This window comes from Arthrobacter sorbitolis (assembly GCF_054510995.1).
Genome location: NZ_JBTNDM010000003.1, coordinates 223,869 through 336,051, shown reverse-complemented (window position 1 = coordinate 336,051; position 112,183 = coordinate 223,869). Strand labels below are relative to the sequence as shown.

Below are 112,183 nucleotides of genomic sequence, written 5' to 3'. Positions count from 1 at the left end.
CGCGTCGCTGACCGCTGCCGAGCAGTCCCTCACCGTCGGTACGGTCGCCGACGAGGCGGGGAGCACCCCGCTCGTCGTCGGGCTGTCCGCCCGCACCACGGCCGTCGCCATCGAGCAGGCCGCCACCGCCGTGACGGCCACCGGCAGCAACCTCGCCGCGCTCATGGTGCAGGCGAACACCGGCGACCCGGACGTGCTGGCCGCCCACCTCACGGCCGTTCACCGCGCCACGGGTGCGGGCATCGTGCTGCAGGACTACCCGGTGGCCTCCGGCGTGAAGATCACCGCCGAACAGATCCTGCGCGTCCTGGAGCAGTGCGACTTCATCGTCGCCGTGAAGTCGGAAGCACCCCCCACGGCATCCGCGATCGCCAAGCTGACCCGCTCCACCGACGTCCCCGTCTACGGCGGGCTGGGCGGCGTGGGACTGCTGGACGAGCTCGCGGCGGGTGCGGCCGGCGCCATGACCGGGTTCTCCCACCCCGAAGGACTGCAGATCGCGCTGACGGCCTTCGCCGACGGCGGCTTCACCGGCGCCCGCACCGCCTTCGCACCCTGGCTGCCCCTGGCCAACTTCGAGGGCCAGCCCGGCGTGGGACTCGCCCTGCGCAAGGAGATCCTGCGGCGCCGCGGCATCATCGCCGACGCGGCGGTCCGGCCCCCCGCACCCTCGTTGCCCCGTGACCTCGCGGACCTGATCGACGCGCACCTCGACGCAGTACGAATGGAGATCGCCTGATGGATACCGGACTGACCGGAAAGAACGTGCTGGTGCCCGGAGCGAGCTCCGGGATCGGCCTCGCGATCGCGCAGGCACTCGGCGCCGAGGGGGCGAACGTCGTCCTCGCCGCCCGCCGCGAGGACGTGGTGAAGGCCGAGGCGGCCCGCCTGCCCTCCGCCGTCGGGATCGCGATGGACCTGAACGAGGACGGCGCGCCGGCCGCGTTGATGGAGGCCGCGGAACACGCGTTCGGGCCGATCGACGTCCTGGTCCTCAACAGCGGCGGGCCTCCCCCCGGCGGCGCGGCCGACATCACCGACGTGCAGGCCCTCGCCGCCGTGAACCAGCTGCTGCTCCAGCACGTGCGGCTCACCTCCCTGGCACTCCCGGGCATGAGGGAGCGCGGCTGGGGGCGGATCGTGGCCGTCGGATCCAGCGGCGTGCAGCAGCCGCTGCCCAACCTCGCACTGTCGAACCTCGGCCGCGCCGGGCTCGCGGGCTACCTCAAGACCCTGGCCGCCGAGGTCGCCGCCGACGGCGTGACCGTCAACATGGTCCTTCCCGGCCGCATCGACACCGAGCGCGTCGCGTCGCTGGACTCCGCCGCGGCCAAACGGACGGGCGCCACCCCCGCCGAGGCGCGAGCCGCGTCCGAGGCCGGCATCCCGGCCCGTCGGTACGGCACCCCCGCCGAATTCGCCGCCGTCGTCACCTTCCTGGCCAGCGCGCCGGCCTCGTACGTCACCGGAGAACAGATCCGGTGCGACGGCGGCATGGTCCGCGCCTACTAGAACCCCGTCCCCCGACCCGAAAGGGCAGCTCCATGGCTCCCAGCATCCTGCACCTCTGCTCCATCACCTCACCCGGCAGCGACCCGGGAACTCCCGGCCCCGAGACGGCGGCCGTCGTCCACCCGCGGCGCGGTCTCGCGCGGGTGGACGACCTCCTGCCCGGCTTCACCGGCGACATCCTCGGGGTCCTCACCGGGGACCTCCTCGGGCAGCTCGACGCCGCCGCCGAGACCGCCGACGACGGCGTGTTCAGCGACCCCGGGGCCGCCGCCTACGGCGCCCCCTACCGCCACCCCCGGATGCTCTGGGGCATCGGGCTGAACTACGTGGAGCACGCCTCCGACCTCTCCGAGGGCGTGCCCGAGGAACCGGCGTCGTTCATCAAGGGCGACCACACCGTCATCGGCCCCGGCGAGGCCATCCCCATCCCCGTGCAGAGCGAGCGCACCACCACCGAGGCGGAGGTGGCGGTGGTCATCGGCAGGTACTGCCGCAACGTGGAACCCGAGGACGCACTGGACTACCTGGCCGGCGTCGTGCCCGTGCTGGACCAGACGGCCGAGGACATCCTGCAGCGCAACCCGCGGTTCCTCACCCGCTCCAAGAACTTCCCCGGCTTCTTCTCCTTCGGCCCCCGGATCGTGCCACTGGCCGAAGCCGTGGGCGACGGGACCCTGGCCGACATGGAGGTCGCCACCGTCGTCAACGGCGAGGTGCGGCGCAGCAACACGGTCTCCCACATGCGCTACGACCCGGCGTACCTGATCAGTTTCCACAGCAAGGTGATGCCCCTGTACCCGGGGGACATCATCTCCACCGGGACACCCGGCGCCATCCACGTCACCCCGGGAGACACGGCCGAGTGCCGCGTCTCCGGCGTCGGCGTACTCAGCAACCCCGTCACTGCGTCCAGCTAGGGCTGCAGACACACTTTCTCGAAGGACGAATCTTGAGCACGAACACGGACAGGCCGCCGGCCGGCACGGCACCCGAGGGAAGCCCGCTGCCCGGGCCGCTGGAGGGGCTGAAGGTGGCGGATTTCTCGCGGGTGCTCGCCGGACCGTTCGCCTCCATGATGCTCGCCGACTTCGGGGCCGACGTCCTGAAGGTGGAGAGCCCGGCGGGGGACGACACGCGCTCCTGGGTCCCCCCGGTCGACGACCACGGCGTGGGCACCTATTTCTCCAGCGTGAACCGGAACAAGCGCTCGGTGGTCTGCGACCTCGGCACCGAGGACGGACGGGCGAGGGCCCTCGCCCTCGCGCTGGAAGCCGATATCGTCATCGAGAACTTCCGCCCGGGCGTCATGCAGCGTTTCGGGCTGGACTACGCCTCCCTCGTGGGGCGGCGGCCCGACCTGGTGTACTGCTCCATCACCGGGTTCGGCAGCACCGGCGGAGCACACCTGCCCGGCTACGACCTCCTCGTGCAGGCGGTGGGAGGGCTCATGAGCGTCACCGGGTCGCAGGACTCCGAGCCGAGCAAGGTGGGGGTGGCGCTCGTGGACGTGGTCACCGGCCAGAACGCCGTGGTGGGGATCCTCGCCGCGCTGCGCTCCAAGGAGGCCACCGGGCGGGGCCAGCGCGTGGAGGTCAATCTCCTGTCCTCCCTGCTCTCCGGTCTGGTGAACCAGGCATCGAGCACACTGGCCACCGGCGAGGCGCCCCAGCGGATGGGGAACGCCCACCCCAGCATCGCCCCCTACGAAACCCTGCTGACGGCCGACGGCCCCCTGGCGATCGCGGTCGGGACGGACCGGCAGTTCGAGGCGCTGGTGCGCATCCTCGGCGTGCCGGACCTCGCCGTCGACCCCCGGTTCCGGGGCAATGCTCAGCGCGTGGCTCACCGCGACGCCCTCAAGGTCCTGCTCGAGGAGCGGCTCGGCACCAGGAGCGCCGCCGACTGGGCGCAGCTCCTCAGCTCGGCGGGGGTGCCGGCCGGTAAGGTCAATTCCGTCGCCGAGGCGCTCTCCCTCGCCGAGGACCTGGGGCTCGCCCCGGTCGTCGAGATCACCGACACCGCCACCGGACGCACCAGCCAGCAGGTGGCCAACCCGATCCGGCTCTCCGCGACCCCCGCGAACTACACGCGGGTGCCCCCGCTCCTCGGGGAACACGACGGAGCAACCTTCACATCCCGCCAGCCCTCCGCTACCGGAAAGTAGACCCATGACCGACCCTTCGGACCTCCTCGACATCGACGCACTCCTCACCGACGACGAGCGTGCCCTGCGTGACCGCGTGCGCGGCTTCGTGGACACCGCCATCAAGCCGAACATCGCCGACTGGTACGACCGCGCCGAGTTCCCCCTGGAGATCGTGCCGCGCATGGCCGAACTCGGGCTCCTCGGCATGCACATCAAGGGCTACGGCTGCCCCGGCCGGAGCTCCGTGGAATACGGGCTCGCGGCCCTGGAACTCGAGGCCGGCGACTCCGGGCTGCGCACCTTCGTCAGCGTCCAGGGCTCCCTGGCCATGAGCGCCATCGCGAAGCACGGCTCGGAGGAGCAGAAGAACGAGTGGCTGCCGAGGATGGCCGCCGGATCGGTCATCGGCTGCTTCGGCCTCACCGAGCCGACCGGCGGTTCCGACCCCGGCAGCATGCTCACCTTCGCCAGGCGCGACGGCGACGACTGGATCCTCAACGGCAGCAAGCGGTGGATCGGGCTGGCCTCGGTGGCGCAGGTGGCGATCATCTGGGCCATGACCGACGACGGCGTCCGCGGGTTCGTGGTGCCGACCGACAGCGCGGGGTTCAAGGCCACCCCGATCCTGCAGAAACTCTCCATGCGCGCCTCGATCCAGTGCGACGTCGAGCTCACCGACATCCGGCTGCCCGGCACCGCGCTGCTCCCGAAGGCGAAGGGGCTCCGCGGCCCCTTCGAATGCCTCAACGAGGCCCGGTACGGCATCATCTGGGGTGCCATGGGAGCCGCACGCGACAGCTACTACGCGGCACTCGACTACTCGAAGGAGCGCCTGCAGTTCGGCAGGCCGCTGGCCGGCTACCAGATCACCCAGCTGAAGCTCGTCAACATGGCGCTGGAGATCAACAAGGGGATGCTGCTGGCCCTGCAGGTCGGACGCCTCAAGGACGCCGGGAAGCTGCAGCCCTACCAGATCTCGGTGGGGAAGCTCAACAACTGCCGCGAGGCCATCGAGATCTGCCGTGAGGCCCGCGCGATGCTGGGCGGGAACGGTGTCACCCTCGACTACTCCCCGCTCCGCCACGCGAACAACCTGGAGAGCGTGCGTACCTACGAGGGGACCGACGAGGTGCACACGCTGATCCTCGGCAACCACATCACGGGCATCCCGGCGTTCCGGTAGCCGCCCGATGACTGGATCTGCGGCTCCCGCCGGCCGTGCCTCGGGGATCCGGCGCGGCCTCACGAGCTACGGCGACGAGGGGTTCTCGCTCTTCCTGCGCAAGGCGTTCATCAAGGGTGCCGGCTACTCCGACGACGCACTGGACAAGCCGGTCATCGGGATCGTCAACACGGGCAGCGGCTTCAACCCGTGCCACGGCAACATGCCCGCGCTGCTCGACGCCGTGAAGCGGGGGGTGCTGATGGCCGGCGGCCTGCCGGTCGATTTCCCGACCATCTCGCTCCACGAGAGCTTCTCGCAGCCCACCAGCATGTTCCTGCGCAACCTCATGTCGATGGACACCGAGGAGATGATCCGCGCCCAGCCCATGGACGCCGTCGTGCTCATCGGGGGCTGCGACAAGACGGTCCCCGCGCAGCTGATGGGCGCGGCGTCGGCGGGCGTCCCGGCGATCACGCTGGTCACGGGGTCGATGCTGACGGGCGGGCACCGCGGGCAGCGCGTCGGTGCGTGCACCGACTGCCGCGCCTTCTGGGGGAAGTTCCGCAGCGGCGAGATCGACCGGCAGGAGATCGACGACGTCAACTCGCGGCTCGTGGGAAGCGTCGGGACCTGCTCGGTCATGGGCACGGCCAGCACGATGGCCTGCCTCACCGAGGCCATGGGCATCGCCCTGCCCGGGAGTGCGAGCCCGCCCGCCGTGACGGCCGACCGCGTGCGGATCGCCGAACGGACCGGGACCGAGGCCGTGGCGCTCGCCGCCCGCGGCACGGACATGGGCACCATCCTCACGCGAAAGGCCTTCGAGAACGGGCTGCGGGTCCTGCTGGCCATCGGCGGGTCGACGAACGCGATCATCCACCTGACCGCCGTCGCCGGCCGCCTCGGGATCCGCCTCGAGCTGGAGGACCTGGACCGGATGAGCACCGAGACGCCCGTCCTGGTGGACCTGAAGCCGTCGGGTACCTACTACATGGAGGATTTCCACCGGGCCGGCGGCGTGCCCGCCGTGCTGCGCGAGCTCGGGGACCTCATCCACCGCGACGCCCCTACCGTCACGGGCCGCACCCTGGGCGAGGAACTGGACGCCGCGGGGCCCGGCTTCCCCTCGGACATCGTGCGGCCGCTCTCCGACCCGGTGTATCCCGAGGGCAGTCTCGCCTTCCTGCGCGGCAACCTCGCGCCGGGCGGTGCCATCATCAAGCAGGCCGCGGTGCCGGCGCACCTGCTGGAGCACACCGGCCGTGCGGTGGTCTTCGAGGACACGGCGGACCTCGCGGCACGGATCGACGACGACGCCCTCGACGTCACCGCCGAGGACGTCCTCGTGCTGCGGAACATCGGCCCCGTCGGAGCGCCCGGCATGCCGGAGGCAGGGTACCTGCCCATCCCGAGGAAACTCGCGACGCAGGGGGTGAAGGACATGGTGCGCATCTCGGACGGCCGCATGTCGGGTACCGCCGCAGGCGCCGTCGTCCTCCACGTCACACCCGAATCCGCGGTCGGCGGGCCGCTGCGGCTCGTGCGGAGCGGAGACACCATCACCCTGAGCGTCAGCCGAAGACTGATCCACCTCGACGTCTCCCCCGAGGAGCTGAAGCGACGCGAGGACGCCCTGGGCCCGCCCCCCACGCCGGTGGCGGAGCGCGGGTACCGGAAGCTGTACGTGGCGGAGGTGACGCAGGCGGACGAGGGGTGCGACTTCCGCTTCCTCCAGAGCACGGCACTCCCGGCCCGGGTCGTCCCGCGCAGCCTGGTCCAGGAACCGGGCTGACGGGCACGGGCCCCGGCCCGCGCTCCGCGACGGGTCCGCCTAGGGGACCTCGCCGGGGCGGGGTGCCGCGGGATCGAGCAGCTGCGCCAGGTGGATGCCGCGGCGCTCGCTCAGGTCCTCGATCTGGGTGCGGCACGAGTACCCGTCCGCGAGCACCACGGCGTCCTCGGCGGACCGGACGGCCGGCAGGAGCTGCTGTTCGGCGATCTTGACCGAGATCTCGTAGTGCCCGCGTTCCACGCCGAAGTTGCCGGCGAGCCCGCAGCACCCGCCGAGCTTCCGGACGGTCGCGCCGGCCCGCTCCAGCAGTGCCGCGTCGGGGCTCCAGCCCATGACGGCGTGGTGATGGCAGTGCGGCTGCGCCACCACCACGGTGCCGTCCAGGGAGGGCGGCTCGTAGCCGGGCACGGTCCCCAGGAACTCCGCGAGGGTGTGCGTGGACCGCGCCACGGCCCCGGCGGCCTCGGTGCCCAGCAGTTCCACGGCGTCCGACCTCAGCACGCCCGTGCAGGACGGCTCGAGGCCCACGATCGGGATGCCTTCGGCCACCGACCGGTTCAGCACCTCGACGGTGGATCGCAGCGTCCTCCGCGCGGAATCGAGCTGTCCCGTGGAGATCCAGGTCAGCCCGCAGCACAGGGGTTTCTCGGGGAGGCGCACCTCGTACCCCGCTGCTTCGAGGACGCGCACCGCGGCCTGTCCCACCTCGGGCGAGAAGTTGTCGGTGAAGGAATCCGCCCACAGCAGGACGGGTCCGCGCGCAGGTGCAGCGGACGACGGGCGGCTCCGGAACCAGGAGTGGAAGGTCTGCGGCGCGAACGCCGGGATGTTCCGGCGCTGGTCCACCCCGGCGATCCGCAGACCCACCTGCCGGATGCCGGGCAGTCGCATCAGGAAGTTCAGCGCCCGTGGCGCCCGCGCCGCGAGTCCGGCCCAGCGCGGCAACCAGCCCAGCGAATAGTGCGACGCCGGACGCAGCCGGCCCTTGTAGCTCTGGTGGAGCACCTCGGCCTTGTACGCGGCCATGTCGGTCCCCGTGGGGCAGTCCGAGGAGCAGCCCTTGCAGGAGAGGCACAGGTCGAGTGCGTCGTGCACCTCGGGCGCACGCCAGTTGGGCTTGCCCGCGCCGGCTGTGCGTCCCGTGGCGCTCCCGGTGACGCTGCCGTTGATCATCTCCTGGAGCGCCCTGGCGCGGCCGCGGGTCGAGTCCTTCTCCTCGAGGGTGGCGATGTACGACGGGCACATCACGGCGCTGTTGTCCGCGTGCGCTGCACGGCACAGGCCCACTCCCGTGCAGCGGTGCACCGCCTGGCTGAAGTCGCCCGCATCCTGGTGGTAGCCGAACCCGAGGCCGGTCCGCAACGGCCCGGCCTCCGCCACGCGGACGTTCGCGTCCAGGGGTTCGGGATCCACGAGGATGCCGGGGTTGAGGATGTCGTCCGGGTCGAGGATCCCCTTCACTTTCCCGAACAGGCCGATCGCCGCGGGCGAGTACATGTACGGGAGGAGTTCGCTGCGGGCCCGTCCGTCCCCGTGCTCGCCGGAGAGGGACCCCCCGTAGCGGGCGACCAGTTCGGCCGCGTCGGTCAGGAACGCGCGGAACGCCGCGGCGCCGTCGTCGCGCTGGAACGGGAAGTCGAGGCGGATGTGGACGCACCCGTCCCCGAAGTGTCCGAAGGGGAAGCCCGTGAGGGAGTGCACGAGGAGCAGCTCGTCGAACTCGCGGAGGTAGTCCCCGAGGGTCTCGGGCGGCACGGCGGAATCCTCCCAGCCGGCATGCGCGGGGGCGCCGGCCGGCGAGCGCCCGGCGAGCCCTCCGCCGTCCTCACGGATACGCCACAGGGCGGCGGCCTGCCGCGCGTCGGTGATGATCCTCGAGTGCCGGGCGGCACCGATCCCGGCGACGAGCCGGGCGCGGTCGGCCACCTCGAGGGGGTCGTCGCCGGACACCTCGACGAACAGCCAGGCCGCGCCGCCCGGCAGCTCGGGGACGGCCTGGGGGCCCTTGCGCGACCGCACCACCTGGACGATCCGGGAATCCAGGCCTTCACAGGCCGTGGGCGCGAACGGCAGCACCGCGGGGACGGCGTCGCCGGCTGCCCCGATGTCGGCGAAACCCAGCACGACCATGGTCTTGTGAGGAGCGTCGACCACCAGGCGCACTCCCGCCTCCAGCACGACGGCGAGCGTCCCCTCGCTGCCGACGAGCGCGCGCCGCAGGTCGAAGCCGCGCTCCGGCAGCAGGTGCTCCAGCGAGTAGCCCGAGACCTGGCGTCCGAAGCGGCCCAGTTCGGTGCGGATGGTACCCAGCTCCGCGCCGACCAGGGAGCGCAGCGCGTCGGTCTCCGACGACGACGGCGTGCCGTCCGCGCCCAGGTGGAGGCGCGTGCCGGACCCGGTGACGACGTCGAGGTGGGTCACGTTGTCGGCGGTGCGCCCGTAGGCGAGGGCGCGTGAACCGCACGCGTTGTTGCCGATCATCCCGCCCACGGTGCAGCGCGTGTGGGTGGAGGGGTCCGGTCCGAACCGCAGGCCCCGGGCCAGCGCTGCCTTCTGCAGCGTCGCATGGACCGCCCCGGGTTCGACGACGGCGGTGCGGGCTTCCGCGTCGAGATCGAGGACGCGGTTCAGGTGCCGGCTGAAATCGACGACGACGCCGCGGCCGATCGCGTTGCCGGCCAGCGAGGTGCCCGCGCCCCGGGACGTGAACGGGATCCCGCGTTCACGGCACAGCTCGAGGGTGGTGAGCACCTCGTCCAGGTGGCGCGGGAAGACGACGGCCGCCGGCTGCACCCGGTACAGTGACGCATCGCTCGAGTACACGGCCCGCGAGGTCGCATCATCCCGTGCGTCCCTCACACCGCGGGCCTGGAGCTCGGGGACGAGGGACCGGGGTGCCGAAAGCATCATTGCCATAAGTAACATGTTAACCACTTGTGATGCGCCTCCCGTGGTCCCGGCCACCCACCCTGCAAGGAGCTCCATGACGTACGTCCTCCCGGTCCCGACGCCGCCCAGCCTCCCGGTCGGTGATGGCGGGACGCTGTTCCCCGTCCGGCGCGTGTTCTGCGTCGGGCGCAACTACGGCGACCATGCGCGGGAGATGGGGGCCGATCCGACCCGGGAGCCCCCGTTCTTCTTCCTGAAGCCCGCCGACGCCGTCTTCGCGCCGCAGCCGGCGGCTGCGGGCGATGCCCGGCCGGTGGTCTCCTACCCGCCGCAGACCGCGGACCTCCACCACGAGGTGGAACTCGTCGTGGCGCTGGGGAAGGGCGGCACCGCCATCGATCCTGCCGACGCCCTCGACGCCGTGTGGGGCTACGGCGTCGGCGTCGACCTGACGCGACGCGACCTGCAGGCCGAGGCGAAGGACCTCCGGCGTCCGTGGGACCTCGCGAAGGGCTTCGACTTCTCGGGGCCGTGTTCGCCCCTCCGACCGGTCGGCGACGGGAAGCACCCCGACCGGGGCCGGATCTGGCTGAGCGTGGACGGCTCGCTGCGGCAGGAGGGTGACCTCGCCGACCAGATCTGGACGGTGCCGGAGATCATCGCGCACCTCTCCCGGTCCGTCACCCTGCATCCCGGCGACCTCGTCTTCACCGGTACCCCGGCCGGCGTGGGGGCGCTGACCCGCGGGAGCACGGTGACCGCCGGTATCGACGGGGTCGCCGAGCTCTCCTTCACCATCGAGTGAACCGGACACCCCCGCGTCAGACCGCCCGGCAGCCCCTCGCCGACCGGGTCCACGGCGCACTCCTCGGGCAGCTCCTCGACGGCAGCCGGGAACCGGACGAGGTGCTCAACCTCGTCTATCTCGCCCGGGAGTTCGAGGTCAGCCAGACTCCGCTGCGCGAGGCACTGGCCCGGCTCGAATCCACGGGCCTGGTGCTGCGGGAGGCCCACAAGGGGTACCGGGTGGCACCGCTCCCCAGCATGGAGGATCTCCGGAAGATCATGGACGCCCGCCTGGTCCTCGAGCCGGCCCTGGCCTTCGAAGCAGCCCTGCGGGTGACCCCGGAGTTCCTCGACCGCCTGGCCGCGACCATCCGCCACCTCGAGAGCGGCGCCCACCTGCCCGGCAGCCCACCGCTCACGAGCTTCCTCCGGGCCGACGAGCAGTTCCACGCGGCGATCGCCCACCAGGCCGACAATCCGTTCCTCGAGGACGCCTGGAGGTCGTTCGGCGGGCAGGCGCAGCGGTTCCGGCTGTATGCGAGAACCAGCTCGACGGCGCCGACCACCACCGTGGCCGAACACGGAGCGATCCTCGAGGCCCTGACCCGGCGCGACGCGGAGGGTGCTTCCTCCGCCCTCCGGGCCCACATCGAGAACGCCAAGGTCCGAGCCCTCCACGACCGTGAAGCGGTCCCCACCGAGGACTGAGCACGGACGTCCGCCGGCCCCGAGGCATGCGCGCAGGGATGCCGCGTCGACGGCCCGGGCGCAGCCGCGCGAGCCGCCTAGGCGAGCGGCGTGAGGATCATGTCCGTCCCGGCCCTGCCGCAGATCCCTCGAAGCTGCTCGAGGAGGCTCTCCGGGATCGGGATGCCGTCCCGGCTGCGGGCCGCACGCGCGAGGGCTTCCGGGCCGCCGGGAAGGATCACGTCGGGCTCGTCCCGCACCAGGAGGCGGACGAGGTCGTCCACGTAGCGCGCGGTCTCGCCGGCCTCGGCGACCCTCGCCGGATCGATCACCAGGACGAAGTGCCCCAGGTTGTCGCTGCCGGAAGCGTCGAACGGGAGCGCGCCTCCCGAGAACGCCGCGCTGAGCACGTTGACCATCAGGCTGAGGCCGAAGCCCTTGTGCCCGCCGGTCTCGGGGCTGGAGCCGCCGAGCGGGCTGAGCGTCGCCGCCTGCGTGGTCAGCAGCGAATAGGCGAGGGCGGCGTCGGTCACGGGATCACCCTGCCGGTCGTTGACCCAGCCGACCGGCAGGTCCCGTCCGCCCAGCGCGTAGGCCTTCACCTTGTTCATCGCCACGACGCTCGTGGACATGTCGACCACGAGCTCCCCTCCGCCCGCCCGGGGGGCTGCGAAGGCGATGGGGTTCGTCCCGAGGATCGGCGTCGTACCCCCGAGCGCCGCCACCACGGGCGTCCGCGTCGTCGTCGTCATGACGGCGACCAGGCCGCGCTGGGCCGCGCTCCGGACGTAGTGGCCGAGGGCGCCCAGATGGTGCGAGTTGCCCACGGCCACCGCCCCGATCCCGCAGGCGGCGGCCTTCCCGATGGCCAGCTCCAGCGCGTGGAGGCCCGCCGGATGCCCCAGGCCGGCGCCTGCGTCGACGACGGCGAAGGCCGGGGCATCGCGCACCACGCGGGGGACGGCGTCGAGCTTCAGGCGGTCCTCGGACCGGAGTTTCTCGTACATCATTAGCATGGAGACGCCGTGGGAATCGACGCCGGAGAGATCGGTCTCCACCATCACCGCCGCGGTGGCGGCCGCAGGCTCGCCCGGCATCCCCCAGGCGCGGAGCACGGCGACGATCTGCTCCTGCAGCTGGTCGGCGCCGAAGCGGTGCAGGTCGTCTGAGCTCATCGGTTCCGCTCCTCCATCTCGTCGGCGATGCGTCTGCCGATCTCCAGTGCGGCGGTCGCGGCCGGTGACGGCGCATTGAGCACGTGGATCTGGTGCGGCGCCCTGTCGAAGTAGAAGTCGTCGACGAGGTCACCGTTCCTGCGCATGGCCTGCGCGCGGACTCCCGCGTGGGTGGGCACGAGGCTGTCGTCGCCGAGATCCGGGACGAGCTCCCGGAGACTCGCCAGGAACTTCTTCTGCGACAGGGAGCGTGCGACCTCGGAGAGCCCGACCCTCCAGAATCTCGCGCCGAGCTTCCAGAGCCCGGGCCAGGCAGCGCTTTCGAGGACGTCCCGCGGATTGATCGTGAGCCAGGTGTACCCTTCACGGGCCAGGGCGAAGACGGCGTTGGGCCCCGCATGCACCCCGCCGCCGATCATCTTCGTCAGGTGGACGCCGAGGAAGGGGAGGCTCGGGTCCGGTACCGGGTAGATCAGGCCGCGGACCAGGTGGGACTGGTCCGGGGTGAGCTCGAAGTACTCGCCCCGGAACGGGATGATGCGCACGTCGGGCGTGAGGCCGGCCAGGCGTGCGATGCGGTCGCTGTGCAGGCCGGCGCAGTTGATGAGCTCGTCGGCGGAGATGTCCCCGGTGGTGGTCGAGACGGTCACGGACCCGGCGTCGGCGGTGATCCCCACGACCTCGGCCCCCAGCCGGATCTCGCCGCCGGCCTCCTCGATGAGCCGTCCCAGCACGGCGCAGACCCCCCGGTAGTCGACGATCCCCGTCGATTCCACCCGGAGGGCCGCGACGCAGGCGACGTGGGGCTCGTAGCCGCGGGCCTCGTCGGGGGAGATCAGCCGGCAGGGCACCCCGTTGGCGAGACCACGCCGGTGGAGCTCCTCGAGTGCGGGGACCTGGTCCTGCCGGGTGGCGACCACCAGCTTCCCGCAGATGTCCACCGCCACCCCGTGGTCCTCGGCGAACCGGCGCATCGACTGCGCACCCGCGGTCCCGAGGGTCGCCTTGAGACTGCCCGGCGCGTAGTACAGCCCGGAATGGATGACGCCCGAGTTGTTCCCGGTCTGGTGGTCGGCCAGCCGGGGCTCCTTGTCGACCACGGTGACGCGGTATCCGCGCAGCCCCAGCTCGTACGCGGTGGCCAACCCGACGATCCCGGCACCTACGACTACTACGGAGCTCTTCATTTCGTGGTCCTCGTCTGACATCGTCGTCGTACATCATGGCGAACTTCCGACAACTCTATATCTTTTGTTCGAAAGATATAGAGTTCGGACGAAGCAGCACGTCCTGTCCGCGTTGCAGACCGCCCGAAAGGAACGGCCCGTGCCACCTCCCCAGAGCCGCCCCGACCTCGACCTGCTGAGCTCCCTCGTCGTCCGCAAGGCCCTGGACGACGTCGTCATCCCGGCCTTCGAGCTGGCGACCGGTTTGTCGGTCCGGGCCGAATACCTCCCGACGACCCTCCTCCTCGAGAAGCTCGCCGCCGGGGCCGCACCGGACGTGCTGATCGGGACCCGGGACGCGCTGCGCGACCTCGAGGCCTCGGGCGTCCTCGCCGACGGGAGCGTGGTGCCCCTCGTGGAGTCGGCGATCGGGCTCGGCGTGACCCGGGGTTCCGCTGCTCCCCGGCTGGCGACCGGGAGGGACCTCGTCGACGCCCTGCTCGGCGCCCGCTCGGTCGCCTTCTCGAGGGCGGGGCAGAGCGGCATCTTCTTCCAGGAACTGGTGCTCCGGCTCGGGATCGCGGAGCAGGTCCTCGCACGGGCGACGGTTCTCTCGGCGGGGTTCACGGGCACCGCGCTGACGGACGGGCGCGCCGATGTCGCCGTGCAGCAGGTCAGCGAACTGCTGTTCGTGGAGGGCATCGGGCCCGTGGTCCCCCTGCCGGAGGAGTTCCAGCAGCACACCGGATTCGCCCTGGCCCTCGGCCCCGGCGCGGGAGGCAGCACCGCCGCACGGCGCCTCGTCGACCACCTGACGGACGGGCCGGCGCGGAAGGCCTATACGGTGGGCGGCCTGCGGAACATCGGCACCTGATCGATGTCGTGGTGCCGGGAGGAAGCGCGGAACGCCGGGGGCGTCGGGTGACGGGTGGGCAGGATCGGCCCCGTGGGGGCCTGGCGGCCATGTGCGTCGCGCAGACCACGAGCTGGGGCCTGCTCTACTACTCGCTGCCGGTGGCCCTCGTCCCCATCAGCCGGGACACCGGGTGGTCCGTGCCGGCGATGACGGCCGCGTTCTCGGCCGGCCTGATTCTCTCCGCGCTCGCCGGCGTGCACGTGGGGCGCGCCCTCGACCGGACCGGACCGAGGCTCCTGATGAGCCTCGGCAGTGTCATCGGCGTCGTGGCGTTGCTCCTGGTGGGTGCTGCGCCGAACTTCGCGGTCTTCGCCGGTGCGTGGCTCGTCGCGGGGTTCGCGCAGGCCGCGGTGCTGTACCAGCCGGCGTTCGTGGTGCTCACCCGCTGGTACGGGCCGCACCGGGTGCGGGCCCTGACGACCCTGACCCTCGTGGCGGGGTTCGCGTCGACGGTCTTCGCGCCCCTCACGGCGGTGCTGGTCGATGCGCTCGGGTGGCGTGTCGCGTACGTCGTCCTGGCGGGGATCCTGGCGGCGGTGACGATCCCGCTGCACTGGTTCTTCCTCAACGCGCACTGGTCACCGGACACCGGCCCGCAGACCCGCTCCGCGGCGCCCCAGGATGCCCGGGCGGTCTCCCGGAGCCGGCCGTTCCGCCTGCTCCAGCTCACGCTGGGCCTTTCGACGCTCGCCCTGTACGCGGTGACCTTCAATCTGATCGCCCTGTTCCTCGAGCGCGGCGTGAGCTACCGGAGCGCGGCGGTGGCCTTCGGCCTGATCGGGGTGGGGCAGGTGATCGGCCGGGTCGCCTATTCGGCGCTGCCCTCGGGCACGTCCGCCGTGACACGGACCGTGGTGCTCTCGGCGGCCGGGGCCGGCTGTGCCTGGGCCCTGGCCCTGGTCCCGGGGCCGACGGGGCTGCTCGTCGGAGTAGCCGTGGTCACCGGGATGGTGCGGGGGTGCAACACCCTCCTGCTGGCCACCGCCGTCCCGGACCGGTGGGGGGTGCGGAACTTCGGCACCCTGCAGGGCGTCTTCGCGGCACCGGTGACCATGGTCGGAGCCCTGGCCCCGGCCGCGGGCCCGGCCCTCGCGGCCGTGCTCGGTGGCTACCCCGGCATGGTCGTCGTCATGGCGGCGCTCGCCACGATCGGGGTCGCCACCGCCTCCCGCACCCGGGTGCGATCCCCGACCGGTGGGAACGGGACCGGAGGGACTAGCGTGCGAGGACGCGGCTGATCTCCGCCGGGGAGAGCCTGCGCTCTCCCACGTAGTAGAGGACGGCGTCCCTGGGCAGGTGCGTGTCCCAGTCGGGATTGATGACGGCCCCTTCGTGCTGCACCGCGATCACCGTGGTGGCGAAGTTCCGTCCCAGCGCCTCCTGGACCTGCCCGAAACCGACCTGCTGGAGCGCTTCGGGAAGGCGTGTGCTGTAGGTGTTGCGGCCACCGTGGCTCATGAGGTCCGCGTAGACGACGGCGATCCCGGGATCCTGCAGCTCCTCGGTGGCGAGGCGGGGCGAGTGCCACTGGACGCAGCGGACATCGGCGGCGATGTAGGAGAAGTTGAGGGCGCGGCTCATGTCACGCAGCGTGACGACGGTGTGCACCTCCGGATTCACGTGCGTGACGGCCACCGTGATCGCGAGCGCCTCGTTGTCGTCGCGGGCGTCGATGAGCACGCGGGCGGCCCGGTGCACCCCTGCACGCCGCAGCACGCTCTCCTCGGCGAGGTCCCCGCGGACGAACCCGAGACCGGGCTGCTCGGGCATCGGGTTCTCGGGGACGTCCTCCCACGCGCAGAGGGCGATCGGATGCGCGTCGTCGTCGAGCATCTCGTGGATCAGCCGCTCCGTGCGTCCGGGCGTGTAGCCCACGATCACGAGGTGGTCCGCCATGTCCACGTGCAGGTGGCCCTTCATGCGATGTCCCTTTGCATTCTCGATCGCCGTGGCGATCCGGGTGAACAGGGTGGTCAGCGTGACGATGCCGCCGACAATGACGTAGACCCCGACGAGGCGACCGCCGACCGAGGTCGGGAAGAAGTCCCCGTAGCCGACCGTGGCGGCCGTGACGAGGAACCACCACCAGTAGTTCTCCACGGACGTGATGGTGTTGTCGGACGGCTCGGCCCACACCATGAGGGGCCAGCTGGTGAAGAACACCACGAGGATGATGAGCGCCGGCAGGACCCAGATCCGCGACCGCCCGAGGCCGCGGATCAGACGGATCAGTACGAATGGCACCGCGCGTTCCCTTCCGCCGAGACGATACCGGTCGACGATACCCTCCTTCGCCCGCGCGGCGCGTATCCGTTCGGAGGGACGCGGACGACCGGGGTGCGACCTCCGACACGCGGACAGCCACCCACTCCTGGTGGAGTGGGTGGCTGTCCGGACTAGCGGTACCACCCCGGCAGGGCGGGTGTTACCCGGAGTGCCGGTGGAACAGTGCGTCGGCGGTCAGAGTGCCCCGCCCGTGGTGCGGTTCTTGTCCACCAGCGGATCGTCCAGGGTGTTCGTAGCGGCACCGGTCCGTCCGGCCTGCGACCCGGGAGTCACCGGATCGATGTCGTCCACGGGCAGGAGGGCATCCTTGGTGCTGGGCGAGAGCACGCTGTCCTCGGTCGTGTACACCTCGGCTGCCGCGCCGTCGGCGGGTGTGATCGTCACGTCGCCTTCGGTGTCCTCGTGGTTCTTCTTGCTCGCCGCCACGCCGACCGCTGCGGCGGCCGCAGCGAGCCCGACGCCGGCAGCGACCTTGCCCGAGATGCCCGCCTTGCCGCCGTCCCCACGGGAAGCGGCAGCAGCCTCGACGCCGGGCTCACCGGTGTCGATGCCGGTTCCCACGGATCCACGCCATGCGCCGGTGGCATACCCCTCGTCCTCGATGAAGGCCTTGAACCGGGTCAGGTCTCCCTCGGCCTGGTTCTCGACGACGTTGAGCTTGTCGCCGATCTTCTCGACCAGGCCCTCGGGCTCGTACTCGAGGACGAGGTGCACCTGGGTCTGTCCGCCTCCGACGTCCTCGAAGGAGACCGAACCGGCGTTCGTCGCACCCTCGGTCGCCGCCCACGACACCTTCGTGTCGGGAATCTGCTCCAGGATGGTCGCGTCCCACTGCCGGCGGACGCCGCCGATCTCCACGACCCAGTTCAGGCGCTCGTCATCGAGCTGCGTGACGGACTTGACGCCGCCCATGAAGTGGGGGAATTCTTCGAACTGGGTCCACTGGTTGTAGGCGATACTCACCGGGACGTTGACGAGGATTCTCTTTTCGACCTTCGTGCTCATGGCGTCTCCTTCGGGTTGGGACAGGCTGCGGCTGGTGATCAGAACGGCGACTCACGCCATTCATCAGCCTGCTTAGTATACCGCGGGGGACGCATTCTGTGCTTACTTCACCGCTTTCGCCACGATCCGGCGCAACTCCTCCTCCACCTCGTCGGTCCACGCGGTGATCGAGAAGGCGTTCGGCCAGAACACGCCGTCGTCGAGCGTCGCGGCGTCGTTGAAGCCGATGGTCGAGTAGCGGGACTCGAACTTCGCCGCCGCCTGGAAGAACGTCACCACCTTCCCGTCGCGGGCGTAGGCCGGCATGCCGTACCAGGTCTTGGGCTCGAGGTCCGGCGCGACGGCGGACACCAGCGCGTGGTACTTCTCCGCGAGCTCCCGATCGGGCTGCGGCATCCCGGCGATCTTGTCCTGGATCGCCTTCTCCCCCGCGGCGCGGTTCTTGCCGCGCTTCGCCTCCGCGCGCATCTCGGCCGTTCGCTCCTTCATGGCCGCGCGCTCCTGCTCGGTGAAGCCCTCGGTCGTGTCGGTCTGGCGTGCCATGGTCTGCCTCCCTCGATGTGGTCCGCGGGCGGCTGCCCGACGATGCTCCCACCCTAGGGACGGCGTCCGTCCATGGGTAGGGGTGCGCGGTATCCCACCCACGGCGGTGGTCCCGACAGGTAGCGTGCAGGGCCCCTCCTGGCAACACGGCCCGGATCTTCTCCGCGACTCCGCCCTCCGGGCGCCTGCGCACAGTAGGCTGACGGGGCCGGGCCCGACGTGCGGGCGATGCTTCGACAGAGGAAGCCGCCCCGTCGTCCCGGCAGGTCTCACCGTCCTTTCGGACTCACCGCACCTAATTGGGAGAACTTCCATGACCACCGCAAACACGCCCCACGCGGGCGCCCGCACCAATGTCCAGAAAGCAGCCCTCGCCGTCGGCGCGGTCTTCCTGCTCGTCGGGATCCTGGGCTTCATCCCCGGCATCACCTCGGACTACGACACGATGAAGTTCGCCGGACACGAGTCGGAGGCGAAGCTCCTCGGCCTGTTCCAGGTCTCGGTCCTGCACAACATCGTCCACCTGCTCTTCGGCGCAGCCGGCATCGCCATGGCCCGCACCATCAGCGGTGCCCGCTCCTACCTGCTGTACGGCGGCATCATCTACCTCGTGCTCTGGGTCTACGGCCTCGTCATCGACCAGGAGTCCGCCGGCAACTTCGTACCCCTCAACGGTGCGGACAACTGGCTGCACTTCCTCCTGGGCGTGGGCATGATCGCCCTGGCGCTGCTGCTGACGCGCGACAACACCCGCAAGACCGCACGCGCATAACCTCCCCGCCGGCACTCCGGCAGGAACGACGAGAAAGGCCCCGGGACCTCGTGCCCGGGGCCTTTCCCGTCGTCCGGGCCAATGGGCCTCGGACCGGACCGTCGAATTAGGACACGCGGGCATGACGTTATTTCTTGCGCTGCTGGTTAGGAGAGCCTAACCTGAGACCGTGCCTTCGAAGACAACCGCCGCCGCGCCAGCCCTCTCCGTCGCGGACCTGGGCATCTCCTACGGCAGCCGGCGGGTCGTCGAGTCCGTCTCCCTCGATCTCACGCCCGGCACGGTCACGGCCCTCATCGGCCCCAACGGCAGCGGCAAGTCCACGCTGCTGCGCACCATCGCCCGCCTGCATGCGCCCGACGGCGGGACCATGACGCTCGACGACGGCGCCGACGTGCTCGCGCTCTCCCCCCGCGAGTTCGCCCGCACCATCACGCTGCTGGCGCAGAGCCGCCCCGTGCCCGGCGGACTCACCGTCCGGGAGGTCGTCGGCTTCGGCCGCCACCCGCACCGCAGCCGCTGGACGGGACAGGACCCCGAGGGCGCCGCCGCCGTCGGCCGCGCCCTCGAGCTCACCCGCACCGCGGAACTCGCCGACCGCCCCGTCGCGGCGCTCTCCGGCGGGCAGGTACAGCGTGTCTGGCTCGCGAGCTGCCTCGCCCAGGACACCGGGGTGCTGCTCCTCGACGAGCCCACCACCTACCTCGACCTCCGCTACCAGGTGGAGATCCTCGATGTCGTCCGTGACCTCGCGACCGACCACGGGGTCGCCGTCGGCGTCGTCCTGCACGACCTCGACCAGGCCGCGGCCATCGCCGACACCGTGGTGCTGCTCGAGGACGGGGCCGTGATGGCGCGGGGCACGCCCGTGGACGTCCTCACCCCGGAGAACCTCTCCCGCGCCTACGGCGTGCGCGTCGACGTCACCGTCACGGGCGGCACGGTCTCCACGCGCGCCGTCGGACGCCACAACGCGGCTCCCCTGATCCTCGGCGCACCCGCCGCCTCCTGATCCACCCGCGCACCGTGCGCTCCGAAGAGAAATGAAGACGATGACACAACCGAAGATCCTCGCTGCCCTCGCAGCGGTGGCCCTGCTCTCCCTGACCGCGTGCGGCACCACCGAGGCAGCCACCGGCAGCACGCCTCCCGAGGAGGCCGCGACCGGCGGGAGCATCACCGTCACCGATGCCCGCGGCAAGGAGATCACCCTCGACGGGCCCGCAGAGCGCGTGGTCGCCACGGAATGGAACGCCGTCGAGAACCTCGTCTCGCTCGGCGTCATGCCGGTCGGGGCCGCGGACGTGGAGGGCTACGCCCAGTGGGTCAGCGCCGAGCCGCTCGACGATTCCGTCACCGACGTCGGGGTGCGCGGCGAGCCCAGCATCGACACCCTCGTGTCCCTCACGCCCGACGTCGTCATCGTCACCGACCAGCTCGTCGAGGGCGCGATCGAGCAGATCGAGAAGACCGTCCCCGTCGTCGTCGTGCCCGGGGGCGACGCCACGGACAACATCGGCCAGATGTTCGAGAACCTCGACCTGATCGCCACGGTCACCGGCACCGAGGACCAGGCCGCCGAGCTGAAGTCCGGGTTCGAGGCCAAGGTCGCCGAGGGCAGGGCCGCCATCGAGGAGGCGGGCGGCGCGGGGACCCCCGTGGCCTTCTCCGACGCGTACGTCGACGCCGGCAGCGTCTCGATCCGCCCCTTCACCGAGGGCTCACTCGTCGGCAGCGTCTTCGGCCGGCTCGGCCTCGCCGACGCCTGGACCGTGGAGGGCGACGCGGCCTACGGCCTCGGGCAGACCGACGTCGAAGGCCTCACCGCCCTGCCGGAGGACACCGCCTTCTGGTACCTCGCCAACGACGCGTTCGGTGACCCCTACCAGGAGCAGTTGAAGGACAACGCCGTCTGGACGTCGCTGCCCTTCGTCGAGACCGGGGTGACGCGCTTCCCCGACGCCCTCTGGACCTTTGGCGGCCCCAGCTCCATGGGGCAGTTCGTCGACGCGGCGGTCGACGCCGTCACGGCGCAGGCAGCGAAGTAGTCCCGTGCCGTCGGCGACGCTGACCAGGCCCACTCCGCGCCCGGCCCGGGCCGAGGGCCCGCACCCCGGAGTGCGCCTGGCCGTCGCCGGCGGCCTCCTCGCCGCCGCCACCGCGATCCTCGCCCTCGTGCACGTCACGCAGGGCACCTCGAGCGTCGGAGCGGCGGACATCCTGGGCCTGCTCCTCGGGAACGACGACGGCACCACGGGAGCCGTCGTCGCGGCCAGCCGCATCCCGCGCCTCGCGGCCGGCCTGCTCGTCGGGGCGGCGCTCGGGGCGGCGGGCGCCGTCCTGCAGTCCGTCTCGCGGAACGCCCTCGCCTCCCCCGACACGCTCGCGGTCAACGCGGGTGCACATCTCGCCGTCGTCGCCGTCGCGGCCTTCGGCCTGCAGGTACCGCTGCTCGGATCCGTGGGCGTGGCCTTCCTCGGCGGACTCGGCGCCGCCGCCCTCGTGCTCGCACTCGCGGGCGCCGGACAGTCCTCGAGCGTGCGCCTGGTGCTGGCCGGCTCCGCCATCGCACTCGCGTTCCACGCCCTGACCAGCACCCTGCTGCTGCTGTTCTCGCAGGAGACGCGCGGTCTCTTCGCCTGGGGCTCGGGATCCCTCGGGCAGAGCGGGCCCGAGAAGTTCGTGGTCCTCGCACCCCTGGCAGGCGCCGTGCTGCTCGTCCTGCTCGCGAAGGCGCGCTCCCTGGACCTGCTGGCCCTCGGCGACGACCAGGCCCGCGTGCTCGGTATCGACGTGCGCGGCACGCAGGTCCTCGCGATCGTCCTCGCCGTGCTGCTCTCCGCCGCTGCCGTCACCGTCGCGGGTCCCATCGGCTTCGTGGGGCTCGCAGCTCCCGCGGTCGTCCGCCTTGCGGCTCCCCGCATCCCGGGCCTGCACCGGCACATCGCCCTCATCCCCGCGGCGGCGCTCATGGGGGTGTTCCTCGTCCTCGGCGCCGACGTCCTGCTGCGCGCCGTCGTCGGAGCCGAGAGCGCGGTCGAGGTGCCCACCGGCGTCGTCACCACGGTCTTCGGCGCCGTCTTCCTCGTGGCCCTCGCCCACCGCATGCGTTCGGACGGTCCCACCCGCGAGGCCCGCTCCGTCTCCCTGCGTACCATCGGAGCGGCCCGCAGCACGGCGGTCCTCGCGGTCCTCGCGGTGCTGCTCGTCGCGGTGACGATCGCCGGGTTCCTGCTGGGCGACGCGAAGCTCCTCCTCGGTGACATCGCCAACTGGATGTCCGGCCAGGCCGGGCCGGTGGTGTCCAGCGTCATGGATGCCCGGGCACCGCGCGTGGGTGCGGCCCTCCTCGCGGGCGCCTCCCTCGCCCTGGCCGGGACCGCCATCCAGGCCGTGACCCGGAATCCGCTCGCGGAGCCCGCGATCATCGGCGTCTCGGGCGGGGCCGGGGTGGGCGCCGTCCTCGTCATCACCCTCGTGCCGCTGGCCGGCTTCTGGACCATGAGCGCTGCGGCCGGCGCCGGTGCCGCCGTCGTCGCCCTGATCGTGTTCGGGCTGTCCTTCCGGGGTGGCATGCAGACGGACCGCCTCGTGCTCATCGGCATCGGGGTGTCCGCGGCCGCGACCGCCGTCATCACGCTGCTGATCGTCCTCACCGACCCGTGGAACGAGTCGAAGGCACTGACCTGGCTCTCCGGCTCCACCTACGGCCGGTCGCTGCAGCACCTCGTGCCCATGGCCGCGGCCCTCCTCATCGGCCTGCCCGTGATCGCGTCCCTCTCCCGCGCACAGGACCTGCTGGCCCTCGACGAGGACACCCCGCGCCTGCTCGGCCTGCAGGTGCCGCGCACCCGGGTGGTCCTGCTCGCCGCGGCGGTGCTGCTCACGGCGTCGTCGGTGGCCGGGATCGGGGTGATCGGCTTCGTGGGCCTCGTGGCGCCGCATGCCGCGCGCGCGCTCGTGGGGGCGTCGCACCGGCTCATCCTCCCGACGGCGATGCTGCTCGGCGCGATCCTCGTCTGCCTCGGCGACCTCATCGGCCGGACGGCGATCGCCCCGGCGCAGCTGCCCGCGGGGCTGCTCACGGCGCTGCTCGGGGCGCCCTACTTCATCCACCTGCTGTTCCGGAGCCGCCTCCGCCGCTGAGGGTCGCCGTCGCGCTACCCAGGTGCCGCGCGGGGTGCTTCGCGGGGCGCCGCGCGAGGTGCCGCGCGAGGTGCCGCGCGAGGTGCCGCGCGGGGTGCCGCGCGGGGTGCCGCGCGGGCACGGCAGGAATGACCGGCGTACGGTCCCATCACCGGTCATGTCCGTCGTCCCGACGGTCCCAGCGGGGCCTCCCTCCCGGAATGCGGACGGAAGCTGTCCGGTGTCCCGGTGCCCGCGCGCCGTCATCCGGGCACAATCGGCACATGACCCTCCGCTGGTATTCCACCGTCGTCGAATCCGCAGACCACCGAGCCCTCGCGCACTGGTGGGCCGAGTCGCTGGGCTGGGAGGTGATGTTCGAGGACGACGACGAGGCCGTCCTCGTGCCGCCCTGGGCCCGCGAGCTGGGCCCGACGCTCTCCTTCGAGCAGGTACCGCCCGGCCTCGTGTTCGTGTCCGTGGAGCACGGGAAGCAGGGGAAGAACCGCCTGCACCTCGACTTCGCGCCGCATACCAGCCAGGACCGGGACGCCGAGATCGGGCGCCTGCTCGCCCTCGGGGCGCGGCGGATCGACATCGGGCAGGGACCCGACGTCAGCTGGGAGGTCCTGGCGGATCCTGACGGGAACGAGTTCTGCGTGCTGTCCTCGAGGGACCGGTAGGACGCACGGAGCCAGGAGGACGCACGAGAGGACAGCGATCACCGCCGGATGCACTCCGGGTGGTGATCACTGTCCTCTCGACGCGCCGGCTCCTCGTTCGAGCGCCGGCGACGGGTTACAGCTCGACGCGCTCCGTCTCGATGACTTCCTTGCGCACCTGGCCGCTGACGACCTCGTCGTGGGTGCGGGCCTCGCGACGGACGCGTACGCGCTCGATCGGCACCACGTCCATCTCCACGCGGGGCTTCTCCTCGTAGAGGACCACCTCGACGGTCTCGCCGTTGAAGGCCGTCTCGACGGCGGAGTAGAGGCGCTCGCGCTCGGCCTCGGTGTAGGAGTTCTGGCCGTCGTCGTAGAACGGGACGCCGTCCTTGACGGGTACGCGCTCGACGACGAGCTCCTCGCGGCGGATCTGCACCGTCATGGTGACGTCCTCGGTGACCACGCGCTTCACGAGGCGGACGCGCTCGGTCTCGCGGATCTCCGTGCCCACGCGCAGCTGCTCCTCGGAGCGCGTCATGGAGTAGTCACCCTCGGGGCGGGACGACTGCGTGCGGGTGCGGTCGGTATCAGGACGGTCGGAGTCGCGGGCGCGGTCGGTATCGGTACGGTCGGCGTCGGTGCGACCCGAGTCGGCGAAACCTGCGGTGGCGGCCTGGTCCGTCCCGACGTCGTCCTTCGGCGCCATGAGGCCGTAGTAGCGCAGGAGGTGCTGCTCCTCCTCGGGGCTCAGGTGCCCGTCCAGGGACATCTTCGGGGAGTCGTACACCTTGGCGTGCGTGTAGGGCAGGCGGACGTCGCGGCCCGCGAGCGTCGCCCCGCGCAGCGGCGCGAAGGACTCGGGGTTACCCATGGTGTGGGTGGCGACGGTGACCCAGCTGGGCTCGCCCGTGGCGTCGTCGACGTAGAGCTGGCCCATGGGACCGAGGACGGCGCCGTCTTCGCTCAGCACGTTGGCGCCGGCGTTCATGGCATCCTTCATCTGTTCAAGCGTGATCATGATTGCCCTTTCGAGGAGTTGCTTTCCTTCACCGTAGGGCCCACCCGGAGCGATAGCAAGCATGCTTACTACTCGGTCTGCACTTCATAATCCACGAACCCTCGGCGAACGGCCCCGACGGTCCTAAACTGTGCCGCATGCACCTCCGGCGCAGATCCCTCCGGGCGGCGCGCGTCTCCGACGAATCGCACCACGTCACCACCTTCGAGCTCTTCTTCGACCTGGTCTTCGTGTTCGCGTTCACGCAGGTCACCGGTTTCATGGCCCACGAGCACTCGTTCCTCGGTGTCCTGCAGGGCATGATCATTCTGGGGCTGCTCTGGTGGTCCTGGGTGTCCTACTCCTGGCTCGGCAACCAGACGCACGTGGACGAGGGCATCATGCGCCTCGGCCTGTCCGTCGTCATGGTCGCCATGTTCATCGCGGCCCTCGCCATCCCCGAGGCCTTCCACGACCTGGAGGGCGGACTCAGCGGCCCCCTCGTCCTCGCACTGGCGTACTTCGTGGTGCGCCTGATGCACCTGGCGCTCTACCTGTACGCGGCGATGGACGACAAGCCGCTCCAGCGCCAGGTCCTCAAGACCTCCGTGGCGATGTTCTCCGGTTCCGCCCTCATCCTCGCCGGCGCGCTGATCGGCGGGACGGCGCAGACCTGGTTCTGGCTGGCCGGGCTGGCACTCGACATCACCCTGACCTATCTGACGTCCACGCACGGGGACTGGCGCCTGCCCTCGGCGGCGCACTGGACCGAGCGTCACGGCCTGGTCGTCATCCTGGCGCTCGGCGAGTCGATCGTGGCCATCGGCGTGGGTGCCTCCAAGGAACCCGTGAGCGTCCCGATCCTCCTCGGCGCGGTGTTCGGGATCGCCCTGTCCGTCTGCCTGTGGTGGCTGCACTTCGACGTCACGGCGATCGCCGCCGAGCACCGCTTCGCCGCCCTGCGCGGCGAGGAACGCACGTCGGCCGCCGTCGACGCCTACACCTACCTGCACCTGCCCCTCGTGGCCGGGATCATCCTCTCGGCGTTCGGGGTGGAGGACGTCCTCGCGCACGTCTACGATACGGAGGACTTCGGCCTGCTCGGCTCGTTCGCGCTCTTCGGCGGGGCCGCCCTGTTCCTCCTCGGCAGCTCGGCCTTCTGGCGCCGCATGGCCGGTGGCTGGAAGAAGCTGCGGCTCGTGGGCACCGCCGTCCTGCTCCTGCTCGTCCCCGTGGCTGCGCCGCTCGCCCCCCTGGCGGCCCTCGCCCTCGCGGCCACGATGGCCGCGGCGCTCGTGGCGGCGGAGAGCACGCTGTACAGCGAGGCGAGGGCATCGATCAGGGAGCGGCACGCCCACGGCGGGCACTGACCCGCGGGCGGCGCCCTAGGAGTCGTGCCGCAGGGCGTAGCCGGAGCTCGGCAGGGAGTCGATGGTCCAGTCCGCATGCGACGCCGGATGGTCCGACGGCACGTCAGCGCCGACGATCCCCAGGAGATACCGCACCAGGAGTGCGGTGAGGACGATGACCAGGAGGATCAGCAGGATGTTCATGCGTCGATACTGGTCCTGCCGGCCGGAGAAAAAGAGTGGCAGAAAGGACCCATAACGCTCAAAAGCTGCCATACTTCTGGCATGCTCACCAGGGTCGCCGTGATCGTCCTGCAGGACCTCTCCATCTTCGAGTTCGGCGTGGTCTGCGAGGTGTTCGGGGTCGACCGATCGGCGCTCGGCGTGGGTCTTCCCCCCTTCGACCTCCGCGTCTGCACGCCCGTGCCCGGCATGGTCCGGACGTCGTCGGGCGTGTCCCTGCAGGTGGACGACGACCTCACGGGCGTCGACGACGCCGACCTCGTCATCATGGCGCCCTTCTCGGCGGGCACCGCAGTGCCCGCCGCCGTCCTGGACGCCCTCCGGGCCGCGGACCGCCGGGGCGCCCGCATCTTCTCCGTGTGCTCGGGGGCGTTCGCCCTCGCCGAGGCGGGGCTCCTGGACGGCCGCTCCGCGACGACGCACTGGAGGTACACGAAGAGCCTCGCCGACGCCTACCCGGGCACGCATGTGGACGAGAACGTCCTCTACGTGGAGGACGGCAACATCCTCACGAGCGCCGGCACGGCCTCGGGGATCGACGCGAGCCTGCACCTCGTCCGGCAGGAGTTCGGGCCGAAGGCTGCGACGGCGATCGCCCGCGGCATGGTGGTGCCTCCGCACCGCGACGGCGGCCAGGCCCAGTTCATCGAGCGGCCCATCCCCACCGAGTGCGGCGCGTCCATGGAGGAGCTGCTCGTCTGGCTCGGCGACCACCTGGACCAGGACATCTCCGTGGCGACACTCGCCCAGCGCCTGCACATGAGCGAGCGGACGTTCGCCCGGCGGTTCCGCGCCGAGACGGGCACGACGCCGGCGGCCTGGCTCACCGGGCAGCGGCTGCTGCGCGCCCAGTCGCTGCTGGAGGAGACGCGACTGACCGTCGACGCCGTCGCGCGGGCGGCGGGCTTCGGCCAGGCCGTGCTGCTGCGCCACCACTTCCAGAAGGCCCTGGGCGTCAGCCCCGCCGCGTACCGCCGCACCTTCCGGGGATCCGACAAGGGGTGCGACCTCGACCTGCACGAGCTCGAGGAACAGTTCGGCGGGCACGCCCTCAGCCGGTGAGCCTGCGGATGACGAGGAGGACCACCGGCAGGTAGAGCACCCCGGCAAGCGTCTGCAGCGTGATCGTCGAGGCCATGAGCCGCGCATCGCCGCCGAGCGCCCTCGCCATGACGTACGCCGAGGACGCCGTGGGCAGGGACAGGAACAGGATCACCGTGGCGGCGGGCTCACCCGTGAGGCCCAGCAGCAGGCAGCCGGCGATCCCCAGGCCGGGCAGCACCGCGAACTTCGCCGCGGTCGCCAGCACGACGGCGCCCACATTGCTGCCCAGGCTCCGGAGATCCAGGGCCGCCCCCACGCACAGGAGGCCGAGCGGCAGCGACGCGCCGCCGAGGGCTTTGACGAACTCGGCGGCGCCCGGCGGCAGCCCGAGCCCCGAGACGTTGAGCAGGATCCCGACGACGCAGCCGAGGATCAGCGGGTTGGTCACGATACTGCGGACGGTGCCGGCGAGCGTCAGCCTCTCCGACCCGTACCGCGCGAAGCCGAGCGTGCAGAGGACGTTGACGAGCGGCACGAGGACGGTGTTCGCGATCGCGGCGAGCGCGACGCCGTCGGGCCCGAAGAGGGCGAGGGCGATCGAGAGCCCGAGGTAGTTGTTGAAACGGATGCTCCCCTGCAGCACGGAGGTGAAGGCGGGTCCATCGAGATCCAGCCAGCGCTGCGCGAGCACGAGCCCGAGCGCCGTCAGGACGACCGGCCCGGCGAGGATCGGCGCCATCAGGGCGATCGGCAGTCCCGCGAGGTCCGCCGTCGCCGTGCCGCCCACGAACAGGGCCGGCAGGAGGACGAAGTAGCAGAGCCTCTCCGCGGGCGGCCAGAACGCGGGCGCCAGCAGGCCGCGTGACCTGAGGAGACAGCCGAGGGCGATCAGTCCGATCACCGGGCCCAGCGCCACGAGGGTCTGCAGGATCACGAGGCCTCGCCCGCAGGCCGGACCCGGCGGGTCACCAGCCCTGTGCCACGAGCCAGTCGGCGGCGAGGGTGCTCCACTGCTCGGCGGCGCCCGCTCCCGTGGCCAGCCCGAGGCCGTGCTCTCCCTCGGCGAAGACGTGGAGGGCGTGCGGCACGAAGTGCGCGGCGAGCGCCTGCCCGAGGAGGTACGCATGCTCCACGGGGACGGCCTCGTCGGCCGCGGTGTGCCAGATGAAGAACGGTGGGGCGTCGGCCGTCACGAGGCGGTCCAGGGACGTCGCCGCGCGGAGTTCCCCGCCGGCGTCGGGCCCCAGCAGTTCGTCCTGCGAGCCTCGGTGCGTCGCGCGTTCCATCGACACCACGGGATAGCAGAGGACGGCGGCGTCGACGCCCTCGACGGCATCAGCGGAGGCCGTCAGGGCCGCGTGTCCGGCGAGGTGCCCGCCCGCCGAGAACCCGAGCAGGGCCAGCCGTCCGACACCGGCGGCACGGACGCGGCGGATCTCCTCGCGGACGGCGTCGAGGGGGCCCGGATGCCGGGTCTGCACGGGGTAGTGGAAGACACTGGCCGAGAGGCCGAGCGAGCGCAGGCGGTCGACGATCACCTCGCTCTCGGTGTCGGACAGCATGCCGTAGCCGCCTCCGGGCAGGACGATGACGTGAGAGGACTCCATCCCTCCACCGTACTGGCCGGCGGGTGGCGACGGCGGCGGACCCGCTCCGGGCACCCCCTGGGCAGGCCGACCGGTCAACGAAGAAAGCCCCTGGCCGGAGGGCCAGGGGCTTCTCGTACGTCCGGACGTTCTGTCAGCCCTCGCACTCGGTGCAGTACTTGTCGCCGTTCTTCTCGCGCGCAAGCTGGCTGCGGTGGTGTACCAGGAAGCAGGACATGCAGGTGAACTCGTCCTCCTGCTGCGGGATGACCTGGATCAGGAGTTCCTCATGTGAGAGGTCGGCTCCGGGGAGGTCGATCCCTTCGGCGGTCTCGCCGTCCTCGACATCGATCAGCGCGGTCTGCGTGGTCGCGCTGCGCTGTGCCTGGATAGCCTCGAGGGACTCATTGGCCGGCTGGTCTTCCGGACGGACGCGTGGTTCGTCGTAGTCGGTTGCCATGGGGGTAGATCTCCTTCTGTGGGCGGGAATACGCCCAGATGCCACTCTCAACCTCGGAAGAGGCGGAAGTATTCCATATACCGGGTGCAATATACCGGCTGCAACTGGAACTTTTCTCCACGCCCCGAACGGACGCCTTTCCGCACTTCGATGTGACGAAACAGGACCGGGCGTGCTACACGCGGACGGCGGGCGCCGCCGTCGTAGGGTTGGTCCCAGTCCCCTCCCCGACGGTCCCAGGAGCTCCCATGGCATTGGCAATCGACCTCAGCGGCAAGACGGCGCTCGTCACCGGATCCACGCAGGGCATCGGCATGGCCATCGCCGCCGGCCTCGCGACCGCGGGCGCCCGCGTGGGGGTCAACGGCCGCAGCAACCGCAGCGTCGCCCGCGCCATGGAGACCATCCGCAGGGACGTGCCCGACGCCGACCTCGTCGCCGTGCCGGCCGATGTCACCACGGACGACGGCGTCGCCCTGGCCCTCGGCGTCCTGCCCGCCGTGGACATCCTGATCAACAACCTCGGGATCTTCGGCGCCCAGCCGGCCCTGGAGATCGACGACGCCGAGTGGCGCCGCTACTTCGAGGTCAACGTGCTCACCGCGATCCGCCTCACCCGCTCCTACCTGCCCGGCATGATGGACGCCGGCTGGGGCCGCGTCCAGTACATCGCGAGCGACTCCGCCGTCGTCATCCCCGCCGAGATGATCCACTACGGCGTCTCCAAGACGGCACTCCTCGGCGTCTCGCGCGGCTTCGCGAAGGAGGCCGCCGGCACCGGCGTGACGGTGAACTCGATCATCGCCGGCCCCACCCACACCGGCGGGGTCGAGGACTTCGTCTACCAGCTCGTGGACAAGGACCTCGAGTGGGAGGACGCGCAGCGGCAGTTCATGAAGGACCACCGCCCGCAGTCGCTGCTGGAACGCCTGATCGAGCCGCAGGAGATCGCCAACATGGTCACCTACCTCGCCTCCCCCCTCGCCTCGGCCACCACCGGCGCCGCGGTCCGCGTGGACGGCGGATACGTGGACGCCATCCTGCCGTGAGCCGCACGGCCGCCCTCACCCCGGTCGGCGGGCTCGAGCCGGGCCCCATGGCCGCGATCCTGGCGAACCACGCCATACCGGGCTGCGAGGTCCGGGGCGCATCCGGCCGCTCGCACACGCGCCTGCTCGCGACGCCGGGCGGCCCGCGCCGCGTCACCGTCACCGTCCGGCCCGACGATGTCGAGCTCACCGCGGACACCAACGACGACGGCGAGTTCGCGCATCTCGTGCGCACCACGCGCGCGTGGCTGGACCTCGACACGGATGTCGCAGCCGTCGCCCGGGCGTTCGACGGCGACCCGCTCCTCGGCCCGCTCGTGCGACGCCGTCCCGGCCTCCGCGCCGTCGGCTACCCCGACGCCTTCGAGGCCGCGATCATGACGGTCCTCGGGCAGCAGGTGTCGGTGGCCGCGGGCTGCACGTTCGGTGGCCGGCTCGCCGCCGCCTACGGCACGCCGTCGACGGCGGGCCTCACGCTCTTCCCCACGCCGCAGGCCATCGCCGCGGTGCCGCACGGCGAGCTGCGCGACGCCGTCGGCGTGACCCGCACACGGGCCACGACGGTGCAGAACGTGGCGCGCGCCGTCGTCCACGGCCTGTCCCTCGACCCCGCCGGCGATCACGCGGCGGTGCGGAGGGACCTGCTCGCCATCCCCGGGATCGGGCCGTGGTCCGCCGACTACCTCGCCGTGCGCGTCCTGCGGGATCCCGACGCCTTCACGCCCGGGGACCTCGTGGCACGCCGTGCCATGGGCGATCCGAGCATCCGCGATGCGGAACGCCTGTCGGAGGCCTGGCGGCCCTATCGGGCCTACGCCCTGTTCCACCTCTGGACGGCGGCCACGTACGCGGGACCCTAGGTGGGGCCCCTCCGGTCGCTGCGCAGCGCGATCTCCAGCTCGAAGCGGAACTTCGGGTCCTTCAGGTCGTCGCCGAACAGCTCACGCAGCTGCTGGACGCGGTAGCCGACCGTCTGCCCGTGGATGCCGAGCTCCTCCGCAATCGGCGCACGCTGGCCCCAGTGCCGCAGCCAGGCCAGCAGGGTCTCCTCGAGCTTGGCGCGCTGGCCGTCGGGCAGGTCGGCGAGCGGGGCGAGCCTCCGGCGGGCCAGCTCCCCGACGGCCGAGGGTTCGGCCGCCAGGACCACCTCCGTCATGTGCTCGTCCGCCCAGACCGGCCGCTCGTCCGCGCCCTCGCGCGGCGGCAGCATGGAGGCGGCCAGTACGGCCAGGCGGAGCGACTGCGCCACCAGGTCGATCCCGCCCGCGGGCCCGATCGCGGCGCTCCGCCCGGTGAGCACGCGGTCGAGCTCGGCGCGCTGCCACGCACCCCGTTCGGGGACCAGGGCGACGGCGTCGGTCTCGCGTTCGACGACGATCGCCCCCGGCCCGAGCCGCTGACGGATCCCCGGCGCGCGCTCCAGGGGCAGGGTCACCACGACGACCTGCGCGGGAACGGCCCAGTCCGCGAGGGACGCCGCCTGCCGAAGCGCCGTCTCGTCCGCCTGCCCGAGCAGCAGCAGCTCCAGCAGCTCGGCACGACGCCGGTCCACGGCCCCCGCACGCTCCGACTGCTCGAAGGCGTAGGCCTCGGCGCTCACGGCGGAGAGCTCGTCGATGTAGGCCATGATCGATTCCCCGAGGTCCACCACGACGGACGGGCCGAGACCCTCCTCCATGGAACGGCGCGACATCTCCCGGAACGTGACGCGCGCGCCCATCCGGTAGGCGCCGAGCAGCGCGTCCATGCTGCGACCCTGGCGGAACTCGCCCCTGCCGAGGCCCGCCACCAGCTGGCGGCTCTGGTCGGACAGCGCGGGCATCCCGGTGCCCGGCAGCTCGAGGAACCGCTCGAGCGCGGCGGCCACCCCCCTGCGCAGGCCGCGCCCGAAGTTCCCCTCGATGGGCCGGGCGTAGGCCGGGACCAGCTGGGGGACCGCCTGGATGATGGCCTCGACGAGGTCCGGCGTGAGGGGCCGCAACCGGTCGCTGACCTCGGGTGGGAGGGCGAGCCAGGGCGGCTCGGGGGGAGCGTTCACCATCGCGTCAGAACTCACGGGAACAACTCCGATCTGTTTCGTCAAGATAATTCTTCTCCCCCAACTCTATGCCACGGGTGCAGAGTATTAGCGGGAGAGGCTATATCGTTGGTTCAATGATCCGGTTCATGAAGTTGGCGCGTGCAACGGCCGCGCTGACCACCCCGCTGACGGCGGAAGACTTCCTGGCGCTGTTCAATCCGGTGTACTCCTCGCGCCAGCTCCGCGGCATCGTGACCCGCGTCGCGCATGAGACCGAGGATTCCGCCACGATCTACTTCCGCCCCGGGCACGGCTGGCACGCCCACCAGGCCGGGCAGTGGGCGCGCATCGGCGTCGAGCTCAACGGGGTCCGCCAGTGGCGTTCCTACTCCCTGAGCAACGCGGCCGGCCATGATCCCGCCATCACGGTCAAGGACGCCGGGTCGGTGTCCCATGTGCTGGTGCGCGACACGAAGCCGGGGGACGTCCTGTTCCTCGCCCCGCCGCAGGGCGACTTCGTGCTCCCCGAGCACCCGCGGTCCCTGCTCATGCTCACGGCGGGCAGCGGCATCACGCCGGTCATGTCGATGATCCGCACCCTGGTCCCGCGCCGGCCGGACGCCGATGTGGTGCTCATCAACTCGAACAGCACGCCGGAGAAGAGCCTGTTCCGCGAGGAGCTGGACGAACTGGCGGACCAGTTCCCCAACCTCACGGTCCGCCACTGGTTCACGAGCGCCCGCGGTCGCCTGCAGTTCACCGCCCAGACCATCGCGGACCTCTGCCCGGACTGGCGCTCGCGTGCCGCCTACGCCTGCGGGCCCGAGGGGTTCCTCAACGATGCCGAGGACCTGTGGCAGCGGGAGGCCGCCGTCGAGCAGGCACGCACCGTCCCGAACGTCGCGGCGGGAGCGGAAGCACAGGCCGCGACCGGCACGCTGACCATCGAGCGCTTCAGCACCGACCTGACGGCGGGCGCGGGGCACGACGGCGGCCTGGTCACCTTCGAGCAGTCCGACCGCGAGGTGCAGGCCGACGGCGACACCCCGCTGCTCGACATCGGCGAGGACGCGGGCGTCCTCATGCCGAGCGGCTGCCGGATGGGCATCTGCCACAGCTGCCTCATCCCGCTCCGCGCCGGCCAGGTGCGCGACCTCCGCACAGGAGAGCTGCACAATACGCCCGGCCAACTCATCCAGACCTGTGTCTCGGCAGCCGCCGGACCCGTCAACCTCGACCTGTAAACCCCCAACCGGAGGAGCTCCCATGACCACCACTGCGACCCGCCCGGGCGCCCTCGCGGCGTCCGGCCACCCCCTGGTCCGCCCTGACGCCGCCAAGCACCTGACCGACGAGCAGGTCGAGGAGCTCGGCCGTGAACTCGACGCCGTCCGCGACGAGATCCTGGCCAAGCGCGGCAGTACCGACGCCGCGTACATCCGCCGCGTCATCAAGGTCCAGCGCTCCCTCGAGTTCGCCGGGCGCGGAACCCTCCTGTTCAGCAAGTACAAGCCCGCCTGGTTCGCCGGCACGGCCATGCTGAGCCTCGCCAAGATCCTCGAGAACATGGAGATCGGGCACAACGTGCTGCACGGCCAGTGGGACTGGATGCGCGATCCGGACATCCACTCCACCACCTGGGAGTGGGACTTCGTGACCCCCGCGCGCTCGTGGCAGCACACCCACAACGACCTGCACCACCGCTGGACCAACGTCATCGGCAAGGACAGGGACGTCGGATACAACCTGCTCCGCATGGACCCCGATCAGCCGTGGAAGCCGTTCAACCTCGGCAACCCCCTGTACAACGCGATCCTCGCGCCGGTCTTCGAATGGGGCATCGCCCTGTACGACCTCGAGATCCCCGAGTACAAGGAGGGCCTGAAGTCCAAGGAGGCCATGAACCGCGACCTCAAGGCCGTGGGCGTCAAGGTCGTCAAGCAGTTCTCCAAGGACTACGCCGCCACGCCTGCCGTCGCGATGCTGACCGGCTCCGGCAAGCAGGCCCTGTACGGGACGCTCGCCGCCAACGCCATCCGCAACTTCTGGGCGCACGCCGTCATCTTCTGCGGCCACTTCCCCGAGGGGACGGACACGTTCACCGAGGAAGAGGTCGAGGGCGAGACCCGCGGTGACTGGTACGTCCGCCAGATGATCGGCTCGGCCAACATCTCCGGCTCGAAGTTCATGCACCTGATGACCGGCAACCTGTCCCACCAGATCGAGCACCACTGCTTCCCCGACCTGCCCTCGAACCGGTACGCCGAGGTCGCGGTCAGGGTCCGTGAGATCTGCACCCGCTACAAGCTCCCCTACACCACGGGTCCCCTGCCCAAGCAGGTCGGTTCCACCTGGGCCAAGATCTTCAAGCTCGCCCTGCCGCCCCGCAGGTCGAAGACCGCGACGGCGTAAGGCCCCGAGTACGCGAGAGCGCCGCCGTCCTTCCGGGGCGGCGGCGCTTCCTCGTTGCCCCTCAGCACGGAGGACAGGGATTACCGGCCGAAGCGCTGTTCGGCGGTCACTGCTGTCCTCTCGACGCCGGACCGGCGTCACACGGCGGCGTCCTCCTCCGCCAGGATGGCGTCCACCTGCCCGAGGGCGCCCTTCAGCCCCTCCTCCATGCCCATCTCCACCATCTGGTCGAGCTGCTCGAGCGATTCGAAACCGGTGACCAGCGTCATGCGCGTCCTGCCGCCGAGGTCCTCGAGCGTGACGACGGCGTGGGTCCGGCCGAGTTCGTCCATCGGCTCCCGGTTCTCGTTCGCGAAGCCGTCGTCGAAGGTGAGGCGGGTGGGCGCGTCGATGCCGGTGATGATCCACCAGCCGTGCGCCTTCTCGCCGTCCGGGCCCGTCATGTAGTACTCGGCGCGTCCGCCGACCACGAAGTCGTAGGTGTCGAACGTCGCCGGCCACGTGGGCGGGCCCCACCACCGTTCGAGCCGGCGGGGATCCTCCCAGGTCCGCCAGACCCGCTCGACGTCGGCGTCGAACTCGGCGACGAGCCGGAAGTTGAGTTCCTGCGTGTCCTTCTCCGCACTGATGACCGCCATGATGGTGCCTCCCTATGTCCGATCCTCGTCCTGGGCGAGGATGTCCCCGATCCGGTCGACGCGCTGCCGCCAGATCCTCTCGTAGTCGTCGAGCAGGCGGCGGGCCTTCTGCACGCCGTCGACCTCTCCCCGCACGATCTGCTCCCGTCCGCGCTTCTCCTTCGTGACGAGTGATGCCCGCTCGAGCACCGCCACGTGCTTCTGCACGGCGGCGAAACTCATGTCGTACTGCTCGGCGAGTCCGGATACCGAATACTCGGCGACGAGGACGCGCGCCACGATGTCCCTCCGTGTGGCGTCGGCGAGCGCCTGGAACAGGCGGTCGACCTCGTCCTCCTGCATCTGATTTACAACCATGTGGTTGTACGTTACGCGCGGCGGCGCTGCCCGTCAAGACTCCGGATCAGGGATCCTGACGGACCCCGTGTCGACAGGGCAGGAACGACCACCCACAGCGTCAAGAGGCGGTCATCGCTGTCCTCCCGATGCCGCAGGACACCAGGACGGCGGCGTGACACCCGTTATGGCGGGCCCTCCGGGAGCCTGCAAGACTGGGCCCATGACCCGCGGAATCTATGTGAGCGCCATGACCAACGGCTCCGGCAAGTCCCTGATCAGCCTGGGACTCGCCGACATGCTGCACCGGCACGCCGACCGCGTGGGCTTCTTCCGGCCCATCGTCGAGGGGAGCGACCCCGCCGCCGACCCCATGGTGATGCTCATGCAGCGCGGCTTCAACCTGCCGGAGAGCCGCGCCCGCGGGGGGCTGACCCGCGCCGAGGCCCGCGCCCTGCTCGTGGCCGGCGACCGCGCCGAGATCGATGCCCGCTGCGTCGCCATCTACAGCGAGATCGCTGCGGAGTGCGACGTCGTCATCGTCGAGGGCACGGACCTCTCGGGCAACGACGCCGCCGTCGAGTTCGACCTCAACGCGCGCCTCGCCAACAACCTCGGTGCCATGGTGCTCGCCGTCGTCAGCGCAAAGGACATGTCCGTCGACGAGGCCGCCGACGCCGTCGACGTCGCCCGCCGCGAACTCGACGCCGCGAAGGTGTCCCTCCTCGCGATGATGGTCAACCGGGCAGCGGACGACGCCGTCGCCTCCATCAGCGAGCACGTGCGGCCCGGGAAGTCCGGGCGTCCCGTCTACGTCATCCCGGAACTCGCGGAGATCTCCCAGCCGACCGTCTCCGAGGTGTCGAAGGCGCTCGGGGCACGCCAGATCGCCGGCAACTCCAACCTCGAGCGCGACGTGACGAGCGTCCGCGTGGCCGCCATGAACGTGGGCAACTTCCTGCACCTGCTGACGGACGGCGCCCTCGTGATCGTCCCGGGCGACCGCGCCGACGTGCACGTGGCGACCCTCGCGTCGTCGTTCTCGCCCGAGTTCCCGGTGCCGTCGGGCATGGTGCTGACCGGCGGGCTCGCCCCCGAACCCAGCATCCTCGCCCTGCTCGCCCAGGCCCCGTTCCCCGTCTTCGCGCTCGACGACGACACCTACACCGCGGCGCGCCGCGTGAGCGAGGTGCGGGGCGAGATCGCCAGCGGACTGCGCCGCAAGGCAGCGGCCGCCCTGGGCGCCTGGGCGCGGCAGGTGGACGAGAACGAGCTGCTGGAGCGCCTCGAACTCCCCCGGCCGGTCAGCATGACCCCGCTGCGCTTCCTGCACGAGCTGATCCAGCGGGCGCGGGCCGAGCGCCGGCACATCGTGCTCCCTGAGGGAGGGGACGTCCGCGTGCTCAAGGCCGCCGAGATCCTGCACCGTCGCGACGTCTGCGACCTCACGGTCCTCGGCCCCGAGGCCCGTGTGCGCGAACTCGCCTCGGGACAGGGCATCGACCTCACCGGGATCACGCTCATCGACCCCGCGACGTCGGAGCTGCGCGATGAGTTCGCGGCCGAGTACGCCCGGCTCCGCGCCCACAAGAACGTCTCGCTGGACCAGGCCCGTGAGCGCATGCTCGAAGGGGCATATTTCGGGACCATGATGGTGCAGCTCGGGAAGGTGGACGGCATGGTGTCGGGGGCGGCCCACACCACGGCGAACACCATCCGGCCCGCGCTCGAGTTCGTGAAGACGAAGAACGGCGCGAAGATCGTCTCGTCGGTGTTCCTCATGCTCCTGCAGGACCGCGTCCTCGTGTACGGGGACTGCGCGGTCAACCCGGATCCGAACGACGAGCAGCTCGCGGACATCGCCGTGGCCTCCGCGGAGACCGCCGCCCAGTTCGGGGTGGAGCCCCGCATCGCGATGCTCTCCTACTCCACGGGCGAGTCGGGCTCCGGTGGGGCCGTCGACGAGGTACGCCGCGCCACGGAGATCGTGCGCCGGCAGCGCCCCGACCTCGCCGTCGAGGGGCCCATCCAGTACGACGCCGCCGTCGACGCCTCGGTCGCGGCCTCCAAGCTCCCCGGCTCCACGGTGGCGGGGCAGGCGACGGTCTTCATCTTCCCGGACCTCAACACCGGCAACAACACCTACAAGGCGGTCCAGCAGTCGGCCGGCGCGGTCGCCGTCGGGCCCGTCCTGCAGGGTCTGCGCAAGCCGGTCAACGACCTCTCACGCGGCTGCACCGTCGAGGACATCGTCAACACCGTGGCCATCACCGCCGTCCAGGCGCAGCAGCCCGCCTCCTGACCCCCTACCTACCCGTCTCCCCGCCTCCTCTCGGACAGGACCCCATGATCATCCTCGTCATCAACTCCGGCTCCTCCTCGCTCAAGTACCAGGTCCGGGAGGGCGACGACGTCCTGGCGGAGGGACTGGTGGAACGCATCGGCGAGGCCGACGTCCCCGACCACGCCGCCGCCCTGGACCGCGTGGACGGCGAGGTCGCGGCAGCGCTCGGGGACCGCCGGATCGACGCCGTCGGGCACCGCGTGGTGCACGGCGGCGAGCGCTTCAGCGAGCCCGTGCTCATCGACAACGAGATCACGCGGGCCATCGAGCGCCTCAACCCGCTCGCGCCCCTGCACAACCCCGCGGCCGTCACCGGCATCCGGGCTCTCACCGAGAAGTGGCCGTCCATGCCGCAGGTGGCCGTGTTCGACACCGCGTTCCACCGGACCCTGCCCGAGCACGCCTGGCGCTACGCCGTGCCGGACGAGCTGTACCGGAGGTTCGGCATCCGCCGCTACGGCTTCCACGGCACCTCCCACGCCTGGGTGGCCCGCGGGGCCGCCGACCTGCTCGGCTCCGACACGTTCACGGGCGTGATCGCGCACCTCGGCAACGGCGCCTCCGTCACGGCCGTGCGCGACGGCGAGAGCATCGACACCTCGATGGGCTTCACACCCCTCGAGGGCCTGGTCATGGGGACCCGCTCGGGTGACATCGATCCGTCCATCCTGCTGTTCCTGCTGCGCGAGGGGTACTCGGAGCAGGACCTCGACACGCTCCTGAACCGCAGCAGCGGGCTGAAGGGCCTCGCGGGCACCAACGACATGCGCTCGGTCACCGAGGCCGCCGACAGGGGCGAGGACCGCGCGCGGACCGCCATCGAGGTGGCCTCCTACCGGCTCGCCAAGTACGTGGGCGGCTACCACGTGGCCGTCGGCGGGGCGCAGGCGCTCGTCTTCACCGCGGGCATCGGCGAGAACGCCGCAGCCTTCCGATCCGCCGTCGTCGCCAAGCTGGGCGCGCTGGGCCTGGACCTCGACGAGGAGAAGAACGCCGAGCGCAGCAAGGAGGCCCGCGTCATCAGCTCCGAGGGGTCGGCCTTCCCCGTCCTCGTGGTGCCGACCGACGAGGAGGCGGCCATCGCGGAGGCGACGGCCGCCGTCGTCGACGCCTCCTGAGACGGCCCACGACGCTGCCCTCAAAAGGCGGTCGAACCGGTCCCGGGCAGGGCGGCGTCCGTACTCCACGCAGCGGGACGCCCTAGATCGTCTCCCACGACCAGTTCGACACGAGATCGGTCACCCCGAGCTCACGCAGCCGCCGGTTCCCGAGCAGGCTCTCGTCGAATCGCGCCCCGCCGCACCACGCGCCCACGCGCGGTGCACGGCCGGCAAGGCGGGTGAGCCGGTGCACGACATCCGTGACCTCGGAGGTCACCGTCGCCGGTGTGATCTCGTCCGCCATGCGATGCGTGAGCGTGTGGAAGCCCAAGGCGTGCGTCCGGGCCAGCCGGCTCAGCTCGTCGTCGCCCAGCGTGCCGGCACGGTCGTCCTCGACCTCGACGGCGATGGGCAGGATCACGACACGGAGTCCGAGCCGTTCGCAGATCGGGACGATCATCCGTGCCGCGTCCTCGTACCCGTCGAACAGGAGCACGACGACACGCGGGCCGGATCCCCCGTCGTCGCCGGCCAGGACATCCCGGAGCCTCGCCAGCTTGGCCAGCCGCCGGTCCACGGCCTCGAGGTGGTCCGGAGAGACGTCGTGGAAGTTCAGGGCCACGAGCGGGATCGCCCGGAGCTCGTCCCGGGACCACCCGGCGCCCTCACTCTCGAGCAGGGACTCCCCGAGGACGCTCTGCAGGACGTAGGCCTCGTACGTGAACGGCGCGGGCCGACGGAGCGGCTCCGGGAGTTGGCCGAGGACGCCCGGCACCAGGGTGGTCGGGTCTGCCCCGGCCGCGACGGCGGCGTCGTCGAGCAGGACCACCGACGCTCCCCCGGGTCGCTCACCCTGGTCGAGGATGTAGCTCTCGAGCTCGTCCTCGCTCTGTCCCGTGCTCATCGCACCGTCGGATTCGTCGGATTCGTCGGGGCCGGCGCGCTCGTCGGAGGCACTACCGCTCCCCGAGGACGAGCCGGGCGGTGTGCCGGCCGGGCTCACGGTACAGCGGCAGCAGCCCGGCCGCGACGGCGCCGACGGCGTCCCGGTCCAGCCACGCCGGACCGCCGAGCCGCTCGACGGCCTCGGTCGTCAGGATCACCTCGCGCCAGCCGTCACCGCCGGGCCGCCGGCCCACGCGCGCGAGATCGTCGCGACCGTCGTCGATCAGCCTCCGCACGCCTGCCTCGCCGATCCGGGAGTAGGCGACGGTCTCGACCTCGGTCCCGGGCACCACGACCTTGACCGCCCGGGCCGCGCCGTCGTCGGTCGATCCGGGAGGAGTGAGGTCGGCGACGAGGATGTCGAGACCGTGCTCGGCCATGATCGCCGCCGGATCGGCCCCCGGGCTGGTGGGCAGGTCACCGAACCGCACGGCGGACCGGCGGGAGAACAGCGTGGCGTCCAGGCGAGCCCGCACCGCCGCCATCTGCTCCGGGCCGGCGGTCAGCCAGCCCACGGTCGCGTCGAGGACGCGCGGCTCCTCGGCGGTCGGATCCACGGCGGACAGCGCGTCGTCCAGGTAGTCCGCCGGCGCGACACGTCGGACCGCGGCCAGGGGGCCGTGCATGAAGGCCTTGCGGGCGCGGGCCGACGCGAACTCGAGCACGGCCTTGCGCAACGCCACGTCCCGGTCGGGATGTGCGGCCTCGCCGCAGGCCGTCGCGACGACGAGATCGTCGCCGGGCGCGTGCCCGACGACGTACAGATCGGGTACGCCGCGATCGGTCGAGGCGATCTTCACCAGCACCTCCACCCCGGCCGCGCGGAGGGCTCCGAGCGCCTGGCGGGTCTCGGCGTCCCCGTCGTCCGGGCCGAGCTCGACGACGGCGCCGCGGTCGAACGCCCGGAACGTGAGGCCGTTGCCGTCGCGCTGGAGGATCTCGAGGACGCCGTGGACGACGGCCTGCCGCAGGCCGGTCCCCGCGCCCATCCCGTTCGCGACGGGCATCAGCAGTCGCCCGCCCGTGTCCCGGCCGTCCAGCTCCGAGGGACTGCTCGCGACGAGGTCGACCGGCACGAGCACGGTCTCCCCATCGAGCTCGAGGGTCGGCGCGCCGTGGGGGCCGGAACCGCGCGTGCCCCGGGCGGCGAGGGCACGCCGCATCGGCACCCAGGTCAGGACCATGTCGTCGGAGTAGGGGGAGCCCACCGGCAGCCCGAGGGTGCGCGGGTCGGCGACTCGCGTCGCGCCGCGACGACGTCGGAGCTCACCGTACGACGCCGTCGTCCGTTCGAGGCGCGCGAACGCCAGGAGGGAGAAGGCGCTCTCGACCGTCTCACCCAGGGCACCGACGCGCGCCTGCGCCGCCGACGGACCGTACCCGACGCCGCCGAGAGCCGCCCCGGAGCCCCGCCACCAGGTCGCCCAGGTCGGGACGCCGATCCGGTCGAGGCCGTCGATGGCGAACTGCGCGCGCAGCCCCGGCAGCGCCGCTTCGTAGGCCTCCGCGGCCGCAGCCAGCGCCCCCTCGTCCGGCTGCGAGGTCCCGCTCCTGTGCATCATGCCCCCAGTGAAGCACACGCCCTGCCGGTCCTGGCGGGGCGGAGGGCGGCGCTCCGGCAGACTGGAGCCATGACGATCCTGCGTATCGCCCTCCTGTTCGTCCTGGCCGCCCTCGCGGAGATCGGCGGGGCGTGGCTCATCTGGCAGGCCGTGCGCGAGGGGAAGCCGTGGTGGTGGGCGGGGCTCGGCGTCATGGCGCTCGGCGCCTACGGGTTCGTCGCGACGCTGCAGGCGGACGCGAACTTCGGCCGGATCCTCGCCGCGTACGGGGGCATCTTCGTGGCGGGATCGCTGGCGTGGGGCGTCCTCGTCGACGGCTTCCGTCCCGACCGCTGGGACGTGCTCGGCTCGGCGGTGTGCCTCGTCGGCGTCGGACTGATCATGTTCGTGCCGCGCACGACGGCGTGACGGGCGGCGGCCTACACCGCCCCCAGCAGCCGTGCCAGCCCGGCCGCGAGCGCACCCACGGCGACGACGACGAGGAACGGCGCCCGCAGGCGGAGCGCGACGGCGGCGGCCACGAGGGCCATGAGGCGGGCGTCGACGACGAGGGCCCGGCCCGAGGCGAACGTGTTGACGGCCGTCAGTGCCGCGAGCAGGCCGATGGTCAGGGAACCCGCGACGCGCAGCATCCTCGGGTTGTCGAGCAGCTTCGCGGGCACGAGGTAGCCCGCGAACTTCGTGGCGACCGACACGGCGCACGCCAGCAGGATCCAGGCCCAGAGGCTCATGCGTCCCTCCGTGCCGGGCCCGGGCCGGAGGGGTACGGCTCGACGTCGGGCTCCAGCCCCTCGGTGGCCGGCCCGAGACCCGCGAGACCGAGGACCGCGGCGACCACGGCCGCGACGAGGATCGGGACGCCCGCGGGCACGAACGGCACGGCGAGGAGCGTCACCACCGCGCAGGCGACGGCGATGGCAGCCGGCTCCTTCGTGCGGATCCGGGGCCAGAGCAACCCGAGGAACGCGGCGACGGCGGCGCCGTCGAGCCCCCAGCGGGCGGGATCGCCCATGGCGTTGCCCGCGAGCGCGCCGACGAGCGTGAACAGGTTCCATAGCACGAACACGCCGATCCCGGCCGCCCAGAATCCGCGGCGCTGCTCGTCCGGATCGATCTGGCCGGTGGCCGTGGCCACCGATTCGTCGATGGTCAGGTGCGCGGCGGGCAGCCTCGCCCAGCGGGAGGGACGCAGCAGGACGTTGATCTGCATGCCGTAGACGCCGTTGCGGATGCCGAGGAGCGCGGCCGCCGACATCGCGGAGATGCCGCTGCCCCCGCCCGCGATGACGCCGATGAAGGCGAACTGGGAGCCGCCGCTGAACAGCAGGAGGCTCAGGGCCATGGTCTGGAGGAGGTCGAGCCCCGCCGTGACGGACAGTGCGCCGAAGGACAGTCCGTACAGTCCCGTGGCGATCGCCACGGAGAGGGCGATGCGGACCGCCGGGGATTGGAGAAGCGCCACCTCCCCAGCGTAGGCGAGGCGATACCCGGCTTCCCATCTGTGTCGAAGGGGTGAATAGTAGGAAAGGAAAGCCTACTTACTACCCGGAGGAGAACACCATGAAGGCAGTGACATGGCAGGGCAAGCGCAATGTCAGCGTGGAGAACGTCCCGGACCCGCAGATCCAGGAGCCCACGGACGCGATCGTCCGCATCACCTCGACCGCCATCTGCGGTTCGGACCTGCACCTGTACGAGGTCCTCGGCCCGTACATGCACAAGGGTGACATCCTCGGGCACGAGCCGATGGGCATCGTCGAGGAGGTCGGCGCGGGCGTGACCAACCTGAAGGTCGGCGACCGGGTGGTCATCCCCTTCAACATCTCCTGCGGTTTCTGCTTCATGTGCACCCGCGGCCTCCAGTCGCAGTGCGAGACCACCCAGGTCCATGCGAAGGGATCGGGGGCTTCGCTGTTCGGTTTCTCGGAGCTGTACGGCTCCGTCCCGGGCGGCCAGGCGGAGTACCTCCGCGTGCCCTACGCCGACTACGGTCCTGTGAAGGTGGGGCACGAACTCCCCGACGAGCGCTACCTCTACCTCTCGGACATCCTGCCCACGGCCTGGCAAGGCGTGAACTACGCGGACGTCCCCGACGGCGGCGTCCTCGCGGTCTACGGTCTCGGCCCGGTCGGCCAGTTCGCCGCGCGGATCGGCAAGTACCTCGGCCACCGCGTCATCGCCGTCGAACCCGTGCCGGAACGCCGCGACATGGCGAAGCGCCACGGCATCGAGACCATCGACTTCTCGAAGGACACGGCCGAGGAACTCCGCAGCATGACGAACGGCCGCGGTCCGGACGCCATCGTCGACGCCGTCGGCATGGAGGCGCACGGCTCACCCGTCGGCGCCTTCGCGCAGAACGCCGTCGGCGTCCTGCCGGACAGGCTCGCCCAGAAGGTCATGGAGACCGGCGGCAGCGACCGCGTGGCGGTCCTCCACTCCGCGATGGACGCCGTCCGCCGTGGCGGCACCGTCTCGCTCAGCGGCGTCTACGGCGGGTCGGCCACCCCCATGCCGCTGATGAGCATGTTCGACAAGCAGGTCCAGTTCCGCATGGGCCAGTGCAACGTGCGCCGCTGGACGGACGAGCTTCTGCCGATCGTCGAGGAGGCCTCGGACCCGCTGGGCGTCACGGACCTCATGACGCACGAGGTCTCGATCGACGAGGCCCCGGCCGCCTACAAGAACTTCCAGAAGAAGACGGACGGCACCATCAAGGTGGTCCTGAAGCCGCAGGGCGTCACGGCCTAGTACCGGGACTCCCGGCGACGAGGCCCCTGACGATGGCCCGGGACTACTCCCGGGCCATCGCCTCGTAGGGACCGGCCTCGCCGCGCACGGGCTGCAGCGCGTCGGCGGCCCGCACCAGCGCCAGGTGCGAGAAGGCCTGTGGGAAGTTGCCCGCCATCCGGTTGTTCTCGGCGTCGTACTCCTCGGACAGGAGGCCGAGCTCGTTGGAGTAGCCCACCAGCTGGTCCATGAGCCGCCTGGCGTCGTCCTGGCGGCCGCTGTGCGCGTACTGCTCGACGAGCCAGAAGGAGCACGCGAGGAAGGGGTGCTCGCCGGGCTCGAGCCCGTCGTCGGAGTTGCCGGTGCGGTAGCGCAGCAGCAGCCCCTGGTCGTTCACGAGGTCCCGTTCCATCTGCTGCACGGTGCCGAGCATCATGGGGTCGTCGTAGGGGAGGAAACCCACCTGCGGGAGCTGCAGCAGGGAGGCGTCGAGCTCGGTCCCGCCGTAGACCTGCGTGAACGCGTTCAGCTCCCGGTTGAACCCGCGCGCCAGGATCTCCTCGCGCAGCCGGTCCCGCAGCGACACCCAGTGCTTCATCGGCCCGGGGAGCCCGTGGTCACGCACGGCACGGACGGCGCAGTCGAAGGCGGCCCACATCATGACGCGGGAGTGCGTGAAGTGCTGCGGGTCGCCCCGCATCTCCCAGATGCCGTGGTCGAGGTCGTCGAGGTGCTTCTCCGCGAAGCCGAGCAGCGCCCGCTGCAGGGGCCAGGAGAAATGGTCCTCGGTGACGCCCTGGCCGCGCATCTTCTCGAGTGCCACCATGACCTCCCCGACCACGTCGGCCTGGTACTGGTCCACGGCACCGTTGCCGATGCGCACCGGCACGGAGTCCGCGTAGCCGGGGAGGTGGCCGAGCTCCCGCTCGGGCAGGTGCCGCTCGCCCGCGACCCCGTACATGATCTGCAGGTCCTCGGGATCACCGGCGACCGCCCGCAGCAGCCAGTGGCGCCACCCCAGCGCCTCCTCGGCGAACCCGTGGGTCATCATGGCCTCGAGCGTCAGCGCCGCGTCCCGCAGCCAGCAGAACCGGTAGTCCCAGTTGCGGCCGCCGCCGAACTCCTCGGGCAGCGACGTCGTCGGCGCCGCCACGATGCCGTCCGTGTCCTCGTGGGTGAGGGCGCGCAGCACGAGCAGCGAGCGCTGCACCGCGTCGGAGTATTCTCCGTCCCCCACGATGCTGGCACCCCAGGCACGCCAGTAGCTGATCGTCGCGTCGAGCGCGTCGTCGACGTCGAGTCCCTGCGGCGTGTCGCGGTGCGACGGGTACCAGAGCAGTTCCAGGTCGACGACGGCGCCTTCGGCCACCTCGAACGTGCCCTCGTGGCGGTGGTTGCTCGCCCGGAGCCGCGGTCCGCGCAGCGCCAGCGCGTCCGGGCCGGCGATGGCGAGGAGCACCGGGACGCCGTCGTCCGTCCCCTGGGTGACCCACGGGAGGACCTCGCCGTAGCCGAAGCGGATCTCCAGTTCCTGGTGCAGGGTGACGGTTCCGCGCAGGCCCTGGATACGCCGCACCACGTTGGCCCGGCGGTCGGTGACCGGCATGAAGTCCGTGACGAGCACCTCGCCGTCGGGGGTCCTCCAGTGGGTCTGGAGGACGAAGGTCGAGTCGATGTAGCTGCGGTCCACCACCTCGGCCTCGGGGTGCGGCGGGGCGACCAGCCAGCGGCCGTGGTCGGGCGTGCCCAGCATGGCGGCGAAGACCGAGTCGGAGTCGAACCGGGGGAAGCAGAGCCAGTCCACGCTGCCGTTCCTGGAGACCAGTGCACCCGTGTGGAGGTCGGAGAGGAGCGCGTAATCCTCGATCGGCGATTGCATCCTCTTACTCAACCACAGCGGCCCCGCAAGGTCGTGCGGCTACTGCCCGTTGCCGTTCAGGGCGAGCCGGATCCGGGCCGGGTAGTCCGACGTCATCTCCTGGACTCCGAGCCCGGCGAGGAACAGGGCATCCTCCGCGGTGTTCACCGTCCAGGCACGCACGCGCATCCCCGCCTGGATCCACCCGCGCACCCGGTCGGGGTGGTCGCGCGCGTACTCGACGCCGGGACCCGCGATGCCGACCTCCTGCGCGTCGATCAGTTCCTCGCCCTCCTTCAGCGCCCTCTGCAGGACCGCGATCAGGGCGCCCTCGGCGATCGAGCCGAAGCTCAGCGCGTCGCGGACCTCCTGCGGCTCCACGTCCGCGACCAGCTGGCACAGCATGTGGTGCGGGGCCGACTCGGCGAGCTGCCGCATGGAGTCCGGGTTGAAGCTCATGAAACTGATCTCGATGGAGTCCAGCATCGACGACTCCGGATCCCACCCCTCATCCATGAGGAACGCGATCAGGGCCTCCTCCAGGCGCAGCCCGAAGGGGCTCGGGTGCTTCAGTTCGATGGCGAGGCGGATCGGCCGCCCGGCAGCGCGCAGGAGGACCAGCAGGTCCGTGAGGGTGAGGAACTGCCCGCCGGCGTCGCCGTAGGCGGAGGGGATGCCCACACCCTTCCAGGAGGACACGTCGAGCGTCCTCAGTTCGTCCACGGTGCGGTCGGCCACGTCCCCGGAACCGCTCGTCGTCCGGTCCAGCGTGGTGTCGTGGATGCACACCAGGTGTCCGTCACGGCTCAGGTGCACGTCGCATTCGACGCCGTCGACGCCGTCCGCGAGGGCCTGCAGGTAGGCGGCGCGTGTGTGCTCGGCGTAGGTGCCGCTGCTGCCGCGGTGGGCGAAGATCACAGGGGGCACGGAGCAGCCCTTTCCGTCGTCGGTGGTGTGCGTATCACGGTACGTGACCCCGTCAGCGGCACACCATCGGCCCGCCGTCCTCCTCGTCCGGTAGGTCCGCCTCGATAGACTCGGGAGGGTGAATGCTCAGATGACCGGTACCGACACCGAGCGGGCCGAGGCCCTCCGCCGCATGAAGCTGCTGGCGACCGCGCTGCTCGGGGTGATGGCCGCCATCTTCCTCGTGGCCTTCGCACTGCAGGACACCTACCCGTGGCTCGAGTACGTGCGCGCCGCTGCCGAGGGTGGCATGGTGGGCGCCCTCGCGGACTGGTTCGCCGTCACGGCCCTCTTCAAGCACCCGATGGGCATCAAGATCCCGCACACCGCGATCATCCCCCGCAAGAAGGACCAGATCGGGGAATCGCTCGGGCAGTTCGTGGAGGAGAACTTCCTGTCCGAGGACGTGGTGCGGGCCAAGCTCGACTCCGCGCGGATCGCCCAGAAGGCCGGCGCCTGGCTCGAGAAGCCCGAGAGCGCGGACCGGGTGGCCGTCGAGGGTGCCGCCCTGATCCGGGGCATGTTCACGGTCCTGAACGACGACGCCGTGCAGGGCGTGATCGAGTCCATGGTCCGCAAGCACCTGCTGGATCCACCGTGGGGCCCGCCGATCGGCGGCATCGCCGAGCGCATCTTCGCCGAGGGGCACCACCACCAGCTCGTGGACCTGCTCGTCGACCGGGCCGGCGACTGGGTCGATGCGAACTACGCCGTGGTCACGCGCGTCGTGGCGCAGCGCTCCCCCACGTGGGTGCCGCGCCTGGTCGACGGCGTCGTGGGCGACCGCGTGCACGCCGAGCTGTCCAAGTTCATCCGCGCCGTGCAGGACGACCCGCGGCACGACGTGCGCCTCGCCATCGACAAGTACCTCCGGGACCTCGCGCAGGACCTCCAGCACAAGCCCGAGACGATCGCGAAGGCCGAGGAGATCAAGGGGCAACTGCTCGACGACCCACGCGTGCGTGACCTCACCGCGCGCACCTGGGCCACCATCAAGAACGCCCTGCTCGAGGCCGTCAACGACCCCGAGAGCGAACTGACGTCCAAGTTCAAGGCCGCCGTGCGCGACTTCGGGTCCCGGCTGACGAGCGATGCCGAACTGGCCGGGAAGGTGAACCGCTGGATCGCCGACGGCGCCTCCTACGCGGTGCGGACCTACCGCAGCGAGATCGCCGGCGTCATCTCCGAGACGGTGGGCCGCTGGGACGCCGAGGAGACGTCCCGCAAGATCGAACTGCAGGTCGGCAAGGACCTGCAGTTCATCCGCATCAACGGCACCGTGGTCGGGTCGCTGGCCGGGCTGCTGATCTTCGCGCTCGCGAACGCGATCTTCGGCTAGGCGCGCTTCCGCGCTCCGGGCTCGGGGAGCTGCAGCACGTCGGCGAGATCGCCGGGGATGGTCTGCGGGAGCGGGCCGAAGGCCTCGCGGGTGGTCTTGATGACGCCCTTGCCCATGAGGTGGTTGCCCGTCCCGCCGATCACCGCGCCCGCGCCGAAGGGCAGGGCCCGCCCGAGCATGAAGCCGCCCTGCTTGGCGAGGAACTTCTTCAGGAAGCGCCGCTGGATGGACCCCGTGACGGTCTTCACGAGTGAGGACGGCGCCGATTTGTTGACGAGCTGCCCCCAGTACTGGGGGGCACCCTGGCCGGCCGACGCGCCGAGGATGGAGCGGATCAGCGCCGTGCCCTCCTCACCCATGAGGATGGCCATCACCATGGCGCGGGACCGCTCGGGGTCCTGCGTGTTGACGCCGTGCAGTTCGGCCACGGATTCGGCGTACAGGGCGGTGGCCTCGAGGAACCCGACCGTCGCGGCCGCCGAGAGCCCCAGGGACGCCACGGTGCCGACGGCGGGCACGGCGGCGGTCGCGCCGACGGCGGCGCCGGCCAGTGTCGTCGCGCGGAGGTAGTCACGCTCGAGCAGGCGTGCCAGTTCTGCGGGGGACGCGTCCGGGTGGCGACGGCGCAACCGGTTCAGGTTCGAGAGGATCAGCGGCCGCTGCACGTCCAGGGCCCGCTCGATGCCGCGGAGGATCGCGGGCTTGGGGTTGCCGTCCTTGTCGAACAGCGTTCCGTTGGCAGCCTTGACTGCGGGGTTCTCCTTGTTTCGGCCGAACATCGTGGTCCTTTCCGCGGGTGGATCGACGTGCCCCTCGGGATCGAGTCTAGGTGGGGTGCGCCGTGTCGGGTCGGCGTTCTGCTGGTGGCGCAGAGCCGTGTCTACAGGGTCGGGGTAACAGGAAAGGGCGCCACCGTTGTCGGTGACGCCCTTGCTCAGCTGTCCCCCCGGGTGCAGCTGGTGCCCGGAACTAGACGCGCGAGCCGCGGCGCTTCGTGATGGCGCCGTAGATGACGAGCACGATCAGCGCGCCGATGACGGCGAACAGGATGGACATGAGCGAGAAGGTGCCGCCGAGGTCGACGCCCAGGAGGCTGCCGCCGATGAACCCGCCGAGGAATGCGCCGATGACGCCGAGCAGCATGGTGACGATGATGCCGCCGCCCTGCTTACCGGGCAGAATCAGCTTGGCGAGGGCGCCCGCGATGAGGCCGAGGATGAGGAAACCGATGAAACTCATTAGATGCTCCTTTGAGTGATTTTCAGTGGCCCGCCCGAGGGTGGCCCACTGCCTGATAGTCCGATGCACCGCAGTGCAGCTTTGTCCCACTGTACTTCATCAGCATGCTTAGGGTGCAATCCTAGCACCACGTTAATCCTGCTTATCAAGACGTCGGCCCGGATCTTTTCCGAACCGTTGCGCAGGCCGCGCCACCCGAACGCCCAACGCCCAGATCCGCGCCGTGACGCGTAACACACCCTAGGCTGTGCCTCAGCGGTGCCACCCGGGGAGGAAGTGGCACAAGACGTTAACCGCTGGGGAATTCTCCCGAAACACTCGTCAGGACAACCCGAAGGAGTTCTTGTTATGCGAATCGGTTCATCGATTTTCCTTATTGCACTGGGTGCAATTCTCGCTTTCGCCATTCAGGCGGATGTCATCAGCATCGTGGACATCAACCTGGTGGGCTACATCCTCATGGCGGTCGGCGTGATCGGCCTCATCGCCTCCCTCCTCCTGGCGGCGCCCCGCCGGCAGAACAGGGTATCGGAGTCGCGGTCCCTCGTCGATCCCGCCACCGGGGAGACCATCACGCGTCGGGAGACGCGCGATACGGGCCTCTAGTACCCGATCGCAGAACCGAAGGGCCGGAGCATCGCTCCGGCCCTTCGGCATCTGCGCTTGTTTTTGCTCACCGGCCGATGTGCTTGACGTCACACCTAAACCGGAGATAGAGTCACTCAAACAAACACAAAACCACATCCTGCCGGTGACGGCAGCAGACGATGGAGTCGCCATGTTCGCGGAAGAGCGCTATCGACAGATCAGCACCCTCGTCTCCGCTGACGGGCGCGTCACGGTGGCCGGCCTCTCCTCACGTTTCGGCATCACGAAGGAAACGGTCCGCCGTGACCTCGCGCTGCTCGAGAACGACGGCGTCCTGCGGCGCGTGCACGGCGGCGCCATCGCCGGCAGCGGCGCGACCACCCACGAGCCGAGCCTCCTGAGCCGCTCCACGCAGCACTCGCCCGAGAAGAAGCGCATCGCCCAGGCCGCACTCTCCCTCACTCCCGAGACCGGAGCCGTGGTGCTCGACGCCGGCAGCACCACGGGCGGCCTGGCCGAGCTGCTGGTCGACGAGGGGCGCCCCGGGCTCTCGGTCGTGACCCATTCCGTTCCCATCGCGGCCCTCGTCTCCGGTGCCGGCCTCAGCGTCGAACTCGTCGGCGGGCGGGTGCGGGCACTGACGAGCGCGGCCGTGGGCAGCAGTACCGTGGCGCACTTCGCCCGCCTGCGCGCCGATATCGCTTTCATCGGCGCCAACGGGATCAGCCCGGGCTTCGGCCTCAGCACTCCCGACGTCGACGAGGCGGCCGTGAAGACCGCCATCGTCCGCTCCGCCCGGCGCGTCGTGCTCCTGGCGGACTCGTCGAAGTTCGACGAGGAAACCCTGATCAGCTTCGCCACCCTGGAGGATATCGATGCACTCATCACCGACCGCGCACCGCGCAGCGGCCTTGCGACCGCCCTCACCGACGCCGATGTGGAGGTGATCGTGGCATGATCCTGACCCTCACCGCGAACCCCAGCATCGACCGCACCGTCGACCTCAGCGCGCCCCTCCTGCGCGGCGCCGTCCAGCGCGCCACGCACGTGGTGCAGGAGGCAGGAGGCAAGGGCGTGAATGTCAGCCGGGCCCTGGCCATGTCCGGCACCCGTACGCTCGCCGTCCTCCCGGGCGACGACGACGACCCCGTCCTCGCAGGCCTCCGCTCCGTGTCCGTCCCGTTCCGGAACCTGCCGATCGGTGCGTCCCTCCGCATCAACACGGCCATCACCGAACCGGACGGCACGACGACGAAGATCAACGAGCCCGGACCGGAGCTCTCGCCGGGGCGACTGGAGGACCTCCTCGCCGTCGTCGTCGCCGAGAGCGACGGCGCGGACTGGCTGGTCCTCGCCGGATCCCTGCCGCCGGGCGTCCCCCCGACCTTCTACACGCGGGTCACGGCGGCGGTCCGGGAGACCTACGGGTCCTCCGCCCCGCGCGTGGCGATCGATTCCTCCGGGGAACCCCTCCTCGAGGCGGCCGGCGGCGTCCCGGCACCCGATCTGCTCAAACCCAACGCCGAGGAACTCAGCGAACTCACCGGGATCGGTTCCGGCGACGAGCTGGAGCAGGACTTCGAACTGGCCGCCAAGGCCTGCGCGGTGCTGATCACCGCGGGGGTGGGTGCGGTCCTGGCGACCCTTGGAGCCAAGGGCGCCCTGCTCGTGACGAACGCGGGAGCCTGGCACGCCGTGCACCCGCCCGTCACGGCGCGTTCCACGGTCGGTGCGGGAGACTCCGCGCTGGCCGGCTACCTGCTGGCGCACAGTGCAGGCGAACTCCCCGAGAACTGCCTGCGCCAGGCCGTCGCCCACGGATCGGCAGCCGCAGCCCTACCCGGCTCCACCGTTCCCTCCCTCGACCAGACGACGCCCGGCGTCGTCGTGGTCACGCCCCTCATGGTCACGCTGCCCGTGATCGAACCAAGCGCTACCGGACCCCTCGCAGGGTCCCTCGCACAGGAGGAAATCTGATGTCCGATCTCATCACTCCGGAGCTTGTGACTCTGGACAAGGACCTGGGGACCGAGAGGTCCACGGTGATCCGCTACCTCGCGGAGCAGGTCGCCGCCCAGGGCCGCTCCACGGAGGTCGACGGCCTGTACGCCGACGCCCTCGCCCGGGAGAACAAGACCTCCACGGGTGTCCCCGGAGGCATCGCCATCCCGCACTGCCGTTCCACGGCCGTCTCGGATGCAACCCTCGTCATGGCCCGGCTCGCACCGGCCGTGGACTTCGGCGCGAAGGACGGCCCCGCGGATCTCGTCTTCTTCATCGCAGCACCCGACGGCGCCGACCAGGAGCACCTCAAGCTGCTGTCCAAGCTCGCCCGGTCGCTCATCAAGAAGGACTTCACCGCTGCGCTGCGCGCCGCACGGACACCGGACGACGTCGTCGCGCTGGTCAACGGCGCGCTCGGCCTCGGGGACGCCCCGACGGCCGGCGGCGCGGGAGCGCACACCGCCGGCGCGGCCGGGACCGCCGGGACCGCCGGGACTGCAGCCGGAGCACGGACGAACGAGGCCGCGGCGACGCTCGGCACCTCGCCCGGGGGGACCGACACCACGGGACCCGCCGTCGAGCACGGCCGCTCCACGGAGACCCAGGTGCGCCGCCTCGTCGCCGTGACGGCCTGCCCCACCGGCATCGCCCACACCTACATGGCGGCCGACTCCCTCGTCGCGGCAGCCAAGGAGCGCGGCATCGACCTCCAGGTCGAGACGCAGGGCTCCTCCGGCGCCACGCCACTGGACCCCGCCGTCATCGCGGCCGCCGACGCCGTCATCTTCGCCGTCGACGTGGACGTCCGCGACAAGCAGCGGTTCGCCGGCCTGCCGGTGATCACCTCGCCCGTCAAGCGCGGTATCGACGAGCCCGGTGAGATGGTCGAGGAGGCCGTCGCGGCCGCCCGGAACCCCAACGCCCGCAGGGTCGCCGGCACCGCCGGCGGCGAGCAGACCGACGACGACGGCGGCCGGGACGGCATCGGCAGCACCCTGAAACGCGCGCTCCTCACGGGCGTCAGCTACATGATCCCCTTCGTCGCCGGCGGCGGCCTGCTGATCGCCCTCGGCTTCCTGCTCGGCGGGTACCTCATCACCGAGACCGCCGACGCCGTGGTCCTCGAGAACAGCCTCGGGAACCTGCCGGCAGGAGGGCTGGGCGAATACCTCGGAGCCGTGGCCTTCAAGATCGGCCAGTTGTCGCTCGGATTCCTGGTCCCCGCCCTCGCCGGCTACATCGCGTACGCGCTCGCCGACCGGCCCGGCATCGCACCCGGCTTCGTCGCGGGAGCCGTCGCCGGCTTCATGGGTGCGGGCTTCCTCGGCGGCATCGTCGGCGGCCTGCTCGCAGGGTACGTCGCCATGATGATCGGGCGCCTCTCCGTGCCGCGCTGGCTGCGCAGCCTGATGCCCGTGGTCATCATCCCGCTCGTGGCGTCCATCGTGGCGTCCGGCCTGATGTTCCTCGTACTCGGCGGCCCGATCGCCGCGATCACCGTCGGCCTCAACACCTGGCTGTCCGGGCTGACCGGCACGGCGGCGGTGGGGCTCGGCGTGATCCTCGGACTCATGATGGCCGTCGACCTCGGCGGCCCGGTCAACAAGGTCGCCTACTCCTTCGCCGTCGCCGGCCTCGGGGCCGGATCGCTCGACAACCCCGCGCCGCTGCAGATCATGGCGGCCGTCATGGCGGCCGGCATGGTCCCGCCGCTCGCCATGGCCCTGGCCACCCTGATCGACCGCAACCGCTTCACCGAGCCCGAGCGCGAGAACGGCAAGGCCGCCTGGCTGCTGGGTGCCGCCTTCATCTCCGAAGGAGCGATCCCGTTCGCAGCGGCGGACCCGCTGCGCGTCATCCCGGCGTCCCTCCTCGGTTCCGCCGTCACCGGCGCGATCGTCATGGGCACCGGCGTCACCTCGCAGGCTCCGCACGGCGGCCTCTTCGTGTTCTTCGCGATCGGGAACTTCGCGATGTTCCTCATCGCGATCCTGGTGGGCACGGTCGTCTCCGCACTGGCAGTGATCGCCCTGAAACGCTACGCCAGGAGCAAGAAGAACACGCCGGTCGCCGAGCCGGTTGCAGCCTGACCCTCCGGTCCGGTTGGCTGTACCTGAACCCGTTCACGAAAGAAGGAGCACATCATGGCAGAACGCAAGGCAACCGTGGCGAGTCGCGTGGGACTGCACGCCCGTCCGGCCTCCATCTTCGCGGAGGCCGCCGGTGAACTCCCCCTCGAGGTCACCATCGCCATGGACGGTGAGCCCGCAGAGGAGGCGATGGACGCCTCGAGCATCCTCTCCCTCATGAGCCTCGGCGCCTCGCACGGCGACGTCATCGTCCTGCGCGCCGAGGGCGATGGTGCCGAGGAGGCACTCGAGGCCCTCGCGCGCATCATCGAGACGGACCACGACGCCGAGTAGGACCCCCTACGACGAAGGGCGCCACCCGCTGACTCCAGCGGATGGCGCCCTTCGTCGTAGAAGTGCCCAAGAACAGATAGGTGGGTCCACCCGTTCTAATGGACTCACCTATCTGCCGGGTAACACCCGCTGACCCCCCACGGAAAGCGGCAGTTACATAATCATTATTTTTACACACGATCATGAAATCGTGAATACGGCCAGGACACGATTGTGTCTCGTTCATTGCGCAGGGCAAACACCTGGGGCCCAGGACCGCCGGTAGTGCCTAGGCGAGTCTGTTCGCCTTCGTGCTGCGCCGCCTGCCCAGGGTGTGGCTCAGCCAGATCAGGCACAGCCCCAGAACCGTGAGCAGGATGGCCGAGAACGGCAGGAGGATGTCCCACGCCCCCAGCTCGAGGGTTGTGAGCCGCAGCAGCACGAACACCACCACCAGCGAGAAGCCGCCGGCCAGGAGGGCGCACGCGACACGGTGGATGGTCCGCGCCTCTCGGTCCAGTGCCGAGGCGACGGCAGGGACGACGAGACAGGCCGCCACGTATCCGGGGTAGAGACGCCCCACCGCGGCGTACTGCTGCACGGTGTCCTGGTCGTCGAAGGCGCGCAGGGCGGTGGAGCTGCCCTCCAGTTCACTCGCCACGAAGAAGTACAGCGTCGCCGCGACCGTCAGCGCGAGGATCGCGACGCCGAACCGGCCCACGACGAGGCGGCGGGCCAGCGGGGAATCGAACGCCGCAGCCATCCGGATCCCGATCAGCACGAACACCGTGTAGAGCGCGATCCTCAGGAGCAGGTTCGCGATGTTCACCGCCCCCAGGAGACCGTCGACGGCCTCGTAGATCTGCGGGATCGACAGGCCGACGGCGATGGTCAGGAGCACGAGGGCCACGAGGACCGTCCGCCCGTGCCCCTTCCGCGCGCCGGGTATCCGGACCGCGGCGCCGGCGGCACACAGGACGAGCGCAGTCCACTGGATGGTCGTCGTGGTCATCCGAGGTTCTCCCACATGGCGCGGTCCTTGCCGTCGTCGAGCTCGGCCCGCCGGATCTGCTTTCCGAGCACGTCCAGCCGGTCCCGGGCGAGGAACACGAGATCCAGGTCGCTCAGGGCGCACAGCGCGCGGGCCCGCCCGTCCTCGGGCCATCCGCCCTCGGCGGGAGTGAGCAGCCCCGTCACCACGAGGCCGCTGGTCAACGACACCCCGGCGATGCGTGCGGCCTCCACGGCGATCTCCGGAGCGAGCCGCCCCGCGGTGAGCTGGGCGGAGAGGTTCTGCCGGGCCACACCCGTGCTCGCGGCGAGCTGCTGGCGCAGGTCGCCCGGGTCGATCGCCTCGATCCAGGCGCGGACCGAGTTCCGGTGCGGGAACGGCGCGAGATGCATCTGGACGTCCGTGCAGGAGGACTCCCGGTCCTCGCTGCGCGCCACGAGCAGTCGCAGGATGTCCGTGTGCGAGACCTGGCTGACGAGTTCGGCATCCGTGGGTGGTGCGATCCGGGCCGGGAGATCCTCGTAGCCCTCGAAGACGGCGAGCGCGTCGACGGCCGGGAGTCCGTAACCGCGGGCGACGGCGACGACGGTCGGTACGGACACCTTGCCGCGCACGAGCTGCTGGGCGAGGGTGGAACGCTTGATGCCGGCGACCCTGCAGAGGTCGGAGACGGTGTCCTGCGGAGCGATTCGGGAACGCCACAGCTGGAAGGCCTTGGCTGTGACCGCCATCATCACCTTTCGATTGGACTTTTCGGGCTCGCGTAGAAGTATACTGAGGTTGCTGGCTCCGACTTCTGCGATTCCCCCATACGCAGAACTCGGAGCCAGCTCCACTTAACCGGTTCTCACCGGCCGCCGGGACCCCGGGCTCCGAAAGCGCCTACCAGCGCACCTTCTTCTCCTTCTTCCCCTGCTTGCTGCTCTCGTGGGCCGCCTTGACATGCGCCGCCCCCGAGGCCGCCGTCGGATTGGCCGCATGATTCTTCTTCGCGAGCGCGAGCTGTGCGCGCGGGTCGTCCTGCACGCTGCGGGCCTGGGACTCCTTCGCCGCTGCGTTCTCCTCCGGGGTGTTCTCCTGCGGAGACCGCGGGGTGGACTGGGACTGCTTGTTCTGGGGCGTGCTGGTCATGGTGTTCCTTTCTGGTGGTCGCACCCACGGAACGCGTCAGGCCGGGCAGCACTCCGTGCGAGAGATCATGCGTCGGGAGTACCGGGAAGGATCGGACAGCTTCAGTGGGCGCACTCGGAGGGATGTCATCGACAAGTGGCGCTGGGCACGGCGGGAGCCGGCCAGCCTACTGAAAAAGGATCGTCCTCATGCGTCCGACCGTACACCCGGCGCTCGCGGCGCGACAAGGCCCACCGGGGCGACCGCGGCATGCCCGGAGGTCAGCGCTGCCGGACGCCGTTCAGGGTGACGTCGACGTGGACGAGCCTGTGGTCGCTCGTGGGGAAGGGGAAGATCCCGGTCAGCTCCGACCCGGGCATCCCGGCGCGGGGCCAGAAGACGCCCGAGCCGGTCACCTTCAGGCTGCGGGAAGGCAGCACGTAGTCCACGCGGAGGTTCCCGCCGGCCCTGTCCTCGAAGTCCGCGGTGTCCTGGGCGGGGTCGCCCCGATGGCCGGCGTTCGCGCCACCCTGCAGCGCCGATGCCTCGGTGGCGCCCTCCGACGTCGGCTGGGGGTCCTGGATCAGCCTGTTGCCGAGCAGCCGGCCGATCGAGTCGGGCAGGGAATCGCCGTCGCGCGGGTCGCTGTTCTGGTCGCCCATCACGACGAACCGCTCGCCGCGCCGGAGGCCGCCCGGCGCGCCCGCGTCGTCGGAGATGTAGGAGGCGCCGTCCCCGCCCGTGACGTAGTCCGACCAGAAGCGGATCTCGTCGCTGTTGCGCCGGCCGTTGCGGTCCTCCGGTCCGTCGAAGACAGGAGGGGTCGGATGGCTGGCGAGGACGTGGATCGTCCTGCCCCCGATGCTCACGGGGACGTCCCAGTGCGACTTGCTGGACAGGGGCAGGACGGCGAGCTCGTCCTCGGAGTACCAGTCGCCCTGCGCATCCGTGGCGGGGTTGTCGGGCAGGAGCGCCCCGGGCATGTCCTTCCACAGGAAGTTCCGGAAGGTCCGCACCGAGTCCGTCTCGATGGGGTACTTCGAGAAGACGACCATGCCGTACTGGCCCTCGAACGCACCGAACCCGAGGGCGTCATCGGCCCCGCCCGCGCTGCCGTCGTTGTTCAGGTCGAAGCCGCTCGGGACGCCCGTGTTGGACGGCGCGGTGTAGACGTAGGGGTAGTCGAGGGGCGCCTTGCCGTTCTGGCCGACGCCGAGGTAGTTGTCCCTGAACAGGTCGGCGGCGCGGTTGCCGGGGACGTAGTCGAACTCGTTGAGGAGGACGACGTCGGGCCGGTTGATCTGGATCACCTCGGCGACGGCGCGCGCCTGTGCGTTCCCGGGAGTGCCGAGGTCACGGAGCAGTTCGCCCGGCGCGAGCCGGTTGAGGCTTGCGTTGTAGGTCGCGAAGCGGACTTCCTGCCGGTTCCCGGTCCCGGGAACAACGCTCCGCGACTGGTCCGCGTGGTCCGCGGGGTTCGCGAGGGCTGCGGGCGAGCCCGTGACGAGCAGGACGGCGGCCAGCAGGCCTGCACAGCAGTGCTTCAGGACACGCATGGCCCTCCCCTCGTCGTTCTGCCGGCTCCCTCGCGGGCGGGCCGGAACCCCTAGTGGTTCGCTTCGGTAACTTAATCCTAGCGGCGCGAGGTTCCCCGGAACCGTCTTCGAGGTAACGATTCAGGGTCGGGGGCGGAACGCCCGATGTCGCGCCGCCTGCCCCTTGCCGGGGGTGGCGAGATCGTGTTCCGCGGTCGCGAACGCCTGCTCCAGCCGGTCCACCGCCGCCGCGTATCCTGCCGGATCGGTGGAGGCGTCACCCTCGCGTGCGGCGTCGGCTGCGCGCAGGGCACGGACGACGGGCCGTCCCACGGGCTGGCGGGGATCGTGCATGGCCGGGTAGCGGATCGCCTTCGCGGGGTCGACGTCGTAGTCCGCCCACCGACGGACCACCTCGGCGTGGCGCCGCCGAAGGTCCGCCGCGGCCCCCGCCCGGGCGGCCTCCACGGCTGCCCGGCCCCGCCGGTCGTGGCGCCACCAGGCCCACGTGATCGCCGCGCCCGCGCACACGATCCCGACCACCACCGCCGGCATCGCCCCGGCACCCCCGGACGACGCGGCGACGAGCCCGGTACCCGTGATGACGACGACGCCTCCGAACCCGATCCAGAAGTAGTCGTCGGCTCCCCCGCCGCCGCGCGACACGGCGTCCAGGCGCCAGCCGGCCAGGGCTGCGGCCACGATCATCACGGCACAGGCGGCCAGGCTTCCGGCTACGCTCCCGGCCAGGGCGACGATGTCCATGGATACCTCTCCGCTCCGCTGCGGCACGCCGTCCCGCGCCCGCAGCACCAGTTCCTCCTACCAGTGCAAACGAGCGGGGACGGCGAGTCAATCCCTCGCGCGGCCGGGTGCTCCACCTCCCGCCGGGGCGCCGTGTGACAGGCTTGGTCAAGTTTTTTCCCTCGTCGTGCCGCACGGTACGGGAACTGGAGGCGTTCGGTGCCACTGTGGCTGCAGGCATTCGCGTGGGGCGCGATCGCGGGGGGTGCGCTGCTCATCGGGTCCGCCGTCGCCTGGAAGTGGACGGTGCCGCCGCGCACCGTGTCCTTCGTGATGGCGTTCGGCGCCGGGGTGCTCATCTCGGCGCTCGCCTTCGAGCTCGTCGCCGAGGCGCAGGAGACCGGCGGGCTCGTTCCGACGGCGCTCGGTTTCCTCGTCGGGGCGGTGACCTACGTGGGCGCCAACGCCGTCCTCGCACGGCAGGGCGCCCAGCACCGCAAGCGTTCGGGCGGCCAGCAGCCGTCGGAGTCGGACGCGGCGGGCAGCGGCAACGCGATCGCGCTCGGGGCGCTGCTCGACGGCATCCCGGAATCGGTCGTCCTCGGCCTCGGACTGGTGGCGGGAGGCGCGGTGAACCCGGCAGTCCTCGTGGCGATCTTCATCTCCAACGTCCCGGAGGGGCTCTCGAGCACTGCGGGCATGAAGGCCGCGGGGCGCAGTTCCCGCTACGTGTTCGGCCTCTGGGGCGGGATCGCGCTGATCTCGGGGCTGTCCGCACTCGCGGGGTACTCGCTGCTGGCGGGTGCCTCCGGCGTCACCGTCGCGTTCATCACGGCCATCGCCGCCGGTGCCATCCTCGCGATGGTGGCCGACACCATGATCCCCGAGGCCTTCGAGAGGCAGCACATGTTCACCGGGCTCATCGCGGCACTCGGCTTCCTCACCGCGTTCGTCGTCCATGAGGTGTCAGGGTAGGCAGGAATGCCGGGAGCGGGCCGGGGAGAAAGGAAGGACCCCGGGAATCCCGGGGTCCTTCACGGTGGGCCCTGTGGGGCTCGAACCCACGACCCACGGATTAAAAGTCCGTTGCTCTAGCCAACTGAGCTAAGGGCCCGCCGTACCGCCACCGCCACCGTGTCCGGCGAATCCCATGGATCCGACGGCGGGGAGCAATGACCCGCCTACTTTATCGCAATCATCACCGCTCGGAAGACTGCTCCTGGACTCCGCCTTCCGGCCCGAATTTCCGCAGGAGTATCCTCGATTCATGGACGGCGACTACACCAACAACAGCCCACGGCCCCATAAGCCGAAGCCCTTCGCTCCGGCTGACTTCGAGGTTTTCGCGGGCGGGGTCGACCCCTCTCGGGTGTCCGAGGCCGCCCACATGGCCGCGCACGCGCTCGTGCACCACGGACGCGACGCGGACGACCCGGACGTGACGCGCCGCCTCGTCGAGCTCGCCGACCAGCAGGGGCTGGAGGCCATCGCGGAGATGTGGGCCGAGAGCCCGGCGCGGTCACTGCCCGGTGCACTGTGGCGCCTCTACGCGCTGCGTGCGGCCACCCAGCAGAACCCAGAGCGCATCGCCGCCTACTTCGCCTCCGGCAAGGAAGTGGCCCAGGTGTCCAAGGTCGTGGCCGGCGTCGCCGAGCCGCCCGGAGCCACGGAGATGACCACGATGGCGAACACCATCCTCTCCGGCGCCTTCGAGGGCGACTTCGACGTGGCCCTCGAACGCTTCGCCGCATTCTGCCGCGTCGTCGCGCTCGGACAGGCCAACCACGCCGACGACGCCGAGCCGGCCAACGGCCCCCACGCCTCGAAACTGACGCGCAACTCCCACCAGCTGATCAAGACCGCCGAGGACCTCGAGCACGCCGCGGCATCCTGGCGGCGCGGGGAACTGGACTGATCCGGCCACCCGGGTCGTGTTGACAGCGGCTCCGGGGAGGGCAAGACTTAACACGGCGTCGAACCGTGGAACCCCCGGGCTTCAACACTCAGCCGCTTCGAGCGGCCTTCCGCCGAGAGGCGCTCCCGGTTCGGCGCCACTACTTTGCCCTCCGGCTCCCAGCGCCCTCGCGGCCTGCTTGCTGATACGTCCATATCCTGCGAGGAAGACCCCGTGAAACTACGTCTCTTCCCGCAGGAGAACGCTGGGCTCGAGCTCCTCTCCCGCATGGCACAGCAGCTCGTCCTCGGCGTCGGCACGATGTCCGCGATCCTCGGCGCCTCCACCCAGGAGTACGACCGCCTGTCCGAGGAACTGCACCAGCACGAGTCGGCGTCGACGGACCTGCACTTCGCGCTCCTGACGTCCATGCGCACGTCCTTCATCAACCCGCTGCCCCGCGAGGACCTCTACGCGCTGTCCCGCCTGCTCAACGAGGCGATCGAGAAGCTCGACGGTGCGGGCGAGCTCATCGCCCTGTACAAGCTCAACAAGCTGAGCCAGCGGGCCGCCGACCAGCTGGAGGTCATCAACCGGCAGGCCGAGCTGACGGCCGCCGCCATGCAGCGGCTCAACTCCATGGACGACCTCGAGGAGTACTGGATCGAGATCCTGCGCCTCGCCCGCCGCGCCGAACGGACCCACCGCAGCTGGTGCGCGGAACTGCTGAACGACCACAAGCCCCTCGTGTACGCACGGCACCGCGACGTCGCGAACCAGCTGGTCGACGTCACGAAGGACATCCGGCGGGTCGCCACCCAGGTGGGCAGCATCCTCGTCAAGGAATCGTAGGTGGAGCCCCTCCTCCTCGGTGCGGTGATCGTCGCTGCGGGTGGCTTCGCGTTCCTCAACGGTTTCCACGACGTCTCGAACTCCGTCGCCGCCGCGGTGCGGACCCGGGCGCTCACCCCGACCGTCGCCGTCCTGCTCGCGGCCTTCTTCAACCTGGTGGGCGCGCTGCTCAGCACCTCGCTGGCGCTCTTCTTCACGGACGCCGGCTTCGGGCTCCCCTCGGGGGCCACGGGGCTCGGCATCCTCCTGGCGGCGCTGCTGGCTGCAGGCGTGTGGGGTCTGTTCACCTGGTACCGCGGCAAGCCGTCGTCGTCGACCCACGCCCTGCTCGGCGGCATCATCGGGGCCGGCGGGGCGTCCCGGCTGACGGACGGCCCGGCGATGACCGGCGCAGGCGAGGCGCTCCTGCTGCAGATCGTGCTGCCCCTCCTGCTCTCCCCCGTCGTCGCGTACCTCCTGGCGTACGCCGCCGTGTTCCCCGCCACCTGGCTGCTGCGCCACCGCTCGCCCGGCAGCGTCAACCGGGGGAACCGGATGGCGCAGTCGGTGCTTGCGGGTGCCTTCGCCCTCGGGCACGGGCTGCAGGACGGCCAGCGCACCATGGCGGTCATCCTGCTGGCCCTCGTGGGGTCCGGCTATGCGAGCGGCTCGGAGATGCCGCTCTGGGTGCAGGGGTTCGCCGCCGTGCTCCTGACCACCGGATCGCTCTTCGGCGGGTGGCGCATCACGCACACCCTCGGCCATCGGCTGGTGCGCGTCGATCCGCTGCGGGGCATGACCGCCCAAGGGGTGAGCTCGGCGATGCTGTTCGTCGGCGCCATCTCGCTGCACTTCCCGCTCTCGAGCACGCACACCATGACCTCGGCGATCGTGGGGGCCGGCGCGAACCAGCGCTTCGCCTCCGTCCAGCGGCCGCAGGTGGCGCGGATCCTCGCCGTCTGGCTGGGCACCGCGCCGGTCACGGCGCTGCTGGGAGCGGTGTTCCTCCTGGCCCTGAGCCCCCTGCTGTAACCCCTCCCCTTTCGGGGCCGCCGCGCCGGGTGCCCGGACCCGCGCCGGAGCACCCCCGCACCTGCACCGACGCCACGGGCCTGCGCCGGCTGCTTCCTCTCCTAAGGGGCCGCCGCGCCGGGTGCCCGGACCCGCGCCGGAGTACCCCCGCAGCTGCACCGACGCCACGGGCCTGCCCCGGCCCCGTCCCGGCCCACCCCGGCCCGCGCCGGGAACACGGAGAAACGACGACGGCGGCCCCGTCAGGAGCCGCCGTTGCCGTGTGCCGTCCTCGCGGCGGGTGCCTACCCGAAGCGGCCGGAGACGTAGTCCTCCGTGGCCTTCACCGAGGGCTTGTTGAAGATGGTGGTGGTGTCGTCGTACTCGATGAGCTTGCCGGGCTTGCCCGTGCCGGCGATGTTGAAGAACGCCGTCTTGTCCGACACGCGGGCCGCCTGCTGCATGTTGTGGGTCACGATCACGACCGTGTACTCGGCCTTGAGCTCGTTGATGAGGTCCTCGATGGCGAGCGTCGAGATGGGGTCCAGGGCCGAGCAGGGCTCGTCCATCAGGATCACCTGGGGGGACACCGCGATGGCGCGGGCGATGCAGAGGCGCTGCTGCTGCCCGCCGGACAGGCCGGATCCCGGCCGGGCGAGGCGGTCCTTGACCTCGTTCCACAGGTTCGCGCCGCTCAGCGACTTCTCCACGAGATCGTCGGCGTCGGACTTGCTCATGCGCTTGTTGTTGAGTTTCACGCCGGCCAGGACGTTGTCCCGGATGGACATGGTGGGGAACGGGTTGGGCCGCTGGAAGACCATGCCGATCTGGCCGCGCACGGTCACGGGGTCGACGGTGGTGTCGTACAGGTTGTCGCCGTCGAGCAGCACCTCACCCTCGACCCGCGCACCGGGGATGACCTCGTGCATGCGGTTCAGCGTGCGGAGGAACGTGGACTTGCCGCAACCCGAGGGACCGATGAACGCCGTGACGGAACGGGCTTCGATGTTGATGTTGACGTCCTCCACGGCAAGGAACTTGCTGTAGTAGACATTGAGGTCCTTGACGTCGATTCGCTTGGACATTGGTTCCTTCGGGTCGGCTACCGCGCGCGGTCAGCGGCTGGTCTTGGGGGCGAACATGCGGGCGACGAACCGGGCGACCAGGTTCAGGAGCATCACCATGAGGATCAGCAGGAGCGCTGCGGCCCAGGCGCGCTGTGTACTCGGATCGGGCGCCGTCGGGGACGTCGGCGTGAGGATCTGGTAGTAGATGAAGGTAGGGAGCGTACTCATCCAGCCACTGAAGACGTTCCAGTTGATGGAGCTCGCGAACCCTGCCGTTACAAGGATAGGGGCCGTCTCACCGATCACGCGGGCGATCGCGAGGGTTACGCCAGAGGCGATACCGGAGATCGCCGTCGGGATCACCACGTTGGTGATCGTGCGCCATTTCCGGACGCCCAGCGCGTAGGACGCCTCGCGGAGCTCGTTCGGCACGATCTTCAGCATCTCCTCCGTGGAGCGGACCACCACGGGGATCATGAGGACGGAGAGGGCGACGGCGGCCACGAACCCGGTGCGGGTGCCCGGCCCGAACAGGAGCGCGAACAGCGCTGCAGCGAACAGGCCCGCGACGATCGAGGGGATGCCGGTCATGACGTCCACGAAGAAGGTGATCGCCTTCGTGAGGTTCTTGCCCGCCCCGTACTCGACGAGGTAGATCGCGGTGAGCAGACCGATGGGCACGGAGATGAGCGTCGCCCAGAGGGTGATCTGCAGCGTCCCGAGGACGGCGTGGTACGCGCCGCCGAGCACGGGAGCGCCGTTCTCCACCGCCTGGTTGTCGACCGCGCCCGTCACGCCGTTCATCGACGTGAACAGGAAGTTGTAGCTCAGGCCCGGGACACCCCGCTCCAGCACCGTCCACAGGACCGAGACGAGGGGCAGCAGGGCGATCAGGAAGGCGCCGTACACGAGGAACGTGACGAGGCGGTCCTTGGCCTTGCGCTCGCCCTCGCCGACGGCGGTGACAATGGTGGCCGCGAGGACGAACACGACGGCGGAGATGACTGCCCAGCCGACGACGCTGAACCCGATGAGGGAGGAGAGCGCCGCACCGAGGATGACGGCGGCCGCGAGGACCACCCACACGGCGTAGGAGGGGAGGTGGCCGCGCGTGAGCTGGGACTGGCGACGCTGGAGCGTCTGGTTCGCTGCCATTAGTTAGCTCCCGAGAATTCTTTGTGCCGGGTGATGATGAAGCGGGCGATCATGTTGACGATCAGCGTGATGATGAAGAGCACGAGGCCCGCCGCGATCAGTTCGTTGAGCCGCAGGCCGAACGCCTCCGGGAAGTTCAGCGCGATCTCGGCGGCGATGGTCTGGTTGCCCGTCTTCACGAGGCTGGCGACGAGCGCACCGGGCGAGAGGACGAGGGCCACGGCCATGGTCTCGCCGAGGGCGCGGCCGAGGCCGAGCATGGTGGCGCTGATGATGCCTGGCCGCGCGAAGGGCAGGACCGCCATGCGGACCATCTCCCAGCGTGTGGCACCCATCGCGAGCGCCGCCTCCTCGTGGAGGCTGGGGGTCTGCAGGAAGATCTCCCTGCTGAGCGAGGTGATGATCGGGATGACCATGACGGCCAGGACGATCCCGGCGGTGAGCATCGTCTTGCCGGTCTGGCTGGCGGGTCCGGCGAAGATCGGGATCCAGCCCAGGTTCTCCGCGAGCCAGGTGTAGCCCTTGGCCAGCTGCGGCGCGAGCACGATGTAGCCCCAGGCGCCGTAGATCACCGAGGGGATGGCCGCGAGCAGGTCGATGACGTACCCGAACGCGCGTGCGAGACGCCGTGGTGCGTAGTGCGAGATGAAGAGGGCGACGGCGATCCCGATGGGCGTCGCGATCACCAGCGCGATGACCGCGGCAATGACCGTGCCGATGACGATCGGGAGGATGTAGGCGGAGAAGCCGTTGCCGCCGGTGATCTCGGCAGGATCGGCGGTGAAGGTCGGTGCGGCCTGCACGAGCAGGAACACTGCGACGCTGAACAGCACTGCCAGGATCAGGATGCCGGCGGTGAGGGAGATGCCGGAGAAGATCTTGTCGCCTGCGCGGCCTCGATCTGTCGACGCTTTCAGCGAATTGGTGGACACGTCTCTGCCTTCCAGGGCGGTCGAGTTCGAATGCAGTGACGGCCCGGATGCCGGACCGAGGGGGGGTCACTGCTGATTCCAGCCGTGAACGGCGGACGGTCCCGCCCGGTCTCCATTAGACCAGACGGGACCGGGGGCCTTCGCTAGGAGGCGACCTTGATGGAGTCGATGGCCGTCTGGGCCTTCTCGCTCAGGGTTGCGGACAGCGGGGCGTTGCCGGCGGAGGCCTCGGCCTCTGCCTGGCCCTCCTCGCTGATGACGTAGGAGCCGAACGCCTTCACGAGGTCGACGGTCTCCTGGCTGTCGTAGGAGGTGCAGTACACGTGGTAGCTGACGAGGACGACGGGGTAGGCGCCCGACTCGGTGGTGTCACGCTCGAGCTCGAGGGACATGTCGAGCTCGGGGCGGCCCTCGACCGGGGTGGCGACCTCGACGGCCTTGGCGGCGGCGTCGGAGCTGATCTCGGTGTACTCCTCGCCGACCTTGACCTTGGCCTTGCCCAGGTCACCGACGGCGGAGGCGTCGGCGTAGGTGATGGCGCCGACGGTCGAGGTGACCGTCTGGACGACACCCGAGGTGCCCTTGGCGTTCTCGGACTGCAGGTCAGCGGGCCATGCGCCCTCGACCTCGTAGGTCCAGTCCGCGGGAGCCGCAGCAGCGAGGTAGTCGACGAAGTTCTCGGTGGTGCCGGACTCGTCCGAGCGGTGCACGACGGTGATCGGGGTGTCGGGCAGTTCGACGCCCTCGTTCTGGGCCGCGATCGCGGGATCGTTCCAGGTGCTGATCTTCTTGCTGAAGATCTGCGCGATGGTCGGGGCGTCGAGGTTCAGCTCGGTGACACCTTCGAGGTTGAAGGCGATCGCGATCGGGGAGATGTACGCGGGGATGTTCAGCGCACCGTCCGGGCCGCAGACCTCCGTGGCCTGGGTCATCTCTTCGTCCTTGAGGTAGGCGTCCGAGCCGGCGAACTGCGCGCCGCCGCTCAGGAAGGCCTTGCGCCCTGCGCCGGAGCCGTCGGGGGAGTACTGCACCATCGCGCCCTGATTGGCGGACTCGAAGCCGGCCTTCCAGGCCTCCATCGCAGAGTTCTGCGACGAGGCGCCGATACCGGTCAGGGTCCCGGACACGGCGGTGCCGGCGGCGGAGGACGCAGGTCCCTCCGCGGCGGGCTCGCCGGTGGCGTTGTCGGACCCACAAGCGGTCAGCGCCAGCGCGGCTACGGAGATAACTGCCGCAGCGCGGCCAAAGCGAAGAGCCTTCACTAGATTTTGCCCCTTCCAGGGATTTATTCATCGGTGCACGAGCGGCACTCGGTAGAGATGTACGCGTTCTTGTACACCTTGAAGCTAGGCAGTGCAGGTAACGAGACTGACCAAGCGACATGAACGGAGGGTGAACAGCGCGGGGCCATTCGCCTGTACAGCCGGTTCACGCAGGTGAATGAGACGAACGTCTCGCTTCGATGCACCTCCTAGACTGGGGGCATGCCGCCGCGCCAGGGAGTTTCCGCCACCCTCGCCTTCCTCCGCAAGCGTTCCCGCATAGGCCTCAAGCGCAGCTCGAACTCCCTGATCCCGGCACTGCAGATGACCGTCTGCGCCGTGGGTGCGTACGCCTTCGCCGAGGAGATCCTCGGCCACAGCGGGCCGCTGTTCGCCGCGACGTCGTCGATGATCTCGCTGGGCTTCTCGCGGGACCCACGCATCCGGCGGGTCCTCGAGGTGGCGATCGGCTGCACGCTCGGCATCTCCGTGGGGGATCTCCTGCTCACCTTCTTCGGCACCGGCCTCTGGCAGGCCGCCGTCGTGCTGTTCATCTCGATCCTGCTGGCCCGCTTCCTCGACAGCGGCACCATCTTCACCACGCAGTTGGGCCTGCAGTCCCTGCTCGTGGTGCTGCTGCCCGCACCGGACGGCGGACCGTTCACGCGCAGCGTCGACGCGATCGTGGGCGGCCTGTTCGCGCTCGCGATCACCGTGCTCCTGCCGCGGGACCCGCGCCGCGAACCGAAGACCAACGTACGCGGGCTCCTGGGCGAGCTCTCCGGCGTGATCCGCGACAGCGCGTCGGCCCTCCGGCAGAGCGACTCCACCCTGGCGTGGCACGCGCTCGTCCGCGCCCGGAACTGCCAGTCCCAGCTCGACACCCTCACCGGTGGTATGAAGGCCGCGCAGGAGGTGGCCCGCATCTCCCCCGCCTACCGGCGCCACCGTGACGAGCTCGGCGAGCTGCGGAGCGCCATCGACGCGATCGACCTCGCCATCCGCAACAGCCGCGTGTTCTCGCGCCGCCTGACGTCGGCCATCAACCACGCGGCGCTCACCGACGAGGCGATCGAGTCCCTCAGCCAGTCGCTCGAGGACACGGCCGACGCCGTCGACGCACTCAGCCGCGGCCTCTCGGCAGGAGACGCGGCGGAGCGGCGCCTGAACCTGCGGCGGGCACGCGAGGAACTCGCGGCCGTGGCCACCGATCTCCACCCGAGGACCCTCCATATCAGCCGGCTCGAGGGCGAGGGGCTCGTCCTCCTCCTCCGCCCGCTCGTCGTGGACCTGCTGAGCGCCACGGGCCTCTCGCACGAGGACGCCGCCGACTACCTCCCGCGGCTCTGAACCGCGCCGCAACCGGCAGCCGGGCCTGTCTGTCGGTGCACGCCGGTAGCCTGAAAGCATGCCCACGAAGACCTCCCCCGCCGCCCGCGCGGGCCGCAGCAACACCCCGAACTTCCGCTGCGCCGAATGCGGGTGGACGACGGCGAAATGGGTGGGGCGCTGCGGCGAATGCCAGGCGTGGGGCACGGTCGAGGAGACCGGGCAGGTCGTCGCACGCACCACCGCCGCAGCAGCGGTGACCACACCGGCACAGCGGATCGGCGACGTCGACGCCACGCTGTCCGGATTCCAGCCGACGAAGATCGACGAGCTCGACCGCGTCCTGGGCGGCGGGCTGGTGCCCGGCGCCGTGATCCTGCTCGCCGGCGAGCCGGGCGTCGGCAAGTCAACACTCCTGCTCGACGTCGCAGCCCGGGTGGCGCGGCTGGGCAAGGACGTCCTCTACGTCACCGGTGAGGAGTCCGCGGCCCAGGTGAAGCTGCGGGCGGACCGGATCGACGCCGTCGCCGACTCCCTGTACCTGAGCGCCGAGACGGACCTCGGCCAGGCCCTCGGCCAGGTGGAGAAGATCGATCCGGCACTGCTGATCGTCGACTCGGTGCAGACCCTGAGCAGTGCGGCCGTGGACGGCAGCGCCGGCGGTGTGACGCAGGTCCGCGAGGTGGCCGCGTCCCTCATCGGCGCGGCCAAGGCCCGCGGCATGACCACGCTCCTCGTCGGGCACGTCACGAAGGACGGCTCGATCGCCGGCCCGCGGCTCCTCGAACACCTCGTCGACGTCGTCTGCCAGTTCGAGGGCGAACGGCATTCGCGGCTGCGCCTGCTCCGCGCGGTGAAGAACCGGTACGGCCCCACCGACGAGGTCGGGTGCTTCGACCTGACGGACGGCGGTATCGAGGGGCTCGCCGACCCCAGCGGGCTCTTCGTCTCGCGCACCAAGGACCCGGTGTCGGGGACCTGCATCACCGTGACGCTCGAGGGCCGGCGCCCCCTCCTCGCCGAGGTGCAGGCGCTGCTCGCCGAGTCCGCCAACTCCCAGCCGCGCCGGGCCACGAGCGGGCTCGACAGTTCACGCGTCGCCATGCTCCTGGCGGTCCTGCAGAGCCGTGCGTCCGTCAGCCTCCACAAGGACGACAGCTACGTGGCCACCGTGGGCGGTGTCCGCCTGACGGAACCGGCCACCGACCTCGCAGTCGCCCTGGCCATCGCCTCCGCCAAGACCGACCACCCCCTGCCCGCGCGGCTCATCGCGTTCGGCGAAGTGGGTCTCGCGGGCGAGGTGCGTCCCGTCCCGGGTATCGGCCGGCGTATCCAGGAGGCGGAGCGGCTCGGGTTCACCCACGCGATCGTCCCGGCGTCACCGGGCGGCACCGGTCCCGTGCCGAAGGGCTTCTCGGTGCGGGAGGTCTCGACCCTCGCCGAAGCGCTGGCCCTCCTCTTCTAGCCTCGACCGACGGGACAGGACCGTGCACGGCGCGACGGCGGCAGGGGCGGAGCGCCTGGTCGCCGGCCTGCGGCAGGAGGGCCGATCATGCCCCCGCGGCGGTGCCCCGGTGTTGCCCGGTGCGAGCGTTACCGATCTGCGACAGCGGCCGGTGCAGAGGAATTCGTGCGCGCCAGTAGTATTATGTTCGGCTGCGCGGGTGATCCCGCAGTTCCTGCCCGCTGTCCGAGGCTCGACGGCGGCCGCCCGACTGCGCCGGGCCATCGACAGCGCGGGCGGCGAAAGGATAGGCCATGGTTCGTAGTCCGGAGGACTCGCTCAAAGCCACCCTCGCCAGAGTAGCCCCGGGGACCCAGTTGCGTGACGGGCTCGAGCGCATCCTGAGGGGCCGCACGGGTGCACTGATCGTCCTCGGATTCGACCGTACCGTGGACTCGATCTGCTCGGGCGGCTTCGACATCGGCATCGAGTTCTCGCCGACGCGCCTGCGCGAACTGGCCAAGATGGACGGTGCGATCGTCTGCGACAAGGACGCGAGCCGCATCCTCCGCGCGGCGGTCCAGCTCGTGCCGGACCACACCATCGAGACGCAGGAGTCCGGAACCCGCCACCGCACGGCGGAGCGCGTGGCCAAGCAGACCAGCCTCCCCGTGATCAGCGTCAGCCAGTCCATGCAGATCATCGCCCTCTACATCGACGGGCTCCGGTTCGTCCTGGAGGGCTCCGAGCCCGTGCTCGCGCGGGCGAACCAGGCCCTGGCCACGCTCGAGCGCTACCGCGCGAGGCTCGACCAGGTGACCAACTCGCTGTCTGCGCTCGAGATCGAGGCCATGGTCACGGTGCGCGACGTCGCCGTCACCCTCCAGCGCCAGGAGATGGTCCGGCGCATCTCCGAGGAGATCTCGCAGTACGTCCTGGAGCTGGGCGTGGACGGGCGCCTGCTGTCGCTGCAGGTCGAGGAGCTCACCACGGGCCTCGGTCCGGGCAGTGAGATGGTGCTGCGCGACTACATGGACCTCGGCAACAGCACGGCACCGGTCGACGAGCGCGTCGCGACCCTGCAGGGGTTCAGCTCCACCGACCTCATCGATCTCGGGACCATCGCGAGCGTCCTCGGGTTCAATCCGTCGCTGGACTCGCTGGAGGCCGTCATCCAGCCCAAGGGCTTCCGCCTCCTCTCCGGCATCAAGGCGGTACCGCCGGCCGTCGCGAACCGGCTGGTGGAGCACTTCGACGGACTGCAGAACCTGATGGCCGCGAACATCGAGGACCTCATGGCCGTGGACGGCATCGGCGAGCAGCGGGCGCGGACCGTACGCGAGGGCCTGTCCCGGATCGCGGAAACGAGCCTCCTCGACCGCTTCATGTGACGGCCGCCTGACGCCACGCGTGCCGCCGGCGGGTCCTACTGCAGTGTGAAGTCCACCGGGCTGCTGCTCCGGAGGCCGAGTTTCGTGGTCACCGTGTACTGCCCTGCCCCGGGCTCCTCCTCGACCGGTGTGCAGCCCGGCATGCTCCGGTTGCGTGACCACTCGAACTCCGCGCGCTGGTCGGCGCCCGGTTCGATGGTGCGCTCGAGATCCTGCGAGGCCTGCTGGCAGTCGATGGAGGAGAACACGCGCTCGTCGCCGCTGGTCACCAGGAACTCCATCTGGGACGTGCCGACGTTCGCGGTGCAGGCCGTGTCGCCCTCGTTGCGGACCACGAGCGAGAGGAGCACGGTGTCGTCCGGCCCGTAGTCCGACCGGTCGGTCCCGGCCTCGACCACCACGTCGTCGGGGTCGCAGGCGTTCTCGGAGGAAGCCGACGGCTGGGCCGATGCACTGGGTGAGGGGGGCGCCGTCGGGCCGGGTGATGCCGTCGGAGCCGCTGTCGCCGGGCCTGTCGCTCCGGCAGGGCCCTCGGAGGCGGGTGCCGGGGTGGCGGGTGCCCCGGTGGGGTCCTGCGTCGGAGATCCGCCGGCGCTCGCATCGGAGCCGCGCGCGAACGCTCCTGCGAGGGCCATGGCGCCGACGATGAGGGCGCCCGCCACGAGGAGCGCGAGGATGGTCACGGCCAGGCGCCGGCGGCGGTAGACAGCAGGACTCGGCCGCCGCCTGCCGCCGGTGCGGCCGCCCCTGCCATGGTCGTCGTCGTGCCCGCCCGTTGGTTCCATCCATCAAGGCTAGGGAGGGCTTCCCGCATTCCTCCCGGCACCACGCCGGTGGATAGAGTATTGACGACAATGATCCAGGAACATCCCCGAATCCCCCGCCGCGGTACGTCCGCCCATCAGGCGCGCCCTGCCGGCCTCGACGGGCCGGCTGCCCCTCGAGCGCAGGATCCGCGGTCGGAGGAGCCCCGGGTGATGGATCTCCGGGTGACGGATCTTCACGTGCGGGTCACCGACTGGTTCGCGGACGCCGCACGGGACCTGCCCTGGCGCGAGCCCGGGTGCTCGCCGTGGGGCATCCTCGTCAGCGAGGTGATGCTGCAGCAGACCCCCGTGGTGCGGGTGCTCCCGGTCTGGGGCGAGTGGCTGGAACGCTGGCCGTCCCCGGCGGACCTCGCCGCCGAACCGGCCGGCGCCGCCGTCCGCCACTGGGGCCGGCTCGGCTACCCGCGCCGCGCACTCCGGCTGCATGCCGCGGCCGCGGCCATGGTGGCCCACCACGGCGGCGACGTCCCGCACACCCATGCGGAGCTGCTGTCGCTGCCAGGGGTCGGCTCCTACACCGCTGCTGCCGTGGCGGCCTTCGCCTTCGGTCGCCGCGAGACCGTCGTCGACACCAATATCCGGCGGGTCCATGCCCGGCTGTTCGGCGGCACGGCACTCCCCGCGCCGGCGCTCACCGCCGCCGAGACGAGGCGTGCCGTCGACCTGCTGCCCGAGGACGATGCACTGTCCGTGCGCTGGAACGCCGGCGTGATGGAACTCGGCGCCGTCGTCTGCACCGCCAGGAGCCCGCTGTGCGACGCGTGCCCCGTGTCCGACGCGTGCGCCTGGATCGCCGCGGGGCGGCCCGCTCCCGAGTACGTACCGAAGGGGCAGGCGTGGGCGGGGACGGACCGGCAGGTGCGGGGGGCCCTCGTCGCCGTGCTGCGGGACACCGACACCGCTGTTCCGCGGTCCGTCCTCCTGGACGCTCCGGTGGACCTGAGCATGGGCGACACCGCCGTGGCCGCGCACGTCCCGCAGGGGAAGCCGGGCGCGCTGACCGCGCTGCACGGCCTGCGCGCTCCCGCCGAGCAACTCGAGCGCGCCCTCGCCGGGCTCCTGGCCGACGGCCTCGCGGAGGAGACCGACGGCGGGATCCGCCTACCGGGCTAGGGCGCGCGGCCCTCCGGGGTCGTTCAGGCCGGCTCGCCGAATCCCGATTCGACCGCCTGCCCCACGAAGTCGACCGCGGCCTGGGCGTCCGGCCCGCTCGCCTCGACCGTCACGGTCCTGCCCTGGCCGAGACCGAGGCTCATGAGGAGCATCACGGATTTGCCGTCCACGCCGTTCACGGTCACCTCGGCGTCGAGGTCCGTGAGCCCCGTGGCGAGCGTGGCAGCGGGCCTGGCGTGCAGGCCCATCTGGTTGGGCAGGGTCCACGAGCCGCTGACGGTCGGCCCCGCGGGTGCACCGGGAGCACCCGTGGCGGCGCCGTCGCCCGGCGCGGCCGCCGCATGACTGACGAAGGGCTCGAACTCCTCGGGGCGGACGGACACCACGGCCCGCTCGGCAGCCCGGACCACCTCGTCGAGGGTCCCGCCGCCCTGGGCCTGCACCGCGGCCGCGACGGCCCCCTCGACCAGGGCGGCCCGGGCGAGCCGGACCGACGCCCGCGCCTCGGGCTCGAGGAACTCGAGCACCATCTCCGCGGTCATGACGGCGGAACCGAGATCGGTCAGGACCACCACCCCGTCAGCCCCCGACGCCTGCTCGAGGGCCGCCTGGACGCGGTCGAAGCTCGTCCCGATGCGGGCAGGACCGGCGCCGTCCTCCGCTCCCCCGGCGGCGACGAGCACGACGTCGGGCGCCATCTGCGCGGCCAGCTCGACGACGCCCTCGGCGATCTTCTCACTGTGGGAGACGACGACCAGGCCGACGCTCACGCGACCTCTCCCCCGGCCGCCGCAGCCGCCGCCGTCAGGATCAGGGCCGTGGACACCGCGCCCGGGTCCTGGTGCCCGGCGCTGCGCTCACCGAGATAGCTCGCCCTGCCCTTGCGGGCGATCAGGGGTTCGGTGGCCACCGCTCCGGCGTGGGCGGCGTTCGCGGCGGCCGCGAGCACCTCCGGAGGGGTGGCACCAGCGGTGGCGGCGGTCTCGGCGGACTCGGTGGCGGGCGTCCACGCATCCACCATGGTCTTGTCCCCCACCTCCGCCTTGCCGCGCGCGACGATGCCGTCCCGGGCGGCCCGGATCATGCCCGCGACGGCCCCGGCGTCGATCTCCCCCGCGTCGCCGAGGGAGGCCGCGGCGCGCAGGAAGGCCGTCCCGTACAGTGGCCCCGCGGCGCCCCCGACGGTGGACATGAGCGTCATCGCGACCTGCTTGAGGACGGCCGCGGGGGTCGCGAGGGCATCACCCGCATCGAGCTTCGCGACGACGGCGCTGAATCCCCGATCGAGGTTCTCCCCGTGGTCGGCGTCACCGATGACCCGGTCGAGGTCGATCAGGAGGGCGCGGTTCTCGGCGACGACGCGCGCGGTCTCGTGCATCCACCGCACGGCCCATCCGGTGTCGAGGACCTCCGCCATGCTCATGCCCCCCAGCGCAGCGCGGCGGTGTGCACGGGAGCGTCCCAGAGTTCGAGCATCTCGTCGTCGGCGCGCAGGACCGTCAGCGAGGCCCCCTGCATCTCGAGCGCCGTGATGTAGTTGCCCACGAGGGACCGTTCGATGCCCACGCCGAGGCCCTCGAGGAGCTGCGCGACCTTCCGGTACATGATGTAGAGCTCGCTGGCGGGCGTGCCGCCCATGCCGTTGACCATCACGATGGTGCGGTCGCCGGAGGTCAGCTTCAGGTCGGCGACGATGGGGTCGAGGAGCCGCTGGGTGATGCCGTCGGCCTCCTCCATGGCGATCTTGTGCCGGCCGGGCTCCCCGTGGATGCCGATGCCGATCTCGATCTCGTCGTCCGACAGCTCGAAGCTGGGGACCCCGGCGTGCGGCACGGTGCACGCCGCGAGCGCGACGCCCATGGACCGGACGCCGTCGATGACCCGCTGGGCCACGGCCGTGACGCCGTCGAGGTCGTCACCGCGCTCCGCGGCCGCTCCGGCGATGCGCTCCACCAGGACGGTCCCGCCCACACCGCGCCGACCCGCCGTGTACAGGGAGTCCTCGACGGCGACGTCGTCGTTCACGAGGACGGAGCGCACGGTGACGCCCTCGGCCTCCGCCATCTCCGCGGCCGTCTCGAAGTTGAGGACGTCGCCCGTGTAGTTCTTGACGATGTGCAGGACACCCGCGCCGCCGTCGACCGCGGTGGTGGCGGGGATGATCTGGTCGGGCGTGGGAGAGGTGAAGACCGCGCCGGGCACGGCCGCGTCGAGCATCCCGCGCCCCACGAAGCCCGCGTGGAGCGGTTCGTGGCCGCTTCCACCTCCGGAGACCAGGCCCACCTTGCCCCGGACGGGGGCGTCCTTGCGGGTGATGAAGAGAGGATCCGGATGGACGGTCACCAGGTCGGCATGCGCGATGCCGAATCCTTCGACCGACTCGTTGACCACGGCTTTGGGGTCGTTGATGAGCTTCTTCACGACGGCTGCTCCTTGACTGCGAAGACTGCGAACGGACGGGTTGAGGCCCTGCAGCCCGCCTTCCATGGACCACGTCGGCCACTCGGAACACTACCGTCCGTTCCTGCGCCTGCCTATAGCCGTGCAGCCCCTGGGCAGACCCCGGAAGGGGGTCCGTTAAACGCCTGAGGGAGGGGCCCGTCACGGGCGCCTCCCTCAGGTGGCCTGGCCGCTCGATCGAAGGGCGCGGCCGGGGCGGGTCAGTGGCCCTTGAACGCGTCCTTGACGTTCTCGCCGGCGTCCTTCAGTTTCGAGGTCGCCTGGTCCTTGTGGCCTTCGGCCTCCAGGTTCTCGTCTCCGGTCGCCTTGCCGAGACCTTCCTTGACCTTGCCGCCCAGGCCTTCGCCCTTGTTCCCGATCTTGTCATCCAGTCCCATAAGTCGGACCTCCTTCAGCTCGGTGTACGGCCACCGGATCCGGTGGCGTGCCCGCACCCCGATGGGAATGCTAAGCGGTCTTACCTTATCCCCGGTGTTCTGGAGAAAGCCAGTCACCCCGCCCGGAGTTCCCTGATCATGCGCGTATTGCCCAGGGTGTTGGGCTTGACCCGGGCCAGGTCGAGGAACTCGGCGACGCCCTCGTCGTGGGAGCGCAGCAGCTCCGAATAGATCCGGGGGTCGACGGCGGACTGGTCCGCCATGACCTCGAAGCCGTGACGGCGGAAGAAGTCGACCTCGAAGGTCAGGCAGAACACGCGGCCGACCCCGAACGCGCGGGCCTCCTCGAGCAGCTCCTCGACGAGCGCATGACCTACGCCGCGCCCCCGCGCCGCAGGGGACGTCGCGAGGGTGCGCACCTCCGCGAGGTCCTCCCACATGATGTGCAGCGCGCCGCAGCCCAGCACCTCGCCGCCGTCGGACTCGGCGATGCGGAACTCCGGGAGTCCCTCGTAGTAGGCCACGGTCTCCTTGGCCATCAGGATGCGCTCCTGGGCGAGCGGCTCGACGAGGGCCTTGATGGCGGGGACGTCCGAGGTGCGGGCGCGGCGGATGGTGAAGGGCGGGGTCATCCGTCCCACTCTACTGAGCGCAGCCCCGCCCGGCTGCCTACAGGCCCAGCTCGGAGGGCAGCTCGCGCTCCTCCCCGAGGACGTGCGATGCGAGGAAGGACTCGACCACGCCGTACCAGATCCGCGCGTGCTGGGGCTTGAGGATCCAGTGGTTCTCGTCGGGGAAGTAGAGGAACCGGTGCGGCGTGTTGCCGTCGTCGTCCGCCGGCAGTCCCGACGCGGAGAGGAGCTGGTACCACAGCCGCAGCCCCTCGCCGATGGGCACGCGGTAGTCCTTGTCGCCGTGGATGACCAGCATGGGGGTGCTGATCCCGCCCACGTGGAGATGCGGCGAGTTCTCGCGCATCGCCTCGGGTGTCATCTCCCGCTGCCAGTAGTAGGCGGCGTCGGTGGTGGGGCCGAACTGGTCGAGTGCCCACAGGCTCGCGTGGGTCACGATCGCAGCGAAGCGGTCCGTGTGCCCGGCGATCCAGTTCGCCATGTACCCGCCGAAGCTGCCGCCCATGGCCGCCACGCGCGTCCCGTCGATGTCATCGCGTGCCACGAGGGTGTCGGTGGCCGCCATCAGATCGGTGTAGGGCGCGCTGCCCCACCGCCCCCACCCGCGGTCGACCATGTGCTGGCCGTAGCCCGTGGACAGTGCGGGGTCGGGCAGCAGCACGGCGTAGCCGCGGGCGGCCATGATCCAGGGCGACCAGCGCCAGGTCCAGGCGTTCCAGGAGCCGATGGGGCCGCCATGGATCCACAGCAGCGCCGGGACGGGGGAATCGGCGGACGCACCCTCGGGCAGGACGAGCCAGGACCCCACGGGCTGTCCGTCCTCGCCGACGGACCGGATGCGTTCGAGCGATCCCGGCACCTCGGGGCGTTCGGCGGGGTTGGCGAGGCGTTCGGTGGTGCCCGAGGCGAGGTCGATGCGCACGACCTCCGGAGGGAAGAGGTAGGAGCTGCGGACGGCGTAGGCCGTCGTCCCGTCCGGTGATACGCGGACGTCCGAGTACGCGGCGACGTCCTGCGTCACGCGCCGCACCGATCCCGTCGCGACGTCGAGCACGAACACGGGCGCTCCGCCGTCGTCGTCCGCGGTGACCACGAGGGCGGAGCCGTCGGGCAGCCATGCAGCGGGTGCGGGCCAGCGGTCCCAGTCCGCGGCGAGGGGCACGGGGTCGCCGCCGTCGAGCGGGAGCAGCAGCAGGCTGGTGCTCGGCGCGAGGTCGGCGGTGGTGCGGCGGTTCCGGACGACGGCGAGGAACCGGCCGTCGGGGCTCACGGGTCCCGGAGAGTAGTCGTTCTGCCGGTCGTCGAGGAGGACGGCGAGCTCCTTCGTCGCCATGTCCACGCGGACGAGGACCGTGCGCTGGGAGCCGCGCTCCTCGGGGACGGTGAGGGCGCTGAAGAGCGTCGAACCGTCGGGGGCCAGGACCGGGTGCGCGTCGCGGAGGCCCCCGCGGGCGGAGGGGACGAGGTCCTCGACGGCGTGGCCGTCGTCGCCGCCGACGTCCTGCAGGGCGAGATAACGAGGCTCGTCCGGACCGAGGTCGGCGTCCCAGTAGCGGACGGGATACCCGGTGTGCAGGATCGCGGCGACGCCGGACTCCTTGCGTGCCTTGCGCCGCTCGGCGTCGTCCTCCTCGTTCGCCGACCCGGCGAGCGAGTTGCCGGTGACGACGACGACGTCGGTGGCCTCAGCCGTCGACACGCCCGCCACGCCGCCCTCGCGGGTCAGGAGCAGCGAGGCCTCACCGCCGCCGGCCGGCAGCCGCCACAGGGCCGAGCGCTTCTCGCCCTCGGCGTCGTCCGGGTCGGGGCGCGCCGACGTGAAGAGGAGGTCCCCGCTGGAGAGGAACGCGGCCCCGGATTCACCGGCGGCGCTGCGGGTCAGGCGGCGTGCGGGCTGCTCGCCGGTGGGATCCACCTCCCAGAGGGCCGTCTGGTAGGCGGTCTTCTTCGGGTCGAGGGTCGCCACCGAGGTGACGAGCCGGGTGCCCTCCCGGTTGAGGACGAGTCCGCTGAGGCGTGGCAGGGCGACGAAATCGTCGAGCGAGGAGAAGGGAGTGGTCATGCCTCATCTCTACCACCGCGTGTGGTCGGGATCACAGGCGTTCACTACCGGAGGAATCTGGTTGCTGTAAGCACCCATCAGGCGGGGGTGCCCAACAACGGACGAACCCGCTCTGGGGCCCAGGGCGGGTTCGTCGGGTACAGCCGGGTGCTACTCGGGAACGGTCGCCTCGAGTGCTGCCGGGGAGTCCTCGAGCTCCTTGGGAGCACCGTGTCCGACGAAGGTGAAGATCGCGTCCACGCCCTCGCCCTCGACGTCGATGTCGATCCGCTCGCCCGACTTGATCTCGCCGAACAGGATCTTCTCCGAGAGCTGGTCCTCGATCTCGCGCTGGATGGTGCGGCGCAGTGGCCGTGCCCCCATCGCGGGGTCGTAGCCACGGGTGGCGAGGAGGACCTTGGCCGCCGGGGTCAGGGCGATGGACATGCCCTTGTCCGCCATGCGTCCGCTCAGCCGCTCGAGGAACAGGTCGACGATCTCGACGATCTCGTCCTGCGTGAGCTGCGGGAAGACCACCGTGTCGTCGACACGGTTGAGGAACTCGGGCCGGAAGTGCTGCTTGAGCTCCTCCTGCACCTTGGCCTTCATCCGGTTGTAGCTCGTCGTGGTGTCGGTGCCGGACTGGAAGCCCGTCATGACGCCCTTCGAGATGTCACGGGTGCCGAGGTTGGTGGTCATGATGATCACCGTGTTCTTGAAGTCCACCATCCGGCCCTGGCTGTCGGTCAGGCGTCCGTCCTCGAGGATCTGCAGCAGCGAGTTGAAGAGATCGGCGTGCGCCTTCTCCACCTCGTCGAACAGCACCACGGAGAACGGCTTGCGGCGGACCTTCTCGGTCAGCTGGCCGCCCTCCTCGTAGCCCACGTACCCGGGAGGGGCACCGAAGAGCCGCGAGACGGTGTGCTTCTCGGAGTACTCGGACATGTCCAGCGTGATGAGGGCGTCCTCCTCGCCGAACAGGAACTCCGCGAGGGCCTTGGCGAGCTCGGTCTTGCCGACGCCGGTGGGGCCGGCGAAGATGAACGAGCCGCCCGGGCGCTTCGGATCCTTGAGGCCGGCCCGCGTACGGCGGATGGCCTGGGAGATGGACTTGATCGCCTCATTCTGCCCGATGACCCGCTTGTGCAGCTCGGCCTCCATGTTGAGCAGTCGCGAGGACTCGGCCTCGGTCAGCTTGAACACGGGGATGCCGGTGGAGTTCGCCAGTACCTCGGCGATGAGCTCCTCGTCCACCTCGGCGATGTCGTCGAGTCCGCCGGACTTCCAGCGGCGCTCCTTGTCGCTGCGCTCGTCGTGGAGCTTCTGCTCCTTGTCGCGCAGCGATGCGGCACCCTCGAAGTCCTGGGAGTCGATGGCCGACTCCTTCTCGCGCTTGACGTCCGCGATGCGGTCGTCGATCTCCTTCAGCTCCGGCGGGGCCGTCATCCGGCGGATACGCAGGCGCGCCCCCGCCTCGTCGATGAGGTCGATCGCCTTGTCCGGCAGGAAGCGGTCCGAGATGTAGCGCTCGGCCAGCGTCGCCGCGCTGGTCAGAGCGCCGTCGGTGATCGAGACGCGGTGGTGCGCCTCGTAGCGGTCGCGGAGGCCCTTGAGGATCTCGATCGCGTGGGCCACGGAGGGCTCGGCGACCTGGATGGGCTGGAAGCGGCGCTCGAGGGCGGCATCCTTCTCGATGTGCTTGCGGTACTCGTCGAGCGTGGTGGCGCCGATGGTCTGGAGTTCGCCACGCGCGAGCATGGGCTTCAGGATCGATGCGGCGTCGATGGCACCCTCGGCGGCACCCGCACCCACCAGGGTGTGGATCTCGTCGATGAACAGGATGATGTCACCCCGGGTGCGGATCTCCTTGAGGACCTTCTTCAGCCGCTCCTCGAAGTCACCGCGGTAGCGTGAGCCGGCCACGAGGGATCCGAGGTCGAGCGTGTACAGCTGCTTGTCCTTGATGGTCTCCGGGACGTCGCCGCGCACGATCGCCTGGGCGAGGCCCTCGACGACGGCGGTCTTGCCGACGCCGGGCTCGCCGATGAGGACGGGGTTGTTCTTGGTTCGGCGGGAGAGGACCTGCATGACGCGTTCCATCTCCTGCTCGCGCCCGATGACGGGGTCGAGCTTCGACTCGCGCGCCGCCTGCGTGAGGTTGCGGCCGAACTGGTCCAGCACCACCGAGCCGGCAGGAGTCCCCTCCTGCTGCGGACCGCCGGCGGCTGCCGGCTCCTTGCCCTGGTAACCGGACAGCAGCTGGATGACCTGCTGGCGGACACGGTTGAGGTCGGCGCCGAGCTTCACGAGGACCTGTGCGGCGACACCCTCACCCTCGCGGATGAGACCGAGCAGGATGTGCTCGGTGCCGATGTAGTTGTGGCCGAGCTGGAGTGCCTCCCGCAGGGAGAGCTCCAGTACCTTCTTGGCCCGGGGGGTGAAGGGGATGTGACCGGACGGGGCCTGCTGGCCCTGCCCGATGATCTCCTGCACCTGCTCCCTCACGGCGCCCAGCGAGATGCTGAGCGACTCGAGGGCCTTGGCGGCCACACCCTCGCCCTCGTGGATGAGGCCAAGCAGGATGTGCTCGGTGCCGATGTAATTGTGGTTGAGCATGCGGGCCTCTTCCTGGGCCAGCACAACAACTCGACGGGCACGATCTGTAAATCTCTCAAACATCAGACACACACTCCTAGCTAACGCGTATTTCGATGCTACGGGGCCGGAGTGCGCTTTGGGCGCGTGTTCGCCACAGGCGAGATAACGCCGGAGGGCTACCGCTCCGGCGTCCGGTGGGGGCGGTCAGCGCTGGGCGGCGCGGTAGGCCTCGACGATCTCGCTGTTGACGCGCCCGCGGGAGGAGACGTCGTAGCCGTTCTCCCTCGCCCACTCGCGGATCTGGGCGGCCTCCTGGTTGCGGGATGCTGCCGGCGCACCCGAGGTGTTCGACCGCTGCTTCGACTGGTTGCTGCGGCGTGCGGCACCCACGTAGTCGCCGAGCGCGGAACGGAGCTCCGAGGCGTGCGCCTCGGAGAGGTCGATCTCGTACTGCACGCCGTCCAGGCCGAAGCGCACGGTCTCGTCCGCCTCGCCGCCGTCGATGTCATCGATGAGAATGATCTTTACTTTCTGCGCCACAATGATCTCCTACTTTTTTCCTCGATATCGATGTCCCCAGAACGATTATGGGCCACAATTCAATCGAGGTCAAAGAAGGAGATTCAGCCGGGGTTTATTTCCTGGTCGCCTTTTTTATCGTCGGCTGATTCCCGACGGCGCGCGTCCTCTGCGTCCTGCAATTCCTCGGCATGCGCCATCGCCTCGCGTTCCGCACGGTCGGCATTGAATATGGCCTTGATCACGAAGTAGAACAGGATGGCCAGACAGGCGGACGGCAGGAGTACTGCGACATATTCCACGGCTACTGACCTGCCTCGGGCTTGAGAATGGGGAAGAGGATGGACTCGCGAATTCCCACGTTCGTGAAAAGCATCACGAGCCGGTCGATTCCGAGCCCGATGCCGCCCATGGGCGGAGCACCGTATTCGAGGGCCCGGAGGAAATCCTCGTCGAGCTGCATGGCCTCGTCGTCACCCGCGGCCGCCTGCCGGGACTGCTCCGTCAGCCGCTCACGCTGGATAACGGGGTCGATGAGCTCGGAGAACGCCGTGCCGCGTTCCATCCCGCCGATGATGAGGTCCCAGGCCTCGATGAGCTGCGGGTCCTCGCGGTGTGGCCGCGCGAGGGGCTGGGCCGAGGGGGGGTAGTCGTAGACGAAGGTCGGCTGGAGGAGGGTCGGCTCGACGATCTCGGAGAACAGCTCGAGGACCACCTTCTCCGCACCCCACGCCGGGTTGAGCTGGACCCCGTGGCGCTCCGCGACGGTGCGGAGTTCCTCCACCGCCGTGTCCGGGGTGATGTCCTGTCCCACGGCGGTCGAGAGGCCCGGGTACACGCCGAGCCAGGCCCAGTCGCCGTCGAGGTCGATCGTGCCCTTCGCCGTCTCGATGGTGCGGGAGCCGAGGAGGTCCGCGCAGGCGAGGATCATCTCCTTCATGCGGTCCGCCATGACGAACTGGTCCGCGTAGGCCTCGTAGCACTCGAGCATGGTGAACTCGGGGCTGTGCGTCGAATCGACGCCCTCGTTGCGGAAGATCCTGCCGATCTCGTAGACCCGGTCGATCCCGCCGACCACGGCACGCTTCAGGTACAGCTCGAGGGCGATCCGGAGCGTCATCTTCTGGTCGAACGCGTTGAGGTGCGTCTCGAAGGGGCGGGCCGTCGCGCCACCGTGCACGAGCTGGAGGATGGGGGTCTCCACCTCGATGTAGTCGTGGCGGTTGAGCGTCTCGCGCAGGGTCCGCGTGATGGCGGCGCGGGTCCGGACCATCTGGCGTGCTTCCTCGCGCACCATCAGGTCGACGTAGCGCTGGCGGACGCGCGTCTCCTCGTTCACCCCGGCGTGCAGCGTGGGCAGGGGGCGCAGCGCCTTCGACGCCATCGTCCAGGAGCCCGCCATGACGGACAGCTCGCCGCGGCGGGAGCTGATCACCTCGCCCTGCACCTGCACGTGGTCGCCGAGGTCCACGAGCGACTTCCACTCGGCGAGGCTGTCCGCGCCGATCTCGGCGAGGCTGAGCATGGCCTGGAGCCGGGTGCCGTCGCCCTCCTGCAGGGTGGCGAAGCACAGCTTGCCCGAGTTGCGGATGAACACCACGCGGCCGACGACGGCGACCTGGCGGCCGCTCGACTCGCCCGTGGCGAGATCGGCGAACTCCTCCCGCACCTCGGCGAGCGCATGCGTCCGCTCGGGCCGCACCGGGTAGGGCTCCATCCCGGCGTCGAGCAGGGCTGCGCGCTTCTGCAGCCGGAAGCGCATCTGCTCGTTGAGGTCGTCCAGGGGGAGGGTTTCGTCAAGGGTCACGGAAGACAAGTTTACGGCTCCCCGCGGGGCGGGCGGTGGGCCGTCCGGTGTGCGTCAGCCCACAGGCGGCAGGAAGGCGTTGTCGATGAGCCGGACGGCGCCCACCCGCGCGGCCACGACCGCGAGGGCGCTGGCCGGGCGCACGCCGTCGTCCCCCGCCGGCGCGAACGACGACGGGTCGACGATCTCCAGGTAGTCGAGGTCCACACCCTCCTCGGCGGCGACCTCTGCGCGGGCCGCGGGGAGGTCGAGGGGTGCACCCGTCCGGGCCCGGCTCCGCAGCGCCTCCAGCGCGCGCGGGAGGACCAGGGCCGCCCGGCGCTCGTCGGCACCGAGGAAGCGGTTGCGGCTGGAGAGGGCCAGGCCGTCGGCGTCGCGCACGATGGGGACGCCCTCGATGCGGACGGGCACGTCGAGGTCGAGCACCATGCGGCGGACGAGCGCGAGCTGCTGCGCGTCCTTCTCGCCGAAGTACGCGCGGTAGTCGGCTCCCGTGCCGGGCAGCCCGAGGTTGAGGAGCTTGGCGACGACGGTGAGCATGCCGTCGAAGTGGCCGGGCCGGGAAGCCCCCTCGAGCACGTCCCCCATGCGCCCGGCACTCAGGCGGACCAACGGCTCGCCGCCGGGGTACATGTCCTCGACGGACGGGGCGAAGACGACGTCGACGCCGCACCCGCCGAGGAGCCGGAGGTCGGCCTCGAGCGTGCGCGGGTAGCGCTCGAGGTCCGCCGGGTCGCCGAACTGCAGGGGGTTCACGAAGATGGACACGACGACGACGTCGTCGGCGTCCCGCGCGGTGCGGGCGAGCGTCGCATGGCCCTCGTGCAGGCCGCCCATGGTGGGCACGAGGCCGAGCGACGGCCGCCCGCCCTGCGCACGGGATCGGGCGTCGTCGAGGAGGGCGGTGGTCGCCGCGCGCAGCTCCGCAGGCGTGGAGACGAGGAGCGGGGTGGCCGGGCGTGGGTGGCCGGTCGGGGTCACGGGTGTCCTTCCGGGACGGAGGCGGGTGGTCTTCGGGCACGCGGTGCGGAAGGGGCCGGGGACGTCCGGCGTGCCTTCAGGGGTGTGTCTTCAGGGATGTGTCTTCAGGGATGTCAGGGCAGGATGTCCGGAGCGCCGCCGGGCGGCTCGTCGGCGGGGGTGTCGGCGAGCACGGCGAGGATGGCCTGGCCCTGCGCGGGCGAGAGGATGCCCCGCTCGAGGGCGCGCAGGGCCGTGGCTCGCGCCATGCCGAGGTAGGCCTGCCGGGTGTCGGGGGCTTCGTGGGATTCCAGCGCGGCCCGGTGGGCGCGGACCGTCCCGGCGTCACCCCGGGCCACGGGGCCCGTCAGGGCGCCCTCCCCGGACGACAGCGCGTTCTCGAGCGACGCCTTCATGAGGGGGCCGAGCAGCCGGTCGGGGTGCTGGACCCCGATGTCGGCCAGGAGCTGCGCGGACTGGGCCGTGATCGTCACGAGGTGGTTGGAGGCGTGGGCGAGGGCCGCGTGGTACAGCGCGCGGGACTCCTCCTCGATGACCACGGGCTCGGCCCCCATCTCGACCACGAGCGCCTGCGCGATCGGCAGCACCGCGGCGGGGGCGGTGATCCCGAACATGCAGTCGGACAGCCGCCCCAGGTCGAGGCTCAGCCCCGTGAACGTCATGGCCGGGTGGATGGCCAGGGGGATGGCGCCGGCCGCGCGGGCGGGCCCGAGGACGGAGGTACCGTAGCGGCCGGAGGTGTGCACCACGAGCTGCCCCGCCTGCCACGCGCCCAGCTGCGCGAGGCCCTCGACCAGCTCGGTCAGGGCGTCGTCCGGTACGGCGAGCAGCACCAGCTCGGCGCGCTCGATGACATCCGGGATCTCCAGCACGGGAACCCCGGGCAGGAGGTTCTCCGCGCGCTCCCGGCTCGCCTCGGACACGGCGGAGACGCCGACGACGGCGTGGCCCGCGGACCGCAGGGCCGCACCGAGGACGGCGCCCACCCTGCCGGCGCCGACGACGCCGACCCCGAGCCGTCCCGGGCGCCTCGAGGCGTCAGCGCCGGCCATCTGCGGGCTCCTCGCTCGGGGACGACGCCGGGACGTAGCGCGGCACGTCGGGCATGACCTCGCGGACGGGACCGGGAGCCGACCCGGAGCCCTCGACGGGCTCGGAGGTCCCCGGGGTCCCCGGGGTCCCCGGCGTCTCCGTGGTCCGGGGTGCGCCGAAAGCCTCCTGCATCCCTGGAGCTTCCGGTGTCCCTGAAGCCTCCTGCGTCCCTGAGGTCTCCGGGATCTCGGAGATCTCCGAGGGCCCGAGGGTCCCGGGGGCCCCGGGTGCGCCGAGCGGCTCCGGGGTTCCCGGGAGCCGGGTGCCCGGGATGGACGGTGTGGACGGGACCGCATCGGACCGACCGGAGACGAGGCCCCCCTCGCCGGATCGCCCCCCGTCGCCGTCCTGCGCGGCGCTGCCGCCACCGCCGCCCGGTCCGGGGAGGTCCGACAGGGGTGTCGGGGCGCCGCTGGGCATGCCGACCGGGAGGCCGGCGTCAGCACCGGCCGGGGGCCCGGCTACCGGGACGGGTTTCATCCACTGCTCGGGGCCGCTGCGGCGTCGCGCCTCCGCGGCCCGCTCCGCCTGGCCGTGGAAGAGCTGCCAGGCGGTGTCGGAGTCGGCGAGGAGCACCCTGGCGCTGACGGGCCCCGGCGTGGTCTGGAGCTGCAGGTCGGACACCCCGAAGCGCCGGTCCACGGGTCCCTGGTGGAGGGAGAGGGACTGGGTCCGCTCGTGCGGGACGACGACGAGCTGGCGCCACAGCACGCCGGAGCGCAGGAGCAGCGCCGTCCCCGTCACGGCGAAGCCGTTCCGGCGCCATGCGAGCGGCGCGAGCCACCGGGCACGGCGTGGCGTGGTGACGAATCCCTCGCCGCCGTCGCGGCCGGACATGCCCGCCGTGAAGACCTCGACGGGGCGCGGCGTCCCGGGATCGGGGAGCACCAGTGCGAGGGTCTGCAGCACCTCGTCGCGCGTCCCGACCGGCAGCAGGGTGGCGCGTGCCTGCCCCTCGCTGGAGACGGAGGCGCCGTACCCCGCCACGTTCACGGTGACCCGGTACCAGCCCTTGAACCGCCAGAGCGGCGGCTGCACGATGCTGAGTGCCTGCACCCGGCCGGGCGGGACGGTCTGCGCCCTGGTGTCCAGCAGGCCGTAGCGCATCCTGATGCCGTCCGGGGAGGTGGCGGCACGGAAGTTGTAGCCGGTGTTCAGGGCGGACCAGTAGCCGCCGACCACGCCGATGAGGATGGGGATGAAGGACGTCGCGATGATCGGTGTCTCGAAGACGACGCCGAGCGTCACGACGACGGCAGCCGCCACGACGAGCGCGACGGTCATGCCGGACAGGACGGCGGCGCCGATGACGCGGCCGGGCGGGATCGCCACCACCTCGCGCTCGGGAGCCTCGACGGCCTCCTCGGGGTGGTCGGGGTCGGCGTCCACCCCTGCCGCGCGGGCGAGGATCGTGGCGCGCAGCTTCTGGGCGTCGTCGAGCTTCAGGAAGGCGAGCCGGACGGCGGACTCGCCGGCGTCGGCCACCTCGAACTTGAGTTCGGCCAGGCCGAAGATGCGGGCGAGGAAGGGCTGGACGATGTCGATCGCCTGGACCCTGTCCAGCCTCGCCTGCCGCTGCTGGCGGAAGACGACGCCGGAGTGGACGCGCACGTGCTCGGCGGTCACCTGGTAGCGCGTGAAGTACCAGGAGACGAGGAAGGCACCGGCCACGAGGAGGACGGCGGCGAGGAGGATCCCGCCGGCGACCAGGACGCCGACGCCCTCGGGGAGGGGACCGCGCCCCCGGGTCTCCGCGGAGAACAGCCCCTCGAACCAGTCCCTGCCCACGAAGTAGAGGATCGCGACGAGCACGATCCAGCCGCGGACGAGCGGCGAGATGACGTGGACGCGCTGCCACGCGTCGGCTCCCGCACCGGTCACGCCGTCAGGCGCGGGCGGCGGCGTTCCGGAGGGACCGTTCGCCAGGGTCACAGCCCCGCCAGCCTGGCTTCTCCCCGCGCCGACAGCTGCTCGCGCAGGCGTGTGCCCTCCTCGGCCGGCAGCCCGGGGATGAGGGCGTTGGTGGCGGGAGAGGCGGTGTGGAGCTTCAGGGTGCAGATCCCGTAGGCACGTTCGAGGGGGCCGACGGCAACGTCGACGTACTGCATGCGGCCGTACGGGACCACGAGGGTGCGCTGGAAAAAGACGCCCTGGCGCACGAGGAGGTCGTCGTCGCGTTCGGCGTAGCCGATCGACGCGACCTGCCGCGGCAGCAGGAGACCGCGCCAGGCGGACAGGACCAGCACGACGGCGGGCAGCCCCCACGCGAGCCACACGGGCGGGAAGGAGTCCCAGACTCCCAGGAGGCGCAGCACCAGCGGGATACTCGCCAGGACGAGCCAGACCAGCGATCCGATGAGCCACCCGATGACCCTGACACGCAGGTACTTCGGCGACACCCTGGACCACTCGAGCCCGGACGGATCGATCGGTTCCCTACGCATATTCCCCCTCGCTGGAGCCCGCCGCGCCCGAGCCGTCGTCGTCGGGCGGGAGCCGGCAGAAGTCCTCGACGACCAATCCCACCATGATCATGATGATCCCACCCGCCATCAGGGCGGCCGAACCCCAGAGGGGCGCCGTGGCGGACCGCACCGGGAGGAGGGCCGCCTGGTCCACGAAGATGCCCGCGTGCCAGCCGAGGCTCAGCGCTCCGGCATACGCGCACGCCTGAGCGAGGACGAGGGTGCGGGTGGCCAGGATGGGGTCGAGCGGGCGGTCGTGGTCGCCGTTGCGCCAGCGGAGCACGCGCCGGCCGAAGACCAGGGTGATGCCGATGATGACCGCCGTCGTGACGAGCGACGTCAGGGGCAGGGTGGGTGTGCCGAAGCCGTTCCGCGTGGCGAGCCAGTTGACCAGCCAGCCGGCGAATCCGGCCACCAGGCCGACCAGGGCCAACCAGCGGAACCGAAGGGTGCTCACAGCGTCCTAGACTCCCTCGAAGGGCACCAGGCCCGCAAGGTCCTCGGCCTCCGCGGCGAGTTCCACCACGGGCCGGCCGGCCAGGACGGCCCCGGAGTCCATCCAGGCCCACGGCTGGAGGACGAAGGCCCGCGACGCCGCCCGCGGGTGCGGGATGGTCAGGGTCTCGTCGTCCGACGTCCAGGTGCCGTACGTGATGATGTCGACGTCGAGCGTCCGCGGCCCCCAACGCTCCGTGCGCTTGCGGTGGTGCCGTTCCTCCACGGCCCGGCAGTGCTCGAGGAGCTCGTACGGGCCGAGGTCCGTCTCGACCTCGATGACCATGTTGAGGTAGTCGGGCTGCTCGGGCCCGCCCACCGGCTTGGTCCGCACGACGGGCGAGACGCCGTGGAGGCGGACGTGGTCCGATTCCACGAGGTCGGCGACGGCGCGCACGAGGGTGTCGTTGCTGGCACCGAGGTTGCTGCCGAGGGCGAGCACGGACCGGACGGTGCCGCTCATGCCCGGCTCCTGCGCAACGTGACGGCCACGTCGCCGAAGGGCACCTCGATGGGTGCCTGCGGCTTGTGGACCGTGACGTCGACGGCGGCGACCGGGAAGGACCCGAGGACGGACGCCGCGATGGTCTCGGCGAGGGCCTCGATGAGGTCGAACGGCTCGCCCTCGATGATCCCGTGCACCAGGTCGGCGAGCTCCCCGTAATGGGCGGTCCGCGCGAGGTCGTCGCTCGTCCCGGCCGGCTGCAGGTCGAGGTGGAGGACGATGTCGACGACGAAGGGCTGCCCGTCGCGGCGCTCGTGGTCGAAGACACCGTGGTAGCCCGTCGCGGTGATGCCCCTCAGCGTGACCACGTCGAGGTCCCCGGACGGTGAGCCGGGGCGGCCGGGAGGGGCCTGGACCGTCACGGGCGCGGGCCGGTGGCGGCGGCGACCTTGACGGCGTCGAGCGTCGCGGCCGGGTCGTGGACACGCACGCCCCACGCGCCGCCTGCGGCGGCGAGGGTCGCGACGGCGAGCGAGGCGGATCCGCGCTCGTCGGGCGTCGCGGCCTTCCCGGCGGACGTCAGCAGCGTGCCGAGGAAGCGCTTGCGGGATGCCCCCACGAGTACACGGTGGCCCATCCCGGTGAAGGCGTCCAGGTGCCGGAGGATGGCCCAGTTGTGCTCGTCGGTCTTGGCGAAGCCCAGTCCCGGATCGAGGATGATCCGGTCCGCGGGAACGCCGGCCGCGACGAAGCGGTCCCGCAGGGCGGCGAGCTCCGCGGCCACCTCGGCGACGACGTCGTCGTACTCCGCCAGGCCGTCCATGGTGGCGGCGGTCCCCCGGCGGTGGGTCAGGATGTAGGGCACGCCGCGTTCCGCGACCAGGGCGGGCATCGCGGGATCGAGTTCGGCGCCGGAGATGTCGTTGATGATGGCGGCTCCGGCGTCGAGGGCCTGCCGCGCCGTCTCCGCGTGCATGGTGTCGATGCTGACGAGGGCTCCCGCCTTCACGAGCGCCGCGATCACGGGCAGGACGCGCGCGAGCTCCTCCTCGACCGGCACCTCCCGGGCGTTGGGCCGCGTGGACTCGCCGCCGACGTCGATGATGTCCGCGCCGCCGTAGTGCATCCGGAGGCCGTGGCCGATGGCGTCGTCCGTGCCGGCGTACCTGCCGCCGTCGCTGAACGAATCCGGGGTGACGTTGAGGATCCCCATGACGACCGCGCGGTCCGAGGGCAGGTCCCGCAGGGTCTTGGCCGCGCGGACCGGCCGGATGACAGGCAGCGGCGAGGTGGCCGGCCCTGTCCCGGGCGCTGCTGCGAGAGAATCCATCTGGGTGGTCCTACCTTCCGAGTATGAGGCTCATGGCCTCGGCGCGCGTCGCCGTCTCGCGGATCTGGCCGCGGACGGCGGACGTGACGGTCTTCGCGCCGGGCTTCCGTACCCCGCGCATCGACATGCACATGTGCTCGCATTCGATGACGACGATCGCGCCCTTGGGTTTCAGGTGTTCCATCATCGCATCGACGATCTGCGTCGTCAGCCGCTCCTGGATCTGGGGCCTGCGGGCGTAGACCTCGACGAGCCGTGCCAGCTTGCTGAGGCCGGTCACGCGGCCGTCCACCGAGGGGATGTAGCCGATGTGGGCGGACCCGTGGAACGGTACCAGGTGGTGCTCGCACGTCGAGTAGAACGGGATGTCCTTCACCAGGACGAGCTCCTGGTGGTCCAGGTCGAAGGAGGTCGAGAGGACCTCGCCCGCGTCCTGGTGGAGGCCGGAGAACATCTCGGCGTACGCCTTCGCGACTCGCTTCGGGGTCTCGAGGAGGCCGTCGCGATCAGGGTCCTCGCCGATGGCCGCCAGGATCTCCCGGACCGCCCGCTGGATGCGGAGCTGATCGACGGGTGATCCGGTGGCGACCAGGGCGGCGTCCACCACTTCGTCGTCGAAATCTGTCACGGGTCATCTCCCCTTCGTTGGCACGGCCGCCGGCCCTCTGGCCGGCGGCGTCCTGCGGACTAGCTGTCCCGTGTCTCGCGGGAGCCCTCGTTCGACGCGGGCGAAGGGAGCTCCGAGCCGTGGACGTCGAAGCCGCCGGGGAGGTCAGCGTCGGCGATCTGGTCCTGCGGGGCGACGGACTCCGGCGCGGGCCGGCCGCTCTCCAGCGCCTCGGCACGCTCCTTCGCCGAGGTGACGGGGGGCAGGGAGTGCACGGGGCGGGTCTGCTTGGACAGCCACACCTCGCGCAGCTCGCGCTGTCGGACGGCGGAGAACACCTCGGCGATCTCGGCCTGGTTGAGGGTCTCGCGCTCGAGCAGTTCGAGGGCGATACGGTCGAGGACGTCGCGGTTCTCGGTGAGGATCTGGTACGCCTCGTCGTGGGCGTTGTCGATCAGGCGGCGTACCTCCTCGTCGACCACGAGGGCGATCTGGTCGGAGTAGTCGCGGTCGCTGCCCATGTCGCGGCCGAGGAACGGCTCGCCGGCGCCCTGTCCGAGCTTCACCGCGCCGATGCGCTCGCTCATGCCGTACTGGGTGACCATCTTCCGCGCGGTGCCGGTGGCCTTCTCGATGTCGTTCGAGGCGCCCGTGGAGGGGTCGTGGAAGACGATCTCCTCGGCGACGCGGCCGCCCATCGCGTAGGCGAGCTGGTCGAGCAGCTCGTTCCTCGTCACCGAGTACTTGTCATCGCTCGGCATGACCATGGTGTAGCCCAGGGCGCGTCCACGGGGCAGGATGGTCACCTTGGTCACCGGGTCCGTGTTGCGCAGGGCCGCGGCAACGAGGGCGTGGCCTCCCTCGTGGTAGGCGGTGATCTTCCGCTCGAGTTCCTTCATCACGCGGCTGCGCTTCTGCGGGCCGGCGATGACGCGGTCGATGGCCTCGTCGAGTGCGCGGTCGTCGATCAGCTGCGCGTTCGAACGGGCCGTGAGGAGCGCGGCCTCGTTGAGGACGTTCGCGAGGTCGGCACCGGTGAAGCCCGGTGTCTTCTTCGCGACGCCCTTCAGGTCCACGCCGGACGCCATCGGCTTGCCCTTGGAGTGCACGGAGAGGATGTGCTCGCGGCCCCTCATGTCCGGCGCCTCGACGCCGATCTGGCGGTCGAAGCGGCCGGGGCGCAGGAGCGCCGGGTCGAGGACGTCGGGGCGGTTGGTCGCCGCGATGAGGATCACGTTGGTGGTGGCGTCGAAACCGTCCATCTCGACCAGGAGCTGGTTGAGGGTCTGCTCGCGCTCGTCGTTGCCGCCGCCCACGCCGGCACCGCGGTGGCGTCCGACGGCGTCGATCTCGTCCACGAAGATGATGGCGGGCGAGTTGTTCTTGGCCTGCTCGAAGAGGTCGCGGACGCGGGAAGCGCCGACGCCGACGAACATCTCGACGAAGTCGGACCCGGAGATGGAGTAGAAGGGGACGCCCGCCTCGCCGGCGACCGCGCGGGCGAGGAGGGTCTTGCCGGTCCCGGGAGGCCCGTACAGGAGGACGCCCTTCGGGATCTTGGCGCCGAGGGCCTGGAACTTCGCGGGTTCCTGGAGGAACTCCTTGATCTCCAGCAGTTCCTCGACGGCCTCGTCGGCGCCGGCGACGTCGTTGAAGGTCACCTGCGGCATGTCCTTGTTGATGAGCTTGGCCTTGGACTTGCCGAACTGCATGACCTTCGACCCGCCGCCCTGCATGCGGCTGAGGAGGAACCAGAAGATGACGCCGAGGATGAGGATCGGGAAGATCAGGCCGGCGAGGCTCAGCAGCCAGTTGCTCTCGGCGGGCTGGTCGGTGAAGCCGTCCGTGTCCGAGGTGTTGATGGCGTCGACGACACCCTCGGCGCGCGCGGAACTGTAGAAGAACTGGACGCTCTTGCCCTTGTCCTCGTAGTCGTCGCGGAGGGTGAGGTCCACACGCTGCTCGCCGTCGTAGATCTTGGCCTGCGAGACCTGGTCATCTTCGAGGAGCTGGAGCCCGACGTTGGTGTCGACGCGGGAGCTTCCGGTGCCGAAGAGGCTCGGGAGGACCAGCAGGAGAGCCACGACCCCCAGGACGATCCAGAAGATGGGCCCCTTGAAGATGTTCTTGAATTTCATTCGTCTCAGGGCAGCAAGCCCTGTCCCTCCTGCTGATGCAAGTAAAAATATGCCGGCGCATTGCCGTGCGGGTGCCAGATGAGCACCTCAACATATACACCGTTCCAGATTCACCACGCGCACATCGGGCCGATAGTTCCCTCTTGGCGTAGTACCCGCGTGCGGCGAGGGACCCGCTATTCGTAGACGTGCGGTGCGAGGGTACCGATGAAATCGAGGTTGCGGTACTTCTCCGCGAAGTCGAGGCCGTAGCCGACGACGAATTCATTGGGGATGTTGTAGCCCACGTACTTCACGTCGATCTCCACCTTCGCGGCGTCCGGCTTGCGCAGGAGCGTGCAGATCTCGACCGACGCGGGACCCCGCGACAGGAGGTTCGCCTTGAGCCAGGACAGCGTCAGGCCGGAGTCGATGATGTCCTCGGCGATCAGGACGTGCTTGCCCATGAGGTCCGTCTCGAGGTCTTTGATGATCCTCACGACGCCCGAGGACTGCGTACCGGACCCGTAGGACGACACGGCCATCCAGTCCATCGTGATGTGGGAGTGGAGCGCGCGGGCGAGATCCGCCATCACCATGACGGCACCCTTGAGGACGCCGACGAGGAGGATGTCCCGGCCCTGGTAGTCGGCGTCGATCTGCTGTGCCAACTCCTCGATCCGCTGCTGGATCTCCTCCTTGGTGTAGAGGACGTGCTTGAGGTCCGACCGGACGTCGTTGGAATCCACCGATTACTCCTGGGTTGCACGGCGTGAGTGCATCACGCCGGGGCCATCGTTGCTGCCATTGTTACCAAGGACAAGATTGCCATAGCTTGCATCCCCGCGGAGAACAGCGCGTCCGCGCACCTGGCGGTGGACGCTCACCTTCCCGCCCAGCTGCACCGGTCCGGCGGACCCTTTCCTCTCCAGCAGCGACTCCGCCGCGCGGAGCCGTTCGAAGCTCGGCTGGAACGCGCCGAGCTCGAGGGCCGCGAGGGCGAGGACGCGTTGCCGCAGTGCCGCGGGCAGCCCCCGCAGGCCGTCCTCCGGCAGCAGGATCGAGCCGTCGTCGCCGGGAAGCCGCAGCGAGGCGTACGCCTCGGCGCTCAGTTGTTCGAGGAGGTCCGCGTCCTGCCCGAGGATGCGGGCGGTCCGCGCGAGCGCCGGGGCGATCCCCGGCCCGAGCCGGTCCTCGAGGAACGGCAGCACCTCGCCGCGCACGCGGGAGCGGGCGAAGGCGGGGTCGAGGTTGGACGGATCGTGCCAGGGCTCGAGCCCGTAGAAGTCGCAGATGGCCTCGGTCTCCGCGCGGCGGAGCTCGAGGAAGGGGCGGACGTAGAGGCCACGGCGTGCTGGCATCCCGGCGAGGGAGCGCGTGCCGGAACCGCGGGCGAGGCCGAGCAGGACCTGCTCCGCCTGGTCGTCGAGAGTGTGCCCGAGCAGCACGGCGGCGGCTCCGAGGCGCGCGGCGGCGGCGTCGAGCGCCGCATACCGGGCGCTCCGGGCCGCGGCCTCCGGACCCATGCCGTCGCCGTCCACCGCGACCCGGTGCACCTCGACGGGATCGAGGCCGAGGCCCCGTACCACGGCCGCTGCCTGCTCCGCCGTCGCGGCACTGCCGGGCTGGAGTCTGTGGTCGACGACGACGGCGCCGACCCGGCAACGCCCCGTGGAGGCCAGGTGCGCGGCCACGGCCGCGAGCGCGAGGGAATCGGGGCCGCCGCTGCATGCGACGAGGACGAGGGGGAGCTCCTTCGACGGCGGAGCGACGCCGGGACTCCCGGACGGGCTGCCGCGGCCCTCCGGCGACTTGTCCGAACCGCGTCCGCGTCGCGGCGCGGGTTCGGCGAGGATCCCGCCGAGTCCTGCCACCAGCAGGTTGCGGGCCGTGCCGACCGCGGGAAGCAGCCGCGGCCGTCTAGCCACGGCGCAGGCTCATCCTGTCGATCCATTCGTCGGGTGCGTGGATCTCCTGCTCGGTGGGCAGGTGCGATGCCGATTCCCACACCGCGTTGAAGCCCTCCATGCCGGTCTGGCTGACGACCCTCCTGACGAACTTCGAGCCGTCGCTGTACTGGCGCATCTTGGCGTCGAGGCCCATGAGCTGCCGGATCACCTTCTCCAGCGGACCGCGGGACTTCCCGCGGGCGTTGAAGCGGCGGCGGATGGTCTTGACCGACGGCACGATGCTCCCGTCCACGCCGTCCATCACGACGTTCGCATGGCCCTCGAGCAGGCTCATGACCGCGGTGAGGTGGGAGAGGCGGGCCTTGTCGTCGGGATCCTGGAGGATCGACAGCACCCCCATGTCCTGCGACGGTGTGTCCGCCGTCGTGCCCTCGCCGCGTGCGCGTGCCTTCGCGGCCGTGATGTTCTTCACGGCTGCCCCGAGCCGGTCGGAGAGCGAGTCGGCCTTGTCGATGAGCCCCGAGGTCAGCTCCCCGATGTGGCCGGTCATGTGGTCCTTCAGCCAGGGCGCGGCGGCGAACTGCACGCGGTGCGTCTGCTCGTGGAGGCACACCCAGAGGCGGAAGTCGGACGGGTCGACGTTGAGTTCCCGCTCGACCGAGATGATGTTCGGCGCCACGAGCATGAGCCGCCCCCCCTGCCCGTTGCGCGAGGGCACGAACGGGTCGTACTGGCCCAGCACCTTGCTGGAGAGGAACGCGAGGATGGCGCCGAGCTGGGCGCCCGTGACCGTTCCGCCGAGGACCAGGGACGCGGACTTGAGGACCTCGGGGCGCGACGACGCGAGCTGGTCCAGCGCGGGTTCCATGAGGGTGCGGAAGCTCTGCGAGTTGGCCTTCGCCCAGGAGGCGCGGTCGACGATCAGCAGTTCCGAGTCGCGGAGGTCCCGCGCGGCGTCGAGCCGGGAGATGGCGTGGACGTGGCCCACCGACGCGTCGGCGAGCTCGCGCATGTTCTGGACGGCACGGGCGATGTCGGCGGGTTTCATGGTGGGCCCGGCGGGAGTCAGGGACGCTGCGGTCGAGGCCGCGACGTCCCAGTTGACCAGCTGCGGGCGGGGGGTTGCGGACTCGTTCCTGGACATGCGCCTATTCGATCACATCCCGCTGACGGAGGCTCCCAGCCGTCGGCGGACCGGTGGCCGGGCAGAAGTGTGCGGGGTGACTGTGGTGCGTCGCCTTCGGGCCGGTCCGCCGCGCCGGGTGCCCGGACCCGGGGGAACGCCCCACCGGCTCTGTGCTGCCGCGCCGGGTGCCCCTCCCCGACTGGAGGGCTGCCGCGCCGGGTGCCCCGGTCAGCGGGGGGACGCCCCACCCGGACTAGCGGCAGCCGCATCCTGCGAGGACGGCGGCCGCGCCGTCCGCGGCGGCCCGCGCCTCGACCGTGTTCCCCTCGAGTCCCAGCGCCAGGAAGGAGAACACGAGCAGGCGTCCGTCCGCCGTGACCACGTGCCCGGAGAGCCCTGTGACGGCGTTCAGCGTCCCGGTCTTCGCGCGGACCACGCCCGCACCCGCCCGGGCCGGACCGTCGTCGACCGTGAAACGGGTCGCGAGGGTGCCGGTCGCACCGGCGATCGGCAGGGACTGCGCGACGGCGGCGAGCCCCGGCTCGTCGGAGGTGGTGGTCCCGCGGACCAGCACCGCGAGTTGTTCCGGCGAGACCGCGTTGCGGACGGACAAACCCGCCGCGTCCCCCACGAGGAGCCCCTCCTGCGGGACCCCGAGCCGGCCGGCCGCGGCGGTGAGCGCCTCGGTGGCTCCCCCGAAGGACGCCGGGCGCCCGCTGGCGAGGGCGGCGACGCGCGCCAGCGCCTCGGCCAGGTAGTTGTCCGAGATCTCCAGCATCCGGCGCATCTGCTCCTCCAGCGGCGCAGACTCCACGGCGGCCAGCGGCTCGGCGTCCTCCGGCGCGACGGACCGCTGCACGTCGGGACGGACCGTGATGCCGCGCTCCGCGGCGGCGGTGACGAGGGCCGCGGTGAACGTCCGGGCAGCATCGAGGGCCGCGTCCTGCGAGCGCGGGCCACCGGACCGTCCCTCCTCGACCCACGCCGAGTTGATCGCGAGCGCGTGGAGCGGGGCGATATCGCCGGCCTGGATGTCGCCCGCAGCCCAGGTGGGGTTCAGGCTCGCTCCCTCGAACTGGGAGTCGTCGAGGTGCACCGAGTACGGCCCGGAGCCCTCCGGGAGGGCGGCGGCCGTGTCGGCGGCGAGCGTGCCGAGGCCCGCGCGCCCGACGACGGCGCCGGGGTCGGAGGGACCGGACCCGAGGAGGACGTCGCCGCCGCCATGGAGGAAGAGGGTTCCGGCCCTGGTGTCGGAGGCGAGGACCGACGTCGTGAGCGTGCTCCCGGGCCGACCGAACGTCATCGAGGCGACGGCCGTAAACAGCTTGATGTTGGAGGCCGGGGCTTGCACACGGCCGGCGTCCCGCGCGTACAGGACCGTGCCGTCCGACGAGTCGACGACGGTCCCCGCGAAGCTGCCGGGGCCCGCCAGCTGCAGGGCCGCCTCGAGCTGCGGACCGAGCACCGCAGGGTCGGGGGCGGGCGCCGACGGCGGGAGCGGGGTCACGACGTCGGGGACGGCCACCGCCGTGGGCGGGATCTGCAGCGCAGGGGTGACGGGCGGCTCGACCGGCGCGGGCGGGTGGACGGCGGCCAGGACGCCCGGCACGAGATGGGTGGCCAGGGGAACCGCGAGCGCCACCATGACCAGGACGAGGAGGAGACCGGTCAGCAGGCGGAGCGGGCGCACACGGTGTCCTTTCTCAAGCTCTCACGGGCAGCACCGAATCCACGGCGAAATGCTCGGGTACCGGCGGCCGACCGATATGTTAGGGCTGACGATTAACAGTAGACCGGCGCGGCGCCCTTCCCCGGAGGGCGCGGCCGCGGCCTGTCACCCCCGGACCTATCCCAGGAGTTGCCATGAAGCTCGACGTCACCATCGAGATCCCGAAGGGCTCGCGCGTCAAGTACGAGATCGACCACGACACCCACCGGCTGCGCCTCGACCGGGTCCTGTTCACGTCGATGCAGTACCCCACGCACTACGGCTACTTCGAGAACACGCTGGGCGAGGACGGCGATCCGCTGGACGCGCTGGTGCTGCTCCAGGACTTCGACCTGATCCCGGGCGTCCTCGTGGAGTCCCGCCCCATCGGCGTCTTCAACATGACCGACGACGGCGGCGGGGACGCGAAGGTCCTCTGCGTGCCCGTGGATGCGCGCTTCGACCACATCAGGGAGCTGTCGGACGTGTCCGACTTCCTGCTCGACGAGATCAAGCACTTCTTCACGAAGTACAAGGACCTCGAGCCGGGCAAGTGGGTGGAGGCCGCCGACTGGGCCGGCCGCGAGGAGGCCGAGGCCGAGGTCGAGGCGTCCCTCAAGCGTTTCCAGGAGATCGGCGAGGGCAGCGCCCACGACGAGCCGCAGGGCCGTTCCGTCGCCGTCGAGGCCGACAACGCGACGGTCACGCCCGAGGGCCGCTAGCACCACGGGCATCCGCCACGGAGCTCCCGCAGGTCTCGCGACTGCGGGAGCTCCGTCGTCTCCGGGAGCCTTGTCGTCTCGAGGAACTCTGGCGTCTCCGGGCGCTCCGACGTCTCCCGGTCCGCCGTCGCTCCGGTCGGGCCGGGCCGGTGCAGGACGTCGTCCACACCCGACCTGACGCGCGGAATCAACGCAAAGCGGTTGATCCGCGGGCTCCGCGCCCATACTTGACGCATGTCCTACGTCCTGACCATCAACCAGCGTGATTCGCGGGAGGTGGGCGACCTCACGGGCGACCTGCTCCGGGCCCTGCGCCACCTGCCCGCCGTGGTCCCGTTCCAGCGCTCCGTCGGCGACGAGGTCCAGGGCGTGGTGGACTCGGCCACGACGGCGGTGGAGGCGGCGCTGCGGGCCGTGCGGTACCGGCGCTGGCACGTCGGGATCGGCGTCGGCGGCCTCACTCCCCCGGTCCCCGAGCGGATCGTCGACGCCGAGGGCTACGGGCTGGTGTACGCGCGGCGGGCCGTGAACCGGGCGCGGAAGACCGGTGAGCGGATCCCCCTCGCGGTCGAGGGGCCCGACGGCGAGATCGCCGCGGAGGCGGAGGCCGTCCTCCGGCTGCTGGGGCAGATCGTCTCCACGCGCACCGACGCCGAATGGACCGTCCTCGACCTCATGACGCCGGGCGCGCGGGGGCAGCAGAAGTACGTGGCGCAGGAACTCGGCATCACGACGCAGGCCGTGAGCCGCGCCGTCGTCCGCTCGCACTGGATGGAGGAGTGGGCGACGCGCCCGGCCGCCGCGCGCCTGCTGGACCTCACCGGGGGGCCGGTGTCGCTCCCCGCAGCGAGCCTCGCCTACGAGCGGGCCGCCACCACGCCCGGCGCCGAACGGGTGCGCTGACGGGTGCGCTGGCGGGCGGTGTCAGACGAGGGAGCGCAGGACCTTCGCGGCGCCGTCGTCGAACACGCTGCCGGTGACCTCCGACGCGACGGAGCGGACCTCGTCGGGGGCCTGTCCCATCGCGACCCCGCGCCCGGCCCACTGGAGCATCTCGATGTCGTTGCGGCCGTCGCCGATGGCGACGGTGAGGTCCTGGTCCGTGCCGAGCCGCCGCCGGAGGGCCTCGAGGGCGGTGGCCTTCGTGACGCCGGAGGCGGCGATGTCCAGCCAGGCCGTCCAGCCCACCGAGTAGGTCACGCCGTGGAGTCCGATCGACGCGACGGCCGCGCCGAACTCCTCCGCGGAACTGTCGGTGCTGAAGACGACGACACGCACCGCGCGGCTCTCGAGCATCTCCTCGAAGTCCACGCTCTGCGCCTCGGAGCCGAAGCTCGCGTCCTGGAAGCTCTCGGTGGACAGGAAGCGGCCGCGGTCGTCCTCGAGGGCGTACTTGGCGGAGGGGAGCCGTTCACGGAGGGCCAGGAGGGCGGGCTTCGGGTCGAACGTGACGCGGTCGAGGACCTCGAAGCCCTCGGCCAGCGTGGTGTCGATCCTCAGCGTCACGCCGCCGTTGGAGCACACCGCGTGGCCGCGGGTGATGCCGAGCAGTTCGATGACCGGCAGTGTGGCGCCGAGGGAGCGGCCCGTGGCGATGATGACGTCGTGCCCGGCATGGACCACCGCCCGCACCGAATCACGCACCTCCTCCGTCATGGAGCCCTCGTGGTCCACGAGGGTGCCGTCGACGTCGAGGGCGACGAGGTGGTGCTTGCGGTTCTCCTGCCGGTCGTCCCCGCCGCCGAGGTTGCTCAAGGTACTCATACTTCAGTGAACCAGACGTCCGGGGCGCCCTGCTAGCGCGGCGCCAATACCGGGAACGTCTCCATCCCGTTGAGATACGGACGCAGGGCGGCCGGCACCGTGACGGAGCCGTCGGGGTTCTGGTGGTGTTCGAGGATCGCGACGATCCAGCGCGTGGTCGCGAGCGTGCCGTTGAGGGTCGCAACGGCACGGGTGCCCTTCTGCCCCTCGCCCTCCTGGCGCTCGCGGATGTTCAGCCGCCGGGCCTGGAAGGTGGTGCAGTTCGACGTCGAGGTCAGCTCGCGGTAGTCGCCCTGTGTCGGGACCCACGCCTCGCAGTCGAACTTCCGGGCGGCGGACATCCCGAGGTCGCCCGCGGCGGTGTCGATGACGCGGTAGGGCAGCTCGACCTTCGCGAGCATCTCCTCCTCCCAGGCGAGCAGGCGCTCGTGCTCGGCGGCGGCCTCCTCGACGGTCGTGTACGTGAACATCTCCACCTTGTTGAACTGGTGGACGCGGATGATCCCGCGGGTGTCCTTGCCGTGCGAGCCGGCCTCGCGGCGGTAGCAGGAGGACCAGCCCGCATAGCGGACGGGGCCCGCGGTGAGGTCGATGATCTCGTCCGAGTGGTACCCGGCGAGCGCGACCTCGGAGGTGCCCACGAGGTACAGGTCGTCGGCCTCGAGCCGGTAGATCTCGGCGTCGTGTGCGATGTCGAAGCCGGTGCCCTGCATGGTCTCGGGACGCACGAGGGTGGGGGTGATCATCGGGACGAAGCCGGCCGTGACGGCCTGGTCCATGGCCATCTGCAGCAGGGCGAGCTCCAGCCGGGCGCCGACGCCCTTCAGGAAGTAGAAGCGTGATCCCGAGACCTTGGCGCCGCGCTCCATGTCGATCGCCCCGATCAGCTCGCCGATCTCGAGGTGGTCGCGGGGCTCGAAGCCCTCGGCGGCGAAGTCCCGCGGCGTGCCGACCTTCTTGACGACCACGTAGTCGTCCTCGCCGCCCTCGGGCACGCCGTCCTGCACGAGGTTCGGCAGCCTGCGCACCAGCGCCTCCTGCTCGGACTTGGCCTCCTCGGACCCGGCCGCAGCCACCTTGACGGCCGCCGCGAGCTCCTTCACCTCGGTCAGGAGTGCCTGCTTCTCCTCGCCCCTGGCCCGGGCCACCTTCTTGCCGAAGGCATTCTGCTCGGCGCGCAGCGTCTCGTAGGACGTGACCGCCTCACGCCGCCGGGCGTCGGCCGCGAGGACGGCGTCGATGAGCGACTCGTCCGCCCTGCGGGCACGCTGCGATGCTCGGAACTGCTCGGGATTCAGGCGGAGGTCGTTGACGTCGATCACACGGTCAAGACTACCCAAGCCCGCGGACCCGCCGATCCCGGCCGGGCGTGCCGCTAGTGTGGATGACCATGCGCCGCAAACTGCTTGCCGGGACCGCGGCGGCGTCCGCCGCCGTCGCGTCCGTCCAGAGCTACTGGTCGGTCCGGCGGCTGCACCAGACCCGGACGCCCACCGCCTCCGTCGACGAGCCCGTCGCGGTGGAGCCGGGACCGCAGCGCGTCGCCCTCGTGCTCAATCCGTCGAAGCTGCAGGCGGGCGCGACGCGCGCCCTCGTCGAGCAGGCCTGCTCCGACGCCGGCTGGGATCCTCCCCTCGTGCTCGAGACGACCATCGCGGACCCGGGCACCGGCCAGGCCGAGCAGGCGCTCCAGGCCGGGGCCGACGTCGTCCTCGCGGCCGGCGGCGACGGCACCGTGCGCGCCGTGGCGCAGGCCCTCGCGCACCGCCCGGCGGCCCTCGGCCTCCTGCCGCTCGGCACCGGGAACCTGCTCGTGCGGAACCTGGGCCTGCCGTACAACGACATCGCCGGGTGCCTCCGCGTCGCCCTGCACGGCCACGAGCGGCGTATCGACATGGCGAGGATCAGCCTGCGCAACGACTCCACACAGGCCTCGTCGGAGCATCCGTTCCTGGTCATGGGCGGCGTGGGCTTCGACGCGAGCGTGATGACCGACGCGAAGCAGGACCTCAAGGACCGCTTCGGGTGGCTCGCGTACAGCGAGGCGGGCGTCCGCCACCTCCCGGGCCGGCGGCGCCGGATCTCGATCAGCCTGGACGGCCAGCCGCCCCAGAGCCGGAAGGTCCGCAGCCTGCTGGTGGCGAACTGCGGGAAACTGCCGGCGGGCGTCGACTTCGTCCCGGATGCCCTGATCGACGACGGCTACCTGGACGTGGTGGTGCTCAGCCCGCGCAGCCTCCTCGGCTGGACGTGGATGGCCGCGAAGATCCTCCTGCGGCACCGCGGCGGCATCCCGGTGCTCAGCTACTACCGCGCCCGCGAGGTGTCGGTGTGGTCGGGCGACCCGATCGCCACCCAGCTCGACGGCGACCCGTCCGGGTCCGTGTCCTCGATGACGGCCCGCGTGGACCCGCACGCACTGAGGGTCCGGGTGCCGGCGTCGGCACCCGGACCCTCGGGCCTGCCGGCGTCACGTCCGGCGGCCGCGCGCCGTTCCTAGCGCGGGGTCGGCTCCGTCCTAGCGGTCCTTGTCCGTGTAGCCGCCCTGGCCCTCGGGCTCCTCGACGAGGGGCTTGTCCTTGTCGGTGTACTCGCCCTCCTCGGCAGGGTCCTGGGCGGAGGTGTAGCCGCCGGAGCCGCCGGCGGGCTCGGCGCTCGTGTAGCTGCTCTCCTCGGCGGCGCCGTCGGAGGTGTCGCGATCGGCGTGGCCGGCCTGCTGTTCGATGAGGGCCTGCTCCTCCGCGAAACGGACGTCGTTGCCCTGGTCGCCCATGTCGCCGCGCCAGTTCGGATCCGACGTCGACCCGTCACCCTCGTTGGGGTTCACGATGTGTCCTCCATGAGCGTTCTCGGTCATGATTCTGCCTTTCGTCGAAGGATGCGCTCCTCGTTGGGCGCCCGCTGCCAGCGTACTGACGAACGGGATGGTTGGAAATGCGCGGGCTCAGTCGCGCAGGAGTTCCTGGACGGCCTTCTCGGAGGCCGAGTAGGTGGTGATCGGGATGACCTCGCCGCTCATGAAGCGGTCCACGAGCCTCGGGTCCACGTAGGAGCTCCGGGCCACGGTGGGGGTGTTGCCGAGGTGGTCGGCGACGGCCTTCATGGTCGCGGTGACGGCTTTCTGGCGGGCCGTGCGGCTCGTGGCCTTGATGTCCTCCTTGGCGAGGGCCATCGCGGCGACGACCGTGGCCTGCCAGGTCCTGAAGTCCTTGGCCGTGAACGGTCCGCCGGTGACCTGGCGGAGGAACTCGTTGAGCAGTGACCCGTCCACGTGGTGCCACTTGCCGTCGTCGCTCTGGTACGCGAGCACGGTGTCGGCGTCCTCGCGCTCCATCATGGGCCGCAGCGCGCCGGCGAGGTCCTCGTCCTCGAGGAGGGTGTCCCAGTGCTGTCCGCTCTTGCCGGGGAAGTCGAACGCCACGGTGTGCCCGTCGATGCTGCAGTGCTCCACGAGGAGCGTGGTCACACCGAAGGACCCGTTGGCCTCCGCGTACTGCGCGGATCCGATCCGGAGGGCGCCCGAGTCGACGATCCGCAGCGCCGCGGCGAAGGCGCGTTCCCGCGAGAGCCCGTCACTGCGCAGGTGCTGCGTGATGGCGCGACGGGCGCTCGGCAGCTTGGCGCCGAAGTCCAGCGCACGGTCGAACTTCTCGCGGTCCTTCTGCTCCCGCCAGGCCGGGTGGTACATGTACTGGCGCCGCCCGGCGTCGTCGGTGCCGATCGCCTGCACGTGCCCGTTGGGGTACGGCGCGATCCAGACGTCCTTCCACGCGGGCGGGATCACGAGGTCCCGGATCCGTCCGAGCTCGTCGCGGTCCTGCAGCAGGTCGCCGTTGGGGGCCCGGTAGCTGAAGCCCTTGCCGTGGCGGCGTCGGGTGATGCCGGGCCGGCGCGTGTTGCTGCGGCGCAATCGAGCCATCGTGGAACCAGCCTTCGGGTGGGAGGAGGACCTTCGATAGTAAGCCTACTGTGCTTCGGCTCCCGGCGGTGCTGCTTCCCCTACGGGACGGAGGATGGTTGCGAGCCACGCGTCGGCGGCACCGAAGGCGTCGTCGGAGGTGTGGCGTTCGACGGCGGGCGAGCGGCGGTCCGCGCGCGGGTAGGACCCCAGGAAACGGAGCCCCGGGCTGATACGGTGCAGTCCCTTCAGCGCGTCGGCGATCCGGGCGTCCTCCACATGCCCGTCGGCGTCCACGCTGAAGAAGTAGTCGCCGAGGAACTGGCCCGTGGGCCGCGACTCGATGCGGCTGAGGTTCACGCCCCGCGCCGCGAACTGGTCCAGGATCTGCATCAGGGCCCCCGGGCGGTCCTCCGGCAGGGGGATCACGAGCGTGGTCTTGTCAGACCCGGTGCGCTGCGGCAGGGCATCCGGCCGCCCCACGAGGACGAATCGCGTGACGGCGTCGGTCACGTCGCCGATGTCCGTGCCGAGGACCGCGAGGCCGAGGCGCTCGGCCACGAGGGGCGAGCAGATCGCCGCGTCGTACCCGGCCTCCGCGGCGGACCTGCGGGTACCACTGCGGGCGTCGCTGTCTGCGTCTCCGCCGGGACCCGCCCCGGAGTCCCCCTCGGCGAGGCCGTAGGCGGCCGCCGCGGTCGAGGACGCCGGGAAGTATTCCGCGCCGGGTACATATGTGTCGACCCAGGTGCGGCACTGTGCCCAGGCGTGGCCGTGGGTCGCGATGCGACGGATCCCACCGAGCTCCGCCCCCTGCCGGGCCGCGAGCACGAACGTGATGGGGACGAGTTCCTCCCGCAGGATCCGCAACGGATCGCCGACGGCGATGGCGTCGAGGGTGGCGCTCACCCCGCCCTCCACCGAGTTCTCGATGGGCACCATCGCGGCATCCACGGCCCCCGTCCGGACGGCGTCGAGCGCGGCACCCACCGTCGACGCCGGGACGCGGCGGGCGGACCCCGCCCCCGGCACCTGCAGCAGTGCGGCTTCCGTGAAGGTGCCCTCCGGGCCCAGGTAGGCGAAGGAGGAACTGTGCGGACGGGTCACAGGACCGTGGGCTCGCTACCCGTCTCGGACACCATCGGCTTGCCGGCCTCGAGCCACGCGCCCATGCCACCGCTGACGTTGAGGGCGGTGTAGCCGTTGCCCTCGAGCCACTCGGCCGCGCGCTGGGAGCGCCCCCCGCTGCGGCAGATGACGTGCAGGTCCTCGTCCGGGTCCAGCTCCTCGAGCCGGGCCGGGAGCTGCTCGAGCGGGATGTGCAGGGCGCCGTCCACGTGGCCCGCCTCCCACTCGTAGTCCTCGCGGACATCGAGGATCCGCGCGTCGCTGGGCACGGCGGTCACCGGTACGTTCTGGGGTTCGCTCATGGACCCACCCTTTCACGGCGCGGCGCGGCACCGCCATCTCCCCGCCCGCCGGGTGGCGGGACCGGGCTCCTATAGTTGTCCTTGTCGTGGCCTGCGGCGCGATCGGCGCGCGACGGCCCGCTGCCGACTGGAGCCCCATGAGCGAACTGCACGAACTCTCAGCACTCACCCTCAGGGACGCCCTGGCACGCGGGGCGGTCGGGGCCCGCGAGGCGACCGAGCACTTCCTGCGGCGCATCGACGCCCTGGACCCGGAGCTCGGGGCCTTCGTGACCGTCACCCACGACGACGCGCTGCGGGCGGCCGACCACGCGGACGCCCTGCGCAGCTCGGGGGCGCCACTCGGCCCGCTGCACGGCGTGCCCCTGGCCCACAAGGACCTCACCGACGTCGGCGGCGTGAGGACGACGCTCGGCACGGCCGCGCTCGACCACGCCGTCGCCGAGAAGGACGCACCCCTCGCGGCGGTCCTCCGGCGCGCCGGCGCCATCAGCCTCGGCAAGACCCAGGTCCCGGAGTTCGGGCTGAGCTGCTACAGCGAGAACCTCGTGGCGCCCCCGGCGCGCAACCCCCTGGATCCGCGCCTCAGCCCGGCCGGCTCCTCGGGCGGCAGCGCGGCGGCGGTGGCCGCCCGCATGATCCCGTTCGCGCCCGGCACCGACGGCGGCGGGTCCATCAGGATCCCGGCGGCCGCGACCGGACTGGTGGGCCTCAAACCCAACCGCGGTCGCGTGCCGTCCGGCTCGGGCCAGGCCGACCTCGGCCAGTTGGTCGTCGCCGGCCCGCTGGCCCACTCCGCCGTGGACGCGGGCCTGCTCCTCGACGCCCTGGTGCGGGAGCCGAACTACAGGCCGACGAGTGCCGCGTCCCGCTACCCCGGGTCCTTCACCGAGGCCGCCCTGCGGGCGGAGGGCCGCTTCCGGATCGGCGTCAGCACCGCCTCGCCCTTCTCCAGCGCGATGGACATCGCCCTCGACAGCGCGGCGACCGACGCGTTCCACGCCGGGATCCAGCTACTGCAGCAGGCCGGGCACGACATCGTCGAGGCCGACCTGAGCTACGACCATCGCTACCACGATGCCTTCCAGCTGGTCTGGACCGCCGGGCTCGCCGCCGCGCCCATCCCGGACGACCGCGAGGACCGGCTGACGGACATCACGCGGGTGCTGCGCCGTCGCGCGCTGGGCCGGACGGCCGCCGAGCTCGTCGGCGCCGTCGAGGTGCTGCGGCAGTTCGAGCTGGACAGCATCGAGCAGTACTCCCGCTACGACATGGTCCTGACGCCGGCGGTGGCGATGACGCCGCGACCCCTCGGCTGGTTCACGGACGCCGACGGCGACACCGACTACCTCCGGCAGTGCCAGTACTCGCCCTACACCTCGATGGTCAACGTGTGCGGCCTGCCGGCCGTGACGGTCCCCACGCTGCGCCTCCCGGACGGCCTGTCGATGAGCGTGCAGCTCATCGGCCGCCCCGGGGAGGAGGCCCAGCTCCTCGCCGCGACCGCGCAGATCGAGGCCCTCCTGCAGCGGCCGGATGTTTTGCGCTTCTCCCACCCGAGCGGCACCATGGAGTAAGTGAGTACAACCAAGCAGACCCCCGCCACCGGCGGGAAGACGTTCTTCGGTCACCCGCGGATGCTGGCAAACCTCTTCAGCGTGGAGCTGTGGGAGCGGTTCTCCTTCTACGGCATGCAGGCACTGCTCCTGTACTACATGACCTACTCCCTGGCCGAGGGCGGCCTCGCGTTCGACGAGGTCACGGCGGCAGGGCTCGTCGGAGCCTACGGCGGCGGCGTGTACCTCTCGACCATCCTCGGCGCCTGGCTCGCGGACCGCGTCCTCGGGTCCGAGCGCGTGCTGTTCTACTCCGCGATCATCATCATGTGCGGGCACATCGCCCTCGCCCTGCTGCCCGGCGTGGTGGGCCTGGCGATCGGCCTGGTCCTCGTGGGGGTGGGCTCCGGTGGCCTGAAGGCCAACGCCTCCTCGCTCGTCGGCACGCTCTACGCCCCCGGCGACGACCGCCGTGACGCCGGCTTCTCCATCTTCTACATGGGCATCAACATCGGCGCCCTCGTGGGGCCGCTGCTCACCAACCTCGCATGGGACACCTACGGCTTCCACGTCGGCTTCGGCCTCGCCGCGATCTGCATGGCGGCCGGGCTCGTCCAGTACGCCGTCACGCGCAAGAACCTGCCGCCCGCCGCGCACGAGATCGAGAACCCCCTCCCGCGGTCCGCGTACCCGCGCCGGATCGTCGTCGCCGTCGTCGCCGTCGTCCTGATCGGCGGGGCCCTGGCCACCGGACTCCTCGACGCCGGGAACCTCGCCAACGTGATGGCCTACACCGCGATCGCGGCGACCGTCGCCTACTTCGCGGTGATCCTCACGAGCAGCAAGGTCTCGGCCGTCGAGCGCCGCCGCGTCTACTCCTTCATGCCCCTGTTCGTCGCCAGCGCCGCCTTCTGGTCCCTGTTCCAGCAGCAGTTCACCGTGGTGGCCCTGTACTCCGAGAGCCGGCTGGACCGGGACCTCTTCGGCTGGGAGATGCCCCCGGGCATGGTGCAGTCGATCAACCCGGTCTTCATCATCCTCTTCGCCGGCGTCTTCGCGACCCTCTGGACCCGCCTCGGCAGCCGCCAGCCGTCGTCGCCCGTGAAGTTCTCCTTCGGACTGATGGTCATGGGACTCGCCTTCCTCGCGTTCATCCCCTTCGCGGGCGGGGGACCCAACAGCACGCCGCTGATCGGCCTGGCCGCGATCCTGCTGCTGTTCACCTGGGCGGAGCTGTTCATCTCGCCCATCGGCCTGTCCGTGACCACCAAGCTGGCGCCGGAGGCCTTCCGTACGCAGATGCTGGCCCTGTTCTTCCTCTCCATCTCGCTGGGCACCACGGTGTCCGGCCTCCTCGCCGGGTTCTACTCCGAGGAGAACGAGGTGCCCTACTTCGCGTTCAGCGGCGTCACCGCGATCATCCTCGGCGGGGCGCTCCTCGCGGGCGCACCGGCCATCCGGAAGGCCATGAGCGGGGTCCGGTAGCGCTCCACCGGTGCCGACCGGCCCGGCCCCGCGTCCCGCCAGGACCCGTCCCGCATCCGGGCGGGTCCTGTTGCGTCGACGCCCCTGATCCAACAGACTTCTACCCACCGGTAACATCCGTGCCGGAAGCTGCTGCAGACGTACCGGAGATCGAAGGAGATCGCGTGCCGAACCTCGCCAACAACCTCGTGGCCACTGCGACGAGGAGCCCCGCGGCCGTCGCCATCAAACTCGACGACGTGGAGGTCACCTTCGGCGCCCTCGAGGTCCTCAGCCAGAAGGTCGCCACTCTTCTCGCCGAGCACGGCGTGCAGCACGGGGACCGGGTGGCCCTGATCATGCCGAATATTCCCCAGATGGCATTCGTCTACTACGGCGTCCTCCGGGCGGGCGCCGTCGTCGTGCCCCTCAACCCGCTGCTCAAGGGGCGCGAGGTGGCGTACCACCTGACCAACTCCGGGGCGCGGCTCGTCTTCGCCTGGGAGGGCGTCCTCGCGGAGGCGCAGGCCGGCGCGGAGGAGTCCGGCGCCGGGACCGGCGATCCCGTGACAGTGGTCGCCGTGGACAGCACGGCCTTCATGCAGCGCGTCTCCGGCGCGGAGCCCACACCGGGCGTGGTGGAGCTCGACGGCGAGGACACCGCCGTCGTGCTCTACACCTCGGGCACCACCGGCCGGCCCAAGGGCGCCACCCTCTCCCACGCCAACCTCGCCCGCAACACCGAGATCTCCCGGGACCTCATGGGCACCGCCGAAGGGGAGGTCCTGTTCGGCGGCCTGCCGTTCTTCCACATCTTCGGGCAGACGTGCGCGTTGAACGCGGCCGTCCTCACCGGCGCCACGGTGACCCTGCTGCCGCGCTTCGAGCCGGGCAAGGCACTCGAGATCATCGCCCGGGACCGGGTCACGATCTTCGAGGGCGTCCCCACGATGTACATCGCGATGCTGCGCCACCCGGCCGTCACGGACACGGACCTCTCCTCCGTCCGGGTCGCCGTGTCGGGCGGCTCGGCCCTGCCGGTCGAGGTGCTGCACGAGTTCGAGCGCGTCTTCGGCGCGGACCTGCTGGAGGGCTACGGGCTGTCCGAGACGTCCCCGATCGTGAGCTTCAACCGGGTGGGGCACCTGCGCAAGCCCGGCTCCATCGGGACGCCCGTGGACGGCGTCGAGGTGCGCATGCTCGACCCCGAGGGCGCCGAGGTGCCGCAGGGTGAGGTCGGCGAGCTCGCCGTCCGCGGGCACTGCGTCATGAAGGGCTACTGGGACAACCCGGACGCCACCGAGGCGGCGATCCCCGACGGCTGGTTCCGGACCGGCGATCTCGCCCGGATCGACGAGGACGGCCTGATCTTCATCGTGGACCGCAAGAAGGACGTGATCCTCCGCGGCGGCTACAACGTGTACCCGCGCGAGGTGGAGGAGGTGCTCTACGAGCACCCCGCCGTGGCCGAGGCCGCCGTGATCGGCGTCCCGGACGACCTGCACGGCGAGGAGATCGTCGCGGTCATCGGCATCAAGGCCGAGCACGCACCGGCCGACGACGCCGCCCGCGAGGCGCTCGGCGCCGAGATCGTGGACTTCGCGAAGGAACGCGTCGCCGCGTACAAGTACCCCCGCCGTGTGGTGCTGGTCGACGCCCTGCCGAAGGGCCCCACGGGCAAGATCCTCAAGCGCGAGATCAAGGTCTAGCCGAAGCGGCCGGCGCTGAAGACGCCGTAGACCTGCGCGGCGGCCTCCTCCATCAGCGGCCCCGCCCTCCGGATGAGCTCCTCGAGCGCGGTGGGGCCGGTCGCGAGGGAGAACGCCGCCGCCAGGCCGGCGCCCTGCACCTCGGCCGCCGTGAGCTGCACACGCCCCGCGATCGCGACGACGGCGCAGCGTGCGGGGGCGTTCCCGACGACGGCCTGCACCACCTTCCCGCCGAGCGACTGCGCGTCGAGGGATCCCTCCCCTGTGAGGACGAGGTCCGCGTCGGCGAGCGCCCCGGACAGCCCGACGGCATCCGCCACCAGGGCAGAGCCGGGCACGATCTCCGCCCCGAGGAACGGGACGAGCACGGCGGGCAGGCCGCCCGCGGCGCCCGCACCGCGTACCTCCAGCATCGACGTGCCCGTGGCGTCCTCCACGACGCGCGCGAGGTGGGCCAACCCGGCATCGAGCACCGCGACCTCGTCCGGCGTCGCACCCTTCTGCGGACCGAAGACGGCGGCCGCGCCGCGGGGTCCGCAGAGGGCGTTGTCGACGTCGACGGCGATGCGCCAGCGGACGCTCCGGGCGCGGGGGTGCAGGGTGTGGGTGTCGACCGACGCCAGGGCCGCGAGGGCGCCGCCTCCGGGTGGGAGCGGCCGGCCGCCGGCGTCGAGGAAGCGGGCGCCGAGGGCGGAGAGCAGCCCCGTGCCGCCGTCGGTGGTCGCGGATCCCCCGATGCAGAGGAGGATCTCCTCGGCGCCGTCGTCGAGGAGGCGGGCGGCGATCTCGCCGACGCCGTAGCTCGTCGCGGTGAGCGCATCGAGGGGGAGATCGGCGACCAGGGGCAGGCCGTTGGCCTCCGCCGCCTCGAGGACGCCCCGGACCGGGAGGCCCGACGCCGCTTGCGGCGCCGAGATGCCGTAGCGCGCAGTCCGCGCGCGGCCGGCGGCGTCATGGCTTCGCGTGGTCCGCGCCTCGACGGACCACGCGGTGAGGAGCGCGTCCAGCGTCCCCTCGCCGCCGTCGGCGAGAGGCGCGAGGACGACGTCGGGTGCGGGGTGGCCGAGGCGGGCGGCGGCCGCCGTCACGCCCGCGGACATGGCGAGGGCAGCCTCCGCCGCGGGGAGGCTGCCCTTGAGGGAGTCCGGTGCGAGGACGATCCTGAGCGGGCGGGGGGTCGCGGGCGTGGTCACCCCCTCACCCTAGCCGCGGTCCCCGGAGGGACCGGAGAGGCAGGCGGGTCCGCCGTCAGTCGCCCGGACCGCCGCCGTTGTCCACCTCGAAGTCGGGGGCTATCTCGTCCTCGGTGCCGGGTCCGCCGTAGCCGCCGGCCGTCTGCTCCTCGAGCGTGCCGGCCTCCTCAGCGCCCTGCTCCTCGGGATCGCCGGTGGGGGTGTCGCTGGAATTCTCGCTCATGGTGGTGCCTTCCGTG

General features: G+C 71.0%; 109 protein-coding genes and 1 tRNA gene (1 of these 110 running past the window's edge). 45 read left to right on the top strand and 65 right to left on the bottom strand.

Features of this window, described 5'->3' with window-relative positions; all coding sequences use genetic code 11:
* The 6 genes in view from ACX80K_RS10015 to ACX80K_RS09990 are tightly spaced (at most 32 nt apart) and all read left to right on the top strand, a layout consistent with a single transcriptional unit that may run on beyond the window.
* Positions 1-739 carry the 3' portion of a dihydrodipicolinate synthase family protein gene (locus ACX80K_RS10015; RefSeq protein ID WP_459271706.1) on the top strand. It extends 167 nt beyond the left edge of the window, so 739 of the gene's 906 nt are visible here — the last part of the coding sequence; the start codon falls outside the window, past its left edge; it ends in the stop codon at positions 737-739.
* Positions 739-1,512: an SDR family oxidoreductase gene (locus ACX80K_RS10010; protein WP_459271705.1), complete on the top strand. Its 774-nt coding sequence runs from the start codon at positions 739-741 to the stop codon at positions 1,510-1,512. The genes ACX80K_RS10015 and ACX80K_RS10010 overlap by 1 nt, the downstream gene beginning before the upstream one ends.
* Before the next feature lie 32 nt (positions 1,513-1,544).
* On the top strand, positions 1,545-2,429 hold the full coding sequence (locus tag ACX80K_RS10005; protein WP_459271704.1) for a fumarylacetoacetate hydrolase family protein: 885 nt from the start codon (positions 1,545-1,547) through the stop codon (positions 2,427-2,429).
* A gap of 32 nt (positions 2,430-2,461) precedes the next feature.
* Positions 2,462-3,676 carry a CaiB/BaiF CoA transferase family protein gene (locus ACX80K_RS10000; protein ID WP_459271703.1) on the top strand — a complete coding sequence of 405 codons (1,215 nt, stop codon included), beginning with the start codon at positions 2,462-2,464 and terminating at the stop codon, positions 3,674-3,676.
* Between the two features lie 4 nt (positions 3,677-3,680).
* Entirely contained in the window at positions 3,681-4,841 is a 1,161-nt protein-coding gene (locus tag ACX80K_RS09995; RefSeq protein WP_459271702.1) for an acyl-CoA dehydrogenase family protein, read from the top strand.
* A 7-nt stretch (positions 4,842-4,848) separates the two neighbouring features.
* The gene (locus ACX80K_RS09990) at positions 4,849-6,615 is read left to right on the top strand and encodes an IlvD/Edd family dehydratase (protein ID WP_459271701.1); all 1,767 of its coding nucleotides are present in this window, start codon (positions 4,849-4,851) and stop codon (positions 6,613-6,615) included.
* A gap of 39 nt (positions 6,616-6,654) precedes the next feature.
* Here ACX80K_RS09990 and ACX80K_RS09985 read toward each other — a convergent pair whose 3' ends face one another.
* Positions 6,655-9,531 (bottom strand): FAD-binding and (Fe-S)-binding domain-containing protein, encoded by a 2,877-nt coding sequence (locus ACX80K_RS09985; protein ID WP_459271700.1) that lies wholly within the window; start codon positions 9,529-9,531, stop codon positions 6,655-6,657.
* A 67-nt stretch (positions 9,532-9,598) separates the two neighbouring features.
* Between ACX80K_RS09985 and ACX80K_RS09980 the strand changes: the two genes are divergently transcribed.
* A complete protein-coding gene (locus tag ACX80K_RS09980) occupies positions 9,599-10,309 on the top strand; it encodes a fumarylacetoacetate hydrolase family protein (RefSeq protein ID WP_459271699.1) in 711 nt (236 codons plus the stop codon).
* Positions 10,306-10,998, top strand: coding sequence for a GntR family transcriptional regulator (locus ACX80K_RS09975; protein WP_459271698.1), 693 nt, complete (start codon positions 10,306-10,308; stop codon positions 10,996-10,998). Before ACX80K_RS09980 ends, ACX80K_RS09975 begins: the two co-directional genes overlap by 4 nt.
* 77 nt (positions 10,999-11,075) lie before the next feature.
* Here ACX80K_RS09975 and ACX80K_RS09970 read toward each other — a convergent pair whose 3' ends face one another.
* Positions 11,076-12,152 carry an Ldh family oxidoreductase gene (locus ACX80K_RS09970; protein WP_459271697.1) on the bottom strand — a complete coding sequence of 359 codons (1,077 nt, stop codon included), beginning with the start codon at positions 12,150-12,152 and terminating at the stop codon, positions 11,076-11,078.
* Positions 12,149-13,339 carry an L-2-hydroxyglutarate oxidase gene (gene lhgO, locus ACX80K_RS09965; protein ID WP_459271696.1) on the bottom strand — a complete coding sequence of 397 codons (1,191 nt, stop codon included), beginning with the start codon at positions 13,337-13,339 and terminating at the stop codon, positions 12,149-12,151. Before lhgO ends, ACX80K_RS09970 begins: the two co-directional genes overlap by 4 nt.
* 139 nt (positions 13,340-13,478) lie before the next feature.
* Between lhgO and ACX80K_RS09960 the strand changes: the two genes are divergently transcribed.
* Entirely contained in the window at positions 13,479-14,192 is a 714-nt protein-coding gene (locus ACX80K_RS09960; protein WP_459271695.1) for a substrate-binding domain-containing protein, read from the top strand.
* Positions 14,193-14,281: 89 nt separating this feature from the next.
* The gene (locus ACX80K_RS09955; protein WP_459271694.1) at positions 14,282-15,472 is read left to right on the top strand and encodes an MFS transporter; all 1,191 of its coding nucleotides are present in this window, start codon (positions 14,282-14,284) and stop codon (positions 15,470-15,472) included.
* On the opposite strand, the gene ACX80K_RS09950 is transcribed toward ACX80K_RS09955, so the two are convergent.
* The 3 genes from ACX80K_RS09950 to ACX80K_RS09940 all read right to left on the bottom strand — a co-directional run bounded on the left by ACX80K_RS09950 (position 15,450) and on the right by ACX80K_RS09940 (position 18,068).
* Positions 15,450-16,478: an ion channel gene (locus tag ACX80K_RS09950; protein WP_459271693.1), complete on the bottom strand. Its 1,029-nt coding sequence runs from the start codon at positions 16,476-16,478 to the stop codon at positions 15,450-15,452. The genes ACX80K_RS09955 and ACX80K_RS09950 overlap by 23 nt on opposite strands.
* A 216-nt stretch (positions 16,479-16,694) precedes the next feature.
* Positions 16,695-17,525, bottom strand: coding sequence for an SRPBCC family protein (locus ACX80K_RS09945; RefSeq protein ID WP_459271692.1), 831 nt, complete (start codon positions 17,523-17,525; stop codon positions 16,695-16,697).
* Positions 17,526-17,627: 102 nt separating this feature from the next.
* On the bottom strand, positions 17,628-18,068 hold the full coding sequence (locus tag ACX80K_RS09940; protein WP_459271691.1) for an iron chaperone: 441 nt from the start codon (positions 18,066-18,068) through the stop codon (positions 17,628-17,630).
* A 313-nt stretch (positions 18,069-18,381) separates the two neighbouring features.
* Between ACX80K_RS09940 and ACX80K_RS09935 the strand changes: the two genes are divergently transcribed.
* The 5 genes from ACX80K_RS09935 to ACX80K_RS09915 all read left to right on the top strand — a co-directional run bounded on the left by ACX80K_RS09935 (position 18,382) and on the right by ACX80K_RS09915 (position 23,648).
* Entirely contained in the window at positions 18,382-18,840 is a 459-nt protein-coding gene (locus ACX80K_RS09935) for a DUF4383 domain-containing protein (protein ID WP_459271690.1), read from the top strand.
* Between the two features lie 169 nt (positions 18,841-19,009).
* Positions 19,010-19,852, top strand: coding sequence for an ABC transporter ATP-binding protein (locus ACX80K_RS09930; protein ID WP_459271689.1), 843 nt, complete (start codon positions 19,010-19,012; stop codon positions 19,850-19,852).
* A gap of 40 nt (positions 19,853-19,892) precedes the next feature.
* Entirely contained in the window at positions 19,893-20,888 is a 996-nt protein-coding gene (locus ACX80K_RS09925; protein WP_459271688.1) for an ABC transporter substrate-binding protein, read from the top strand.
* 4 nt (positions 20,889-20,892) lie between these two features.
* Positions 20,893-22,986 (top strand): iron ABC transporter permease, encoded by a 2,094-nt coding sequence (locus ACX80K_RS09920; RefSeq protein ID WP_459271687.1) that lies wholly within the window; start codon positions 20,893-20,895, stop codon positions 22,984-22,986.
* A 263-nt stretch (positions 22,987-23,249) separates the two neighbouring features.
* Complete coding sequence (locus tag ACX80K_RS09915) at positions 23,250-23,648, top strand: VOC family protein (RefSeq protein WP_459271686.1); 399 nt, start codon at positions 23,250-23,252, stop codon at positions 23,646-23,648.
* Positions 23,649-23,763: 115 nt separating this feature from the next.
* Here ACX80K_RS09915 and ACX80K_RS09910 read toward each other — a convergent pair whose 3' ends face one another.
* A complete protein-coding gene (locus tag ACX80K_RS09910; protein ID WP_459271685.1) occupies positions 23,764-24,648 on the bottom strand; it encodes a YsnF/AvaK domain-containing protein in 885 nt (294 codons plus the stop codon).
* Between the two features lie 137 nt (positions 24,649-24,785).
* Here ACX80K_RS09910 and ACX80K_RS09905 point away from each other — a divergent pair, with 137 nt between their 5' ends.
* Positions 24,786-25,997, top strand: a complete 1,212-nt coding sequence (locus ACX80K_RS09905; RefSeq protein ID WP_459271684.1) for a low temperature requirement protein A — start codon at positions 24,786-24,788, stop codon at positions 25,995-25,997.
* A gap of 15 nt (positions 25,998-26,012) precedes the next feature.
* Here ACX80K_RS09905 and ACX80K_RS09900 read toward each other — a convergent pair whose 3' ends face one another.
* On the bottom strand, positions 26,013-26,180 hold the full coding sequence (locus ACX80K_RS09900; protein ID WP_459271683.1) for a hypothetical protein: 168 nt from the start codon (positions 26,178-26,180) through the stop codon (positions 26,013-26,015).
* A gap of 81 nt (positions 26,181-26,261) precedes the next feature.
* Between ACX80K_RS09900 and ACX80K_RS09895 the strand changes: the two genes are divergently transcribed.
* Complete coding sequence (locus ACX80K_RS09895) at positions 26,262-27,281, top strand: GlxA family transcriptional regulator (RefSeq protein ID WP_459271682.1); 1,020 nt, start codon at positions 26,262-26,264, stop codon at positions 27,279-27,281.
* Here the strand turns inward: ACX80K_RS09895 and ACX80K_RS09890 are convergent.
* The 3 genes from ACX80K_RS09890 to ACX80K_RS09880 form a co-directional block, all read right to left on the bottom strand.
* Positions 27,271-28,197: an AEC family transporter gene (locus tag ACX80K_RS09890; protein WP_459271681.1), complete on the bottom strand. Its 927-nt coding sequence runs from the start codon at positions 28,195-28,197 to the stop codon at positions 27,271-27,273. The genes ACX80K_RS09895 and ACX80K_RS09890 overlap by 11 nt on opposite strands.
* Positions 28,198-28,228: 31 nt before the next feature.
* Positions 28,229-28,870 (bottom strand): alpha/beta hydrolase, encoded by a 642-nt coding sequence (locus ACX80K_RS09885; protein ID WP_459271680.1) that lies wholly within the window; start codon positions 28,868-28,870, stop codon positions 28,229-28,231.
* Positions 28,871-29,003: 133 nt separating this feature from the next.
* Positions 29,004-29,309, bottom strand: coding sequence for a DUF4193 domain-containing protein (locus tag ACX80K_RS09880; protein ID WP_104048589.1), 306 nt, complete (start codon positions 29,307-29,309; stop codon positions 29,004-29,006).
* Positions 29,310-29,563: 254 nt separating this feature from the next.
* Between ACX80K_RS09880 and ACX80K_RS09875 the strand changes: the two genes are divergently transcribed.
* Positions 29,564-30,358 (top strand): SDR family NAD(P)-dependent oxidoreductase, encoded by a 795-nt coding sequence (locus ACX80K_RS09875; RefSeq protein WP_459271739.1) that lies wholly within the window; start codon positions 29,564-29,566, stop codon positions 30,356-30,358.
* Positions 30,355-31,218, top strand: coding sequence for a DNA-3-methyladenine glycosylase family protein (locus ACX80K_RS09870; RefSeq protein ID WP_459271679.1), 864 nt, complete (start codon positions 30,355-30,357; stop codon positions 31,216-31,218). The genes ACX80K_RS09875 and ACX80K_RS09870 overlap by 4 nt, the downstream gene beginning before the upstream one ends.
* Here the strand turns inward: ACX80K_RS09870 and ACX80K_RS09865 are convergent.
* Positions 31,215-32,399, bottom strand: a complete 1,185-nt coding sequence (locus ACX80K_RS09865; protein WP_459271738.1) for a PucR family transcriptional regulator — start codon at positions 32,397-32,399, stop codon at positions 31,215-31,217. The genes ACX80K_RS09870 and ACX80K_RS09865 overlap by 4 nt on opposite strands.
* Before the next feature lie 113 nt (positions 32,400-32,512).
* On the opposite strand from ACX80K_RS09865, the gene ACX80K_RS09860 reads away from it, so the two are divergent.
* Positions 32,513-33,622, top strand: coding sequence for a ferredoxin reductase (locus ACX80K_RS09860; protein WP_459271678.1), 1,110 nt, complete (start codon positions 32,513-32,515; stop codon positions 33,620-33,622).
* A gap of 22 nt (positions 33,623-33,644) precedes the next feature.
* Positions 33,645-34,790, top strand: a complete 1,146-nt coding sequence (locus ACX80K_RS09855) for a fatty acid desaturase family protein (protein ID WP_459271677.1) — start codon at positions 33,645-33,647, stop codon at positions 34,788-34,790.
* A 137-nt stretch (positions 34,791-34,927) separates the two neighbouring features.
* Here ACX80K_RS09855 and ACX80K_RS09850 read toward each other — a convergent pair whose 3' ends face one another.
* On the bottom strand, positions 34,928-35,428 hold the full coding sequence (locus tag ACX80K_RS09850) for an SRPBCC family protein (RefSeq protein WP_459271676.1): 501 nt from the start codon (positions 35,426-35,428) through the stop codon (positions 34,928-34,930).
* A gap of 12 nt (positions 35,429-35,440) precedes the next feature.
* On the bottom strand, positions 35,441-35,785 hold the full coding sequence (locus ACX80K_RS09845) for an ArsR/SmtB family transcription factor (protein WP_459271675.1): 345 nt from the start codon (positions 35,783-35,785) through the stop codon (positions 35,441-35,443).
* 202 nt (positions 35,786-35,987) lie between these two features.
* On the opposite strand from ACX80K_RS09845, the gene pta reads away from it, so the two are divergent.
* Together pta and ACX80K_RS09835 are read left to right on the top strand one after the other, a co-directional pair.
* The gene (gene pta, locus ACX80K_RS09840; RefSeq protein WP_459271674.1) at positions 35,988-38,066 is read left to right on the top strand and encodes a phosphate acetyltransferase; all 2,079 of its coding nucleotides are present in this window, start codon (positions 35,988-35,990) and stop codon (positions 38,064-38,066) included.
* Between the two features lie 44 nt (positions 38,067-38,110).
* Complete coding sequence (locus ACX80K_RS09835) at positions 38,111-39,226, top strand: acetate/propionate family kinase (RefSeq protein ID WP_459271673.1); 1,116 nt, start codon at positions 38,111-38,113, stop codon at positions 39,224-39,226.
* Positions 39,227-39,308: 82 nt separating this feature from the next.
* On the opposite strand, the gene ACX80K_RS09830 is transcribed toward ACX80K_RS09835, so the two are convergent.
* Positions 39,309-40,112, bottom strand: coding sequence for a polysaccharide deacetylase family protein (locus ACX80K_RS09830; RefSeq protein ID WP_459271672.1), 804 nt, complete (start codon positions 40,110-40,112; stop codon positions 39,309-39,311).
* Positions 40,113-40,164: 52 nt separating this feature from the next.
* Entirely contained in the window at positions 40,165-41,715 is a 1,551-nt protein-coding gene (locus ACX80K_RS09825) for a YcaO-like family protein (RefSeq protein WP_459271671.1), read from the bottom strand.
* 69 nt (positions 41,716-41,784) lie between these two features.
* Between ACX80K_RS09825 and ACX80K_RS09820 the strand changes: the two genes are divergently transcribed.
* The gene (locus ACX80K_RS09820) at positions 41,785-42,123 is read left to right on the top strand and encodes a YnfA family protein (RefSeq protein WP_459271670.1); all 339 of its coding nucleotides are present in this window, start codon (positions 41,785-41,787) and stop codon (positions 42,121-42,123) included.
* Between the two features lie 11 nt (positions 42,124-42,134).
* Here the strand turns inward: ACX80K_RS09820 and ACX80K_RS09815 are convergent, their stop codons facing one another.
* A complete protein-coding gene (locus ACX80K_RS09815) occupies positions 42,135-42,446 on the bottom strand; it encodes an AzlD domain-containing protein (protein ID WP_459271669.1) in 312 nt (103 codons plus the stop codon).
* On the bottom strand, positions 42,443-43,177 hold the full coding sequence (locus ACX80K_RS09810) for an AzlC family ABC transporter permease (protein ID WP_459271668.1): 735 nt from the start codon (positions 43,175-43,177) through the stop codon (positions 42,443-42,445). The genes ACX80K_RS09815 and ACX80K_RS09810 overlap by 4 nt, the downstream gene beginning before the upstream one ends.
* A 98-nt stretch (positions 43,178-43,275) precedes the next feature.
* On the opposite strand from ACX80K_RS09810, the gene ACX80K_RS09805 reads away from it, so the two are divergent.
* The gene (locus ACX80K_RS09805; protein WP_459271667.1) at positions 43,276-44,466 is read left to right on the top strand and encodes a zinc-dependent alcohol dehydrogenase; all 1,191 of its coding nucleotides are present in this window, start codon (positions 43,276-43,278) and stop codon (positions 44,464-44,466) included.
* 43 nt (positions 44,467-44,509) lie between these two features.
* Here ACX80K_RS09805 and ACX80K_RS09800 read toward each other — a convergent pair whose 3' ends face one another.
* Both ACX80K_RS09800 and ACX80K_RS09795 read right to left on the bottom strand, forming a co-directional pair.
* Positions 44,510-46,324 carry a glycoside hydrolase family 15 protein gene (locus ACX80K_RS09800; RefSeq protein WP_459271666.1) on the bottom strand — a complete coding sequence of 605 codons (1,815 nt, stop codon included), beginning with the start codon at positions 46,322-46,324 and terminating at the stop codon, positions 44,510-44,512.
* A 39-nt stretch (positions 46,325-46,363) separates the two neighbouring features.
* On the bottom strand, positions 46,364-47,230 hold the full coding sequence (locus ACX80K_RS09795; RefSeq protein ID WP_459271665.1) for a glycerophosphodiester phosphodiesterase: 867 nt from the start codon (positions 47,228-47,230) through the stop codon (positions 46,364-46,366).
* A 130-nt stretch (positions 47,231-47,360) separates the two neighbouring features.
* Here ACX80K_RS09795 and ACX80K_RS09790 point away from each other — a divergent pair, with 130 nt between their 5' ends.
* Positions 47,361-48,608: a DUF445 domain-containing protein gene (locus ACX80K_RS09790; RefSeq protein WP_459271737.1), complete on the top strand. Its 1,248-nt coding sequence runs from the start codon at positions 47,361-47,363 to the stop codon at positions 48,606-48,608.
* Here the strand turns inward: ACX80K_RS09790 and ACX80K_RS09785 are convergent.
* Both ACX80K_RS09785 and ACX80K_RS09780 read right to left on the bottom strand, forming a co-directional pair.
* Positions 48,605-49,387, bottom strand: coding sequence for a hypothetical protein (locus tag ACX80K_RS09785; protein WP_459271664.1), 783 nt, complete (start codon positions 49,385-49,387; stop codon positions 48,605-48,607). The two genes, ACX80K_RS09790 and ACX80K_RS09785, sit on opposite strands and share 4 nt — an antisense overlap.
* A gap of 190 nt (positions 49,388-49,577) precedes the next feature.
* Complete coding sequence (locus ACX80K_RS09780) at positions 49,578-49,847, bottom strand: GlsB/YeaQ/YmgE family stress response membrane protein (RefSeq protein ID WP_459271663.1); 270 nt, start codon at positions 49,845-49,847, stop codon at positions 49,578-49,580.
* A gap of 348 nt (positions 49,848-50,195) precedes the next feature.
* On the opposite strand from ACX80K_RS09780, the gene ACX80K_RS09775 reads away from it, so the two are divergent.
* The 5 genes from ACX80K_RS09775 to ACX80K_RS09755 all read left to right on the top strand — a co-directional run bounded on the left by ACX80K_RS09775 (position 50,196) and on the right by ACX80K_RS09755 (position 54,862).
* Positions 50,196-50,453 carry a DUF6458 family protein gene (locus ACX80K_RS09775; protein ID WP_459271662.1) on the top strand — a complete coding sequence of 86 codons (258 nt, stop codon included), beginning with the start codon at positions 50,196-50,198 and terminating at the stop codon, positions 50,451-50,453.
* Positions 50,454-50,625: 172 nt separating this feature from the next.
* The gene (locus tag ACX80K_RS09770) at positions 50,626-51,393 is read left to right on the top strand and encodes a DeoR/GlpR family DNA-binding transcription regulator (protein ID WP_459271661.1); all 768 of its coding nucleotides are present in this window, start codon (positions 50,626-50,628) and stop codon (positions 51,391-51,393) included.
* The gene (locus ACX80K_RS09765) at positions 51,390-52,412 is read left to right on the top strand and encodes a 1-phosphofructokinase family hexose kinase (RefSeq protein ID WP_459271660.1); all 1,023 of its coding nucleotides are present in this window, start codon (positions 51,390-51,392) and stop codon (positions 52,410-52,412) included. The genes ACX80K_RS09770 and ACX80K_RS09765 overlap by 4 nt, the downstream gene beginning before the upstream one ends.
* The gene (locus tag ACX80K_RS09760) at positions 52,412-54,529 is read left to right on the top strand and encodes a PTS fructose transporter subunit IIABC (protein ID WP_459271659.1); all 2,118 of its coding nucleotides are present in this window, start codon (positions 52,412-52,414) and stop codon (positions 54,527-54,529) included. The genes ACX80K_RS09765 and ACX80K_RS09760 overlap by 1 nt, the downstream gene beginning before the upstream one ends.
* 54 nt (positions 54,530-54,583) lie before the next feature.
* Complete coding sequence (locus tag ACX80K_RS09755) at positions 54,584-54,862, top strand: HPr family phosphocarrier protein (protein ID WP_459271658.1); 279 nt, start codon at positions 54,584-54,586, stop codon at positions 54,860-54,862.
* Between the two features lie 268 nt (positions 54,863-55,130).
* Here ACX80K_RS09755 and ACX80K_RS09750 read toward each other — a convergent pair whose 3' ends face one another.
* From ACX80K_RS09750 to ACX80K_RS09730, 5 genes are all read right to left on the bottom strand, one after another.
* On the bottom strand, positions 55,131-55,853 hold the full coding sequence (locus ACX80K_RS09750; protein ID WP_459271657.1) for a hypothetical protein: 723 nt from the start codon (positions 55,851-55,853) through the stop codon (positions 55,131-55,133).
* Positions 55,850-56,584: a hypothetical protein gene (locus ACX80K_RS09745; RefSeq protein ID WP_459271656.1), complete on the bottom strand. Its 735-nt coding sequence runs from the start codon at positions 56,582-56,584 to the stop codon at positions 55,850-55,852. Before ACX80K_RS09745 ends, ACX80K_RS09750 begins: the two co-directional genes overlap by 4 nt.
* Before the next feature lie 151 nt (positions 56,585-56,735).
* Positions 56,736-56,984: a hypothetical protein gene (locus ACX80K_RS09740; RefSeq protein ID WP_459271655.1), complete on the bottom strand. Its 249-nt coding sequence runs from the start codon at positions 56,982-56,984 to the stop codon at positions 56,736-56,738.
* Between the two features lie 260 nt (positions 56,985-57,244).
* The gene (locus tag ACX80K_RS09735) at positions 57,245-58,519 is read right to left on the bottom strand and encodes an endonuclease/exonuclease/phosphatase family protein (protein WP_459271654.1); all 1,275 of its coding nucleotides are present in this window, start codon (positions 58,517-58,519) and stop codon (positions 57,245-57,247) included.
* A 120-nt stretch (positions 58,520-58,639) separates the two neighbouring features.
* Positions 58,640-59,311 (bottom strand): hypothetical protein, encoded by a 672-nt coding sequence (locus tag ACX80K_RS09730; RefSeq protein ID WP_459271653.1) that lies wholly within the window; start codon positions 59,309-59,311, stop codon positions 58,640-58,642.
* Between the two features lie 150 nt (positions 59,312-59,461).
* On the opposite strand from ACX80K_RS09730, the gene ACX80K_RS09725 reads away from it, so the two are divergent.
* The gene (locus ACX80K_RS09725) at positions 59,462-60,217 is read left to right on the top strand and encodes a ZIP family metal transporter (protein ID WP_459271652.1); all 756 of its coding nucleotides are present in this window, start codon (positions 59,462-59,464) and stop codon (positions 60,215-60,217) included.
* 65 nt (positions 60,218-60,282) lie between these two features.
* Here ACX80K_RS09725 and ACX80K_RS09720 read toward each other — a convergent pair.
* A tRNA-Lys gene (locus ACX80K_RS09720) sits at positions 60,283-60,356 on the bottom strand.
* 153 nt (positions 60,357-60,509) lie between these two features.
* On the opposite strand from ACX80K_RS09720, the gene ACX80K_RS09715 reads away from it, so the two are divergent.
* The 3 genes from ACX80K_RS09715 to ACX80K_RS09705 all read left to right on the top strand — a co-directional run bounded on the left by ACX80K_RS09715 (position 60,510) and on the right by ACX80K_RS09705 (position 62,999).
* Positions 60,510-61,157, top strand: a complete 648-nt coding sequence (locus ACX80K_RS09715) for a hypothetical protein (RefSeq protein ID WP_459271651.1) — start codon at positions 60,510-60,512, stop codon at positions 61,155-61,157.
* A gap of 213 nt (positions 61,158-61,370) precedes the next feature.
* Entirely contained in the window at positions 61,371-61,988 is a 618-nt protein-coding gene (locus ACX80K_RS09710) for a DUF47 domain-containing protein (RefSeq protein WP_104181100.1), read from the top strand.
* The gene (locus tag ACX80K_RS09705) at positions 61,989-62,999 is read left to right on the top strand and encodes an inorganic phosphate transporter (protein ID WP_459271650.1); all 1,011 of its coding nucleotides are present in this window, start codon (positions 61,989-61,991) and stop codon (positions 62,997-62,999) included.
* A 284-nt stretch (positions 63,000-63,283) separates the two neighbouring features.
* Here the strand turns inward: ACX80K_RS09705 and pstB are convergent, their stop codons facing one another.
* The 4 genes from pstB to ACX80K_RS09685 form a co-directional block, all read right to left on the bottom strand.
* Positions 63,284-64,063, bottom strand: a complete 780-nt coding sequence (pstB, locus tag ACX80K_RS09700; RefSeq protein ID WP_459271649.1) for a phosphate ABC transporter ATP-binding protein PstB — start codon at positions 64,061-64,063, stop codon at positions 63,284-63,286.
* Positions 64,064-64,093: 30 nt separating this feature from the next.
* The gene (gene pstA / locus ACX80K_RS09695; RefSeq protein WP_459271648.1) at positions 64,094-65,200 is read right to left on the bottom strand and encodes a phosphate ABC transporter permease PstA; all 1,107 of its coding nucleotides are present in this window, start codon (positions 65,198-65,200) and stop codon (positions 64,094-64,096) included.
* Positions 65,200-66,132, bottom strand: coding sequence for a phosphate ABC transporter permease subunit PstC (gene pstC / locus ACX80K_RS09690; protein ID WP_459271647.1), 933 nt, complete (start codon positions 66,130-66,132; stop codon positions 65,200-65,202). The genes pstA and pstC overlap by 1 nt, the downstream gene beginning before the upstream one ends.
* A 143-nt stretch (positions 66,133-66,275) precedes the next feature.
* Entirely contained in the window at positions 66,276-67,394 is a 1,119-nt protein-coding gene (locus ACX80K_RS09685) for a phosphate ABC transporter substrate-binding protein PstS (protein WP_459271646.1), read from the bottom strand.
* A gap of 222 nt (positions 67,395-67,616) precedes the next feature.
* Here ACX80K_RS09685 and ACX80K_RS09680 point away from each other — a divergent pair, with 222 nt between their 5' ends.
* The 3 genes from ACX80K_RS09680 (at position 67,617) to disA (ending at position 71,558) form a co-directional block, all read left to right on the top strand.
* Positions 67,617-68,744, top strand: a complete 1,128-nt coding sequence (locus ACX80K_RS09680) for an FUSC family protein (RefSeq protein WP_459271645.1) — start codon at positions 67,617-67,619, stop codon at positions 68,742-68,744.
* A 58-nt stretch (positions 68,745-68,802) separates the two neighbouring features.
* Positions 68,803-70,188, top strand: coding sequence for a DNA repair protein RadA (radA, locus tag ACX80K_RS09675; RefSeq protein WP_459271644.1), 1,386 nt, complete (start codon positions 68,803-68,805; stop codon positions 70,186-70,188).
* A gap of 293 nt (positions 70,189-70,481) precedes the next feature.
* On the top strand, positions 70,482-71,558 hold the full coding sequence (gene disA, locus ACX80K_RS09670; RefSeq protein WP_459271643.1) for a DNA integrity scanning diadenylate cyclase DisA: 1,077 nt from the start codon (positions 70,482-70,484) through the stop codon (positions 71,556-71,558).
* A gap of 35 nt (positions 71,559-71,593) precedes the next feature.
* On the opposite strand, the gene ACX80K_RS09665 is transcribed toward disA, so the two are convergent.
* The gene (locus ACX80K_RS09665) at positions 71,594-72,343 is read right to left on the bottom strand and encodes a hypothetical protein (protein WP_459271642.1); all 750 of its coding nucleotides are present in this window, start codon (positions 72,341-72,343) and stop codon (positions 71,594-71,596) included.
* Between the two features lie 192 nt (positions 72,344-72,535).
* Between ACX80K_RS09665 and ACX80K_RS09660 the strand changes: the two genes are divergently transcribed.
* Positions 72,536-73,498 (top strand): HhH-GPD family protein, encoded by a 963-nt coding sequence (locus ACX80K_RS09660; protein WP_459271736.1) that lies wholly within the window; start codon positions 72,536-72,538, stop codon positions 73,496-73,498.
* A 23-nt stretch (positions 73,499-73,521) separates the two neighbouring features.
* On the opposite strand, the gene dhaM is transcribed toward ACX80K_RS09660, so the two are convergent.
* The 24 genes from dhaM to dacB form a co-directional block, all read right to left on the bottom strand.
* Entirely contained in the window at positions 73,522-74,268 is a 747-nt protein-coding gene (dhaM, locus tag ACX80K_RS09655; protein ID WP_459271641.1) for a dihydroxyacetone kinase phosphoryl donor subunit DhaM, read from the bottom strand.
* Positions 74,265-74,915, bottom strand: coding sequence for a dihydroxyacetone kinase subunit DhaL (gene dhaL, locus ACX80K_RS09650; RefSeq protein WP_459271735.1), 651 nt, complete (start codon positions 74,913-74,915; stop codon positions 74,265-74,267). The genes dhaM and dhaL overlap by 4 nt, the downstream gene beginning before the upstream one ends.
* A gap of 2 nt (positions 74,916-74,917) precedes the next feature.
* Positions 74,918-75,919: a dihydroxyacetone kinase subunit DhaK gene (dhaK, locus tag ACX80K_RS09645; RefSeq protein ID WP_459271640.1), complete on the bottom strand. Its 1,002-nt coding sequence runs from the start codon at positions 75,917-75,919 to the stop codon at positions 74,918-74,920.
* A 239-nt stretch (positions 75,920-76,158) separates the two neighbouring features.
* Positions 76,159-76,335, bottom strand: a complete 177-nt coding sequence (locus tag ACX80K_RS09640; protein WP_104181114.1) for a CsbD family protein — start codon at positions 76,333-76,335, stop codon at positions 76,159-76,161.
* Positions 76,336-76,448: 113 nt separating this feature from the next.
* On the bottom strand, positions 76,449-76,967 hold the full coding sequence (locus ACX80K_RS09635; RefSeq protein WP_104181115.1) for an amino-acid N-acetyltransferase: 519 nt from the start codon (positions 76,965-76,967) through the stop codon (positions 76,449-76,451).
* A gap of 37 nt (positions 76,968-77,004) precedes the next feature.
* Positions 77,005-79,029 carry a S9 family peptidase gene (locus ACX80K_RS09630; protein WP_459271639.1) on the bottom strand — a complete coding sequence of 675 codons (2,025 nt, stop codon included), beginning with the start codon at positions 79,027-79,029 and terminating at the stop codon, positions 77,005-77,007.
* A 150-nt stretch (positions 79,030-79,179) separates the two neighbouring features.
* A complete protein-coding gene (locus ACX80K_RS09625) occupies positions 79,180-81,687 on the bottom strand; it encodes an ATP-dependent Clp protease ATP-binding subunit (protein ID WP_459271638.1) in 2,508 nt (835 codons plus the stop codon).
* 123 nt (positions 81,688-81,810) lie between these two features.
* On the bottom strand, positions 81,811-82,146 hold the full coding sequence (locus ACX80K_RS09620; protein ID WP_459271637.1) for a histone-like nucleoid-structuring protein Lsr2: 336 nt from the start codon (positions 82,144-82,146) through the stop codon (positions 81,811-81,813).
* A gap of 83 nt (positions 82,147-82,229) precedes the next feature.
* Positions 82,230-82,427: a hypothetical protein gene (locus ACX80K_RS09615; RefSeq protein ID WP_459271636.1), complete on the bottom strand. Its 198-nt coding sequence runs from the start codon at positions 82,425-82,427 to the stop codon at positions 82,230-82,232.
* 2 nt (positions 82,428-82,429) lie between these two features.
* Positions 82,430-83,932 (bottom strand): lysine--tRNA ligase, encoded by a 1,503-nt coding sequence (gene lysS, locus ACX80K_RS09610; RefSeq protein ID WP_459271635.1) that lies wholly within the window; start codon positions 83,930-83,932, stop codon positions 82,430-82,432.
* 54 nt (positions 83,933-83,986) lie between these two features.
* Complete coding sequence (gene panC, locus ACX80K_RS09605) at positions 83,987-84,913, bottom strand: pantoate--beta-alanine ligase (RefSeq protein ID WP_459271634.1); 927 nt, start codon at positions 84,911-84,913, stop codon at positions 83,987-83,989.
* A gap of 113 nt (positions 84,914-85,026) precedes the next feature.
* Positions 85,027-85,965 (bottom strand): Rossmann-like and DUF2520 domain-containing protein, encoded by a 939-nt coding sequence (locus ACX80K_RS09600; RefSeq protein WP_459271633.1) that lies wholly within the window; start codon positions 85,963-85,965, stop codon positions 85,027-85,029.
* Complete coding sequence (locus tag ACX80K_RS09595; protein WP_459271632.1) at positions 85,952-87,937, bottom strand: PH domain-containing protein; 1,986 nt, start codon at positions 87,935-87,937, stop codon at positions 85,952-85,954. The genes ACX80K_RS09600 and ACX80K_RS09595 overlap by 14 nt, the downstream gene beginning before the upstream one ends.
* Entirely contained in the window at positions 87,934-88,449 is a 516-nt protein-coding gene (locus tag ACX80K_RS09590) for a PH domain-containing protein (protein ID WP_459271631.1), read from the bottom strand. Before ACX80K_RS09590 ends, ACX80K_RS09595 begins: the two co-directional genes overlap by 4 nt.
* Positions 88,442-88,927, bottom strand: a complete 486-nt coding sequence (locus tag ACX80K_RS09585; RefSeq protein WP_459271630.1) for a DUF3180 domain-containing protein — start codon at positions 88,925-88,927, stop codon at positions 88,442-88,444. The genes ACX80K_RS09590 and ACX80K_RS09585 overlap by 8 nt, the downstream gene beginning before the upstream one ends.
* A 6-nt stretch (positions 88,928-88,933) precedes the next feature.
* Positions 88,934-89,428, bottom strand: coding sequence for a 2-amino-4-hydroxy-6-hydroxymethyldihydropteridine diphosphokinase (gene folK / locus ACX80K_RS09580; RefSeq protein WP_104181124.1), 495 nt, complete (start codon positions 89,426-89,428; stop codon positions 88,934-88,936).
* Positions 89,425-89,832 (bottom strand): dihydroneopterin aldolase, encoded by a 408-nt coding sequence (gene folB, locus ACX80K_RS09575; RefSeq protein WP_459271629.1) that lies wholly within the window; start codon positions 89,830-89,832, stop codon positions 89,425-89,427. The genes folK and folB overlap by 4 nt, the downstream gene beginning before the upstream one ends.
* On the bottom strand, positions 89,829-90,740 hold the full coding sequence (gene folP, locus ACX80K_RS09570) for a dihydropteroate synthase (RefSeq protein WP_459271628.1): 912 nt from the start codon (positions 90,738-90,740) through the stop codon (positions 89,829-89,831). The genes folB and folP overlap by 4 nt, the downstream gene beginning before the upstream one ends.
* Before the next feature lie 10 nt (positions 90,741-90,750).
* Positions 90,751-91,368 (bottom strand): GTP cyclohydrolase I FolE, encoded by a 618-nt coding sequence (gene folE / locus ACX80K_RS09565; protein ID WP_459271627.1) that lies wholly within the window; start codon positions 91,366-91,368, stop codon positions 90,751-90,753.
* A 59-nt stretch (positions 91,369-91,427) separates the two neighbouring features.
* Positions 91,428-93,485, bottom strand: a complete 2,058-nt coding sequence (gene ftsH / locus ACX80K_RS09560) for an ATP-dependent zinc metalloprotease FtsH (protein WP_459271626.1) — start codon at positions 93,483-93,485, stop codon at positions 91,428-91,430.
* 176 nt (positions 93,486-93,661) lie between these two features.
* Positions 93,662-94,213 (bottom strand): hypoxanthine phosphoribosyltransferase, encoded by a 552-nt coding sequence (gene hpt, locus ACX80K_RS09555; RefSeq protein WP_459271625.1) that lies wholly within the window; start codon positions 94,211-94,213, stop codon positions 93,662-93,664.
* 3 nt (positions 94,214-94,216) lie between these two features.
* A complete protein-coding gene (tilS, locus tag ACX80K_RS09550) occupies positions 94,217-95,392 on the bottom strand; it encodes a tRNA lysidine(34) synthetase TilS (protein WP_459271624.1) in 1,176 nt (391 codons plus the stop codon).
* The gene (locus ACX80K_RS09545) at positions 95,385-96,518 is read right to left on the bottom strand and encodes a zinc-dependent metalloprotease (protein ID WP_459271623.1); all 1,134 of its coding nucleotides are present in this window, start codon (positions 96,516-96,518) and stop codon (positions 95,385-95,387) included. Before ACX80K_RS09545 ends, tilS begins: the two co-directional genes overlap by 8 nt.
* 235 nt (positions 96,519-96,753) lie before the next feature.
* Positions 96,754-98,190, bottom strand: coding sequence for a D-alanyl-D-alanine carboxypeptidase/D-alanyl-D-alanine endopeptidase (gene dacB, locus ACX80K_RS09540; RefSeq protein ID WP_459271622.1), 1,437 nt, complete (start codon positions 98,188-98,190; stop codon positions 96,754-96,756).
* A 173-nt stretch (positions 98,191-98,363) separates the two neighbouring features.
* Between dacB and ACX80K_RS09535 the strand changes: the two genes are divergently transcribed.
* Positions 98,364-98,930 (top strand): inorganic diphosphatase, encoded by a 567-nt coding sequence (locus tag ACX80K_RS09535; protein WP_459271621.1) that lies wholly within the window; start codon positions 98,364-98,366, stop codon positions 98,928-98,930.
* Between the two features lie 234 nt (positions 98,931-99,164).
* Positions 99,165-99,833, top strand: a complete 669-nt coding sequence (locus tag ACX80K_RS09530; protein WP_459271620.1) for a hypothetical protein — start codon at positions 99,165-99,167, stop codon at positions 99,831-99,833.
* Positions 99,834-99,854: 21 nt separating this feature from the next.
* Here the strand turns inward: ACX80K_RS09530 and ACX80K_RS09525 are convergent, their stop codons facing one another.
* Positions 99,855-100,694 carry an HAD family hydrolase gene (locus ACX80K_RS09525; RefSeq protein WP_459271619.1) on the bottom strand — a complete coding sequence of 280 codons (840 nt, stop codon included), beginning with the start codon at positions 100,692-100,694 and terminating at the stop codon, positions 99,855-99,857.
* A gap of 32 nt (positions 100,695-100,726) precedes the next feature.
* The gene (gene serS / locus ACX80K_RS09520; RefSeq protein WP_459271618.1) at positions 100,727-102,016 is read right to left on the bottom strand and encodes a serine--tRNA ligase; all 1,290 of its coding nucleotides are present in this window, start codon (positions 102,014-102,016) and stop codon (positions 100,727-100,729) included.
* Positions 102,017-102,084: 68 nt separating this feature from the next.
* On the opposite strand from serS, the gene ACX80K_RS09515 reads away from it, so the two are divergent.
* Complete coding sequence (locus tag ACX80K_RS09515; RefSeq protein ID WP_459271617.1) at positions 102,085-103,194, top strand: diacylglycerol/lipid kinase family protein; 1,110 nt, start codon at positions 102,085-102,087, stop codon at positions 103,192-103,194.
* A gap of 18 nt (positions 103,195-103,212) precedes the next feature.
* Here the strand turns inward: ACX80K_RS09515 and ACX80K_RS09510 are convergent, their stop codons facing one another.
* The 4 genes from ACX80K_RS09510 to ACX80K_RS09495 all read right to left on the bottom strand — a co-directional run bounded on the left by ACX80K_RS09510 (position 103,213) and on the right by ACX80K_RS09495 (position 106,022).
* The gene (locus ACX80K_RS09510; protein WP_459271616.1) at positions 103,213-103,551 is read right to left on the bottom strand and encodes a hypothetical protein; all 339 of its coding nucleotides are present in this window, start codon (positions 103,549-103,551) and stop codon (positions 103,213-103,215) included.
* A gap of 87 nt (positions 103,552-103,638) precedes the next feature.
* A complete protein-coding gene (locus tag ACX80K_RS09505; protein ID WP_459271615.1) occupies positions 103,639-104,613 on the bottom strand; it encodes a DNA topoisomerase IB in 975 nt (324 codons plus the stop codon).
* A gap of 45 nt (positions 104,614-104,658) precedes the next feature.
* Complete coding sequence (locus ACX80K_RS09500; RefSeq protein WP_459271614.1) at positions 104,659-105,699, bottom strand: prephenate dehydratase; 1,041 nt, start codon at positions 105,697-105,699, stop codon at positions 104,659-104,661.
* Positions 105,696-106,022, bottom strand: coding sequence for a rhodanese-like domain-containing protein (locus ACX80K_RS09495; RefSeq protein WP_459271613.1), 327 nt, complete (start codon positions 106,020-106,022; stop codon positions 105,696-105,698). Before ACX80K_RS09495 ends, ACX80K_RS09500 begins: the two co-directional genes overlap by 4 nt.
* A gap of 137 nt (positions 106,023-106,159) precedes the next feature.
* Between ACX80K_RS09495 and ACX80K_RS09490 the strand changes: the two genes are divergently transcribed.
* From ACX80K_RS09490 to ACX80K_RS09480, 3 genes are all read left to right on the top strand, one after another.
* A complete protein-coding gene (locus tag ACX80K_RS09490) occupies positions 106,160-107,599 on the top strand; it encodes an amidase (protein WP_459271612.1) in 1,440 nt (479 codons plus the stop codon).
* A complete protein-coding gene (locus ACX80K_RS09485; protein WP_459271611.1) occupies positions 107,600-109,063 on the top strand; it encodes a peptide MFS transporter in 1,464 nt (487 codons plus the stop codon).
* Between the two features lie 164 nt (positions 109,064-109,227).
* Positions 109,228-110,751: a long-chain-fatty-acid--CoA ligase gene (locus tag ACX80K_RS09480; RefSeq protein WP_459271610.1), complete on the top strand. Its 1,524-nt coding sequence runs from the start codon at positions 109,228-109,230 to the stop codon at positions 110,749-110,751.
* Here ACX80K_RS09480 and ACX80K_RS09475 read toward each other — a convergent pair.
* Positions 110,748-111,944 (bottom strand): glycerate kinase, encoded by a 1,197-nt coding sequence (locus ACX80K_RS09475; protein WP_459271609.1) that lies wholly within the window; start codon positions 111,942-111,944, stop codon positions 110,748-110,750. The two genes, ACX80K_RS09480 and ACX80K_RS09475, sit on opposite strands and share 4 nt — an antisense overlap.
* Positions 111,945-111,999: 55 nt before the next feature.
* The gene (locus ACX80K_RS09470; protein ID WP_459271608.1) at positions 112,000-112,167 is read right to left on the bottom strand and encodes a hypothetical protein; all 168 of its coding nucleotides are present in this window, start codon (positions 112,165-112,167) and stop codon (positions 112,000-112,002) included.
* Positions 112,168-112,183: the final 16 nt, after the last annotated feature.

What these genes read in the sequence shown, in the direction of transcription:
- pta (WP_459271674.1), top strand. Translation starts at nt 35,988, where the DNA reads ATGACCCGCGGAATCTATGTGAGCGCCATGACCAACGGCTCCGGCAAG.
- ACX80K_RS09775 (WP_459271662.1), top strand. Translation starts at nt 50,196, where the DNA reads ATGCGAATCGGTTCATCGATTTTCCTTATTGCACTGGGTGCAATTCTC.
- ACX80K_RS09715 (WP_459271651.1), top strand. Translation starts at nt 60,510, where the DNA reads ATGGACGGCGACTACACCAACAACAGCCCACGGCCCCATAAGCCGAAG.
- ACX80K_RS09990 (WP_459271701.1), top strand. Translation starts at nt 4,849, where the DNA reads ATGACTGGATCTGCGGCTCCCGCCGGCCGTGCCTCGGGGATCCGGCGC.
- ACX80K_RS09985 (WP_459271700.1), bottom strand. Translation starts at nt 9,531, where the DNA reads ATGGCAATGATGCTTTCGGCACCCCGGTCCCTCGTCCCCGAGCTCCAG.
- ACX80K_RS09855 (WP_459271677.1), top strand. Translation starts at nt 33,645, where the DNA reads ATGACCACCACTGCGACCCGCCCGGGCGCCCTCGCGGCGTCCGGCCAC.
- ACX80K_RS09680 (WP_459271645.1), top strand. Translation starts at nt 67,617, where the DNA reads ATGCCGCCGCGCCAGGGAGTTTCCGCCACCCTCGCCTTCCTCCGCAAG.
- ACX80K_RS09495 (WP_459271613.1), bottom strand. Translation starts at nt 106,022, where the DNA reads ATGAGCGAACCCCAGAACGTACCGGTGACCGCCGTGCCCAGCGACGCG.
- ACX80K_RS09970 (WP_459271697.1), bottom strand. Translation starts at nt 12,152, where the DNA reads ATGAGCTCAGACGACCTGCACCGCTTCGGCGCCGACCAGCTGCAGGAG.
- ACX80K_RS09535 (WP_459271621.1), top strand. Translation starts at nt 98,364, where the DNA reads ATGAAGCTCGACGTCACCATCGAGATCCCGAAGGGCTCGCGCGTCAAG.
- ACX80K_RS09765 (WP_459271660.1), top strand. Translation starts at nt 51,390, where the DNA reads ATGATCCTGACCCTCACCGCGAACCCCAGCATCGACCGCACCGTCGAC.
- ACX80K_RS09820 (WP_459271670.1), top strand. Translation starts at nt 41,785, where the DNA reads ATGACGATCCTGCGTATCGCCCTCCTGTTCGTCCTGGCCGCCCTCGCG.
- ACX80K_RS09980 (WP_459271699.1), top strand. Translation starts at nt 9,599, where the DNA reads ATGACGTACGTCCTCCCGGTCCCGACGCCGCCCAGCCTCCCGGTCGGT.
- ACX80K_RS09910 (WP_459271685.1), bottom strand. Translation starts at nt 24,648, where the DNA reads ATGATCACGCTTGAACAGATGAAGGATGCCATGAACGCCGGCGCCAAC.
- ACX80K_RS09900 (WP_459271683.1), bottom strand. Translation starts at nt 26,180, where the DNA reads ATGAACATCCTGCTGATCCTCCTGGTCATCGTCCTCACCGCACTCCTG.
- ACX80K_RS09660 (WP_459271736.1), top strand. Translation starts at nt 72,536, where the DNA reads ATGGATCTCCGGGTGACGGATCTTCACGTGCGGGTCACCGACTGGTTC.
- folK (WP_104181124.1), bottom strand. Translation starts at nt 89,428, where the DNA reads ATGAGCGGCACCGTCCGGTCCGTGCTCGCCCTCGGCAGCAACCTCGGT.
- ACX80K_RS09830 (WP_459271672.1), bottom strand. Translation starts at nt 40,112, where the DNA reads ATGAGCACGGGACAGAGCGAGGACGAGCTCGAGAGCTACATCCTCGAC.
- ACX80K_RS09945 (WP_459271692.1), bottom strand. Translation starts at nt 17,525, where the DNA reads ATGAGCACGAAGGTCGAAAAGAGAATCCTCGTCAACGTCCCGGTGAGT.
- ACX80K_RS09825 (WP_459271671.1), bottom strand. Translation starts at nt 41,715, where the DNA reads ATGATGCACAGGAGCGGGACCTCGCAGCCGGACGAGGGGGCGCTGGCT.
- ACX80K_RS09905 (WP_459271684.1), top strand. Translation starts at nt 24,786, where the DNA reads ATGCACCTCCGGCGCAGATCCCTCCGGGCGGCGCGCGTCTCCGACGAA.
- ACX80K_RS09600 (WP_459271633.1), bottom strand. Translation starts at nt 85,965, where the DNA reads ATGGCCGGCGCTGACGCCTCGAGGCGCCCGGGACGGCTCGGGGTCGGC.
- ACX80K_RS09995 (WP_459271702.1), top strand. Translation starts at nt 3,681, where the DNA reads ATGACCGACCCTTCGGACCTCCTCGACATCGACGCACTCCTCACCGAC.
- ACX80K_RS09935 (WP_459271690.1), top strand. Translation starts at nt 18,382, where the DNA reads ATGACCACCGCAAACACGCCCCACGCGGGCGCCCGCACCAATGTCCAG.
- ACX80K_RS09530 (WP_459271620.1), top strand. Translation starts at nt 99,165, where the DNA reads ATGTCCTACGTCCTGACCATCAACCAGCGTGATTCGCGGGAGGTGGGC.
- ACX80K_RS09745 (WP_459271656.1), bottom strand. Translation starts at nt 56,584, where the DNA reads ATGGCGGTCACAGCCAAGGCCTTCCAGCTGTGGCGTTCCCGAATCGCT.
- ACX80K_RS09750 (WP_459271657.1), bottom strand. Translation starts at nt 55,853, where the DNA reads ATGACCACGACGACCATCCAGTGGACTGCGCTCGTCCTGTGTGCCGCC.
- ACX80K_RS09760 (WP_459271659.1), top strand. Translation starts at nt 52,412, where the DNA reads ATGTCCGATCTCATCACTCCGGAGCTTGTGACTCTGGACAAGGACCTG.
- ACX80K_RS09885 (WP_459271680.1), bottom strand. Translation starts at nt 28,870, where the DNA reads ATGGAGTCCTCTCACGTCATCGTCCTGCCCGGAGGCGGCTACGGCATG.
- ACX80K_RS09880 (WP_104048589.1), bottom strand. Translation starts at nt 29,309, where the DNA reads ATGGCAACCGACTACGACGAACCACGCGTCCGTCCGGAAGACCAGCCG.
- ACX80K_RS09815 (WP_459271669.1), bottom strand. Translation starts at nt 42,446, where the DNA reads ATGAGCCTCTGGGCCTGGATCCTGCTGGCGTGCGCCGTGTCGGTCGCC.
- lhgO (WP_459271696.1), bottom strand. Translation starts at nt 13,339, where the DNA reads ATGAAGAGCTCCGTAGTAGTCGTAGGTGCCGGGATCGTCGGGTTGGCC.
- radA (WP_459271644.1), top strand. Translation starts at nt 68,803, where the DNA reads ATGCCCACGAAGACCTCCCCCGCCGCCCGCGCGGGCCGCAGCAACACC.
- ACX80K_RS09640 (WP_104181114.1), bottom strand. Translation starts at nt 76,335, where the DNA reads ATGGGACTGGATGACAAGATCGGGAACAAGGGCGAAGGCCTGGGCGGC.
- ACX80K_RS10010 (WP_459271705.1), top strand. Translation starts at nt 739, where the DNA reads ATGGATACCGGACTGACCGGAAAGAACGTGCTGGTGCCCGGAGCGAGC.
- ACX80K_RS10005 (WP_459271704.1), top strand. Translation starts at nt 1,545, where the DNA reads ATGGCTCCCAGCATCCTGCACCTCTGCTCCATCACCTCACCCGGCAGC.
- ACX80K_RS09780 (WP_459271663.1), bottom strand. Translation starts at nt 49,847, where the DNA reads ATGAGTTTCATCGGTTTCCTCATCCTCGGCCTCATCGCGGGCGCCCTC.
- disA (WP_459271643.1), top strand. Translation starts at nt 70,482, where the DNA reads ATGGTTCGTAGTCCGGAGGACTCGCTCAAAGCCACCCTCGCCAGAGTA.
- ACX80K_RS09785 (WP_459271664.1), bottom strand. Translation starts at nt 49,387, where the DNA reads ATGTTCGGCCGAAACAAGGAGAACCCCGCAGTCAAGGCTGCCAACGGA.
- ACX80K_RS09845 (WP_459271675.1), bottom strand. Translation starts at nt 35,785, where the DNA reads ATGGTTGTAAATCAGATGCAGGAGGACGAGGTCGACCGCCTGTTCCAG.
- ACX80K_RS09515 (WP_459271617.1), top strand. Translation starts at nt 102,085, where the DNA reads ATGCGCCGCAAACTGCTTGCCGGGACCGCGGCGGCGTCCGCCGCCGTC.
- ACX80K_RS09510 (WP_459271616.1), bottom strand. Translation starts at nt 103,551, where the DNA reads ATGACCGAGAACGCTCATGGAGGACACATCGTGAACCCCAACGAGGGT.
- ACX80K_RS09590 (WP_459271631.1), bottom strand. Translation starts at nt 88,449, where the DNA reads ATGCGTAGGGAACCGATCGATCCGTCCGGGCTCGAGTGGTCCAGGGTG.
- ftsH (WP_459271626.1), bottom strand. Translation starts at nt 93,485, where the DNA reads ATGAAATTCAAGAACATCTTCAAGGGGCCCATCTTCTGGATCGTCCTG.
- ACX80K_RS09735 (WP_459271654.1), bottom strand. Translation starts at nt 58,519, where the DNA reads ATGCGTGTCCTGAAGCACTGCTGTGCAGGCCTGCTGGCCGCCGTCCTG.
- ACX80K_RS09770 (WP_459271661.1), top strand. Translation starts at nt 50,626, where the DNA reads ATGTTCGCGGAAGAGCGCTATCGACAGATCAGCACCCTCGTCTCCGCT.
- folP (WP_459271628.1), bottom strand. Translation starts at nt 90,740, where the DNA reads ATGGATTCTCTCGCAGCAGCGCCCGGGACAGGGCCGGCCACCTCGCCG.
- pstB (WP_459271649.1), bottom strand. Translation starts at nt 64,063, where the DNA reads ATGTCCAAGCGAATCGACGTCAAGGACCTCAATGTCTACTACAGCAAG.
- ACX80K_RS09850 (WP_459271676.1), bottom strand. Translation starts at nt 35,428, where the DNA reads ATGGCGGTCATCAGTGCGGAGAAGGACACGCAGGAACTCAACTTCCGG.
- ACX80K_RS09490 (WP_459271612.1), top strand. Translation starts at nt 106,160, where the DNA reads ATGAGCGAACTGCACGAACTCTCAGCACTCACCCTCAGGGACGCCCTG.
- ACX80K_RS09625 (WP_459271638.1), bottom strand. Translation starts at nt 81,687, where the DNA reads ATGTTTGAGAGATTTACAGATCGTGCCCGTCGAGTTGTTGTGCTGGCC.
- ACX80K_RS09805 (WP_459271667.1), top strand. Translation starts at nt 43,276, where the DNA reads ATGAAGGCAGTGACATGGCAGGGCAAGCGCAATGTCAGCGTGGAGAAC.
- dhaL (WP_459271735.1), bottom strand. Translation starts at nt 74,915, where the DNA reads ATGGCGGAGGTCCTCGACACCGGATGGGCCGTGCGGTGGATGCACGAG.
- ACX80K_RS09665 (WP_459271642.1), bottom strand. Translation starts at nt 72,343, where the DNA reads ATGGAACCAACGGGCGGGCACGACGACGACCATGGCAGGGGCGGCCGC.
- ACX80K_RS09955 (WP_459271694.1), top strand. Translation starts at nt 14,282, where the DNA reads ATGTGCGTCGCGCAGACCACGAGCTGGGGCCTGCTCTACTACTCGCTG.
- ACX80K_RS09470 (WP_459271608.1), bottom strand. Translation starts at nt 112,167, where the DNA reads ATGAGCGAGAATTCCAGCGACACCCCCACCGGCGATCCCGAGGAGCAG.
- ACX80K_RS09940 (WP_459271691.1), bottom strand. Translation starts at nt 18,068, where the DNA reads ATGGCACGCCAGACCGACACGACCGAGGGCTTCACCGAGCAGGAGCGC.
- ACX80K_RS09865 (WP_459271738.1), bottom strand. Translation starts at nt 32,399, where the DNA reads ATGGTGAACGCTCCCCCCGAGCCGCCCTGGCTCGCCCTCCCACCCGAG.
- ACX80K_RS09505 (WP_459271615.1), bottom strand. Translation starts at nt 104,613, where the DNA reads ATGGCTCGATTGCGCCGCAGCAACACGCGCCGGCCCGGCATCACCCGA.
- ACX80K_RS09630 (WP_459271639.1), bottom strand. Translation starts at nt 79,029, where the DNA reads ATGACCACTCCCTTCTCCTCGCTCGACGATTTCGTCGCCCTGCCACGC.
- ACX80K_RS09790 (WP_459271737.1), top strand. Translation starts at nt 47,361, where the DNA reads ATGACCGGTACCGACACCGAGCGGGCCGAGGCCCTCCGCCGCATGAAG.
- ACX80K_RS09545 (WP_459271623.1), bottom strand. Translation starts at nt 96,518, where the DNA reads ATGTCCAGGAACGAGTCCGCAACCCCCCGCCCGCAGCTGGTCAACTGG.
- ACX80K_RS09895 (WP_459271682.1), top strand. Translation starts at nt 26,262, where the DNA reads ATGCTCACCAGGGTCGCCGTGATCGTCCTGCAGGACCTCTCCATCTTC.
- pstA (WP_459271648.1), bottom strand. Translation starts at nt 65,200, where the DNA reads ATGGCAGCGAACCAGACGCTCCAGCGTCGCCAGTCCCAGCTCACGCGC.
- ACX80K_RS09915 (WP_459271686.1), top strand. Translation starts at nt 23,250, where the DNA reads ATGACCCTCCGCTGGTATTCCACCGTCGTCGAATCCGCAGACCACCGA.
- ACX80K_RS09925 (WP_459271688.1), top strand. Translation starts at nt 19,893, where the DNA reads ATGACACAACCGAAGATCCTCGCTGCCCTCGCAGCGGTGGCCCTGCTC.
- ACX80K_RS09635 (WP_104181115.1), bottom strand. Translation starts at nt 76,967, where the DNA reads ATGACCCCGCCCTTCACCATCCGCCGCGCCCGCACCTCGGACGTCCCC.
- ACX80K_RS09800 (WP_459271666.1), bottom strand. Translation starts at nt 46,324, where the DNA reads ATGCAATCGCCGATCGAGGATTACGCGCTCCTCTCCGACCTCCACACG.
- ACX80K_RS09755 (WP_459271658.1), top strand. Translation starts at nt 54,584, where the DNA reads ATGGCAGAACGCAAGGCAACCGTGGCGAGTCGCGTGGGACTGCACGCC.
- ACX80K_RS09860 (WP_459271678.1), top strand. Translation starts at nt 32,513, where the DNA reads ATGATCCGGTTCATGAAGTTGGCGCGTGCAACGGCCGCGCTGACCACC.
- ACX80K_RS09525 (WP_459271619.1), bottom strand. Translation starts at nt 100,694, where the DNA reads ATGAGTACCTTGAGCAACCTCGGCGGCGGGGACGACCGGCAGGAGAAC.
- ACX80K_RS09835 (WP_459271673.1), top strand. Translation starts at nt 38,111, where the DNA reads ATGATCATCCTCGTCATCAACTCCGGCTCCTCCTCGCTCAAGTACCAG.
- ACX80K_RS09740 (WP_459271655.1), bottom strand. Translation starts at nt 56,984, where the DNA reads ATGACCAGCACGCCCCAGAACAAGCAGTCCCAGTCCACCCCGCGGTCT.